Here is a 113960-nt window from a genome sequence, read left to right as displayed (position 1 = left end):
AAGGACCACACGGTCGTCGTCCGCGACGCCTTGGGCAAGCAGATCGGCGAGGGGCGCGGCGACTCGACCTTCGCCGACGCCATCTCCGCCTTCGGATGGGCGGGCGTGCTCGACGCCGTCAAGAACGGCTGATCGCGCCATCATGACCTCCAGGGCCCGGTCTCGTCCGCATTCGCGGTGGGCCGGGCCCTGCGTCGTCTCCAGGAGGCACCCGTGACGCCGGGATCGGACGGCGGGCCGGTGGAGGACGACCACTGGTTCGTGGTGAACGGCAGGCGCTGGCGCCGGACGGATCCGATTCTGCCGTCGGAGCTCGTCGCGTCCCTGCAGTCCCACCTCGGCCGCGGGCGCTCCGGCGTCGGCGTCGCGAAGCGGGCGGGTGACGACGGCGCGGTCGCTGCCGCCCGCCGTCGCGTCGGCCTCGCCAAGCACGGGCTCGGTGAACGCGGCCCGAAGTGGTGGGACGAGCCGGAGGGCGATCGTCTCGAGCGCGCCGAGGCGGCACTGCGTGAGCTCGAGGCGCTCGACGAGTCACCGCCAGGGTGATCCGGCCGGGTGGACGTGCTCTCCGCCCGCTCTTGCGTTCTGATCGGTCTCGGCATATCGTTTATCGATACCAACGACAATCGATATGGATGTGATGATCATGACCGAGTCCACCGATCGCCCGACGCCGTCCGGCTTCGACCACGCGGCCTGGCAGGCCGCGAAGACCCAGCGCTCCACCCGCAACGACCTCGTGTCCGTGCTCGGTGCCGCCGTCGTCGCGGCGGGGGCCGTCGTCGTCACGCTCGTCCTCCGGCTGCTCGATATCTTCGGCACCGACGGGACCCGGGTGCCCGTGTTCTTCGACGCCGTCGATGCAGTCCTGCCGGGTGCGGCAGGAGCCGGCTCCTTCACGATCGACCAGGGTTCGGTCGTCGTGGCCGACCTTCCGGTGGTGACCCTCGTATGTGTGCTGCTCGCCGCGGTCCTGCCGGCGATCGCGAACCTCGTGGTCATCGTCTGCGCGTTCCGCTTCTTCCGCCGCCTGCTGCGTGGCGACGCCTTCGCCCCCGGGAACGCACGGCTGCTCTCGATCGCCTCCATCGCCATCCTCTGCGGGTGGATCGCGGACACCTGGTTCGGCACGATGGCGTCGAACGGCGCGCTCGCGGCCGCGACCGACGGCGCCGTCGAAGGAACCCCCTATCCGCTCACCTGGATCCCGGTGCTCGTCGCCATGGCGGTCGGCGGCCTCGCGATCGCCTTCCGCACCGGTGAGCGCCTGCGCGCCGACACCGAGGGACTCGTCTGATGGTGCCGGCGCCCGAGGAGGACGTCGCGACCGGCGTGCACTGCAACCTCGACCGGTTGCTCGCCGACCGCGGTCTCACCCTCGCCCGGCTCAGCGAGCTCGTCGGGGTGAGCGTGGTGAACCTGTCGGTGCTGAAGAACGACCGCGCGAAGGCGATCCGGTTCTCGACGCTGACGTCGATCTGCCGGGTGCTCGACTGCACGGTCGGCGAACTGCTGGAGCTCGACGACGCCCGCTGAGCGGTCCGGTACCGACCGTCAGCGCCGGCGTTCCCGGAGCAGCAACTGCGTGAGGTACAGGCCGCCGACGACCACCGTGACGACGCCGACCGGCACCGTCAGCGGGATCAGATGCTGGGCCACGAGGTCGGACGCGAGGAGCAGGAGGCCGCCGACGAGTCCTGTCGCGACCAGCGGGATGCCCGGCGAGCGGGTCAGCCGGCGTGCGATCTGCGGAGCGGCCAGGGCGATGAACGCGATCGGGCCGGCGACCGCGGTCACCGCGCTCACCAGCGCGACCGCGAGGCCGATGAGGATGGCGCGTTCGCGGGTGAGGCGCACCCCGGTCGCGGCGGCCACGTCGTCGCCGAGTTCCAGCTGGCGGAGCGGACGGGCGGCGAACGGCAGAATCGCGAAGAGCACCACGAGGCACGCGAGTGACGGCCAGACGACGGTCGCGGTCGCGGTGTTGAGCGTCCCCGCACCCCAGGCCGCCGCGAAGAGCGCGACGTCGAGGTCGGCTCGGAGCAGCAGCCAGCTGTTGAACGCGGCGAGCATGGCCGAGACGCCGATGCCCACGACGATGAAGCGGAAGCCCGACAAGCCCTGGCGGAGGGCCAGCAGGAAGATCGCGACCGCGGCAGCCAGGCCGCCGAGCAGCGATCCGGCCATCAATGTCGGCCAGCTGCCGCCGAGCAGGAGGAGCGCGACGAGCATCCCAGTGAACGAGCCGTTCGCGAGGCCGATGATGTCGGGGCTCGCGAGCGGATTCCGGGTGAGCGTCTGGAAGATCGCTCCCGAGACACCGAGCGCTGCGCCGAAGCCGATCGCCGCGAGGACCCGGGGCAGGCGCCAGTCCAGCACGACGGTGCGCGCCAGGCCGTCGACGCGTCCGGTGAGGACGCCGATCACCTCGTCGGTGGTCAGCGGGTAGTCGCCGAGCGCGAGACCGGCGATCGCCGCGACGACGATCGCCAGGACGACGGCGGCGCAGACGAGGAGGGTGCGTCGTGCAGGTCGGCGTCCGGTGCTCGGACCTGCGGTCACTCGTTCCCGTGTCGTGTTCACAGGCCCGAGGCCGTTCTGCGTCGGGCGAGCGCGATGAGGACGGGCGCCCCGACGAACGCGGTCACGAGCCCGACGGGCATCTCGCCCGGGAGCACCGCGATCCGTCCGACGACGTCGGAGCACAGCACGAGGACGCAGCCGACGAGGACCGAACCCCCGAGGATGCGGCGCTGATCGCTGCCGACCGACCAACGTACGAGGTGGGGCACGACGAGGCCGACGAAGGCGATCGGGCCGGCGATCGCGGTGGCGCCACCGGCGAGCAGCGTCACCGAGGCGAGCACCAGGATGCGACTGCGCGCGACGCTGACGCCCTGTGATCTGGCGACGTCCGGGCCGAGGGCGATCGCGTTGAGGCTTCGCGCGCTCGCGGCGGCCAGGACGAGCCCCACGGCGAGGAAGGGGAGGACCGGCACGACGACACCGAGGTCGCGTTCGAGCAGGCTGCCGGCGTTCCAGCCGCGCATCCGGTCGAACGCGTCGGGGTGCGTGATCGCGATCCCCGTCGTCAGCCCGGCGAGCACGGCGCCGAAGGCGACACCCGTGACGGTGAGGCGGGCGGTGGAGGACTGCTCACGCCCGCCGGAACCGATCGCGTACACGACGAGGGTGACGACGAGCGCCCCACCGCAGGCGAGCCAGGCGATGTCGCCCGGCGCCCGGACGCCGAGGAACGCCAGGCCGACGGCGACCGCGAAGCCTGCCCCGGCGTTGACCCCGAGGATGCCGGGGTCGGCGAGCGGGTTCCGGGTGAACGCCTGCATGAGCGCACCAGCGACACCCAGGGCCGCACCGACGGCCAGCGCCGCGACCGTGCGCGGCACCCGCTGGTCCCACACGACGAAGTCCGCCTCGTCCGAGCCCGTGCCGAGGAGCGCCGCACGGACGTCATCCGACGCGACGGGGTTCGCTCCGACGAACAGCGACAGGAGGACGGCGACCGCGAGCACCGCGACGCCCGCGAGCAGTACGACGAGCAGGCGGTGGCGCCGCGGCGCCCGTCCTCTCACCGAGGTGTCGCGGACGGTCACGATCGCGGTCGGGTTCGTCACGACCCGTCGGAGAGCAGCCGGTCGAGGTCGTCGAGGACGGCCATACCGCCGAGGGGGCCGACGCCGGTGATCCAGAAGGACTGGTCGACGAGGTGCAACTCGGGGAAGGCGTCCGTGTTCGCGGTGAGGGAGGCCGGCAGCGTCGAGGTGTCGTCGGGGTCGACGCTCGTCACGAAGACCTGGTCGGCCTTCGCCTCGAGCACGCGCTCGGGGGAGAGGTCGAGGGAGATGTCCTCCCAGGCGTGTTCGGGCGTCGTGAACCCGGCGCACTCGAGGGTGCTGCCGGCGAAGGAGGTGGGGCCGTACAGCGTCAGGACGCCGTCGCGCGGGCGGATCAGCTGTGCCGTCTTGCCGGCCGTGTCGTGTTCCTTGGCGATCTCGCCGCAGCGTGCGTCGTAGGCGTCGAGGAGTCCGTCCGCGCCGTCCGGGTCCCCGAGTGCCTCGGCGACGAACTGCACGTTGTCGCGCCAGGGGTCGGTCTGCGTCGCCATGAAGACGGTCGGCGCGATCTCGGACAACTGGTCGTAGAGGGCGGAGTGCCGCGACTCGGTGCCGATGATGAGGTCGGGCTTCGCAGCGGCGATCAGCTGCACGTTCGGCTCCGCCACGGTCCCGACGGTGGGGATGTCGGCGGCCTGCTCGCCGAGGTAGGCGGGGACGCCGGCGGTCTCGTTCAGCACCGCTGCGCCCACCGGGGTGATGCCGAGCGCGACGGTCGTGTCGAGCTGCACCGGTTCGAGCACGACGACCCGCTTGGGTGCGTCGGGGATGCTGGTCTCGCCGTGGGCGTGCTCCATGACGTGCGTCGCGCTCGTCGCGGTGTCCGAGGGGGTCGAGGCGCTCGAGCTGCTGCAGGCGGAGAGGCCGAGGGCGGCGATGGAGAGGGCGGCGATGGAGAGGGCGGTGACAGCGACGAGACGTCGACGATCGGCGAGGAGGAGGGGCACGGATCACCTTTCGAACGGGTCGCGACGGACGCGACCGAGTAAGGCAAGCATAACCTTCATTCAGGGGTGGCTCTGGGGCGGGCGTTCCAATAGCCCTGCCCGTGGACGCGCTCCGGGTCGATCCCGTGGTCGGTCGTCGCGGCGCGCAGGAGGGGGATCCGGGTGCTCTCGGTCACCAGCCAGGCGGCGAAGCCGGTGCCCAGTGTCGCCGCCGACGATCCGTGTGTGCGGAGCCACTGTTCGACGCCGGCGACGAGCGCGTCTCCGCCCGCCTGCCCGGCCCGTTCATGGACCTCGACCGTGTGACGCTCGAGCAGGGGCCCGAGCAGGGCGGTGTCGGCGGGGTCGCCGAGCTCGAGGAGGACGTGGGCGCGGACGTCCTCGTCGAGGGAGCGCAGGATCCCGTGGACGGCCGGGAAGGCGGTCTCGTCGGCGGCGACGAGGACGGTCGTCGCGGTACCGGGTGCCCACTGGACGCCGTGTGCCGGCTCGCCGCGACGGACGTCCGGACCCGAGACGAGCAACCGGTCGCCCACCCGCGCCCCGAGCGCCCATCGACTGGCCGGGCCGGCCGGCTCGTGGATGAACACGTCGAGGTCGACCTCCTGCAGCGCCGGCCTGACGCGATGGGCCGTGTAGCTGCGCATCACCGGGCGGTCCGCCGGTGGGAGTGCACGCCACGCCTGCCGCCACGCGTGCTCCGGCAGGCCACCGTGGAGTCCTTCCGGGTACGCGCCGTCGTCTTCCGGCAGCAGGATCTTGATCCGCTGGTCCCGCTCGTACGGGGCGAAGTCGGCGAGCGAGGCACCGGCGAGGGTGAGACGGACGAAGCCGGGCGACAGTCGTTCCGTGCGGTACACGACGGTGTCGAACAGGATGTTCGGCGAGTGCAGGAACGGGACGGGCATCGCATCGAGTCTAGGAGGACCCGGCTCCGGCGTGCCGGGTCCTCCGTCGTTCACCCGCGGCGGACGGCGCGTGCGATCACGGCGCAGAGGGGGATGGCGACGACGGTCAGCGCGGCGGCGGCCGGGAGGAGCAGGGTCGCACCCCAGGTGCCGAGGATGATCCCGCCGACCGCCCCGCCGGTGGCGATCGAGCAGTTCCACACCGTGACGAGCGCCGACTGGGCCGCGTCAGCAGCGTTCCCGGCGACCCGCGCGATCGCCGCCTGGAACAGCACGGAGTAGGCGCCGAAGGCGAGCCCCCAGCCTGCCGCGGCGAAGAGGAGGACGACGACCGGGGGATCCCAGGCCACGACGGCGAGGCCGACGGTCCCGAGGAGGGCGGCCGTGAGGATGGTCGCCCCGAGGCGCAGGTTCGCCAGCCGTCCGGCGCCGAGCGTGCCGACGACCGACGCCACACCGAAGGTTGCGAGGAGCAACCCGAGTGGCACGGGCGTCCCGCGGGAGGACAGGACCGGTGCGAGAGAGGTGTACGCGATGTTCTGGCCGATGATGCAGACGGCGAGGGCCACGAGGATCGTCACGACCGCGGGGATGCGGAGCGCCGCACCCATGCGCCTCGAACGCCCGGGGGCGCTGCCTGCCACGCGGGGAGCGACGACGACCGCGAGGACGCCGAGGAGCGCGGTGGCGGCGGCGACGATCCCGAACACCGCGCGCCAACCGAACCCCTCACCGAGGCGGCATCGTGGTCTGAGTCGGCTGGGTCGACCGAGTCGGCTGGGTAGGCTCGGCGCATGTCACTCGATCCGTACTACCGCGACCGCCTGAGCCTCTTCGACGGGTTCTCGAACGCCGATCGCGCTGCCGCCGGCGGGACGCTCGACGAGGCGTTCCAGGAACGACTCGCAGCCTACGGTGACGACGGGCCATGGAGCCCACCGAGCGACGTGGTGATCACCGACGAGACCGTCGACGGTCCGCACGGTGCGGTCCCGATCCGGCGCTACGTCCCGGCCGACCCCAGTGGTGTCGCCCTCCTCTGGGTGCACGGCGGCGGCTTCGCGGCGGGGACGCTCGACTGGCCGGAGGCGCACGTCGTGAGCGCCGAACTGGCGGCGAGAGCGGGTGCCGAGGTCGTCTCCGTCGACTACCGGCTGGCGGACGGCACGACGCGGTACCCGGTGCCGCTCGACGACGTGCTCGCGGTCTGGGAGCAGCTCGACGACGAGCGGTCGGCCGTTCCCGGTGCGCGGACGGCCATCGGTGGGGCCAGCGCCGGAGCGGCCCTCGCGCTCGCCGCGTCACTCCGCAGCGATCGTCGCGCGGACGCCGTGCTGCTGGCCTACCCGTTCCTGCACGCCGCCGTGCCCGCCCTGCCCGCGGACGTCCTGGCTGAGATGTCGGTCCTGCCGGACTTCATGCGGTTCCCGACCGAGTCGATCGACTGGATGGTCGGGAACTACGTCGGTCGGCTGGAGGACGTGCCCGAGCTCGCCCTGCCGGGAATCGTCCCCGTGACCCCGGACCGCCCGCCGCTGTCGGTCCTGCTCTCGGAGTTCGACGACCTCCGGCCGTCGGGGGAGCTGCTCATCGCGGCGTCGGAGGCGGCCGGTGCTCCCGTGCGGAGCCGGCTCGAGTCGGGCGTCCTGCACGGCCACCTCAATCGCCATCCGGTCGCACCAGGCGTCTCCCCGTCGCTGGACTGGCTGGCCGACGGGCTGCGCGCCATGGGGAACCACACCGGCTGAGTCTTGCGTGATCCTCGTCAGCGGGCATACTGGAGTCACGCTCCGTTCCCGAACGGAGTTCGGTTTTCGCTTCCGGCTCGCCTGAGCCCGGGTGATCCCGACGCCGCCCCACTCACTGACGAGAAACGGACCACCCATGAGCGAGCACGAACCGGCGCTGCCCTACCGCGACGCGAGCCTGCCGGTGGAGGACCGGGTGGAGGACCTCCTCGCGCGGATGACCGTCGCCGAGAAGGCCGGCATGCTCTTCCAGACGATGATCGCCCCGGGCCCCATCGACGAGGCGAACCCGCACATGGGACTCGCGAGCGGCGAGCACATGATCGGCGAGCAGCTCATGTCCCACTTCAACGTCCTCGGCACCGCGCCCGACACGACGACCCTCGCCGAGTGGACCAACGCCCTGCAGGAGCGCGCGTCGCGCACGCGACTCGGCATCCCGGTCACGCTGTCGACCGACCCGCGCAACCACTTCACCGACAACGTCGGGACGGCGGCCCGTGCCGGCGCGTTCTCGCAGTGGCCCGAGACGCTCGGCCTCGCGGCGATCGGGTCGGCCGACCTCGTCGAGGCGTTCGCCGACACCGCGAGGCAGGAGTACCTCGCCGTCGGGATCCGGCTGGCGCTCCACCCGCAGGTCGACCTCGCGACCGAACCGCGCTGGTCGCGCATCGGCGGCACGTTCGGGGAGGACGCCGAGCTCAGTGCCGAACTCGTCGCCGGTTACATCCGAGGGTTCCAGGGCGCCGAACTCGGGGCGCAGTCGGTCTCGACGATGACGAAGCACTTCCCGGGTGGCGGGCCCCAGCTCGACGGGGAGGACCCGCACTTCGCCTACGGACGCGAACAGGTGTACCCCGGCGACAACTTCGACCACCACCTCATCCCGTTCCGCGCCGCGATCGCCGCCGGAGCCGCGCAGATGATGCCCTACTACGGCATGCCCGTCGGGACCGAACACGAGGAGGTCGCGTTCGCCTTCAACCACGGGATCATCACGGGGCTCCTCCGCGAGGAGCTCGGGTTCGCAGGCATCGTCTGCACCGACTGGGGGCTCGTCACCGACACGTCGATCATGGGACAGGACATGCCCGCACGGGCATGGGGCCTGGAACACCTCGACGAGCTGTCCCGGGTCGAACGCATCCTGCAGGCCGGCTGCGACCAGTTCGGCGGCGAGGCCCGACCCGAGCTCGTCGTCCAACTCGTCGAGCAGGGACGTGTCACCGAGGATCGCATCGACGCCTCGGTGCGCCGACTGCTGCGTGAGAAGTTCGTGCTCGGGCTCTTCGAGCAGCCGTACGTCGACGCGGGCGCCGCGAGCGGGATCGTCGGCCGCGCGGAATTCGTCGCAGCCGGCGAGGCCGCACAACGCCGCGCGTTCACCGTCCTGACGAACGTGGAGGAGACCCTGCCGGTGCGCTCGCCACGTCCCCGGTTGTACCTCGAGGGCGTCGATCCCGAGCTCGCGGGCGCGTACGGCGAGGTCGTCGCGGATCCGACTTCGGCGGACGTCGCCCTCGTGCGCATGCAGACGCCGTACGAACCGCGGCCCGGCGGCTTCGAGGCCATGTTCCACGCCGGATCGCTCGACATCCCGGCCGACGAGGTCGAGCGGCTGCGGGCGCTCGCGCTGACGGTGCCGACCGTGCTCGACATGCATCTCGATCGACCGGCGATCCTCACCGGGGTGGTGGACGCGGTCGCGGCGCTGGTCGCGAGCTTCGGTGGCAGTGACGCGGCGTTCCTCGACGTCGTCTTCGGCCGGGCGCTGCCGGAGGGTCGGCTGCCGTTCGATCTGCCGCGCTCGATGGCGGCCGTCGAGGCGAGTCGGTCCGACGTCCCCTACGACACCGAGGACCCGCTCTTCCGTTTCGGCCACGGCCTCACGTACCCCGCCGGTCCCTGAGCGCCCGTCCCCGGTCCCTGAGCGCCCGTCCCCGGTCCCTGAGCACTTCTTCCGGTCCCTGAGCTTGTCGAAGGGCGGTCCGGGTGCACTTCTCCCGGTCCCTGAGCACCCGTCCCCGGTCCCTGAGCCTGTCGAAGGGCGGCGTCTGCCCGCGTGCCCTTCGACAGGCTCAGGGAGCGGTTCTCCGCACTCGGGGGTCGCTTCCCCCGGTCCGTGAACGCCCCTCCCGGTCCCTGAGCACCCGTCCCCGGTCCCTGAGCTTGTCGAACGGCGGCGTCTGCCCGTGTGCCCTTCGACAGGCTCAGGGAGCGGTTCTCCGTGTGCGGTTTCTCCGTACTCGGGGGTCGCTTCCCCGGTCCGTGAATGCCCCTACGGTCCCGGAGCACCTCTTCCGGTCCCGGAGCACCTCTTCCGGTCCCTGAGCTTGTCGAAGGGCGGTCCGGGTGCAATCCTCCCGGTCCCTGAGCGCCCGTCCCCGGTCCCTGAGCTTGTCGAACGGCGGCGTCTGCCCGTGTGCCCTTCGACAGGCTCAGGGAGCGGTTCTCCGTGTGCGGTTTCTCCGTACTCGGGGGTCGCTTCCCCGGTCCGTGAACGCCCCTCCGGTCCCGGAGCACCTCTTCCGGTCCCTGAGCTTGTCGAAGGGCGGTCCGGGTGCACCTCTCCCGGTCCCCGAGCGCCCCCTTCCGGTCCCTGAGCTTGTCGAAGGGCGTCAGCGCTCGGAGCCGCGCAGCTCCAGACGTACGTCCAAGGTGTGCGTCATGGGCGGGCCCGCCTCGTCGGCGATGAGCGCCAGGAGGGTCTCCGCCGCGACGCGGCCCATGAGCGCCACGTCCTGCGCCACCACCGACACCGCCGGCGTCACGAGCGGTGCCGCCTCGAAGTCGTCGAAGCCGACGAGCGGCAGCCGGCGTCCGGCCGTCGCGAACGCCTCCATGGCCCCGATCGCTGCCCGGTTGTTCGCGGCGAACACGGCGTCGACCTCGCCCGACGCCAGGAACCCCGCCACGACCGCCGCAGCGTCCTCGACGGAGTGTGCGCCATCGGAGACGATCGGCTCGATCGGACCCGTCCCCGTCGCGCCGCCGAGATCGGCCTCGGTGAGCGCCCGGTGGTAGCCGGCGAGTCGCTCGCGCATCGTGTACAACTCGAGTGAGTCGCCGAGGAACGCGACTCGACGTGCGCCCGCGGCGAGCATGGCCGCCGTCGCACGGGTCGCTCCGCCCGCGTTGTCGGCGAGCACCGTGTGCACGTCGACCGACTCCAGCGGCCCGGTCGGTCGGTCGACGAGCACCATCGGGACGTGCACGATCGTGCTCGTCGCCCAGGCCGTGGTCGCCTGCCGTGGTGGCACGACGACGAGGCCGTCCACGCGCTGCGCGACGAGCCGGTCGACGAGGAGTCGGTGCCGGTCGGCGTCCTCCTCGGAGCTCGCGGACATCAGCAGGTAGCCGTGTTCCGTGCACACGCGCTCCACCGACCGTGCCAACACCGAGTAATAGGGGTTCGCCAGGTCACTGATGATGAGCCCGATGACCTTGCTCGACCGCCCGGGCCGGATGCTCGCGGCCGCCAGGTTGTGCCGGTAGCCGAGGGCCTCGATCGCCGCGCCGATCCGTTCCGACAGCTCCTGGTTGATGTTCGTCGCGCCGTTCACGTACCGCGACACGGTCTTCAGCCCGACCCCGGCCGCCGCGGCGACGTCGTTCATGGTCGGGGGTCGGGAGCTGCGCATGCTCACCATCCTGGCGTATGGGGGATCACGCGACCGGCTCGTCCGCCCCCGCGACACCGAAGAGCCCGCTGAGTCCGGGGCGCAGTCGGGTGATCTCGGACGCCGTCGGCCGGCGCCCGGCGATCGTCGCAGCGGCGCTCGCGCCCGCGAGTTCGGCGGCTTCCGCCGGTGCGGCACCGCGTGACATCGCGAAGAGCAGGCCGGCGGTCGACGCATCCCCGGCGCCGTTGGTCGACACGAACGCGGGTGCGGGGACGGGCGGCGCGACGAGGTCGACGTCGGCCCAGGCCTCGGCGAGCGGTGCGAGCATCCGTCCGCCCAGGCGCAGGCGGTCGACACCGGCGGCCCGGAGGAGCAGCCCGTCCTCGCCGGCCGAGATCGCCACGACGCCGGCACCCCAGGCGAGCAGCAGGTCGGCGAACGCCGCCGCTTGGGCCAGGGGCGATGCGCTGGTCCCGGCGGGCAGACGGAGTGTGCCGAGCGCCGAACGCAGGTCGTCGACGCTCGGACTCACGACGTCGGTCATCGGCAGGGTGCGCCGGAGGATCGCCTCCCAGTCCAGATGGCCGGCGGCGCTCGTGGGGTCGACGACGGCGAGGTCCATCGAGGTGGTCGCGCCCTGTCGGTGGATCCGTTCGAGCAGCTTCGCGAGGGGCGCCGCGTCGTCGGCGACGATCCCGGGGAGCAGCGGGGGATAGCCGAGGTGGACGAGGTCCGCGTCGCCGACGGCCAGGTGCTCGCCGGTGAACACCTCGTTGGCGCCCGTGTGGTGCCAGAAGGTCCGGTCGAGGCCTGCGGGCTCGACGACGACGCTGTAGGAGGTAGCGGCCCGGTCGGTGACCTCGAGTGCCGGGTGCAGTCGCTCGTGCGCGGCGATGCGCGACGCGACGATCGCACCGAGTTCATCGTCACCGACGGTCGCGTGCAGGCGGACCGTGCTCCCGAGATCGGCGAGGGCCAGGCCGGTGTTCGCGACGCAGCCGCCGAGGGAGATGCGGAGCGGGCCGGTGTCGATGAGCGCGCCCGGATCGATGCGTGCGCTCGCGCTCAGCCCTGGTGACAGGTCGACGCAGATGTGACCGGCGACGACGATCTCGCCCATGGACCCTCCGTTCTTCGCCCCGGGCCTGACCCGATGCAAGCTAGACAACGTTGTCTCAGGCCACTACTGTGACACACCGAGGGACGATTCGGAAACCCTCCCCGTCACGATCAGGAGCCGCCGCAATGTCGCTGTACCGCCTCAATCGTCTCTTCAACGCCCGATCAGGTCGCGCGCTCGACGTCGCCGTCGACCACGGGTTCTTCGGCGAGCGTTCGTTCATCACCGGCATCGAGGACATGGGCGAGGTCGTCCGCACCCTCGTCGCCGCCGGCCCGGACGCCGTCCAGCTGACCCTCGGCCAGGCCCGTCTCCTGCAGCAGGTCCCCGGCAAGGACAAGCCGGCGCTCGTCCTGCGGACGGACGTCGCGAACGTCTACGGCAACCCGCTCGATTCGATCCTCTACAGCCACCACGTGCCGCACGCGATCGAGGAGGCCGTCCGGCTCGACGCCGTCGCCGTGTGTGTCAACCTCATGCAGATCCCCGACCACCCCGAGGTCCGCGAGGCGAACATCCGCTCGATCATGGCCCTGCGCCGCGAAGCGACCCGGTACGGGATGCCGCTCATGATCGAACCGCTCGTGATGCAGGACAACACGACGGCCGGCGGGTACCAGGTCGACGGCGACATCGAGAAGATCGTCACGCTCGTCCGCCAGGCGGTCGAACTCGGCGCCGACCTCATCAAGGCCGACCCGAGCAGCGACATCACCGAGTACGCGCGCGTCGTGCAGGTCGCCGGTGACATCCCCGTCCTCGTCCGTGGCGGCGGTCGCGTCGACGACCGGACCCTGCTGGAGCGCACGGTCGCCGTTCTCGACGCGGGGGTCAGCGGCATCGTCTACGGTCGCAACATCATCCAGCACGAGCACCCGGCCGCGATCACCGCGGCACTCATGGCGGTGCTGCACGACGGCGCCGACGCCGACGCCGGCCTCGCGATCCTCGAGGCGGCTCGCGCATGAGCGCCGACCAGGTGACGTCCGACCGCGCGACGGCGGAGCGCGTCAACGTCGCGATCATCGGCGGCGGACTCATGGGGCGCGAGATCGCCGCGGCCATCCAGCGGTGGCCGGCACTCATCGACCACCCGGTGCGACCGCGACTGACGGCCATCTGCGACATCAATCCGGCGGCGCTCGACTGGTTCGACGAGATCGACACCGTCGTCACGAAGACCACGGACTACCACGAGCTGCTCGCCGACCCGTCGGTGGACGTCGTCTACGTGGCCGTGCGTCACGACCTCCACGAGCAGATCTACACCGACGTCATCCGAGCCGGGAAGGGCCTACTGGCGGAGAAGCCGTTCGGCATCGATGCAGCGGCAGCGCAGTCCGTCCTCGCGGCGATGGCCGAGCACCCGGAGAGCTTCGTCCGATGTTCGAGTGAGATGCCGTTCTTCCCGGGTGCGCAACTGGCGATCGACTACGTCCGGTCTGGAGCGCTCGGCACGATCGTCGAGGCGCGCAACAGTTTTCTGCACTCGAGCGACATCGATCGGGGCAAGCAGATCAACTGGAAGCGCCAGACGCGGTTCTGCGGTGAGGCCGGCGTGATGAACGACCTCGGCATGCACACCTGGCACGTGCCGCTGCGGCTCGGCTGGGCACCCGAGAGCGTGTACGGGGTGCTGCAGAACATCGTCACCGAGCGGCCCGGCCCCGACGGTTCGCTCGTGCCGTGCGACACCTGGGACAACGCCGTGCTGCACAGCTGGGCGACCCACGACGGTGTCCGCTTCCCGTTGACGACTGAGACGAAGCGCATCGATCCCGGGCAGAAGAACACGTGGGAGTTCGAGGCGATCGGTCTCGACGGCGGGGTGCGGTTCAGCACGAAGAACCCCAAGCTCGTCGAGGTGTTCGCGGTGCGGGACATCCCGGGTGGCGGTCGGGAGCAGGTGTGGCAGCAGCTCGACGCGGGCAGCCAGTCGGTGTGGCCGACGGTGACCGGCCCGAACTTCGAGTCCGGGTTCTCCGACACGATCCTCCAGATGTGGGCCGTGTTCCTCGCCGAGCGGCACGGCTCGCTCGGCGACCGGTTCGGGGCGGCGCGCCCCGAGGAGGCGGCGCTGACCCACGACATCTACCGAGCGGCGATCCGCTCCCACGAGGAGGGTCGCGCGATCGCGCTGTGACGTGCGCATCGGCTGGGAGGCCACCCGACCGTCTCCCAGCCGGGAGCGCGCTGGGCGGCCCCTGAGCTTGTCGAAGGGCTGTCCGCCCGCCTCTCTGGTCCCTGAGCCTGTCGAAGGGTTGTCCGCTCGCCTCTCTGGTCCCTGAGCTTGTCGAAGGGTTGTCCGCTCGCCTCTCTGGTCCCTGAGCCTGTCGAAGGGCGGTCCTTGCCGGCCCAACCGTTCGGTCCCTGAGGTTGTCGAAGGGTGGGGTCTGTTCGTGTGCCCTTCGACAGGCTCAGGGACCGGGGTCGGGGTCGGTCGTGTCTGAACGGTCAGTCCCTGTCCGCTCATTCAGCCGGTCCTTGCCGGCCCAACCGATCGGTCCCTGAGCTTGTCGAAGGGCGGGGTCAGTTCGTGTGCCTGCGACAGGCTCAGGGACCGGCCACCGGGTCCGTTCCAGGTTCTGGATCGCGCCATGCGGTGATCCGCGAGCAGCTGAGACGCGGGAGGTCGTCGAACCGCCCGTCGATCACCGCCTGCTTCTTCGCCCGGCTCCACCCCTGAAGACGTTTCTCGATGAAGAATGCGTCGTCCACGCGGTCGTACTCGGCCGACCAGACGAGTGTGACGGGCAGCCGCTCGCGGGTGTAGGTCGCTCCGAGGCCGTCCATGTGCTCGGCGATTCGTCGAGCGAGGTCGATGGTGCTGCCGGTGTAGAAGGATCCGTCGGCGCATTTGAGGATGTAGACGTGGGGCATTCGGGAAGCCTCGCAGGACCTCGATCCCGTCGGTCTGCGCTGACGTCCGACGGTGGACGCTCTCGGATCACGGGGGAGTTGTGGAGGACCGTCGCTCGCCCTGCCGCTTCGCCCGTTCGGTCCCTGAGCTTGTCGAAGGGGTGGGGTCCTGCCGTGTGCCCTTCGACAGGCTCAGGGACCGGGGTTGGAGTCGGTCGTTTCCGAACGGTCGGTCGCTGTCCGCTCGCTCGGCCGGTCCTTACCGGCAACCGATCGGTCCCTGAGCTTGTCGAAGGGGTGGGGTCCTGCCGTGTGCCCTTCGACAGGCTCAGGGACCGGGGTTGGAGTCGGTCGTTTCCGAACGGTCGGTCGCTGTCCGCTCGCTCGGCCGGTCCCTGCCGGCGCAACCGATCGGTCCCTGAGCTTGTCGAAGGGCGGGGTCAGTTCGGGTGCCTTCGACAGGCTCAGGGACCGGGGTTGGAGGCCGGTGTCGGCGGGGTGGGGGACACTCGGGAGATGCCCCACAGACGATGCGGACAACCCGGGTGCGACGCCGCGGCGCCGGTCGACGTGCCCGTCGCGCTCTGCGAGGATCACCTGGCCCTCGCCGCCGACTGGGCGGAGCGTCGTTGGGGTGTCGTCGACGCCCTGCCGTCGCCGTGCATCATGTGCGGCTCGCGGCTCGGCCGACACTACCCGTCCGCCTGGTTGTGCGCCGCGTGCGAGTGGCGGCAGGGGGAGGTGCCCGACGACGACCTCGCCCGGCCGCGGATCGACGTCGTCTACTACCTCCGCCACGGCGACCGCGTGAAGATCGGCACGACGACCAACCCACGCCAGCGGTTCGCCGCGATCTGGCACGACGAGCTACTCGCCCTCGAACGCGGCGACCGTCACGTCGAGCGTGCGCGTCACGAACAGTTCGCCCGCGAGCGCCTCGAGCGCTCCGAGTGGTTCACCGGGTCGCCTCGACTGCTCGCCCACATCGCCTCGGTCGCCCGCGACGTCGACCCCTGGGACCTCTACAGCCGATGGCTCAGCGAGGCGGCGGCGCTCCGGGGGCGATAGCCCGGCTCAGGGGGGTCGCGGCTCCAGCCCGACACGAGTCGCGCTCGACGAGGTGCACCGGGAGGACCGTGCTCCGGCGGTATCGGGCGTCGGGGCGGTCGAGTCGGTCGATGATCCGTTCCGCAGCGAGTCGGCCGAGGGCCTCCGGGTCCTGGGTGATGACCGACACCGACGGTCGCAGGAGCTCGGCCAGGGGGAAGTCTCCGAACGCGACCAGCGGGAGCGGCTGCTCGGCGAGCGCGGGCAGCAACGCCATCGTGCAGACGGCGTTCGACGAGAACAGGGCCGTCGCCCGCGAGGCGATCGCCGCCAGCGCACCCGCCGCCCCTTCGCGGGTCGCCGCACCGAGGGCGATGAGCCCCTCGTCGGCGGGCAGCCCGGCTTCGGTGAGTGCCGCCCGGTACCCGCGCAGCCGCTCGGCGGTCGTCGGCAGGGCCAGCTGGTCGCCGACGAAGGCGATCCGGCGGTGGCCATGCTCGACGAGGTGGGTCGTCGCTGCGAACGCTCCACCGAAGTCGTCCTGCGTGAAGGCGTCGGCCGTGAGGCGCCCCGGCGCGCGGTCGACGAACACGAACGGCGTCCGCGACGCCCACGCGGCCAGCGAGCTCTGGTCGTCGCCGATCGGCGCGAGCACCACTCCGGCCAGCTGGCGCCGGAGCATCGGCTCAAGGACCGCGCGCTCGCGGTCCGGGTCGTCGCCGAGGCTCGTGACGAGCGTCGACATGTCGTGATCGCGCGCCGTCCGCTCCACCGCACGCGCGATCTCGGCGAAGAACGGGTCGACGATGTCGGGGACGGCGACCCCGATCACCGACGGACGGCCCGAGCGGAACGCCGTCGCGAGGGAGTTCGGCACGTAGTCGAGCTCACGCATGATCGACTCGACCCGTTCTCGGGTCGCCGGGAGGACGTGCGGGTCGTCGTTGAAGACCCGCGAGACCGTCTTCGCGCTCACGCCGGCGGCTGCGGCGATCTGGCGCATCGTGGCCATGCTCGGGTCCCTCCCGTTCGGTCGAGCCGGATCGGGTCAGCGCGCGGTGTAGCCGCCGTCGATCGGCAGCGAGACGCCCGAGATCATGCCGGCGGCGTCGCTCAGCAGGAAGGTGATCGGGCCGGCGATGTCGTCCTCGGTGGCCCACTTGCCGAGCGGCATCGCCTCGAGGAAGGGGCCTTCGATGTCGGGCCGACCCCAGTACCAGGCGGACATCGGCGTCATCACGACGGTCGGGTTGACGGCGTTGACCCGGATGCCGTACTTGCCGAGTTCCAGGGCGGAGACCCGCGTGATGTTGTCGAGCGCGGCCTTCGACGAGCCGTAGGAGATGTGGCCGGAGAGGGCGACGAGGCTCGCCTGGCTCGAGACGTTGACGATCGCGCCGCCGCGTTCCTGGCGGATCATCTCGCGGGACGCGTACTTGGTGACGAGCAGCGACCCACGTGCGTTGATGCTGATGACCTTGTCGAACACGTCGATGTCGGTCTCCTGTGGGGAAGCGATCTCGCCGCCCCAACCGCCGGAGTTGACGACGCCCCAAATGTCGCGTCCCTCGATCGCGTCGCGGATGCTGTCCTCCGAGGTGAGGTCGAAGGGCAGCGGTTCGGCGCCCGTCTCGGCGGCGATGGCGTCGAGGTGCTCGACGTTGCGACCGGAGGCGATCACCTGCGCACCCGCTGCGACGAGGTGGCGGACGGTGGCGCCGCCGATGCCGCCGCTCGCTCCCGTGACGAGGATGGTGCGGCCGTTGAAGTCAGTCATGAGGTGGTCCGATCGACGTGATGAGGCCCGTGCGTCGGTGCACCGGGTCGGGAGCATCATAACCACGGAATGACGGTCATGTCACCCGTGACATGCATTTCTACGGCAGATGATGACACCGGTGACATCCGGTGTTGACACACGCATCCCGTGGACCTACCGTGAGTCGGGCGACGGCGCGACCGCGACCGGTCGGCTCCCAGGAGAGGTCAGGCATCACGATGAGCGGCATCACGACCACTGCCGGGGCCGGCCTCGATGGCTTCGTCGACCTCGACGGCCTCATCGATCACGCCCGTTCGCTCGCCGCCACCGGGTCCCGCCGGATCCTCGGGATCGTCGGGGCACCCGGTGCGGGCAAGTCGACCGTCAGCGACGCGATCGCCGCGGCGCTCGGCGACCAGGCCGTCATCGTCGGGATGGACGGCTTCCACCTCGACAACGCCGAGCTCGTCCGCCTCGGGCGACGCGACCGCAAGGGCGCGCCCGACACCTTCGACGTCGACGGCTACATCGCGCTGCTGTCCCGCCTCGCCCGTGCCGGACGCACCGCCGATTCACCGGGCACATCGATCTACGCACCCCGGTTCGACCGCTCGCTCGAGGCGTCGATCGGCAGTGCCGTCCTCGTCCGTCCCGAGGTGCCGCTCGTGATCACGGAGGGCAACTACCTCCTGTTCGACGACCACGGCTGGCAGGGTGTCGCCGCGCATCTCGACGAGTCCTGGTACGTCGACGTGGACGACGAGGTCCGCCGCGACCGACTCATCGCCCGACGCCTCGGTCACGGACACCCGCGCGACGAGGCCGAAGCCTGGGTGATCGGCGTCGACGAGCCGAACGCCCGCCTGGTGGACGCCACCAAGCAGCGTGCCACCCGGATCGTCACGCTCGACGCGTCGACCCCGGTGGAGACCGAATCCACCCACGGCGTCTGACCCGCCCTCAGCCGCAGCACGCTCGACCCGCAGCACCCAGCAGCCGCAGCACGCTCGACCCGCAGCACCCAGCAGCCGCAGCACGCTCGACCCGCACCACCCGGAACCCGCTCACCGACGAGAAGGCACCACATGACCCAGCTCTCCGACGCCACCCTCACCGCTCTCGACGAGCGGGTGGCCGTCCCCGCCTATGACCGCTCGGCCATCCGACCCGGCATCGTCCACTTCGGCGTCGGCGCCTTCCATCGTGCGCACGGGGCGATGTTCGTCGACCGCGTGCTCGGGCTCCCCGGCGACGAGCACGCGTCCTGGGGGCTCGTCGGCGTCGGCACCCTGCCCGGTGACGCCGCCATGCGGGACGCGCTCGGCGCTCAGGACCGGCTCTACACGCTCGTGACGACGAGTCCGGACGGCGAGGTCGAGGCGCGCGTCGTCGGGTCGATCGTCGAGTACCTGTTCGCTCCCGACGACCCGGAAGCGGTCCTCGCGCGCGTGAGCGATCCGTCCACGCGGATCGTGTCCCTCACCATCACCGAGGGCGGCTACGGGGTGAACGATGCGACCGGGGCCTTCGAGCCGAGTGACGGTGCGACGCTCGCAGACCTCGACGGGCTGCCGGCGGGGGCGCTGCCGCAGAGCCCGCTCGGGTTCATCACGGCGGCCCTCCGTGCCCGACGCGACGCCGGTGCGGTCCCCTTCACGGTCATGTCCTGCGACAACATCCAGGGCAACGGGTACGTCGCCCGGACGGCGATCCTCGCCTTCGCCGAGCGCATCGACCCGGCGCTCGCGGCCTGGATCGGTGCCGAGGTGCGGTTCCCGAACTCCATGGTGGACCGCATCACGCCGGCGACGACGGACGAGCAGCGCGCGTTCGTCTCCGAGCGGTTCGGGATCGACGACCGCTGGCCGGTGCTCTCGGAATCGTTCGAGCAGTGGGTGCTCGAAGACGACTTCTCCGACGGCCGTCCGCCGTATGAGCAGGTGGGCGTGCAACTCGTGGAGGACGTCGAGCCCTACGAGCTGATGAAGCTCCGGTTGTTGAACGCCTCCCACCAGGCGATGAGCTACCTCGGGTTGCTGGCGGGAGAGACGTACGTGCACGATGTCTGCCGCGACGAGCTGTTCTCCCGGTTCCTCCTCGGCTACATGCACGAGGAGGCGAGGCCGACGCTCGCGCCGGTGCCGGGCATCGACATCGACGCGTACTGTGCGGAGCTGATGCGCCGGTTCGGCAGCGAGGCGATCAAGGACACCTTGGCGCGGCAGATCGTCGACGCTTCGGAGCGCATCCCCAAGTTCCTGCTCCCGGTCGTCCGCGAGCAGGTGCGGATCGGTGGCGGGATCGCCCGCTCGGTGCTCGTGCTCGCGGCGTGGAGTCGGTTCATCGAGGGTGTCGGTGACGACGGGCGCGAGCTAGCGCCGGTCGACCGGCGATTGGCCGAGTTGCAGGCGGCCGTCGCGCAGGAGGCGGAGCGCCCGGGGGCGTTCCTGGACCTGGAGGTGGTGTTCGGCGACCTCGGATCGGACGTGCGACTGCGCGAGGCGTTCATCGCGGCGCGCGCGCGGCTGGCGGCCGTCGGTGCGCGGGTGGCGGTCGAGGAGCTCGTCGCCGCGGGGTGAGCCTGCGGCGGCCGTGTGCCGCGTCGTCGGCCCGTCGACCGGTTGAGGAGCGGGTGCGTTCGGTCGCTGACCGGTTCCCGTGTCCGAGGCAGGGTGGTTCCCGTGTCGGTCCCTGAGCTTGTCGAAGGGCGGGCATGACGGCTGTTCGTGTGCCCTTCGACAGGCTCAGGGACCGGGATGGCTGGGTTGTCGGATACGGCGTCGTTCCCTGAGTGTGTCTGGGTTTGCGGGGTTCCCGTGTCGGTCCCTGAGCTTGTCGAGGGGCGGGTATGACGGCTGTTCGTGTGCCCTTCGACAGGCTCAGGGACCGGGATGGCTGGGTTGTCGGATACGGCGTCGTTCCCTGAGCGTGTCCGAGGCAGGGTGGTTCCCGTGTCGGTCCCTGAGCTTGTCGAAGGGCAGGTATGACGGTTCCTCGTGGGCCCTTCGACAGGCTCAGGGACCGGGATGGCTGGGTTGTCGAATACGGGGTCGTTCCCTGAGCGTGTCTGGGTCTGCTGGGTCCCTTTTTCGGTCCCTGAGCTTGTCGAAGGGCAGGTTCAACAGCTGTTCGTGTGCCCTTCGACAGGCTCAGGGACCGGGATGGCTGGGTTGTCGGATACGGCGTCGTTCCCAGAGTGTGTCTGGGTCTGCTGGGTCCCTTTTTCGGTCCCTGAGCTTGTCGAAGGGCAGGTTCAACGGCTGTTCGTGTGCCCTTCGACAGGCTCAGGGACCGGGATGGCTGGGTTGTCGGATACGGCGTCGTTCCCTGAGTGTGTCTGGGTTTGCGGGGTTCCCGTTTCGGTCCCTGAGCTTGTCGGAGGGCGGCGTTTGGGCGTGCGGGTGCCCGGGTTCAGGCGGCGAGGTGGATGCGGCCGCCGCGGATGGGGGTTTGGTGGCGGTCGATGTGGCTGGGTGGGATGAACCAGGGGATGCCGTTTTGGATGGTGATGGTCCAGTGGTCGTCGTGGATGCGGTGGTGGTGGAAGGGGCAGAGGAGTACCCCGTTGTCGAGGTTGGTGGGTCCGCCTTGGGACCACCAGGTGATGTGGTGGGCTTCGGTGAAGGAGGGTGGGTGGGTGCAGCCGGTCCAGGCGCAGCCGCCGTCGCGTTCGGCGAGGGCGAGTTTCTGTCCGCGCGTGAACAGTCGTGTGCTGGTGCCGAGGTCGAGGACCTGGGAGGGGCCGCGGAGCACCGCGGGGATGAGGTTGGCGTCGGCGGCGAGGCGGCGGAGGGCGCCGACTCCGATGGGTTCGTCGATGCCGTCGATGGTGGCGATTCCGAGACCGGTTTCGAGGGTGTCGTGGTCGGTGCGGATGACGACGGTGACGGGGGTGAGTTCGGTGGCGGCGCTGCTGCAGCCGGCCAGGTGGCGGAAGGTCTCGGTGAGGGCGATGGCGCGTCGGCGGTCGGTGGGGATGAGCGTGTGCCCGTCGGGCATGGGGTGACCGGATCCGTCGGGTTGGTCGGCAGGGTCGGCCATGTCGGGGTGGACGAAGTGGGGTTTGCGGGTGGTGGCGCGGATGAGGGCGTCGAGGCCGGCGCGGATGAAGGCGGCGCTTTCGGGGGCGAGTTCGGCGCGGAGGAGGGTCATGCCGGTGGGGAGTTCGTGGATGGTGCAGCGTTCTGCTCGGCGGAGGAGTTCGTCGCGGGGTTCGCGGCCGTCTTGGTCGAGGCGGGTGCGGACGAGTTTGGCGATGCGGGTGACGTCCTGCAGGGGCGCATGTCCGGCGTGCTCGACCGCGATGACCGACGCCGCCTCCAGTTCGCCCCTGCTGCAGATGCGGCCGGCGTTGCGGAGCTCCCGGACGATGACCGCGGCCCCGTCGACGCTGAGGGGGGAGCGTGGTGTGCCGAGTGCGCCGTGGTCGTGTGGGTCATCTTCCGCCGTGGCGGAGTGGGGATCGGTGGGTGGTTGGGTTGCGGCGTCGAGATCGCGGATCGGTTCGGCGTCGTCGTGGGGTTCGGGTGGCGGTTCGAGGGTGGCGGCGATCGCGGGGAACGGGCATTCCTCCAACTCGCCGAGCAGCCCGCGGGGCTGCGTGATGGCAGCCCCGACCTCGGCGATCGCTGCGCCACGGGCGCGGGAGACCCGCCACCGCTCGGACACCATGACGCCCGGGTTGGCGTAACCGGCAGCGCGGACCAGGGTGCCGTCGCGGCCACTGGGCGACGGCCGCAACGCGATCGCACCGGTGACGCGGGCGGCGAGGACCTCGACCGCATGCTGCACGGAGCCGAGTTCGTCGAGGACACGGAGGATGGCCTCATCGTTCAGGTTCTCGAGCTGCTCCGCGACACCAGAGCCGGGACGGATCGCGTCGAGCGCACCCTTCCACACGGCATCGAACCCCGCCGCGGCGGCGGCGAGCGGGTTCGGTGCGGTGCTGGTCATGGTTTCATCCAAACACGGACCACCGACATTGGAACGGGCACTGAATAAGCCCCTGATCTGGGTATTTGTCCGACACGTGGAGTCCACTCGTGGGCCCTTCGACAAGCTCAGGGAGCGGGTGTCCTCGGCGGTCGAGGTGCGGAGGGCGGGCCTGCCCGTGGGTCCTTCGACAAGCTCAGGGACCAGGTTTCAGCGACGATCGTGGCGTGGTGGGGAGGTTGCTCGCGGGCCCTTCGACAAGCTCAGGGAACGAGTTTCGGAGGGCGTCGCGGTCCGGCGGCGAGGTTGCTCGGAGGCCCTTCGACAGGCTCGGGGAGCGAGTCTCCGCGGGCGCCGACGAGCGAGCCCTTCGACGGGCTCAGGGGCCGGGTCTCCGCGGGTGCCGACGAGTGGGCCCTCCGACAGGCTCAGGGAGCGAGTCCCCGTGGGTGCCGAAGAACGCTGCGGCCCTCCGGCAGGCCCATGGAACGGTGCGCCGCTCAGCCGAGCGAAGCCGGGAAGAGCCGGAACCCGCCCTCGACGACCGGCTCGAGCCGCAGTTGGAAGAGGCCGTCGATCACGAGGTCCGCATCGAGTTCGTGCGCCTCGTGCGTCCCCGCGATGCCGACCGTCCAGCAGCCGGCGGCGCGCGCTGCGGCGAGCCCGGCCGGTGCGTCCTCGAACACGACGCACTGCTGCGACTCCATGCCCAGCCGGGTGCGTCCGAGCAGGAACGGTTCGGGGTCCGGCTTGCCCTTCGTGACGTCGTCGAAGGTCACGACGACCTCTGGCCGCACGAGCCCGGCGGCGGCGATCCGGTTGCCGGCGATGAGCCTCGTGCCACTCGTGACGATCGCCTTCGCGTCGTCGCCGAGCGCCGCCAGTGCCTCCGCCGCCCCCGGGAGCGCGATGACGTCGGCGACCTCGTCGGCCTCGATCTCGATGATCCGTGCGAGTGCTTCGGCGACCTGCTCGGGCGGGAAGATCCCGGCGAGCACCTGGGCGGCGGGCTGGCCGTGTCCCGCGGCGAGCAGGTCGCCCTCGAGACCGTATTCGCGGGCGAGCTGCGCCCATGACCGGTTCACGGCCGGCGTCGAGTCGATGAGGGTCCCGTCGAGGTCGAAGAGTCCGGCGGCGAAGACCTGGTCGAAGATCGGTGCGGAGGCTTCGATGGTCCGTCCGAGACCGAGCGCGCGTTGGACGGCGGCGAGCTGCTGCGAGGTGGACAACGCCGCTTCGATCGACAGGTGCTCGATGGCGGGTGGGGTGTCGGTCGACGGGTCCACGATGTGCGTGTCCCGTTCGGCACCGCGTTCGGCCCGGCGGGCTGCGAGCGTGGCGGCGTCGGCGTGGAGCCAGACGACCTTCGGGACGGTCCCGGCAGCCTCGACGAGCGCGTCCCATTCGTCGCCGCCACGGAGCTCCGCGGTGAAGGGGGCCACGAGTACCGCGCCGACGCCACTGTCGCGTTGATCGGCGAGGACCGCTCGGAGGGCCGCGTACCGAGCCGGGCGCATGGTCGGGCGCAGCTTGGCGTCGTTCCAGTGGAGCGGTTCGGCGCCATCTGGATCGCTCACCGCACCGAGACCGTCGAGCAACGGATTGGTGATGGTGTCGAGGTCGAGGAGCGGGAGTCGGAGGGCCCTGGCGAGCTCACGTCCGAGGGTGGTCTTGCCGCTTCCGGCTGCTCCTGCGACGACGACGATCACGCTGACTCCTCGATGATTCCGGGGTGGCGACCCACATCCGAGGGGTCTGAACGCCTCTTCGATGCGAGTTCCAAATGAATTTGATCTCTTTCAGACAACGTTGCTTGACAACGTTGTCGGTCTGCGGTCAGTATAGGCGCACGAAGGAACGACGGGGTTCTGCAGCTGCACCACCCCGACCGATGACAACGCTGTCAGGAGGTGGAGCCCATGGGCACCTGCAACCCCGCGATCACCGCGACCAGTCCGATCCGGACACGTGCGCACGTCCCGTCGCTCCGGACCGGCTGCGACGTCCGACCCGTTCCGCTTCCCGTCAGGGGGGCCCGCTGATGCGGCCGCCCGGGATCAAAGATGTGGCTGCGCAGTCCGGCGTCAGCATCAAGACCGTCTCGCGGGTGGTGAACGGCGAAGCGTCCGTGCACCCCGAGACCCGAAGCCGCGTGCTCGAGGCGATCGATCGCCTCGGGTACGTGCCCAACACGGCCGCCCGCTCCCTGAAGTCCGGCACCGGCGGCGCGATCGGCGTCCTCATCGATTCGCTGGCCGACCCGTTCTTCGCCTCGCTCGTGAGCGCCATCGAGGCCCGCGCGCTCAAGGAGGGCCTCAGCGTCCTCGTGGCGAGCACCGGGCTCGACGAGGGGCGCGAGCGCGACCAGCTCACCGGGTTCATCGCCGGCCACCAGGTCGCCGGCGTCATCATCGCCCCGGTCGCCGCGGAACTGCCCTACCTCGAGGCGTTCCGGAACGTGACGCCCGTCGTCGCCGTCGACCGTCCGCTCGCCGCCTTCGACAGCGTCGTGGTCGACGACTACGCCGCCACCCAGCTCGCGATCCGCCAGTTCGTCGAGCTCGGCCACACCCGCATCGCCTTCTACGACCGGGACGAACGCTTCCTCACCATCCGTCGGCGCTACCAGGGCTACACCGACGTCCTCGCCGAGGCCGGCATCGACCTCGACCCGTCGCTCGTCTCCTGGACCATCGACGGCTCGCTCGACTACGCCGCCGAGACGGAGCGCCTGCTCGGACTCGACGACCCGCCCACCGCCTTCTTCGCGTCGAACGCGAAGGCGGCGATCGGCCTGACGACCTCCCTGCACCGCATCGGGCGTGAGGGGACGGCGCACATCGCGTTCGGCGACTTCACCCTCGCCGACGTCCTGCGACCGGCCGTCAGCTGCATCAACCAGGATCCGTTCGTCATCGGTACCGCCGCGATCGAGCGACTCCTCGAACTGCGCGAATCACCGGCCGATGAGCCGCGCGAGTGGGTCGTCCCGACCTCGCTGGTGTCGCGTGGTTCCGGAGAGATCCCCGGCCCGTCACAGCGTCACACCGTGGACGCGCGCACCGCGTCCACCACGAGCATGGTCGGAGGACCAGCAGCATGAGCACGACCCAGCCCACGAGGCTCGCCCAGCCGACGCGACTCGCGCCGAACCTCATCGAGCACTTCTACCGCGGCGGTGACCGCATCGCCAGCCTGCGCGGCATCGAGCAGCAGAGCGAGTTCCAGCCGGAGGAGTGGCTCGGGGCGACCGTGAGCCGCGCCGACCAGGAGCCCGGCGGCGCCATCGGCCTCGCCCGCACCGTCGACGGCGTCCTCCTCCGCGACCTCGTCGCGGCCGACCCTGCGCAGTGGACCGGAGCGGGACCGGACCACGGCACCGACGCCGCCGACACGGGCATCCTCGTCAAGCTGCTCGACGCGCGTCAGCGACTCCCCGTCCACGTCCACCCGGACCGGGCGTTCGCCGCCTCCCACCTCGACTGCTCCTACGGCAAGACGGAGGCCTGGTTCATCCTCGACGCCGAGCCCGGTTCGGCCGTCCACCTCGGATGGAGCGAGGACGTGGACCCCGACGAACTCGACCGCCGTCGCGACGCCCAGGACAGCGAGTGGATGCTGTCGCACATGAACCGGATCGTCGTCCAGCGTGGCATGGGCATCCTCGTCCCGGCCGGCACGGCGCACGCGATCGACGGCGGCATCTTCCTCGCGGAGGTGCAGGAACCGACCGACCTCTCCATCCTCCTCGAGTGGTCGGTCACGACCTCGACGCGCGACGAGTCCCACCTCGGCCTCGGATTCGAGACCGTGATGGGCGCGGTGTCGACGCAGGCACTCCCGCAGTCCGAGATCGAACACCTCGTCGTGCTGCACGACCTCGACGCCCGGACGGACGCGCCGGTGTCGTTGTTGCCCGCGGACGCCGACCCCTACTTCCAGCTCTTCGCCGTGGCGCCCGGCACCGACGGCAGCGCACCCGTGGACGCCGGCTTCTCGGTGGCCCTCGCGCTCACCGGCGCAGGCGCACTGGTCTCTGAGACCGGCGCCGAGGCCGTCGAGTTCTCCGCCGGAGAGGTCTTCGCCGTCCCGGCCGGGTTCGGGCGCTGGACCGTCAGCGGCTCGGGCACCGTGCTCGCCGCCGGCCCCGGTGCGGGCTGGCCGGCGACCCTCGCATCGGGAGGCATCCGATGACGCCACCCCTCGACGCAGGACCCACGATCACGCAGCAGCTCACCACACACCACCGCCCCGAACGGCGGTACGACAGCCACCACACGCCGGACCCGTCCACCGGGACCGGCTGGAAAGGAACGAGAACGACATGACGACTCCCGTCTTGGAGGCCAGAGGCCTCACCCGGCAGTTCGGGCACGTCCGCGCCCTCGACGAAGCGGACTTCGAGGTCTACCCCGGCGAGGTCACCGCCCTCATCGGCGACAACGGAGCGGGCAAGTCCACCCTGGTCAAAGCCCTCTCCGGCAACCTCGCGGTCGACAGCGGCGTGATCAAGTTCGAAGGCGAACCGATCACCCTCACCTCGCCCATGCAGTCGAGTGCGCTCGGCATCGAGACGGTCTACCAGGACCTCGCCCTCGCGCCCCACCTCGACCCCGTGCAGAACGTCTACCTCGGCCGCGAGATCATGCGGCCCGGCCTCGGCGGGCTGCTCGGCCTCATGAACGTCAAGGAGATGAGCAAGCAGTCGCGTCACGCCTTCGACGAACTCGGCGCGACCGTCCGCTCGCTCACCGACCCGGTGGGCGCGATGTCCGGTGGGCAGCGCCAGGCGATCGCCATCGCCCGCGCGGTGCACTGGGCCAACAAGGTCGTCTTCCTCGACGAACCGACGGCCGCCCTCGGCGTCCGCCAGACGAAGAACGTGCTCGAGACGATCCGCCGGGTGCGCGACAAGGGCATCGCGGTCGTCTTCATCAGCCACTCGATGCCGCACGTCATGGAGGTGTCCGACCGCGTGCAGGTGCTGCGGCTCGGCCACCGCGCGGCGACGGTCGACACGAAGGACACGAACATGGAAGAACTCGTCGGTCTCATGACCGGTGCCAGCACGAGGAACGTCGCATGAGCGCGGTGAAGCAGGCCGAGATGGGGCCGGAGACGACCGCCATCGAGACGGCCAAGGATCGGGAGACCCCGATCAGGAAGCTCTTCAAGGCCCAGGCCTTCCAGATCTTCATCGTCCTCCTCGTCGTCATCGCCATCTTCTCCGCGATCGCACCCGACACCTTCGCGCAGCTGTCCAACCTGCGGCTCGTCGTGCAGAACGCCTCGATCCTCGCGGTGCTCGGCGTCGGCATGACCTACGTCATCATCACCTCCGGCATCGACCTCTCGATCGGCTCCGTCCTCGTCTTCTCGGGCGTCGTGTCCGCGACGACGATGCGGGCCATGGGCGGCGACGACTGGGGGACCGCGATCGTCGGCATCATCGTCTCGATCGGCGTCGGCATCCTCTGGGGCACGTTCAACGGCATCCTCATCTCCAAGGCGAAGGTGCCGCCGCTGATCGTCACCCTCGGTAGCCTCGGCATGGCGCTCGGCTTGGCCCAGATCCTCACGGGCGGTGTCGACATCCGTGAGGTGCCGTCGGTCCTCACCGACTCGATCGGGTACGGCAACATCTTCGGCGCGGTCCCGATCATCTCGGTCATCGCGCTCGTCGTCGTCATCATCGGTGCGCTCATCCTCCACAAGACGAAGTTCGGCCTGTACACCTACGCGGTCGGATCGAGCGAGGAGGCGGCACGACGCGTCGGCGTGAAGGTCGACCGTCACCTCATCCGCATCTACGCGATCTCGGGTGGCCTCGCGGGTCTCGCCGGCATCCTGTCGTTGTCGCAGTTCGGCACCACCGCGATCGCCGGTCAGTCGCAGACGAACCTGAACGTCATCGCCGCGGTCGTCATCGGTGGCACCTCGCTCTTCGGTGGCTACGGGACGATCTTCGGCACCGTCGTCGGTCTGTTCATCCCCGCCGTCCTCCAGAACGGCTTCGTCATCACCGGCGTGCAGCCCTTCTGGCAGCAGGTCGCGGTCGGCGCCGTCCTCATCCTGGCCGTCTACGTCGACCAGGTCCGCCGTTCCTCCGCAGCCCGCGGTGGATCCACGAGCTTCTGGCGAGCCCTCGTCAGCAGGAAGAAGAAATAACCCCTACACAGATCAACACCCCCCCCGCACCATCCCAGTAGTCCAGCAGTTCAAGAGAAACGGGTAATCACAATGAAGTGGAAGAAGTCAGTTCTCGGAGTCCTCGCGCTCGGCGCGTCGGCAGGCCTCATGCTCACCGGGTGTTCCGGTGGCGCGAGCTCGGGCGGCAGCAGCGCAGGCGCAGGTTCCGACGGCTACAAGATCGCGTTCATCCAGGGCGTCGCAGGCGACGAGTTCTACATCTCGATGCAGTGCGGTATCGAATCGGCGGCGAAGGACGCCGGTGCGACGGTCACGACCCAGGGTCCGGAGAAGTTCGACCCGACGCTGCAGAAGCCGCTCGTCGACTCGGTCGTCGCCTCGAAGCCGGACGCGATCCTCGTCGCCCCGACCGATGTGAAGGCCATGGAGGCCCCGCTGAAGGCTGCGGCCGACGCGGGCATCAAGGTCGTCCTCGTCGACACCACCGTCGACGACCCGTCGTTCGCGGTCTCGCAGATCTCCAGCGACAACAAGGGCGGCGGCGCTGCGGCGTTCGACGCGATCAAGAAGGCGCACCCGGAGGGTGGCAAGGTCCTCGTGGTCTCGGTCGACCCTGGCATCTCGACCACGGACGCCCGTGCCGAGGGCTTCCAGGAAGCGGTGAAGGGCGATGACAAGTTCACCGACCTCGGCGTCCAGTACAGTCACAACGAGCCGTCCACGGCTGCTGAGATCGTGACTGCGGCGCTCCAGAAGGACCCCGACATCGTGGGCATCTTCGCAGCGAACCTGTTCGCCGCTGAGGGCTCCGCGACCGGTGTCAAGCAGGCCGGCAAGGCGGACTCCGTCACCATCGTCGGGTTCGACGCCGGTCCCGCCCAGGTCAAGCAGCTGAAGGAGGGCACCGTCCAGGCGCTCGTCGCTCAGGAGCCGGCCACCATCGGTTCCGACGGTGTCGCCCAGGCGATCGCCGCACTGAACGGTGACAAGGTCGAGGCCAAGATCCAGACGGGCTTCACCATCATCACGAAGGACAACGTCGACGGCGACGCGAAGGATGCCGTCTACCAGTCCAAGTGCGGCTAGGCCTGCTGGCCACACTGCATCACCAGACCGCGACGGCGTCGGAGCATCGAGCTCCGGCGCCGTCGCGCTGCGTCCGGGAGGATCTCTGCCCGGGCGTCGCCGTTCCCTGCGCGACCGGCGGCAGCCCTCCGAGCCCGACCCGGTCCTGGAGCGCGAGCCCAGACCCGGTCCCTAAGCGCGAGCCCGGTCCCGGCCCCGGTCCCTGAGCCTGTCGAAGGGCGACAGGCCCGACGGCCAGCCGGTCCGCTCCGCCTCGACGCCACCCTCCACGGGGTGCGAGAATCGCGACATGACCCAGGTGATCGTCGCGGCGACCGCGGTGCGCCGGCTGTCCGACGATGCTCCGGGACGGATCGAGGCCGAGGTCGTCGATGCAGCGGGGCGAGCCCACCGCTTGATCATCACGGTCCCCGAACGCGCGAGCCGTGCGGTCACCGCGTCGACCGACGTCCCGTTCCGACTCGGGCTCCGGGCCGAGTACGTGCGGATGGAGGGACAGGCGGTGGTGATCCGGTTCGCGGACGGCGTCACCACCACCGAGGGCCTCGGCGGGGTCTGCCTGGACCCGGACATCGTCCACTGGTTGTGACCGCACGCGATCGACTGACGGTCGGGTCGGCGACCGGTCCTAGGCGACGAGGGTGAGGAGCCGGGCGACCTCGGCGGCGACGGCGTCGCGCGCCGGGCCGAGGTACTTCCGCGGGTCGACGAGTGACGGGTCCGCGTCGAGTCGCTCACGGACGGCTCGGGTGAAGACGCCGTTGATATGGGTCGAGATGTTGATCTTGCGCATGCCCGCGTCAACCGCCCGCACGAGGTCCGCGTCGCTCACGCCGCTCGAACCGTGCAGGACCAGCGGGACGGGGACGGCTGCAGCGAGTTCCCGGATGAGGCCGAAGTCGAGGGTCGCGCTCCGCGACGTCATCGCGTGCGAGCTGCCGACCGCGACCGCGAGGCCGTCGACGCCGGTGCCGGCGACGAACGCGACGGCTTCACCGGGGTCGGTCCGGACGCCGGGCGTGTGTGCGCCGCCCTTCCCGCCGATCGCCCCCAGTTCGGCCTCGACCCATACGCCCTGCGCCTGAGCTGCGCGGGCGACCGCTGCGGTGCGTTCGCGATTCTCCTCGTCGGGGAGGGTGGCCGCGTCGAACATGACCGAGGTGAACCCGAGCCGCACCGCCTCCTCGACGAGCGTCTCGTCCTCGGCGTGGTCGAGGTGCACGGCGGTCGCGGTGCCGGCCTCGCGGGCGAGCTCCAGGCTCGCGAGCCCGATCGGCGCGAGGCCGCCGTGGTACTTCGCCGCGTTCTCGGAGACCTGCAGGATGACGCCGCGGCCCGCGAGCTCCGCGCCGCGGAGGATGGCCTCGCCGTGTTCGAGCTGGATGACGTTGAAGGCGAGCACGGCGCGCTGCGCGTCGAGGAGCGCGGCGGTGGAGACGAGCGTCATGGTGGTTCCTCTCGGGGTGCACGCGGGACGATCGACCCGGTGCCGGTGGGGATGGTCAGGTGGTGGCCAACAGCAGCTCGGGACCGCTCTCGGCGAGCGCGTCGACGGTGTCCGGGTCGAGCCCGTCGTCGGTCACGATCTGGTCGAACTCGTCGAGTCCCGCGGCCCGGTGGAACGAGGTGGTGGCGAACTTCGTGGCGGTGACGGCGAGGATGCGTCGTCTGGAGATACCGAGCATCGCCCGCTTCACCTCGGCCTCCTCGGGCAGGGTCGTCGTGGCCCCCGAGGCGAGGCCCACCCCGTTGGCGCCGAGGACGGCGACGTCGGCGTGGAGTCCCGACAACCGTTCGACGGTCCACGCGCCGAGGGTCGCTTGCGTGACGGCGCGGACCCGCCCGGGCAGGGCGAGCACGGTGAGTCGCGGTCGGCCACCGAGCAGAGCGACGATCGGCAGGCTGTTCGTCACGACGAGGAGTCGGCTGGCGTGGGGGAGGAGTGCGGCGACCTCGAGGGTCATCGCACCGGAGTCGAGCAGGACGACCCCTTCCTCAGGGAGCTGCTCGACGACGAGGCGGGCGACGGCGGCGCGCTCGATGCGCTCGCCCTCGCGGCGTCGTTGGAGGCTGGGCTCGAACGCGGATCGTCGGGCGAGGACCGCGCCACCGTGGTGGCGGCGGATGAGCCCCTGTCGCTCGAGGACGGCGAGGTCGCGACGGATGGTCTCCGGTGTGACGCCGAGTCGGCTGCTCAGCTCGGCGACCGACAGGGCGCCGTCGCCGTCGCGGGCGCCCGCGAGGATCGCGGCGTGACGCTCTGCTGGGTACATGACTGCTCCGTCCGGTCCGGCCAGCGTATCCGAATCTGTCCGATATCCCTTCCGATTCGGTGGGATCGGTGCGAAGATCAACATGATCGGGCGCACCCGACGACGACGATGACGACGAACGGAAGGCCGCCGATGGCTGAGCACGGGCCGCACAGCGCACCCCACGAGTCGGGGTCGAGGTTCCTGCTCGGGATCGACGTCGGGCAGACCGCCGTCAAGGCCGTCCTGCACGACGAGCGGTTGCTGCCGGTCGCGGTCGCTCGGCGCGCGAGCCCCGTCGACCGCCCGGTCGCCCGACACGCCGAGCGGTCGCAGGACGCCCTGTGGGCCGCGGTCGCCGATGCGGTGTCGGAGGTGCTGGCGACCTCGGGTGTCGACCCGACCCTGGTCGCCGCCGTCGGGATCACCGGCCACGGCGACGGCCTGCACCTCGTGACCGCCGCGGGAGCGCCGGTCGGCCCGGCCATCACGGCGATGGACTCCCGGGCGCACGTCGAGGCCGCCGAACTCGCGGCGGATCCAGACCGGCTGCGCGTGGTGCTCGAACGCTCCGGACAGCTGCCGACGCCGGGTGCCGCCGGCAACCTCCTCCGCTGGCTGCTCCGGCACGACCCGGAGCGCGTCGAGCAGGCGGACGCGATGCTCTTCTGCAAGGACGTGGTCCGCCTGCGGCTCACCGGTGAGATCTCCACCGACTACTCCGACGCCTGCGCCTCCTTCCTGGACGTCGGGACCGCCACCTGGAGCGCCGAGGTCCTCGACGCCTACGGCCTGCCCGCCGGACTGCTCCGCCTGCTCCCGCCGATCAACCCGAGCGGCACGATCGTCGGGCGGGTGCTCCCGGAGGCCGCCGCGGTCACGGGCCTCGTCGCCGGGACACCGGTCGTGTCGGGACTCCACGACGTGCAGGCCTCGTCGATCGGCATGGGAGCGCTCGTCCCCGGGCGGCTCGCCCTCGTGGCCGGTTCGTTCAGCACCAACGGTGTGACGACCACCCAGCCCGACGTGGACCCGCGGTGGCAGTCCCGCCTCTCGATCACCCCGGACCTGCGGATCGCGATGTCCACCTCGGCGACGGCATCACCCTCCTTCGACTGGACGCTCCGGCTCCTGGGCGTGACCGACGCCACCGGCCGCGACGCGCTGATCGCCGAGGCCGCAGCACTCCCTCCGGAGGAGCCGGTGCCGCTCGTCCTGCCCTTCCAATCGGACTCGCCGCTCGGCGCCGAAGCATCGGCCACCCTCGCCGGGGTCCGCGACTGGCACACCCGGGCGCACGTGCTGCGCGGAGCCCTCGAGGGCATCGTGCTCATGCACCGCTGGCACACCCGGGCGCTCGGCGAACGGTTCCGGTGGGACGAGCCGATCGTCCTCGGCGGCGGCCTCGCTCGGTCACCGCTGTACGTGCAGCTCGTGGCCAACGCGCTTCGAGCGCCCGTGACGGTCGTCGACTCCGAGGAGGCCGGAGCCCTGGGTGCCGCGATCGTCGCCGGGGTCGCCACCGGACTCCTGCCGTCGGTGGAACAGGCCCAGCACGACGTCGTCCGGCACGCAGCCGCCGTCCTGCCGACGGACGCCTCGGCCGCGTACTGGGCCGGGGTCGGAACCGCGTTCGACGAGCTCGTCGAGGCCATCGGCCCCTGGTGGCGACGGCGGGCCGAGGAGTCGAGCCCCGACGGTCCGGCGTCCGAACGGGACGACCGTGCCGGGGTGGAACGATGAGCGCCGCCGTCGGCGGCCGCGGGACGGCCACGTCCAGTCCGGTGGACGACCGGCGTCGGGAGATCCTCACCCGACTCGACCAGGACGGGCGGGTCGAGGTCGGCGTGCTCGCAGTGGACCTCGGCGTGACCGAGGAGACGATCCGGCGCGACCTCCGCGTCCTCGAACTCGACGGACGCCTCCGACGCGCGCACGGCGGTGCGGTGCGCACCGACCTCGACCCGGGCCAGGACTCCGGGGCGTCCGGTGCGCTCGCCGCGCGGGCGCTGACCCTGGTCGACCCGGGCTCAGCGGTCTTCCTCGGCGCGGGATCCGCCTGCGAGGCGCTCGCCGCGGGCCTCGCGACGACCGCCGGGACCGTCATCGTGACCGGTTCGGTGCCGGTCGCCCTGGCTGCGGCCGCTGCCGAGGAATCAGCCGTCGTCCACCTCGTCGGCGGGACGGCGGACGGGCGTGGCGTCCTCACCGGCGCCTGGGCGCGCGAGCAGCTCGCCGGCCTCCGCCTCGACGTCGCGGTCGTCGAGGCGCTCGGTGTCTCCGCGGACGGCCGACTGCTCCACGCCTCGCCGGAGGAGGCGGCGGTCGTCGCGTCGGCGGTCGAGCTCGCCTCCACGGCGATCCTCCTGGGCGACCCGGCGACGTTCGGCGCCGACGGCCTCGCGACCTCCGTCCCGGCCGCCCGTCTCGGCGTGGCGGTGGTGCATCACGGCGTCGACGAACCGACCCTCGACGCCCTCCTCTCGACCGGCGTCCGCGTCGAGACGGTCGGGGCGGACGCATGAGCGGCATCGTCACGGTCACGCCGGCGGCCGCGATCGACCAGACCTACCGCGTGGATGGGCTGCGACTCGGCGACGTCAACCGGGCGGTGGGCGTGTCCACCGAGCTGAGCGGTAAGGGCGTCAACGTCGCGCGGGCGGTCACCCTCTCGCCGCTCCCGGTCCGTGCGGTGGTACCGATGGGTGCTGACGGACGGATCCTCGCCGACGACCCGGCACTTCGGACATTGCTCGCCGTGGTCCCGACCGACGGTCGGACGCGCGTGAACACGACCATCCTCGACGCGGCGACCGGGACGACCAAGGTCAACGAACCGGCGATCCCGCTGCGCGCCGAGGACTGGGCCGCCGTCGTCGCGACCGCCGGGGCCGAGATCGACCGGATCGGCGCGGACTGGCTCGTCCTCTCCGGCACGATCCCGACGGTCCAGGGCGGCACCGGCCTCGTCGACATCCTCCAGTTGCTCCGTCAGGCGGGTGACCGGGGAGCGCGCGTGGCCGTCGACACCGCGGGTGCGGCGCTCGAGACCGCCGTCGCGAACCTCGACCTCGTCCATCTGCTCAAGCCGAACGCGCACGAGCTCGCCGAGCTCACCGGACGTGAGCTGCTGACGATCGGCGATGTCGCGTCCGCCGCCGACGAACTGCACCGTGCCGGCTGCGACCTCGTCTACGTGAGCATGGGGGCCGACGGGGCGCTCCTCCGCACCGCGGCGGGTCTGTGGCACGCGCACGTCGCAGCCACGGTCGTGAACACGGCCGGTGCCGGGGACGCCTCGTTGGCCGGATTCCTCGTCGGACTCCACGGCGAGGACGGACGGGACGATCCGGCGGCGGCGGTCGCGTCGGCCGCCGCCTGGGGTGCGCTCGCCGTGTCGAGCGCGACGACCATCCTCACCTCGCTCGAGGCGCTGACCACACCGGTCGCCGTCCAGGACCCCGACCCGACGACGCCGCTGAGCGAACCGGCCACGCCGCCGCGCGACGAGACGCCGACGCCATGATCGATCAGGCCGTTCCACGCTTCCACGCCGCCGTGGACCTCGGCGCGTCGAGCGGTCGCGTCATGCTCGGGCGCTGGGCCGACGGGCGCTTGTCGCTCATCGAGGTGCACCGGTTCCCGAACGGCCCGATCACGCAGGACGGTCGGCTCCGGTGGGATGCGGAGCGCCTGTTCGAGGAGACGCTCGTCGGGCTCGCGGAGGCCGTCCGGATCGCGGAGGCCGCCGGCGGCGTGCTCGACGGGATCGGGATCGACAGCTGGGGCGTCGACATCGCACTCGTGGGCGTCGGCACCGGAACGGCGTTCCCGTCCGGCCTCGCGTCGAGGTTCCCGACCGTGCCGCATCACCGCGGCGCCGACGCCGATGGACCGGCCCGTGCCGCCGTGCTCGTCGACGCCGCGACAGCCTACGCGGTGACCGGCGTGCTCGAGCAGACCATCAACACCTCGTACCAGTTGCGGTCCCGCGCCGAGGAGCTCGACGTCCGCCGAGCCGACGGCGGTCGCCCGACCGTGTTGCTCGTCCCGGACCTCTGGGTGTGGCTGCTCACGGGCGTCGTCGGGGCGGAGCGCACGATCGCGTCGACGACGCAGCTGCTCGATCAGGGCACCGGCGACTGGGCGGCGGAGCTCATCCGCCGCTGGGGTCTCGACGGCTTCGACTTCCCGCCGGTGGTCGCACCGGGGACGGTCGCCGGCCCGACGACGCCGGAGGTCACCGCGCGTCTCGGGTCGAGCGTGCCGATCCCCGTCCACCGCGTCGCGGAGCACGACACCGCGTCCGCGCTCGCCTTCGCCCGCCCGCACGGCGCGGAGCTCCTCGTCTCGAGTGGCAGCTGGTCCCTCGTCGGGGTGTGCCTGCCGGCGGCGGTGCTCACCGAGCACGCGCGGGCCGCCGGCTTCACGAACGAGGCAGGTGTCGCCGGATCCTCGCTGCTCCTCCGCAACCTGGCGGGGATGTGGCTGCTCACGGAGTGCGCCCGCGCCTGGTCCGCCGAGGACGGCAGCGCGGTCGACCTCGTCGATCTCGTGGCGGCCGTGTCGGAGATGGAAGGAGACGCGGCCACGGACGTCACGCCCGCCGTGTTCGACGTCGCCGACCCACGGCTGCTCGTCCCGGGTGACATGCCGGAACGGATCGCGACCCTCTGCCGGGAGACCGGCCAGCGTCCACCGGGCGGACGGAGCGACGTCGTGCGCACCGTGGTCGAGAGTCTCGCGGTCGCCTACGCCGAGACGGTCCGGGCCTGCGAGGCGATCACCGGGGTGACGATCCGTTCGGTCCGCATCGTCGGCGGCGGATCGCGCAACCGACTCCTGTGCGCCCGCACAGCGGCACGGACCGGTCTTCCCGTCACCGCCGGTCCTGCGGAGGCATCGGCGCTCGGCAACCTGGCCGTGCAACTCGTCGCGGCCGGTCACGCGCCGTCACTCGACACGGTCTACCGGCACGGCCAGGACGACCACGACGACCACGACCATGAGCGGACACCGACATGACCGACCGCATCGACCAGCCGGAGACCGAGACGGACATCCTCGACCGTTTCGTCGCCTTCTCGCGCGACCTCGGGCATCCCGATCGGGCGTGGGCGCTCCTGGCGGAGGGCAACACCTCCCTGCTCCTACCCGAGGACGGTGATCCGGCGATGCTCGTGAAGGCGAGCGGCGCGTCCATGGCCGTGGCGACCGCCGACGACGCGGTCCGTCTCGCGCTCGGACCGGTGCTCGACCTCGTCGACTCGCACGCGGGCGGGGACGCCGAGGTGGCCACGCTGTTCGATGCCGCGGCGCTCGCGGGCAACGGTCGGCGCCCCTCGGTGGAGGCGATCCTCCACGCCGTCTGTCTCGACCTGCCCGGCGTCGTCGCGGTCGGCCACACCCATCCCGTGCCGGTCAACGCGCTGTTGTGCTCACCGTCGGCCGACGCCCTGACCCGCGGGTCGCTCTTCCCCGACCAGATCGTGGTCCTCGGCACCGAACCGCTGCTCGTGCCCTACGTCGACCCCGGGCTCGAGCTCGCCCGCACGGTCCGCCGCCTGCTGCGCGAGCAGCTCGCCACGACCGGCCGGGTGCCGAAGGCCGTGTACCTGCAGAACCACGGGATGTTCGCCCTCGGATCGAGTGCGGCCGAGGTCCTCCGGATCACCGAGATGGCCGTGAAGGTCGCCCAGGTGCTCCTCGGAGCGCTCGCCGCAGGCGGGCCGGTGTACCTGAGCGACGAGGCCGTCGCCCGCATCGACACGAGACCCGACGAACTGCTGCGTCGAGCCGCGCTCGCCGCGCAGGAATCAACCACCGACCGCGCCGGGACGGCGCACGGAAGGACCACGACATGAGCCAGTCGACCAGCGCCATCGACCTCACCGGGCAGGTCGCGATCATCACCGGAGCGTCATCGGGCATCGGCCGCTCGTACGCCCAGGCGCTCGCCGCCGCCGGGGTGCGAACAGTACTCGTGGGACGCTCCACCGAGCGACTCTCGGCTGTCGCCGACGCCCTGCCGACACCGAGCGTCTTCCTGGCGGGTGACCTCGCCGACCCCGCCGTGTCCGAGCAGGCCGTCGCCCTGGCGCTCGCCGCCTTCGGACGCCTCGACATCGTCCTCGCCAACGCGGGCCTCTACGTCGGCGGTGACGTCGTCGACACCCCGATGAACGCGATCGAGGAGCTCGTCGGCGTCAACGTCCTCGGAGCGATGGCGACGGTTCGCGCAGCGCTGCCGCACCTCGTCGAGCAGGGTGCGGGCGACGTCCTGGTGACGAGCTCGGTGTCCGGACACCAGGACATCCACTGGGAGCCCGTCTACTCCGCGACGAAACACGCCATGCAGTCGTTCGTCCACACCACCCGGCGGAACCTCGTCGGATCCGGGGTGCGGATGGGCGCGGTCGCCCCCGGCGTCGTGCTCAACGAACTGTGGGGGATCGCCGAGGGTGCTTCCGGGGTGGAGGACCAGATCGCCGCACGCACCGGCATCCGTTCCGAGGACGTCGCCGACGCCGTGCTCTTCATGCTCACCAGACCCCGGCACGTCACCATCCGCGACCTCGTCATCCTGCCCACCGACCAGGAGATCTGAGCGACTCGCGCCGCCCGACGACACCTCCACCAGACCGCCCCCGATCGAAGGACCACACATGTTCGCTGACCTCCACGGCCGTACGGCCGTCATCACCGGCGGGGCCCGCGGGCTCGGCTACTCGATCGCCACGGCGCTCGCCGCGCAGGGCGTCCAGGTGGCGCTGCTCGACCTCCTGCCGACCGTCCACGAGTCGTCCGAGCGGTTGGCGTCCGAGTACGGCGTCCGCACCTCGGCACACACGGTCGACGTCACCGACGCCACCGCCGTCGAGGCCGCCTTCTCCGCCGCGGAGGCTGCACTCGGCGCGCCGTCGCTGCTCGTGACCGCGGCGGGCATCACCATCTGGGGCGACAGTGTCGACGTGCCGGCGGACACCTGGCGGAAGGTGCTCGCCGTGAACCTCGACGGCACCTTCTTCGCCGCGCAGTCCTTCGCCCGTCGTGCCATCGCCGCGGGTCGGCCCGCTTCAGCGGTCTTCATCTCGTCGATGTCGGCGTTCATCGTGAACCAGCCGCAGTTCCAGGCCTCCTACAACGCGTCGAAGGCGGCGGTCAGTCACCTCGCGTCGTCGCTCGCGGTCGAGTGGGCACCCTCCGGTGTCCGCGTCAACGCGATCGCGCCCGGGTACTTCCTCTCGGACATGACCCGCGAGTTCACCGAGGCGAACCCCGACCTCGCCGCCGAGTGGACCGCGGACATCCCGGCGGGCCGGATGGGGCAGCCGGAAGACCTCCACGGGCTCGTCCTGCTGCTCGCGTCCGACGCCTCCTCGTACCTCACGGGCCAGAGCCTCGTCATCGACGGCGGCTACACCGCCCTCTGAGCCGGCCCCACCCGCCGAACCGTTCGACCCGACCGCACCGACCCGAGGACCTGCCATGACGACGACGCCGCCCGAACAGACGCCTGACGACCAGGTCGACCGCGACGCCGTGTGGGGCGCCCGGCGTCGACGCTTCGTCGAGGCCCGATCCGGTGCCGTCGAGCGTGCGTGGGCTCCGCGTGCAGTCCGCGTCGACGACGGGCCGTCGACGGGCCGGCGCCAGGTCGAGCTGCGCCACCTCGGCGGACTCGAGGTCACGGTCGAGGCCGACCAGTTCCTCGACCTCGGCGAGGCCTCCTGGAACGGCGAGGTCGTGTCGTTCGTCGCGCCGACGACCGCTCCGCAGGCCGAGAGCTGGGCCCGCCGCTGGCAGGGCGGTCTGCTGACGACCTGCGGGCTCACCGCGGTCGGCGTGGCCGCGGAGGCGGACGGCGGGATGCACGGTCGGGCGCATCGCATCCCGGCGGCCGTGACCCGCCGCGAGGGGCGATGGACCGCGGCGGGCCGGTACGAGCTCCTCGTCGACGGTCTGCTCCGCGAGGGCGCCGTCTTCCAGCAGAACCTCACGGTGACCCGCAGCATCCGAGCCGAGGTCGGCGTCGCACGGATCCGCCTGCACGACGTCGTGCGGAACGAGGGGTTCGTCGCCGAGCCGGTGCGCCTGCTCTACCACGTGAACCTCGGTTGGCCCTTGCTGCACGGCGGCGCCGTCGCGGCGGCCGCGACCGTCGTCCCCGGCGGGGCGGGGTCCGAACGCCCGGACGACGGTGGCTGGCGGCGGGTGATCGGCGAGCCAGAACCGGCGGCCGACGAGCAGGTCGACGCCCTCGACGCGGTCGCCGGGCCCGACGGCTGGTCCATCGCGACCCTGTCGGGCGAGGCCGGAACGGTCACGGTCCGGTTCCGACCGGAGCAGTTGCCGTTCCTCACGGTGTGGCGGAGCACGGCCGCGGGGTCGTACGCCCTCGGCATCGAACCCGGCACCTGCTGGCCGAGTCACGCCTCCGGTCCGGATCGCGGGAAGGCCGGCCGGATGGTGGAGCCCGGGGAGTCGTTCGAGGTCGACCTCGAGATCGTCTTCGAGCCCGCGGCGGACGACTTCGGCGACTGAGCCCACCGGCCTCGGCCACCATCCGGTTCCCGGTTTCCGAAGAATTCACACTGGGGTATGTCATCGATGACATGAACGAGGTATGCTCGCCATGACATCGATGACATGGAGTCATCGTCGGAAGCCGACACGGACGTCGGAACCTGAACGGACACCGCCGTGCACCCTGCTGCGAACCTCGACTCGACCGCCGTCACCTCCGTGGCCTCGGATCGACTCGTCGCCGGCCTCGACCTCGGCAGCACCGGCGTCAAGATCCTCGTGACCGACGCCGACGGCGCCGAGGTCCTCATCCACCAGCTGCCCACCCCGTGGCTCGCCGGTCCAGGCGGCACGACCGTGATGGAGGCGGCGTCCCTCATCGCCACCGTCCGGGAGCTCCTCGACCACGTCGGCGTGGAACTCGCCGACCGGTTCGGGCCGGCCGCGCGGGTCCGGGCGCTCGCCGTCTCCGGCATGGGGGAGTCCGGAATCGTCCTCGACGCCGTCGGCCGGCCCGTCGCGCCCGCCATCGCCTGGTTCGACCCGCGCGGCGCCGAACAGCTCGTGGCCCTCCCGGCCGAGATCGCCGAGCAGTTCGCCGGTCGGACCGGCCTGCCGCTCGGCGTGCAGGTCTCGGTCATCAAGCTCCTCCACCTCCGTGACGCCGGGCTCGACCTCGCCGGAACGCGCTGGCTCAACCTGCCGGAGTACCTCGTCTCGGCCCTCGGCGGCGAGGAGGCCGCCGAGTACTCGCTCTCGTCGCGGACCGGCCTGCTCGATCAGGACACGGGTGAGCCGTGGCCCGAACTGCTCGACCACCTCGGCGTCGACGCGTCGTTCCTCCCACCGTTCACCGACGCCGGTGCCCCGCTCGGCGCAGCGAGCAGCCCGTGGGTGCCGCCGGTCTTCTCCGGTGCGGCCCTGACCGTCGCCGGCCACGACCACCTCGTGTCGGCCGTCTCCACCGGCTCGTTCCCCGCCGAGCGGTACCACGTGTCGATGGGCACGGCCGAGGTCCTGCTGCGACGCCTCGACGAACCACTCCCGTTCGCCGCCCGGGAGCGTCTTGCCGAGGTGTTCATCAACTGCGTCCGTCACGTCGTGCCGGGCACCTGGGTGCTCGTCGCCGGCGTCAAGACCGGCCTGCTCATGCGTCGCACCCTCCAGCTCGTCGGGGTGACCGACCGCGCAGGGCGCGACCGCCTGGACGACGAGATCATGGCGCTCCCGGCGGGCGGGCTGCTCGCCGACGGCGACGTCTCGGTCGCGGGCGCCCGGAACGACGACGGCGTCCTCAAGCTCACGGTCCGTGCCGACGGCGCAGGACCGGCCGAGATCTTCGAAGCGGTGCTCCGGCACGGCAACGACGAACTCGCCGTGCTCATCGCGGCGATGGACCGCGAGGTCGCCCCGGCCACCTCGGCGCTGCTCACCGGCGGCTGGGCCAGCATGCGGTCCGTGCAACGCGCCCGAGCGGCCGTCCTGCCCGGCGTGCAGGTGTCGCACCGGTCCCAGGACACCGCGTACGGCGCAGCCGTCTTCGCCGGGGCCCTCCTCGAACCCGCCATCTCCTCATCGCACCCCTGACCGACCGACCACCCGACGACCCAGACCGATCCTCCCCGGCGCGACCGCTGCCGGGGTCAGACCCCATCCGAAGCACAAGGAGCACCTCATGAACGCAGTAGCCACCAGGACCAACGAGCTGACGACGCTCGAACGCCGCGCCATGGCCACGATCAGCACCCCGGGCGGTGGCATGCTCATCGTCGCCGGCGACCAGCGCAACGGCATGAAGGCCGTCATGACCGACGCCCCGAACGGCGCGGCCGGCATCAGCCGTGACGAACTCGCCGAGGCCAAGAGCGACCTCGTCCGGTTCCTCGGCAACCACGCACCCGCCATCCTCCTCGACCCGGAGGTCGCCCTCCCGCTCGTCGTCGACGAGCGCACCCTCTCCCGCACGACCGGTCTCGTCGTCGGCATGGACTCCTCGGGCTTCGACACCGAGAACGGTCTGCGCCGGACGAAGTACGTCCCCGGCATGGACGCCCGCCGGGTCCGCGAACTCGGTGGCGACGCCGCCAAGATGCTCTTCTACCTGCGCTCCGACCAGCGCGAGGCCGAGCAGGTCGTCATCGACGAGATCGCCCGCCTCGTGGAGGAGTGCACCGCCGAGGGCGTGCTGCTCATCGTCGAGATCCTCGTCTACCAGCTCGACGGCGAGAGCGACGAGGCCTACGCCGAGATCTTCCCCGAGCTCGTGCGCGGTGCCGCGGAGATCTCCGTCGCCGCGGGTTCCAAGGTCCTGAAGCTCCAGTACCCGGGCTCCGCCGAGGCCGCCGCAGCCGTGACCGAGGCCGCCGCCGGTGTGCCGTGGGCAGTGCTCTCCGCCGGCGTCGACCACGAGACCTTCGTCGGCCAGGTCCGCACCGCGGTCGAGAACGGTGCCGGCGGCGCGATGGCCGGTCGTTCGCTGTGGAAGGATAGCCTTTCGATCTCGTCGGCGAAGCGTGAGGAACTGCTCACCAACCGTGCGCTGCCTCGCCTCCGTGAGCTCGAGCAGGTCATCGAGACCGCGCTCGCCGGTCGCTGACGGATCGCGGGCGGCGTCCTCGGTCGCCGCCCGCGTACCAGCCCGATCCGACCACGCCACCAAGGTGGAACCACCCGAGGAGCAGCCATGGCCACGATGCAGGACGTGGCGTCCCTCGCCGGAGTGAGCTCGAAGACGGTCTCCCGCGTGTTCAACGACGACCCGCACGTGCTCCCGGAGACGCGGTCGCGGGTCGAATCGGCCATGCGGGAGCTGAACTACGTCCCGAACGTCCTCGCGCGCACCTTCCGCGCCGGGCGGTCCTCCTCCGTGGGCGTCGCGGTCCCGGACGTCGTCGACCCCTTCTTCGCCGCGGTCGTCCGCGCCGTCGAGGAGGTCTGCTCCGTCTCGGGCATCACCACCCTCGTCACGAGCATCGGCGACGACCCGGCGCGCGAGCGTGCCGTGCTCGACTCGCTACTCCGCTCCCAGCTCATGGGGCTCGTCCTCGCGCCCGTCGCGGAGGACCAGTCCTGGCTCGCGCCATGGGCCGAGCACACACCCATCGTGTTCGTCGACCGCGCCCCCGGTGGGCTCGACGCCGACAGCTTCGTCGAGGACGACCACCGCGGCGCCTACCTCGCGACGAGGCACCTGCTCGAGCACGGGCACACCCGGGTCGCCTTCGTCGCCGACTCGGCGCACCCGCCGAGCACCCGTCGCCGGCTCGAGGGGTACCGTTCGGCGCTCGCCGAGAGCAGGATCGATCTCGACGACGCCCTCGTCAGCCTCGACGCGACGGACCGCGAACCGGCCGCCGCCGTGGTCGACGGTCTCCTCGGCCTCGCCTCCCCGCCGACGGCCCTGTTCTCGGCGAACGCGCGTGTGACGATGGCGCTCGTCCCCGCGCTGCGCTCACGGGGGATCGCCTCGCTCGGCTTCGGCGACTTCCCGATGGCCGACCAGCTCGATCCGGCGGTCAGCGTCATCGAACAGGACCCGGCACGACTGGGCCGCCTGGCCGCCACCCGGGCGCTCGCCCGCTTCGGTGACGCGGACGGCGAGCACGAGCGCAGCACCGTCGTCCCCGTCGGGCTCCTCCTGCGGGAGTCCTGCGGCTGTCACCTCACCGCGTGATCCCCCGGGCGGCGGATGTGCCCCGCGCCGTCGCTGCGTAGCGTAGGAAGCTGTTCGCGACCACGGGGGATCACATGCAGCGACCGGACGACACACCGACCGAGGGCGGCTGGGCGCCGATCGGACAGCCCGCGCCTGGACCGATCTGGACGACCCTCGCCGACGGATCACCGGCACCCGCACCGGCCGCGGGCCCGGTGATCGGTGCCGCCGGGCGGGCCGTGCTCGCGCAGCAGCCGGAGTCGGCGGCGGACCGCCAGCGCCGGCGCAACCGCGAGCTGGCCCCGATCCTGCCCGCCAGGGTCCCGTGGGTCGCCGTCACGGTCTTCACCGTGCTCGCCGTCGGCCTCGCCTGGCTCATCGCCGCACCGCTGTGGCTGTCGGGTGAGGGACTCGCGAACCCCTGGTTCCAGCTCATCGCCCTCGGCATGATGTACACCCCGACCATCGCCGCGCTCGTCGTGGTGCTGTTCGTGGCCCGGCCGAGGAGCATCCCGCGGCTGCTCGGACTCGCGCCGCTGCGTCCCCTCGGCCGGACCCTCGGGCTCTGCGCGGCGGCGCTCGTCGGGTTCCCCGTCCTCGCGTTCTGCTCCATGCTGCTCGGGCAGGCCATGGGGCTCATCGAGCTCGACCTCGTCGGCCTGTCCGGTCTCGCCGCCATCATGACCGCCTCGGGCGCCGGCGAGCTCGGGCGGGACGAGCTCACCACGGTCGCCCTGGTCCAGCTCCTCACCCTGCCCCTCGGCGTCCTGGTGGCATCGCTGTCCGCGTTCGGGGAGGAACTCGGTTGGCGCGGCTGGTTGCTGCCGAACCTCCTGCCGCTCGGCACCTGGCCCGCGCTCCTGATCTCCGGGGCGATCTGGGGCGTGTGGCACGCACCGCTCATCCTCCTCGGCTACAACTACCAGCGGACCGACGTCCTCGGCCTGCTCCTCATGGTGGGCTGGTGCATGCTGCTCGGCGTCCTCATCGGCTGGTTGCGGCTCCGCTCGGCCTCGGTGTGGCCGGCGGTGATCGCCCACGGCGCGGTGAACGCCGCCGTCGGGGCACTGCTGCTGTTCGCCAGCCCGACGTCGATGCAGGACACCGGCAGTGTGTTCGGCACCCTGCTCGGCTGGCCGGGCTGGATCCTCCTCGCAGCGACGGCGCTCATCCTGGTCGTCACTGGCCAGTTCGGCAAGCGTGCGGTGCCCGGACTGCGTGGCTCGGAGGTCGCCTCGCCCGTGAGCTGATCCTCCGACGCATGCGCGCCGTGTATGAGTCGCACCGGGCAGGCTGCTTGTCCGCCGCTTCGACGCTTGGTGCACTGGGACGATGCGCAGACCCGATCTCCCCGATCTCCCCGAGGCATCCGTCCGCCCACGTGCCGCCCACGCTCGCCGTCACGGCGGTGGGGCGAGCGCACGGGTCCGCCGTCGGCGCCTCATCGTCGGCATCGCAGGCGGGCTCGTGCTCGCGCTCCTCGGGGGTGTCGGTGCGCTCGCGCTGCGACTGCAGGGCAACCTCAGCTCCGAGGCCATCGCCGCCCCGACCGGACGTTCGACCGACCCCGCGCAGCCGGGCGCGCCGGACCCGGCGATCAACGTCCTCCTCCTCGGCTCCGACAGCCGTGACCTCGCGGTCGGCGACTACGGCGAGGACACCGGCACCAAGCGCAGCGACGCGATGGTGCTCGTGCACGTGTCCGAGGGCAACACCCGGATCGACGCGATGCAGATCCCGCGTGACACACTGACCGACCTGTCGATGTGCGCGGACACCGGGCGGGGGACGCCCGACGACTACGGGATGGTGAACGCGGCGTTGAACTCGGGGGCCGCCTGCTCGGTCGCCGCAGTGCAGGCGATGACCGGTGTGCCGATCGACCACTTCGTCGAGCTCGACTTCAGTGGTTTCCAGGCGATCGTCAACGGCATGGACGGGCTGGCGGTGTGCCTGCCGGAGGATATGGAGGACCCCTATTCGAACCTCGCGCTGCCCGCCGGAGCGCAGGTCATCGACGGGACGCAGGCGCTCGCGCTCGCCCGCACCCGGCACGCGGTGGGTGACGGCAGCGACATCTCGCGCCTCGGCAACCAGCAGATGGTGATGTCCGCGATCGTGCAGCGGGCGCTGAGTGCCGAGGTGCTCACCCGGCCGGACCGCCTCATCCGCTTCCTGGACGCGGTCACCTCCTCACTCACCGTCGACACCGCGCTCGGCGACCTCGCGAGCCTGACCTCCCTCGCGCACCGGGTCTCGCAGGTGCCGGCGTCGGCCATCACCTTCCTGACGATGCCGTGGACCGAGGCGCCGTCGGACGCCAACCGTGTCGTCCCGAGCGACGACGCGGCGACCGTCTTCTCGAGCCTCGCCACCGATGTCCCGGTGCCGATCGCGGGAGCAGCTGATGCGTCCCCCGCCGAGCCGGTCACCCCGGTCGAACCGGTGCGGGTCGAGGCGGTCAGCGTCCTCAACGGCTCGCAGACGAACGGGGTCGCGACGGCGACGGCCGACCGGCTGACCGCCCTCGGTTACACCGTCGCGTCGATCGGCGACGCGGAGACGGACACGCCGGTCACGGTCCTGCTCGCGCGCGACTCGGACGCGGCTCGGGCGACGGCTGCCTCCCTCGCCCAGGAGTTGGGGATCACGGTCGTCGTGAGCGGCGAACCAGGGCCGGACGAGGAGGACGTCGTGCTCGTCATCGGCGACGACTTCGCCTCACTGTCCCCGCCTGCCGCGCCGGCACCCGTCGAGGTCGAGTCCCGCAACGCCGCCGCGGACCTCTGCGGCTGACGCGGGGCGTCGTCAGTCGCCGGGTGGGACCCGCTCCGCCAAGCGGAGGAAGGCACTCACGGCGGGTGTCCCGAGGCTGTCGTGGCGCACGAGCAGGCCGATGCCCCTTGTGACCGGTGTCGGGAACCGGCGGACCCGGGCGCCGTTGGCCGCCGCCCAGTCGGCGAGCCGCTCGGGGACCACGGTCAGCCCGACGCCGGCGGTCGCGAACCGCGTGAGCGCGTCGCGCTGGGTGGTCACGATCACCCGCGGTGGCTGCACGCCGAAGCGGGCGTAGGCCTCGTCCGTCACGGTGCGCATCGACGTCCCGCGCGGGAGGGTCACGAGGGTGTGAGCAGCCAGCTCGTCGCCGGTGATGGTCGGCGGCGTGTGCTCGGCCTCGCGCTCGGCGACGGTCCTGAGGCCGGGGAGGACGATCGCGAACCGCTGTTCCTCGAGGAGCCGCACCTCGACACCGGGGCCGGCGGTGGCGACATCGGCCACGCCGAGGTCGATGCGCCCGAGGTCGACGGCCTCGAGCAGTTCGGCGGAGTCGACGGCGCCCGTGACCTCGATGCGGACGTCGGGGTGCGCGGCGTGGAACCGGGCGACGAGCTCCGGGACGTGGGTCGCCACGAGCGAGGGGAGCGCGCCGATCCGGAGCGTACCGGCGGTGAGTGCCTGCTGGGCGTCGGCGAGTGCGCGGAGCCCGTTCGCCTCCTGGAGCATCCGCCTCGCCGGGCCGAGCACGGACCGTCCGGCGTCGGTGACCTGCATGCGCCGACCGACCCGGGTGAAGAGGGCGAGCCCGAGGTCGGTCTCGCACCGTTGGATGCGTCTCGTGAGCGAGGGCTGCGAGATCCGGAGGACGTCGGCCGCTGCGGCGTACGAGCCGTAGTCCACGACCGCGACGACCGCCTCCAATTGCTCCAGGTTCATGCGTCGTGGGTCCGGATCATGCCTCCACGCTACCGACACCTGCTGGAGATGCCTGGGCGCCGGGGTTCACCCCGCAGCAGGACGCGTCGCCGCGGAAGCTCCTGCCCCGGGGCGGATCTCCTGCCGGTGCCTACCGAGCGCAGGCTGTGAACACCTGGGCGGGGTCGTCGGCCGTCCGGAGGTCGCGGTCGCGCAGGATCGTGGAGAACGGGACCTGCGGATCGGCGCACACCTCGTCGAAGGTGCCGCGCAGGTCGTCGGTGTACTCGATGTCCAGCACGGCGCCTCCGTACACCTCGGTGTAGGTGGCGCACTCGTCGAAGCGATGGCACTCCTCCGCGACGGCGAAGTCGAACCCGACGTCGTCCCGACCACGCGTGCCCAGCTCGGCGGCGTTCTTCTGCCCGATGAGGAGGCCCGCGTCGTGGGCGAGGTCGGCGTACCGGGTGGCGAGGGCGATCGCGTCCTCAACGGTGAGTCGACCGTCGGACCGGGTGTACGAATCGAGGTTGTCGATCTCGACGGCGTCGAAGCCGGCCTCCGCGCAGCGGGTGATGCTCGCACCGACCCGCTCGGCGATGCGCGCGCGACGGTCGTCGGTGGAGAGGTCGAAGATGAGTTCGTCGGGCCAGTTCTCGTCGATGACCGGTTCACCGGCGTCGTCGGTGAGGACGAGGTCCGGCTCGGCGAGCCAGGCGTCGCGATCGGCCGGCTGACTCTGGAAGCCGTTGACGTAGCAGATGGAGTACCGGTCGGGGTCGGGGGAGTCGGTGCTGTCGCGAGCGACGCCGCCCACGCCGGCCGCCGGCTCGTAAGCCCCACCCAGCTGGTAGTCGAAGACGACGTCCGTGGGGAACCCACCCGCTGAGTGGGCCGGTCCGGTGTCGGAGCTCGCACCACTCGGGAAGGTGGAGCAGCCGGCGGCGGTGACCGCGAGCAGGAGGGCGGCGCCCGCCGCGATGAGCAGATGCGCGCGACGGGGGAGACGGGTCATGTCTCCACCCTAGGTCGCGGTCCCGTCCCGGGGCCGCCGCTCAGCCGGTACCGTTGGGGGCATGAAGTATCTGGTGTTGTTCTCCGCGGGTGCCGCGCTCATCGTGCTCGGGGTCGTCTTCGCGTTGCTCCTGGAGCTACCGGTCGGGTTCCGGATCGCCGGGCTCGTCGCCATGCTCCTCGGCACCGTCGTCATGGGTGTGAACATCGGTCTCCAGTTCTTCGACCGCCGCAAGGAGCGCGCACGTCGGCTCTGAACCACGACGGCGCAACCACCCGACCCCGTCGGTTCCCCGGCGTTACCCTCGATGGAACCCACCTCCACTGAGGCGGGACGACGACAACCCGGAGGCATCGTGGCGCGCGCGCTCTTCATCATCGACGTACAGAACGATTTCACCGAGGGCGGTGCGCTCGGCGTGAACGGCGGCGAGGCCGTCGCCGCGGGGGTCACGCAGCTGTTGGCCGAGCACGGGGACGAGTACGCGCACGTGTTCGCCTCACGCGACTGGCACGACGCCGAGGGCGACAACGGCGGTCACTTCGCGACGGGTGAGCCCGACTACGTGACGAACTGGCCGGTGCACTGCGTCGCGGGCAGTGCAGGCGCGGAGTACCACCACGCGCTCGACACCAAGAGCGTCGACACCCACATCAGCAAGGGCCAGGGCGCCCACGGATACTCGATCTTCGAGGGCGTGACGCCGGAGGGGCTGAGCCTCGACGAGGTCCTCACGGATGCCGGCATCACGGAGGTCGACGTCGTGGGCCTCGCGACCGACTACTGCGTCCGCCGGAGTGCGCTCGACGCCATCGAGCACGGCCTCCAGGTCCGCGTCCTCGCAGGTCTCGTCGCGCCCGTCGACCCTGCCGCCGGGGATGTGGCGCTCGCCGAGATCACCGAAGCCGGGGGAGTCGTCGTCCCCGCCTGAACTCTGTCCCCGGCCGCCCGACGCGGATAGTAAGCTAGCTGCATATTATTCGGAGCAGGGCGAGAACGGGGCGCGCGCATGACGCACGGACGACACGGCGGAACGCAGACGGACGCGGACACCCGGCCGCGGCCGCGGGACCGTGCGGGTGCGCCGCGGTGGCTGCGGGTCGTGCTCCCCGCGGTCCTCATCCTCCTCTGGCTCACGGCCGCCGGCGTCGGTGGTCCGTACTTCGGCAAGGTGAGCGAGGTCGCGACCAACGACCAGACGAGCTTCCTCCCCGCGAGCGCGGACGCGACCGAGGTGCAGACGGCACTCGACGGGTTCCGGGAGGGTGACGACATCCCGGCGCTCGTGTTGTTCGTCCGCGACGGCGGGATCACCGACGAGGACCGGGCGGCGATCGACGACGAGCTCTCGGCACTCTCCTCCACCGAGGGCGTCGCCGACGGCGTCTCGCCGGCCATCCCCTCCGAGGACGGCGACGCGGTCGAGGTCTTCGTCCCGATCAGCGGCGACGCGGAGGTCGGCGACGTCGTCGAGGCCCTCCGTGCACAGCTCGCCGAAGCGGCCCCGACCGGCCTCGACGTCTTCGTCACCGGCCCGGCAGGGTTCACGGCCGACCTCACCGACGCCTTCGCCGGCATCGACGGCATCCTCCTCCTGACCGCGCTCGGCGCCGTCTTCCTCATCCTCATCGTCGTGTACCGCTCGCCGGTCCTCCCGTTCCTCGTGCTCGGCACCTCGCTGTTCGCCCTCTGCACCGCACTCCTCACCGTGTGGTGGCTCGCGAAGGCCGGTGTCGTCCTGCTGAACGGCCAGGTGCAGGGCATCCTCTTCATCCTCGTGATCGGTGCGGCGACCGACTACTCGCTGCTCTACGTCTCGCGGTACCGGGAGGCGCTCCGCGACCACGAGCGGCGGTGGGATGCGACGTGGGCTGCGCTCCGCGGATCGTTCGAGCCGATCGTCGCGTCGGGCGGCACGGTCATCGCCGGACTGCTCTGCCTGCTGCTCAGCGACTTGAACTCGAACAAGGCGCTCGGGCCGGTCGCCTCGATCGGGATCGTCTTCTCGGTCCTCGCGGCGCTCACCTTCCTGCCCGCGCTCCTGCTGGCCTGCGGTCGCACCTCGTTCTGGCCGCTGCGCCCGAAGGTCGGGAGCGAGCACCGTGTGCGCGCCTCGTCGACCGACGACACCGCCGTGCCGACCACCGGTCTGTGGGGTGGGATCGCCCGCCTCATCTCCCGCCACGCCCGCGTCGTCTGGATCGGGAGCACCCTGCTCCTCCTGGTCGCGAGCCTGGGGGTCTTCCAGCTCAAGGCGGACGGCGTCGCCCAGAGCGACCTCATCCTCGGCACGTCCGAGGCCCGTGACGGTCAGGCGGCTCTCGGCGAGCACTTCCCGGCCGGCTCGGCGAGCCCCGTGTACGTCCTCACGCAGGAGGGTGACGCCGCGCAGGTCATCGGCATCCTCGAGGAGGCGGACGGTCTCGACAGCGTCCAGGTGCTGTCGAGCGATTCCGCGACCGGCACCGCGGACGCGACGGTGAGCGACGGGGAGGCGGTGTTCACGGCTCCCGCCGCGGGCCCCCCGGGGACCCCGGTGGCGTCGGCCGAACCGACGGTCGACGACGGCCGCATCCTGCTCCAGGCGACGCTCGACGCGGCCCCCGACTCGACGACGGCGGAGGAGAGCGTGCGACAACTGCGCTCGACCCTCGACGCCGAGGTCGGCTCCCACACGCCGGTCGGCGGCGTCACGGCGACCGCCATCGACTCGAACGACGCGTCCATCCACGACCGGAACCTCATCATTCCGGTGGTGCTCGCGGTCATCCTCCTCATCCTCATGCTGCTGCTCCGCTCGGTGCTCGCCCCGGTCCTGCTGATCCTCAGCGTGGTGGTATCCTTCGGGGCGGCCCTCGGGGTCTCCGCGCTCGTGTTCAACCACGTGCTCGGGTTCCCGGGCGCGGACCCGAGTGTGCCGCTCTACGGCTTCGTCTTCCTCGTGGCGCTCGGGATCGACTACAACATCTTCCTCATGACGAGGGTCCGCGAGGAGTCGCTGCGGGTCGGAACGAGGGCCGGCGTGCTGCGGGGGCTGGCGATCACGGGCGGCGTGATCACCTCGGCCGGACTCGTGCTCGCGGCCACGTTCGCGGCGCTGGGCGTCATCCCGATCCTGTTCCTCGCGCAGATCGCGTTCATCGTGGCGTTCGGGGTCCTCCTCGATACGATCATCGTCCGGACGCTGCTCGTCCCAGCCCTCAGCCACGACATCGGGAGCGCCATCTGGTGGCCGTCGAAGCTCGCGAAGGGTCGTGTCGAGCACCGGCACGCGGCCTGACCGAGGCGGTCGAGGGAGGACTGCTCCCGGTCACCGAGCTCCCCTCCGGTCACTGAGTGCCCCTTCCGGTCACTGAGTGCCCCTTCCGGTCACTGAGCTTGTCGAAGTGCCCCGGACAGCTACCCCCGCTCGGCGAGGAACTCCAGCACGGCGTCCTTGAACGCCCGCGACGAGACCGCGTTGAAGTGCTCCCGGCCGGGCAGCCCCACGTAGCGGGCACCGGCGGCTCCGGCGAGCCGCCGACTCCCGGCGGCGACCGCGTCGTCGTCTCCGGTCACGAGCAGCATCGGCAGTGGCGGTACCTCGGCCGTGCTCGGCTGTGGTCCTCCGCGGAGGCCGTCCACCAGGGCGATGAGCGCCTCCACGTCGTTGCCCGGCACCCCCTCGGCCATCGTCACGTACGTGTCGGTGAGGGCGTGCGTGATCGTCGTCCCGGTCCGCACGTGGTGACGGGCCGCCTCCAGGTCGAAGTCGCGGAGCGAGTCGCCCTCGGGGAGACCGCCGAGGCTGAGGGACCGCACGCGGTCGGGGTGCCGGACGCCCAGCCGCCAGCCCACCCGGGAACCCAGCGAGTACCCGAGGTAGTGCGGCTCGTCGATGCCGTAGGCGTCGAGGACGCACAGGACGTCGTCGACGAGGACGTCGAGTCGGTAGGCGGCAGCATCCGTCGGTTTGTCGGATGCTCCGTGACCGCGTTGGTCGAGGGTCAGCAGACGGTACCCGGCGCGCGTCAGCGTGCGTGTCCACCCGGAGAGGTCCCAGTTGAGTCCGGCGCTCGAGGCGAAGCCGTGAACCGCGACGATCGTGCCGAGGTCGCCGGTGCCCGGAGCCGGTTCGTGGAGGTACGTCGCGATCCGGATGCCGTCCGTCGACATGACGTAGGTGGGCGCGGTCGGGGCAGGCTGAGGAAGCACCCGTCAACGATACCCGCGGTGGCGCCGCGCAGGCTCAGTCGACGGCGACCGGCCGTGGTCCCTGCTGCATCATCTCGGAGAGGTACGGGGCGACGACGCTCGTGGAGATGCGGCAGTCGAGCAGCAGGACGCCCTGCGCCCCGGCGTGGACCCAGTCGGTGAGTCCGTCGAGGTCCGCCAGCGTGTCGATCGTCACGCCCTGGCCACCCAAGGCCCGCGCGAGGGCGGCGAAGTCGACCTCGTCGATGAGCATCGGGGCCTGGTCGAGCCCGCGCGAGCCGTACTGGTGGACCTCGGCTCCGTAGGCGGCGTCGTTGAAGACCACGATCACGCCGCTCGGCACCGTGCGGATGACGGTGTCGAGGTCGGGGAGCGCCATGAGGCCGCCGCCGTCGCCGGTGCAGAGGACGGTGGTGCCCGTGTGCCCGGCAGCGGCGGCACCGACGGCACTCGGGAACCCGAGTCCGATCGACTGGTACGCGGTCCCGACCATGACGAGGCGGTCGGGGGAGGGGATGTCGAAGTACATCGGCGCCCAGCCGATGAAGTGGCCGCCGTCCTGCACGACCGTGCGGTCGGCCGGGAGCAGCTCGTCCAGTCGGTGCGCGAGGCTTCGTGGGTCGAGGCGCCCGTCGGCGCACAGTCCGTCGCCGGACGAGCCGTCACCCGGGTCGCGGTCGAGGTGCGGTGCTGGGCGGGCGCGACCGGCCGACGCGACCCATCCGGACCCCGCGCCGTCGGCGAGCCGTTCCAGGAGACCTGCGGCAGCGAGGGCCGCGTCACCGTGGATGAGCTCGTCGACCCTGGCGTTCGTCGGGGCGTCGGCGAGGTCGACCTGGATGACGTGCGCATCGGGGGAGAAGGCCTCGCCGAACCGCATCGTGAACTGGTTGAGACCGGCGCCGACGACGAGCACGACGTCCGCTTCGGCGATGCGTGTCGCGGCGTGCTCCGTCGCGAAGCCGCCGGCCACCCCGAGATCACGGGGGCTGGAACCGAAGAGACCGCGTCCGAGCGCCGTGGTCGCGGTGTGGGCGTCGAGCCGCTCGGCGAGCTCGCCGAGGACGGGTCCGGCGTCGGCCAGCCAGGCTCCGCGCCCGGCCAGGATGAGCGGACGGTGCGCGCTGCGCAGGGCGGCCGCGGCGGTGTCCAGACGCCGCGCGACGGGCTCCACGCGGGACGGCCGGACGAGCGCCGGGTGGTGCGGTGTCCCGTCCGCCCGCAGCGGTTCGTCGGACGCAACGGCGGCGAGGTCGTAGGGGATCGCGAGCACGACCGCGGTCCGGCGGTGGACGGCGTGCTCGATGGCACGCAGCGTGGTCGCGGTGGCGTCGTCACGACCGACGGTGAAGGTCGGCGCACCGAGCCCGGCGGCGATCTGGAACTGGTCGACGTCCCACGGGCGGGCGCCGGTGGTCGGGGCGTCGCCCACGACGAGGATCAGCGGGATCTGGGCCATCACCGCCTCCGCGAGCGGCGTCAGCGTGTTGGTGAATCCGGCTCCGTAGGTCGCGGTCGCGGCAGCGAGGCCGCCGCCCGCGCGGGCGTAGGCGTCGGCTGCGGCGACGCCCCCGGCCTCATGGCGCATGGCGGTGAAGCGGGTCGGGGTCGCGGCGAGGGCGTCGAGGAGGTGCGCGTTGCCGTTGCCCATGACGCCGAACACCTCGGAGACATGGCGGCTGAGTGCCTGGGCCACCCGAGCGGAGACGGTGGAGGAGCGGATCGACGTGGGAACGGTCGACGAAGCGTGTTCGGACATGGGAGACCTTCGAGAACGTGGACGGATGGGATTCCGTGTGTGTCTCGCCGGTGCTGGCCGCGCTATCGCCCTTTTTTCGAGCAACGACCCCGTGCTGCGGAGTCTGACGAGCACACTCTACTCCGCGGCGACCGCGCTGCACAGTGCGGCCGCGACAGCATCCGCTCCACATCCGTGACGCCTGCCGGACAGTCGGACCCGGGTTCGACTGAGGCTTGCTCCATGACCCACATCGTGCAGGCCAATGCGGCCGAAGACCTCCTCGCCCTCATCCCCGGACTCGTCGGAAGCACTCCGAGATCGAGTCTCGTCGTCGTCCTGTTCGCGGGCCGTCACAGCCGCGGCGCACTCCAGGTGCACCTGCCGGCCGGAACGGACGTCGACCGGCAGGTGGCGGACGCCGCCGCGGAGCGCGCCCTCGGATTCGTCTGCCGGGCCCCGGGCGTCGACGCCATCGTGCCGGTGGTCTACACGGACGACGCGTTCGGAGCCGGGGCGGAGCCGCCGGGCAAGACCATCGCCGACGCGGTCCTCCAGCTGGCGAACGCACAGGGGTTCACGGTCAAGGACGCGCTCTGCTCGGCCGCTGACGGCTGGGGCTCCTACCTCGACCCTGGACTCCCCGCCGGAGGGCGGTCGCCTGCGATCGTGGCCTCGGCGGCGGTCCCGCCGGTCCCACCGCTCCCCTGGGAGCTCGTCACGACCGAGGTCCCGTCGGTGGACGTGGCGACGTTCGCAGCCGTCGACCTCGAGTACCGGGTGCTCTGCGCTCGACTGGCCTCCATGCTCGACGCGGCCGCCGATCACGCCCGCACGACCTGGCGGATCGACGTCGGAGACGCCGTGGAACGACTCGACGGCCTTCCTGCGGTCTTCGAGGACGCGCTCGCACGCGGCATCGAGGCGATGACCGCTCGGGAGGTGGCCTTCCTGTTGCTGAGCCTGTCACGTCCGTGGGCGAGTGATCTCGCACTCATGCAGTGGGCGTTCGGGCGCGAGCTGGGCGAGGAACTCGACGACGCCGAACGCGCGTACGGGCATCTGCCGGTCGGGACGGACGACCCGGAGGTGTTCCACCGGGTCGCCCACCTGCTGGTCGGCGACGGACCGCATCCCGACGTCCAGCGCATCCGGGCGGCGAGCAGCCTGCTCCTCGGCGTCGCGGCGCGAGCGTCGGAGTCGGCACGCGTCGCGCCGCTCGCCATGCTCGCCTGGCTGTCGTGGGCGCTCGGTCAGAGCACGCGCGCGGCCGCCTTCCTCGCTGAGCTGATCGACGAGGAGCTGGACCACCCGCTGGCGGCGACCGTCGGGTCGCTGATCCGCCAGGGGCACCTCCCGGCCTGGGCGTTCTGCAGCACCCCGGGAACACGCGACGGCGTCGCCGCCCCCGGCGATCAGCCAGCCGCGTGACGCTCGAGGAAGTCGTAGACCTCGGAGTCGTCGACGCCGGGGAAGGTGCCGCTCGGCAGCGGGGAGAGGATGTGGGTGTGCAAGCGGGCGCTCGGCCAGGCCTGCTCCCGCCACTTGTCGGCGAGGTCCGACGGTGGTCGACGGCAGCAGGTCGGGTCCGGGCAGGTGGAGACCGCACGCGTCGTGGTCTCCCGTCCACGGAACCATTTCGCCTCGCCCCAGGGCACGCCGACCGAGATCGAGAACTCCCCGGCCTCGGTCGTGCCGGTCTGGGTCGCGCACCAGAAGGTACCGGCCGGGGTGTCGGTGTACTGGTAGAGCTCCGTGGTGCGGTTCGTCCGCGCGAAGGCGTTCCGAGCGCTCCACTTCCGGCACACGATCTGGCCCTCCACCGCCCCCGTCACGTCGACGGGCAGCGGCAGCGCATCGTTCTCATAGGCCTTCGAGATCGCCCCGTCCTCGGAGACCCGCAGGAAGTGCAGGCGCATGTCGAGCCGGGCGGTCGCCAGGTTGGTCAGGCGCAGCGCCGCGGCCTCATGGGTGACCCCGAAGGCGTCACGGAAGTCCTCGACGGCCAGGTTGCGATCGCGCTTGGCCTGCTGCAGGAACGACACCGCCGCCGTCTGCGGCATGAGCGCCGCCGCCGCGAAGTAGTTGATCTCGAGCCGTTGCCGGAGGAACTCCGCGTAGCTCGTCGGACGCTGATGCCCGAGCAGGCGGTGCGCCATCGCCTGCAGGGCCATGGATCGCAGGCCGTGCCCGCCGGGGATCGACGCCGGTGGCAGGTAGATGCGCCCGTTCTCGAGATCGGTGACGCTGCGGGCGGAGTGCGGCAGGTCGTTGACGTAGATGAGGTCGAAGCCGAGCTGTTCCGCCATGATGCTCACCGTGCGGTGGGTGAGCGCGCCGGTGCTGTGCCCGGCACGCAGCACGCGCGACTCGGCGAGTTCCTCGATCTCGGGCAGGTGGTTGTCGCGCTCCCGCATCCACTCCCGCAACTCGGTGTTGGCACGCCGCGCCTCCTCCGGGGTCGCGATCGCCTCGCTCGCGTGCCGCTGCAGTTCGCGGTGCAGGCCCACGAGTGCGCGGAGGGCCTCGTCCGGGATGCCCTTCGACGGCTTGACGATCGGCAGGGTCAACTCGCCGTAGAGTGCACTGCGTTGGAGCCGATCCAGCTCGATCTCCAGCGCCGCGCGGGGGTTCGGCGCCTCCTTCGACAAGAGGTCCGTCAGGTCGACCCCGAGCGCGGTCGTCAGCTCCTGCAGGACCGACAGCTTCGGCTCGCGCTTCCCGTTCTCGATGAGGGAGAGCTGGCTCGCCGCCAGCCCGACCCGTTCACCGAGGTCGTCGAGGGTGAGGCCTCGCCGGGTCCGGAAGTGCCGGATCCGATGGCCGAGCGTGAGGAGTTCGGCGGCGGCGGTCGATGCGGGAGTCGGCGTCATTCCTTCACCGTATCGAAAGAACCGTGATTCTTGAAGGGTGAAAGACCATGAAGATCGTCCGAAACAGGCGCATGGTGGCTCTACGACCACTTCTTGACCGTCCCACCAACGCCGGAGGAACGCATGTCCATCGCAGCACTGATTCCCGACACCGCACCCGCTCCCGCCGCCCGCGCGGAGCTCCGAGCGGTGCCGCGCCCGAAGCGGAGCGGCCTCGCCGAGCTGCACGCCTGGGTCGACGAACTGGCGGCTCTCCTGGAGCCGTCCGCGATCCACTGGGTCGACGGCTCCGCGAGCGAGTCGCACCGGCTCACCCACCAGCTCGTCGAGGAGGGGAAGCTGATCAAGCTCAACCCGGAGTGGCGGCCGAACAGTTTCCTCGCCCGCAGCGATCCGCGCGACGTCGCGCGCGTCGAGGACCGCACCTTCATCTGCTCCGAGCAGGAGGAGGACGCCGGCCCGACGAACAACTGGCGGGATCCCGCAGCGATGCGCGACGAACTGCACGGGGTCTTCGCCGGCAGCATGCGCGGCCGCACGATGTACGTCGTGCCGTTCTCGATGGGCGCGGTCGGTGGGCCGCTCTCGCAGCTCGGCGTGCAGATCACCGACTCGGCGTACGCGGTCCTCAGCATGGGCATCATGACGCGGATGGGCGACCGCGTCCTCGAGCTCATCGCCGACGGACAGCCGTGGGTCCGGACCGTCCACTCGGTCGGCGCTCCGCTCGAAGCAGGGCAGGCCGACGCGGTCTGGCCGTGCAACGACACCAAGTACATCGTCCAGTTCCCGGAGACTCGCGAAGTGTGGTCGTTCGGCTCCGGCTACGGCGGGAACGCACTCCTCGCGAAGAAGTGCTTCGCGCTGCGGATCGCCTCGGTCATCGGACGCGACGAGGGCTGGTTGGCCGAACACATGCTGCTGGTCCGGGTCGTCTCGCCGGAGGGCCGGGCGTTCCACATCGCCGCCGCGTTCCCCTCGGCCTGTGGCAAGACCAACCTCGCGATGCTGCGGCCGACGATCCCCGGGTGGACGGTGGAGACCCTCGGCGACGACATCGCGTGGATCCGGCCCGGCGACGACGGCCGGCTGTACGCCATCAACCCGGAGGCCGGCTTCTTCGGGGTCGCACCCGGCACGGGCGCCGGCACGAACGCGACGGCCGTCGACACCCTGTGGGGCAACACGATCTTCACCAACGTCGCGCTCCGCGACGACGGAGACGTCTGGTGGGAGGGGCTGACCCCCGAGCCGCCCGCCCACCTCGTCGACTGGCAGGGGCAGGACTGGACGCCCGAGTCGGGGCGCCCGGCGGCCCACCCGAACTCGCGGTTCACCGTCGCGGCGGCGCAGTGCCCGTCGATCGCCGACGACTGGGACGCCGCCGACGGCGTTCCCCTCGACGCGATCCTCTTCGGTGGGCGCCGTGCCACGAACGTGCCGCTCGTGGTCGAGGCCAGTAGCTGGGAGCACGGCGTGTTCATGGGGGCGACGATCTCCTCCGAGCAGACCGCCGCCGCCGAGGGCACGGTCGGGGAGCTCCGCCGCGACCCCTTCGCGATGCTCCCGTTCTGCGGCTACAACATGGCGGACTACTGGAGTCACTGGCTCCGGGTGGGCGGTGCGCTCGAGCACGGCAAGGCGCCGCGGATCTTCCAGGTCAACTGGTTCCGGAAGGACGCCGACGGCTCCTTCTTGTGGCCTGGCTTCGGCGAGAACTCGCGGGTCATCGAGTGGATCGTGCGGCGGCTCGAGCACGAGGTCGACGCACGGGAGTCGGCGATCGGCCGGTTGCCCGTCCTCGACGAGCTGAACCTCGACGGCATCGATGTGCCCGAGGCCGACCTCGACGCCCTGTTCGCCGTCGATCGCGAGTCCTGGCTCGTCGAGTGCGACCTCACCGAGTCCTTCTTCGACACCTTCGGCAGCCGGGTCCCGGCCGCCCTCCGCGCGGAACTCGCCGCCCTGCGCTACCGCCTCCGATCCTGATGCTCGTCCTCCATTCGCCCAGTTTTGGGCGAATGGAGGTTCGTGCGCCCAAAGATGGGCGAACGGACCGGCGACCAGGACGCTCCACAGGCCGGAGATCGCGGCGGTAGGTCGATGCGAGGAGGGCGCGCCGGTCGCGGACCGACCGATCGCGCGACGATCGAAGCATGACGCCGACTGATCTACCCGATCACCAAGCCTTCTCCGTCCGCTCGGCGTTGGAGCAGGGCGTCTCTCCGGAGCGCCTCCGCACGACGCGTGTTCCAGCACCGTTCCCGGGGGTTCGGAGCTTCGCTGCACCGCGCAGGGGAGCGGACCTGCCTCCCGAACATCGTCATCTCGCGCACCTGGAGCTGTGTCGGGCGTACGCCCAGCGAATGGCACCGGCGCAGTTCTTCTCGCACCTGTCGGCCGCGCACCTCCTGGATGCTCCGCTCCCGGCGCGGCTGCGCTGGGACGAGGTGCATGTCGGCGTCCGGCCGCCGGACCGAGCGCCCAGGGTCGCCGGGGTCGTCGGCCATCGCTTGGCGGGCCTCTTCGGCGATCCGATCCTCGTTGAGAGGCTCGCGGTCGTGAGTCCCGCCGACATGTGGTGCCAGCTCGGACCGAGTCTCAACATCGATGAGCTGGTCGCGGTCGGAGATCATCTGGTCCGTGAGCGTGGTGCCTCCGGGCGCTGGCTCCACCAGCGCCTTCCAGCGCTCTGCTCGCTCGACGACCTCGCAGCGGCGCTCAGTGGATCCCGTCATGTCGGCGCGGGGGCACTCCGTGCCGCACTCCCGCAGATCCGCGCTGGTTCCGAATCGCCGAAGGAGACGGAACTCCGACTCGCCTTCGTTCGCGCCGGTCTCCCGGAGCCGGTGCTCAATCACGAACTGCGCGATCGCTGGGGGAGATTCATCGCACGTCTCGACCTCGCCTACCCGGCGTATCGCGCAGCGTTCGAGTACGACGGGCGCCAGCACGCCACCGACCCGGGTCAGTTCGCGAAGGACGTCGACCGGATCCATGCCGTCACCAGACTCGGATGGTCCCACGACCGCTTCCTCGCACATCACCTGCAGGCGGGTGCCGCCGTCGCGGTCGACCGAGCGCGCGAGCGCCTCATCGCGGCAGGATGGCGCCCGTGACCCCGTTCATTCGCCCATGTTTGGGCGACGGAGCACTCGTTCGCCCAAACATGGGCGAATGAACCGACGTCAGACGAGGAGCTGGTGCTTCGCGAGTTCGCGGTAGAGCGGGACCTCGGTCACGAGGTCGCTGTGGGTGCCGACGCCGACCACCCGACCCTCCTCGAGGACGACGATCTGATCGCTGTCGACGACGGTCGAGAGCCGGTGAGCGATGACGATGAGTGTGCGTCCCGTCGCGACCGCATCGATGGCTTCGCGCATCATCTGCTCGTTGACGCCGTCGAGGCTCGAGGTCGACTCGTCCAACAACAGGATCGGGGGAGCCGCGAGGATGGCGCGCGCGATGGCGAGGCGTTGCCGCTCGCCGCCCGACAACATGATGCCGTCCTCGCCGACCGGAGCGGCGAGACCGAGCGGGTTGCGGTCGAGGACCCCGCCGAGGTTGACCGCGTGCAGCACGCGCTCGCAGTCGGCGTCGCTCGCATCCGGCGATGACAGCAACAGGTTGTCGCGCAGCGTGCCGGCGAGGACCGGGGCGTCCTGTTCCACGTACCCGATCTGGTCCCGGAGCTCGGCGCGGGGGATCGTGCGGATGTCGACGCCGCCCAGGCGGATGGCACCGGCCGTCGGATCGTAGAACCGTTCGATGAGCCCGAGGATGGTGCTCTTGCCGGCGCCGGACGGTCCGACGAGCGCCGTGCGTCTGCCCTGCATCGCGGCGAACGACACCCCACGGAGCACCTGACGACCGAGCGCGGACTGCGCCTCGGTGAGTCGGGCGGCGTCGGCGGCGACGACCTCCGGTGCGCTGGTGCCCTCAGTCAGCGCCTCGGTCGCGAGCGCCTCCGCTGCGGCCCGTTCGCGCTCGATGACCGCCGCGTCCGGGTAGGCGAACTCGACGCCGTCGAACTCGATCGCCGGAGCGGACGCTGAGGCGGTCCCGGGACGTCCGACCCGCGCGGCGATGGCCGCGTCGTCGTCGCCCTCGTCGGGCAGGTCGAGGATCTCCTGGATCCGGCCGAGCGCTCCGAGCGCCTGGTTGACGCTCGTGATCGCGCCGAAGGCCTGGCCGAGCGGCATGATCATCATGAACAGGAAGAGGATGAACGCGACGAGACTCGCGATGGTGATGGCCCCGGACGCGACCCGGAACCCGCCGACGCCCAGGACGACCAGGAACGAGGTCTGCATGGCGATGCCGGCGACCGGGACGACCAGCGAGGAGATCTTCGCGATCCGCACGCCGACGCCGTAGACCTCCTTGGCCACGCCGTCCACCGCGTCGATCTCGCGGTCGGTCGCGTTGGACGCCCGGATGGTGCGAATGGAGCTGATGGCGCGCTCGACCGCGGCGGCGAGCTCGCCCACCTTGGTCTGCTGCTCGCGGCTGGCGACGCGGATGCGTCCGCTCAGCGCGACGACCACGACGACCGAGACGATGACGACGAGGAGGGTGAGACCCAGCAGGACGGGGTCGATGATCGCCATGGCGATGAGTGCGCCGATGAAGGTGATGGCACCGCCGACGGCGTCCACGAAGCCCTGCGTCAGGACGGCGTAGAGCATGGTCGTGTCGCTGCCGACCCGCGAGACGAGGTCGCCCGTCCGACGTGTGTCGAACTGGCTGATCGGCAGCCGGAAGATGCGCGCGATCAGCTGGCGCCGGGAGGAGTAGACGACCCCGGTGCCGGCGCGCTGCAGGAGGTAGTGCTGGTACCCGCTGATCACGCCGGAGACCACGACGAGCCCGACGAGGAGCCACGCCAGGTTGCCGAGCGAGCGGCCCGCCTCGACGACCCCGATCACCTGGCTGACGATGAGCGGCTGGGCGAGTGACGCGGCCGCTCCGATGACGCTCAGGATGATGACGACGATGAGGATCGAGCGGTGCTCGAAGATGTACGGCATGAGCTGTTTGAGGCTCGCGCGGGGACCGTCGTCCTTCGGTCGGCTGAACGGGTTGCGGCTGCGTGCCGGGCGCGCTGGGGTGCTCATGGTGCTCTTCCTCCGAGGTGCGGTGCGCGGCTCCGAGACGTCCATGGCGACGGCGCACCGTGGTTCAACTCTAGGCGACGGTCGCACGCGCCGAGCCCGAAGCCGACGCGCCGACCGCGGACGCACCGAGGGCCGGTGCGCGGAGACGTCCTCCACGTACCGGCCCTCGGTGATCGCCTCGATCAGGCGTCGATGTCGACGTCCTTGGTCTCCTTGGAGACGATGAGGGCGACGAGCGTGATCAGGGCCATCGCCGAGAGGTAGACGCCGACCCAGAACGGGCTGCCGCCGCCGGCGCTCCACAGCGCGACGGCGATGAACGGTGCGACCGCGGCGCCGAGGATCGACGACACGTTGTACGAGATGCCCGACCCGGTGTATCGCACGTTCGTGGGGAACAGTTCGGGCAGCAGGGCGCCCATCGGTCCGAAGGTGAACCCCATGAGGCTGAAGCCGATGATGAGCCAGATCATGACCCCGGTGAACCCGGCGCCGAGCAGCGGGACCCAGACGAGCCCGAACACGAGGATCGCGCTCGTCACGACGATGAGCGTCTTGCGGCGTCCGTACTTGTCGGCGAAGGGGCCGGACACGAGCGTGAAGATCCCGAAGAAGACCACGCCGGCGATGAGCATGAGGACGAAGGTCGTGTAGCTGTAGCCGAGCCCCGCGACCGGGGCGTCGAGTGGCGCACGGCCGTAGCTCAGCGAGAACGTCGTCATCAGGTAGAAGAGCACGTAGGTGGCGAGCATGAAGAAGGTGCCGAGGAGCAGCTTGCGCCAGTGCAGCTTGACGACGCTCGCGAGCGGCGACCGCTGCACCTTGCCCTGCTCCTTGGCGTTCGTGAACGCGTTGCTCTCGACGAGGCGGAGACGGACCCAGAGTCCGACGATCACCATGACGACGGAGAAGAGGAACGGGATGCGCCAGCCCCACTCGAGGAAGGCCTCGGACGGCATGGACGGGTCGTCGCTCGGGAGGATCGCCGCGATGATCAAGAAGAGTCCGTTGGCGATGATGAAGCCGATCGGCGCGCCGAGCTGCGGGAACGTGCCGAAGAGGGCGCGCTTGCCGGCCGGGGCGTTCTCCGTCGCCACGAGCGCGGCACCGGACCATTCACCGCCGAGCGCGAAGCCCTGACCGATGCGGAGGGTCACGAGGAGCAGCGGGGCGACCCAGCCGACGAGCTGGTAGGTCGGCAGCAGGCCGATGAGGAAGGTCGCGATCCCCATGGTGAGGAGGGCGCCGACGAGGGTCGCCTTCCGACCGCGCTTGTCGCCGAGGTGCCCGAAGATGACGGCACCGACGGGTCGGGCCACCATCGCGGCGCCGAACACGGCGAAGGAGGCGAGGAGACCCGCGGTCGGGTCCTCGCTCGGGAAGAAGAGGTGCGGGAAGACGAGGACGGCGGCCGTCGCGTAGACGTAGAAGTCGTAGAACTCGATCGTCGTGCCGATGAGGCTGGCGAGGACGACGCGAGATCGCGGATTGACCGGGGTCTTGGTGACTGGGGTTGCTTCGAGAGACATGCGTGCGCGTTTCGGTTCGGGAATGGACGCCGTCGAAGCATCAGCACCGGTCGCGCACGCCCGCCGACGACGGCAGGATCAGAGGTTCGCCCGCTTGTGGCAGGACCATGACACTGTACGCCGAAGTGCGGCATTCCGGTATTCGGTTGTCCGGACGGGCGTATACCGCTACCGGAATGCCACGTGACGCGCCCTCGGTCGGGTCAGCCGCGCAGCTCGCGGAGGACGACCGCGGTGGCGACGGCGGCATCGGCGGCTTCAGCGCCCTTGTCCTCCTTCGACCCGGGCAGCCCTGCGCGGTCGAGCCCCTGCTTCTCGTCGTCGAGGGTGAGGACGCCGAAGCCGACGGGCTTGCCCGTCTGGATGCTGACCTGCGTGAGGCCGCTCGTCGCAGCGTCGGAGACGTACTCGAAGTGCGGCGTGCCGCCACGGATGATCACCCCGAGTGCGACGACCGCGTCGGCCCCGGCCTCGAGGGCGGCCTTCGCGACGACCGGGAGCTCGAAGCTTCCGGGGACCCGCACGAGACGGTGGTTGGCACCGCTCGCATCGAGGGCCTTGACGGCTCCGGCGATGAGACCGTCGGTGATGGTCTCGTGCCAGGTGCCGGCGATGACGACGATGTCGAGGCCGGTGCCGTCGACGCTGATGGTGGGGGATCCTTCGCCGCTCATGCGGTCTCCTGTCTTCTTCCCCCGAGTGCGTCGAGGGGTTGGTGGTGTTCTCGCTCCTCGAGGGAATCGAGGGGTGGCGGTGGGCTACTGGTGGGGGTGCGGTTCCGGTGCGAGCTCGAACCCGATGCTGTGGCCCATGCGGTCGCGCTTCGTCTCGAGGTAGCCCTCGTTGAACAGGCCGACGCCGACCACCAGGGGGACGCGCTCGCTCACGGCGATGCCGTGGTTCGTGAGCTGTCGCTCCTTCTCCGGGTTGTTCGAGAGCAGGCGTACGGAGGTGATGCCGAGGTCCGTCAGGATCGCGCTCGCAGCCGTGTAGTCGCGGGCGTCAGCTGGCAGCCCGAGTGCGAGGTTGGCGTCGAGGGTGTCGAGACCGTCCTCCTGCAACCGGTAGGCGCGCAGCTTGTTGACGAGGCCGATGCCGCGCCCTTCGTGCCCGCGCAGGTAGACGACCACACCGCCGTGGCGCTGGATGGTGTCCAGGGCGCTGTCGAGCTGCGGACCGCACTCGCATTTGAGCGAGCCGAACGCCTCACCGGTCAGGCACTCGGAGTGGACGCGCACGAGCGCACCGGTGGCCTGCGGGTCGCCGGCGATGATGGCGACGTGGTCGGCACCGGTCCTGCGGTCGCGGTAGGCGCGCAACCGGAACGAGCCGTGCGTCGTCGGGACGGTCGTCTCCACCTCGAACGACACGTTCGACGATTCGGGGATGGCCGCCTTGGCGGCGCGTTCCTCGGCGCAGACGGCGGCCGCGTCGGGGTTCTCCTCGAGGAAGGCGATGAGTGCGGCGATCGTCGTGACGAGCACGCCCTCCCGCTCCCCGAGCGCGATGAGGCCGGGTAGACGCATCATCTCGCCGTCGTCGGCGACGATCTCGGAGATCGCACCGACCGGGACGAGCCCAGCGAGCTTCATGAGGTCGACGGCCGCCTCCGTGTGCCCGTCGCGCTCGCGCACCCCGCCGTCGACGGCGCGCAACGGGACGATGTGTCCGGGGCGTGAGAGGTTGGCGGGCACGGACGCCGGGTCGGCGAGCACGCGCAGGGTGTGGGCGCGGTCGGCGGCGCTGATACCGGTGCTGAGTCGGTCGGCCGCGTCGACCGTGACGGTGTACGCGGTGCCTCTGGGGTCCTCGTTGAGCGTGACCATCGGCGGGAGGGCCAGCCGGTCGGCGATCTCGTTCGTCATCGGTGCGCAGATGAATCCGGAGGAGTGTCGGACCGTCCACGCGATCCACTCCTGGGTGGCGGACTCCGCGGCGAGGATCACGTCGCCCTCGTTCTCTCGGCCTTCGTCGTCGGCCACGATGACCGGTCGGCCCTGGCGGAGTGCCTCGAGGGCCTCCGGGATGCTGGCGATGCTCATGCGTTGCCCCTTCCGGTGGCGGTGGTGCCGACCGGGGCCGCGGACTGCGGATCCTGGTCGATGCTGCTGGGGAGTGCCGACTCGAGACGGCTGAATGCGAGCATCCGTTCGACGTGCCGGGCGAGGATGTCGGTCTCGAGGTTCACACGGTCGCCGGGGACCCGCTCACCGAGCGTCGTCGCGGCCAGCGTCTCGGGGATGAGGGACACCTCGAACCAGGCCTCCGGTGCGTCCGGTGCGCTGATGGCGCTGACGGTGAGCGAGACGCCGTCGACGGTGATCGACCCCTTGTCGACGACGAGCGGCGCGAGCGCCGCGGGGAGCGAGACCCGTACGACGCGCCAGGCCTCGCCGGGCACCGTGGCCAGGACGGTGCCGGTGCCGTCGACGTGGCCTTGGACGATGTGGCCGCCGAGGCGGTCGCCGACGCGGGCCGCACGTTCGAGGTTGACCGGAGACCCGACCGTGACGCCGTCGAGCGAGCTCATCGCGAGGGTCTGGGCCATGACGTCGGCCGTGAACGTCTCACCGGTCTGCTCGACGACGGTGAGGCAGACTCCGCTCACGGCGATGGAGTCCCCGTGCCGGGTGCCCTCGAGGGCGAGCGGGCCGCGGACGGTGAAACGTGCCGAGTCCGCGCCGTGGTCGATGGCGACGATGGTGCCGAGTTCTTCGATGATGCCCGTGAACATGGGTGGTCCGTTCTCTGGGGGTCAGGCGGTGAGGTCGTGGGCGGCCGAGGCGGAGGCGCTGCGGTCGGGTGCCGTGATGACGAGGAGGTCGTCGCCGAGTGGTTCGACGCCGACGGTGGTGAGGCGGATCGCTTCGCCGATGGTGTCGACACCGAGGTCGCCGATCGCGAGGCGAGGGCCGCCGAGGAGCACGGGGGCGAGGTAGGTGAGGACCGTGTCGGCGAGTCCTGCGCGGAGGAACGCTGTGGCGATGGTCGGACCGCCCTCGATGAAGACGCTCCGGACGCCAGCGGCGCGGAGCTCGGCGAGCAGCGCAGCCGGATCATGCCCGTGGTGGACGACGACCGGCCGGGGGTGGCGGTGGACGGCGGCGTCGCGGGGGATCGGGCGATCGCCCATGACGACGGGCCGGGGCTGCTCGGGCAGGAGGTCGCCGTGGTCGTCGCGAGCGGTGAGGCTCGGGTCGTCGGCGAGGACCGTCCCCGTGCCGACGAGGATCGCATCGTGGGCGGCCCGTCGACGGTGGACGTCGTCGCGCGCGGCATCGCCGGTGATCCAGCGGCTCGTGCCGTCGCTCGCGGCGATGCGTCCGTCGAGACTCGAGGCCCACTTCACGGTCACGAGCGGACGCCCGAGGCGGGCGCTGGTGAGCCAGTCACCGAGGAGGTCCTCCGCCGGTCCGGTGAGCACGCCGCCGACGACGGTCACGCCGCCGTCGCGGAGTCGTTCCGCTCCACCTCCGGAGTGGTGGCCGGGGTCGTCCACGGCGAACACGACGCGGTCGACACCGGCCTCGAGGAGGGCGACGGCGCACGGTCCGGTACGGCCCGTGTGGTTGCAGGGTTCGAGGCTGACGACGGCGGTCGCGCCGCGGGCCGCTCCGGGAGCGAGGCGGGACAGAGCGTCGACCTCCGCGTGCGGGGTGCCGGCTCCACGGTGCCAGCCCTCGGCGAGCACGGTGCCGTCGGCGTCGAGGATGACGCAGCCGACTCGGGGGTTCACACCGCGGGCGGGGCCCTTGGCGGCGAGTTCGAGCGCGCGCAGCATGGCCTGCTCCTCGTGGGCACTCGCCTGCGGTGCCTCGGTTCCTGCGCTCATCTGTCCGTCATCTCGGTCGGTACTGACACGAGTTCCGGGGTCGCGGGCAGGTGCTCGCCGGCGTCGACCATCGGCCGACGCCCGTGCTTCCTTCCATCCGGACTCGAACGCCGCCTGCGAGCAGACGCGTCCATAACCGTCGGTCCTGGAGTTCCACCAGGTCAACCGGGCCTCGCTTGCGCGAGACACGGGTCGCGGACTCTCACCGCCGGTTCGGACTCTCACCGACCCCGGAGCACGTTACGTGTTGTCGATTCTAGGTCAACGGGCTGAGCGGGAGCCCTATTCCCGGTCCGGATGACGCCCGGTTGCAGCGCCTGGCGCGGCCGGGGTCAGCGCTGGGCGTCGTGCTGGTCGATCGCCGCGCGGGCGGTGCCCTCGTCGACAACGAGGTCTGAGATGAGCCCTCCCGCCAACGCCCCGAGGAGCGGGGGCACCTTGGCGGCTCCCGCGACCACGCAGATCCGACGGGAGACGCCGCGCAGCACGTCGAGGTCTGGCCCGGACGCACGGTTGTTGAACGGGATGTCCCGCCAGGAACCGTCGGCCCGGAAGAACACGGTCGCGACGTCCCCGACCGCCCCGGCGCTCGCGAGCGCCTCGAAGTCGCTGTCGTCGAGGTAGCCGCCGACGTACACGTGGCTGGGCACACCCGAGAGCTGCGAACCGAGACCGAACAGCGCGACGTCCATGCGGCGTTGGATCTCAAGTACCCGTCGGATGCTGCGTTCCCGCCAGAGGGCGAGCTTGGTCGACGGGTCGTCGAAGAAGGCGGGCACCGCGAACTGCTGCGCGTAGGCCCCGTAGGCGTCCGCGTACCGATGCAGGATCTCACTCGCGTAGAGGATGCCCGAGGTGCGCGTGTTGGCCGCACCGTTCAGCTGGACGATCTGCGAGTTGTGGGTCCGCTTGGGGGTGAGGTGCCTCGCCACCGCACTCACGGTCGAGCCCCAGGCCAGACCGAGCGTCATGTTCGAGTCGAACACCGAGCCGAGAAAACGTGCAGCCGAGAGGGCGACGCGCTCCAGGCGGTCGATGTCGCTCGTGTGGTCGGGGACCGGGACGATGTGGGCGGTCACGCCGAAGCGGTCGCGGAACTCCGCCTCGAGCCGCGACGGCATGTCGTGCGGGGAGCGCACCTGGATGTCGACGAGCCCGCTTTCCCGCGCATATCCGAGCAGGCGGGAGACCGACGACCGGGAGGTGTGGAGCTCCTGGGCGATGGCCTCCATGGTGAGGTCCTGCACGTAATACAGCTGTGCGGCACGGAGCGCCTCGGCCGTCCGGTCCGGCTGGCTGAGCGCGTCTGCGAGCGACATCGGGTCTCCTTGCACGTTTGTTCACTAGGGCTGTTCAGAGTTGCAGCGGGTGTCACGATGTATTCAGTCACATCATTCAGCGGCGCGCAATCCCGGCAGCGTCGCGTACCAACCGCGAAGAAGCGAGGCATCTCATGTCCCTCAAGTCGTCAGCTCCCCGTTCCACTGTCCAGTCCGTCATCGACCGCCCGCAGGCGTCGGTGCTCATCATCGGCGGTGGCATCAACGGCATCGCGACCTTCCGCGACCTCGCGCTCCAGGGCGTCGACGTCACGCTCGTGGAACGCAACGACTGGGCCTCCGGTGCTTCTGCCGCGTCGAGCCACATGATCCACGGCGGCATCCGGTACCTCGAGAACGGTGAGTTCCGCCTCGTCCAGGAGTCGGTGCAGGAGCGCAACGGGCTCATCAAGATCGCCCCGCACTACGTGAAGCCGCTCGAGACCACGGTCCCGATCTTCTCGACCTTCTCCGGAATCCTCTCCGCACCGCTGCGCTTCCTCACCCACAAGCAGGGCAAGCCGCAGGAGCGTGGTGCGCTGCTCATCAAGGTCGGCCTCACCGCGTACGACTCCTTCTCCCGCGACGGCGGCAGCGTGCCGCGTCACCGCTTCCACGGCCGCAAGAAGTCGCTCGCCGACCTGCCGAAGATGAACCCGGGCCTCAAGTACACGGCGACCTACTACGACGCCTCCATGCACGACCCGGAGCGCCTCGCACTCGACGTCCTGATGGACGGCCTCGCCGCCGGCCCGCACGCCCGCGCCGTCAACTACGTCGAGGCGGTCGGCATGGGAGCCGACGGCGTCGAGCTCCGCGACACCGTCACCGGCCAGACCTTCACCGTGACGAGCGACGTCGTGGTCAACACCTCCGGCCCCTGGACCGACCTCACGAACGCCGGCCTCGGCGAGCCGACGACCTACATGGGCGGCACGAAGGGCTCGCACATCGTCCTCGACAACCCGGAGCTCTACGCGGCCACCAAGGGGCGCGAGATCTTCTTCGAGCACGAGGACGGCCGCATCGTCCTCATCTACCCGCTCAAGGGCAAGGTCATGGTCGGCACGACCGACATCGACGCCGACCCGAGCACCCCGAGCGTCTGCACCGAGGAGGAGGTCGACTACTTCTTCGACCTCGTGAAGCACGTCTTCCCGACCATCGCGACCTCGCGCGAGCAGATCGTCTACCGGTTCTCCGGCATCCGCCCGCTGCCGAAGCACGACGACGAGGCCCCCGGCTTCGTGTCGCGCGACTACCGGATCGAGCGTCGGGCCGCCGCTGCACGTCCGTCCACCACCGTGTTCAGCCTCGTCGGCGGCAAGTGGACCACCTTCCGGGCCCTCGCCGAGCACCTCAGCACGGACGTGCTCAACACCATCGGGGCCCCGCGCCCCGTGGAGACCCTCGGCCTCGCGATCGGCGGCGGCGCCGGCTTCCCGCGCACTGACGCCGCGACGCGCACCTGGGTCGCCGCACACGAGGACGGCACCGGTGCCAAGCGTGCCGAGCAGCTGCTGGGCCGGTACGGCACGAAGGCCGCCGCACTCCTTGAGCACCTGGCCGAGCACGGCGACGACCGCTTGCAGGGCGCTGCCGACTACAGCGTGCAGGAGCTGGAGTACCTCGTCGAGCAGGAGCAGGTCGTGCACCTCTCCGACGTGCTGCACCGTCGCACGAGCCTCGCCTTCACCGGATCGCTCACCGCCGGCCTCGTCGACGAGATCGCCCGCGTCGTCGGCGGTGTCCTCGGGTGGGACGACGCCGAGCGGACCGCGCAGATCACCGCGGCCCTCGACCGCCTGCGGGACGCCCACCAGGTCGACCTCCGGGTCGACGCCGCCCAGGAGGCCCCGGCGTTCTCATAATGCACGAACGTGCAGGCAAGGCCCTTGTCCTGTGCAACGTGAGCTGGCTACGTTACAAGCAACTGGTCAGTGCAACCCCGCCCAGTGGGAGCTCGCGCCTCGGTTCGAGCTCCCAGGGGGCCACACCTATGAAAGGTCAATGAAGACATGAACCTCGGAACCATCTTCCTCTCCGAGACCGTGGGGACGGCGATGCTCGTCCTCCTCGGTACCGGTGTGGTCGCCACGGCGATCCTCACGAAATCCAAGGGCCTGGGTGGCGGCTGGCTGCTCATCAACTTCGGCTGGGGCCTCGCGGTCTTCGCCGGTGTCACGGTGTCCTACGCCTCCGGCGGACACCTGAACCCCGCCGTCACGATCGGCTTCCTCACCACGGGCTCGATCGACTTCGGTACGGCGCTCGTCTACTGGGCGGCGCAGATGGTCGGTGCCTTCATCGGTGCCGTGTTGACGTACTTCGCCTTCAAGCAGCACTTCGACCAGGAGGAGGACCCGGGCAAGAAGCTCGGTGTCTTCTCGACCGGCCCGGAGATCCGCAGCTACGGCTGGAACCTCGTGACCGAGGTCATCGCGACCTTCGTCCTCGTCTTCGTCGTGATGTCCTTCGGCAAGACCGGCCCCGACGCCGTGGTCATCGAGGGCGTCCCCGGGGGACTCGCAGCCCTCGGCGCCCTGCCCGTCGCCCTGCTCGTCGTCGGTATCGGTGCCTCCCTCGGTGGCCCGACCGGCTACGCGATCAACCCGGCACGTGACCTCGGTCCGCGCATCGCCCACGCCCTCCTCCCCATCAAGGGCAAGGGCAAGAGCGACTGGTCCTACGCCTGGGTGCCGGTCGTCGGCCCCCTGCTCGGTGGTGTCCTCGCGGCTCTCGCCTCGATGGTGCTGCTCCCGGCCGTCTGACCTGACGCTGCGGCGGTGACCGGACACGATCACCGCCGCGGCACCCCGGGGTACCGGTTCCGGTGCCTCACCTCGCAACGCACGCAACGAAGGAGTATCCAATGGCGGACTACGTCATCGCAATCGACCAGGGGACGACGAGTTCCCGGGCCATCGTCTTCGACAAGAGCGGATCGATCGTCTCGACGGGCCAGCTCGAGCACGAGCAGATCTTCCCGAAGGCCGGCTGGGTCGAGCACAACCCGAACCAGATCTGGAACAACACCCGCGAGGTCATCGGCCAGGCGCTCAGCAAGGCCAACATCACCCGGCACGCGATCGCGGCCATCGGCATCACGAACCAGCGCGAGACCGCCGTCGTCTGGGACAAGACCACCGGTCAGCCCGTCTACAACGCGATCGTCTGGCAGGACACGCGCACGCAGGACATCGTGAACCGCCTCGCTGCGGACGGTGGCGTCGAGCGCTTCAAGAAGACCGTCGGCCTGCCGCTGGCGACCTACTTCTCGGGTACGAAGATCGTCTGGATCCTCGAGAACGTCGAGGGTGCTCGCGAGAAGGCCGAGGCGGGCGACCTCCTCTTCGGCACGACCGACAGCTGGGTCATCTGGAACCTCACCGGTGGTGTCAACGGCGGCGTGCACGTCACCGACGTCACCAACGCCTCGCGCACGCTCTTCATGGACCTCGAGACCCTGCAGTGGGACGACGAGATCCTCAAGGCGTTCGGCGTCCCGAAGTCGATGCTCCCGGAGATCAAGAGTTCCTCCGAGATCTACGGCCACGCGTCCGACGACAGCCTCCTCCGCGAGACGCCGATCGCCGGCATCCTCGGCGACCAGCAGGCGGCGACCTTCGGTCAGGCCGCGTTCCAGCAGGGCGAGGCCAAGAACACCTACGGCACCGGTAACTTCATCATCTTCAACACCGGTGAGGAGATCGTCCACTCCGAGAACGGTCTGCTGACGACGCTCGGCTACAAGCTCGGCGACGCGAAGCCGCACTACGCGCTCGAGGGTTCGATCGCCGTGACCGGTTCGCTCGTCCAGTGGCTGCGCGACAACCTCGGCATGTTCTCCTCCGCTCCCGAGGTCGAGGCGCTCGCCAAGACCGTCGAGGACAACGGTGGCGCGTACTTCGTGCCGGCGTTCTCCGGGCTGTTCGCACCGTACTGGCGTCCGGACGCCCGCGGTGCGCTCGTCGGGCTCACCCGCTACGTCAACAAGGGCCACATCGCCCGGGCCGCTCTCGAGTCGACCGCGTTCCAGACGGCCGAGGTCATCGACGCCGTCAACGCCGACTCGGGTGTCCCGCTGACGGAGCTCAAGGTCGACGGCGGCATGACCGCCAATGACACGCTCATGCAGTTCCAGGCCGACATCCTCGGCGTCCCGGTCATCCGGCCGGTCGTCGCCGAGACCACGGCGCTCGGCGCGGCCTACGCGGCCGGTCTCGCCGTCGGCTTCTGGTCCGACCTCGACGACCTCGCGAAGAACTGGCAGGAGGACAAGCGCTGGGAGCCCAACATGGACTCCGCAGAGCGCGACCGCCTCTACCGCAACTGGAAGAAGGCCGTCACGAAGACCTTCGACTGGGTCGACGACGACGTGCAGTAGTCCCGACCGACCGGAACGGCCCGTCCTCCTCGCGGAGGGCGGGCCGTTCTGTCGTGGTCCGTTCGCCCATCTTCGGGCGACGGAGCCCTCGTTCGCCCGAAGATGGGCGAACGGACGGCGGGATCAGGCGGGGCGGAGGAGTCCGACGCGGTCGTAGACCTCGGCGAGGGTCTGCTCGGCGACCTCGGTCGCGCGCGCGGCGTTGACCGCGAGCAGGCGGTCGAGCTCGGCGGGGTCGTCGAGCAGTTCGAGCGCGCGCGCACGGACCGGCTCGAGTTCGCCAACGACGACCTCGGCGAGGCCCTTCTTGAGGTCGCCGTAGCCACGACCCTCGAACTCGCCGACGACGGCCTCGATGGGGGAGCCGGTGATCGCGGAGTAGATGCTCAGCAGGTTCGAGACACCGGGCTTCTCCTGTGCATCGAAGGCGATGACGCCGTCGTTGTCGGTGACCGCACGCATGATCTTCTTCTGCGTGACCTTCGGCTCGTCGAGCAACCAGATGATCCCCGCCGGGGTCTCGGCGGACTTCGACATCTTCGACGTCGGGTTCTGGAGGTCGTAGATGCGCGCGGAGTCCTTCTGGATCTGCGCCTTCGGGACGACGAAGGTGTCGCCGAAGCGGGCGTTGAACCGCTCGGCGAGGTCGCGCGTGAGCTCGATGTGCTGCCGCTGGTCGTCGCCGACCGGCACGATGTCGGTCTGGTAGAGCAGGATGTCGGCAGCCATCAGGATCGGGTAGGCGAAGAGCCCGACCGACGAGGCGTCGCGCCCGTGCTTGGCCGACTTGTCCTTGAACTGCGTCATGCGCGCGGCCTCGCCCATGCCGGTGATCGTGTTGAGCACCCAGGCGAGCTGCGCGTGCGCCGGGACGTGCGACTGGACGTACAGGGTCGACGCCGACGGGTCGATGCCTGCGGCGATGTACTGGGCGGCCGTGCGGCGGGTCTTCTCGCGCAGCTCGGCGGGGTCCTGCGGCACCGTGATCGCGTGCAGGTCGACGATGCTGAAGAAGGCGTCGTGCTCCTGCTGCATCTGCTTCCACTGCAGGAGGGCGCCGATGTAGTTGCCGAGGTGGAGCGAGTCGGCGGAGGGCTGCATGCCGGAGTACAGGCGTGGCTTGGTCATGTGGGTTCTCGCAGAGGGATGAGCGGCCGAAGTCGGGCTCGGGTGGTCTGGTGGTGTGGTGCCGGTGGTCAGACGGCGTAGTCGACGACCACGGGGGCGTGATCGGACCATCGCTGGTCGTACGCCGCGGCCCGGTCGATCGTGTAACCGGACGCGAGTGCTGCGAGCTCGGGAGTGGCGAGCTGGTAGTCGATACGCCATCCGGTGTCGGTGTCGAAGGCCTGGCCACGCTGGGACCACCAGGTGTAGGGACCGGGGACCTGGCCGGCGGACTGGCGCCCGATGTCGACCCAGCCGAGCCCGGTGCCGGACACGCCGTCGACGCCTGTCACGGTCTCGCCCGCCGGGCCGAGGTAGCGGTCGAAGTAGGACCGCTCCGCGGGCAGGAAGCCAGCACGCTTGACGTTGCCCTTCCAGTTCTTGATGTCGAGCTCGGTGTGGCCCACGTTGAGGTCGCCGACGACGAGGGACAGCGGGTTGTGCTCGCGCAGAGCGGGCAGCCGCTCGAGCATCGCCTCGAGGAAGCGGAACTTCTCGACCTGCTTGGGGGTGTCGACCTCGCCGGAGTGCACGTAGGTGCTCACGACCGTGACGAGGGTGCCGTCGATGTCGAAGTCGGCCTCGATCCAACGACCCGCGCTGTCGAAGTCGTCGGCTCCGAGGGCGACGCGGTGGACGCCCGCCGAACGACGGCTGACGATCGCGACGCCTGCGCGCCCCTTGGCGGTCGCGGCATCGTGGAGGATGTTCCACTCCGGTCCGAAGAGCGTCTCGAGGTCGCTCGTCGCGGCGCGGACCTCCTGCAGGGCGAGGATGTCGACCCCGCGGTCTTCGAGCCAGTCGCCCATCCCCTTGCGGAAGGCCGCGCGGACTCCGTTGACGTTGACACTGGCGATGCGGAGGGGTGCAGACATGCCTCCAGCTTAGTCGCGGGGGCCGACAACGCCCTGGCCCCGGCGTCCGCCCGGGCGTCGGCGATGGGGTGGGTCCGACGCGTCCGCCGCGGGCGACTCGGGGGCTTCGCCGTGCTCTCGGATGAGCTCGGCCGAGGCTTCCTCGGCGTGCCGAACGCGCCGGCGGGCGAACCAGACCGCCGGGCCCTTGGCGCGCCGGAGGGATTCGCGAGCCTCCCGCAGTTCCGCCTCGGCGATCAGCCGCCTGGCCGCCAGCTCTTCGGCCGCCTGCTCCTCCGGCGTCGTCGTGCGCACACTGATGCCCTGGTCGTCGAGCCCCACGGCGATCCACGCGGCGGAGGCGAGGATGACGCGGCTCACGAGGTTGAACCACAGCATGAGGCCGATGAACACCGCGAAGGTCGCGAGCAACGGGTTCCGGGAGGCCCCGGCGATCACCGCGCTGCTGGCGACGCTCAGGAGCGAGAGCACCAGACTGCCGAGGAGCGCGCCTCCGAAGAGGTTGCGCCACGGGATCCGGATCCGGCTGAGCACGCGGTACATGGCGCCGAGGGTGACGAGGTTCACGACGACCGCGACGACCAGCCCGACGACCCGGCTGCCGACGGTCACCCAGAAGGTGCCCTCCAAGCCGACCAGTGACAGCAGCCAGCTGAGTGCCTGGGTGCTGGCGACCGACAGGGTCGCGGAGACGAGGAGGAGGACGCCGAAGGCGAGCGCCAGCACGAGGTCGACGACCTTCAGCAGGAAGAAGCTCGCGGCGACCTTCGGGAGCGCGAAGATCGACCTGACCGCCTGCCGGGTGTAGTACAGCCAACCGATCGCCGTCCAGATGAGACCGACGGCGGCGATGACCCCGGTCCAGCCGAGCAGGGAGGCGCTCGACAGCTGCTCCTCGGCGATGATGCCCTCGCCGTCGGTGCCGATGAGGCCGGGGACGGCGCGGTTGATGATCTCCACCAGTGCCTGGAAGACCTCGGCGTTGTTGCCGAGCCAGATGCCGGTGATGGCGAATCCGACGTAGACCGCGGCGAACACGGCGAAGACGGCCTGGAAGCTGATCCCGGCGGCCAGGAGGTTGCCGTCCATGGCGAGATACCGGTGGATGACGCGATAGGGCTTCAGCCGCATGACCCACGTCGTGGCGCGCTCCGCTCTCGCCGCGCGGGGCGCGAGCCGTCGGATGAACGGGTTCTCGCTGTTCTGGATCCATTGGAACACCAGTGGAGGTGGCGTCTGCTGGAGCCGCACCCTGGGGGTGGTACTGACGTCCGGCGCGTCGGCGGAGTCCTTCCTCGGCGCACGCGGATTGGTCACCGGACCAGCCTACAAGCGGGCCGGACCGGGGGAGAGGCGGTGCACTAGGGTCGAACCATGCGCGAGGCGGAGGGGCAACGCACGTTCACCGGCACCGGCGTCGGACGAGGCGTCGTCGCCGGTCCCGTGCTCCGCATGCCGGAGCCGCTGCCCGAACCGAGCGCCGACCCCTTCGCCGGGGACGTCACGCTCGAACAGGCCCGGGCCGTCGCGGCGCTCAGCGCGACGCGGGCCGACCTCGAGGAGCGGGCTCGACGAGCCGGCGGACATGCGCAGGACGTGCTCGAAGCGCAGGCGGTCATGGCGGACGACCCGGCGCTCGCCGAGGACGTCGCGACGCGTATCGCGGCGGGGCGTTCCGCGGAACGCGCCGTGTTCGAGGCCCTGGCGACGGTCCAGCAGGTCCTCTTCAACCTGGGTGAGCCGATGGCGGCGCGCGCGACCGACGTCGGTGACGTCTCGCAACGGGTCATCGCGCGGTTGCTCGACCGACCTGTCCCCGGACCGCCCGAGTCGGACGAGCCGTTCGTCCTCGTCGCCGCGGACCTCGCGCCGGCCGACGCCGCGCTCCTCGACCTCGATCGGGTGCTGGCACTCGTGACGAGTGGCGGCTCGGCGACCTCGCACACGGCCATCCTCGCGCGCGAGCAGTCCCTCATCGCCGTCGTGGGCGTCGCCGGAGCCGAGCAGTTCGAGGACGGTGAGATCGTCCTCGTCGACGCCGGAGCCGGGGTCGTCACCGGGTCGCCGACGAAGCGCGAGGTGCGGTCGGCCAGGTCCACCGCGGCCGAGCGCGTGCGGGTCTCACCGCGCTCACCGGGCGAACTCGCCGACGGCACCCCGGTGCCCCTGCTCGCGAACCTCGGGTCCGTCACCGGCGCGGCCGGCGCCCTGGCCCTCGGCGCCGAGGGGGTCGGGCTGTTCCGCACCGAGCTGCTCTTCCTCGACCGCGCGGAGGCGCCGGGCGTCGCCGAACAGGCTGACCGCTACGGCGAGTTGCTCGCGGCGTTCCCGGGCAAGCGGGTCGTCGTCCGGGTGTTCGACGCCGGAGCCGACAAGCCGCTCGCCTTCCTCCGCCCGGACGAGGCCGAGCCCAACCCGGCGCTCGGGGTGCGGGGCATCCGGGCGCTCCGCGCTCGTGACGAGGTGCTCCGAGACCAGCTCACGGCTCTCGCGCTCGCACAGGACGCCCACGAGGCGGACCTCTGGGTGATGGCCCCGATGATCGCCGACCTTCCCGAGGCCGCGGCGTTCGTGACCCTCGCGAAACGGCTCGGGCTGCGCACGGTCGGGACGATGATCGAGGTGCCGTCGAGTGCGCTGCTCGCCGCGCAGATCCTCGGGGTCGCGGACTTCGTGAGCATCGGGACCAACGACCTGACGCAGTACACGCTCGCGGCGGACCGTCTCCTCGGGCCGCTCGCGTCGTACCAGGACCCGTGGCACCCGGCCGTGCTGCGGCTCGTCAAGCTCGTCGGCGACGCCGGTCTCGCCTCCGGGCGCTCGATCGGTGTCTGCGGGGAGGCTGCAGCGGATCCGGCCCTCGCGGTCGTGCTCGTCGGCCTCGGGGCGACGAGTCTCTCGGTCACCCCGGCCGCGCTCGGCGACGTCCGGAGCGAGCTGCGCCGCTACACGCTCGAGGCGGCCCGTGCCATGGCCATGGACGCCCTGAGCGCCGCGTCAGCGGCTGAAGCCAGAGCTGCCGCGCTGGCCTGACCCAGCGCGGTGCGCTGAGGCGAGCGCGCCGTGTTCGGCGTGATCGCGGGTGAACGCACTGAGCGCGCCCCTCTGGAGGGACGCGCTCGGTGTGATGGCCTGCACTCGCGTCAGCGCATCGCGCTGACACCAGGGCTGGGAACGGCTAGGAGACCTTGCCGGAGATCATGGCCTGCTTGACCTCGGCGATCGCCTGCGTGACCTGGATGCCACGGGGGCACGCCTCGGTGCAGTTGAAGGTGGTGCGGCAGCGCCACACACCCTCCTGGTCGTTGAGGATGTCCAGGCGGACCTGCGAGGCGTCGTCGCGGGAGTCGAAGATGAAGCGGTGCGCGTTCACGATCGCCGCCGGGCCGAAGTACTGGCCGTCGGTCCAGAACACGGGGCACGACGAGGTGCACGCGGCGCACAGGATGCACTTCGTGGTGTCGTCGAAGCGGGCGCGCTCGGCGACCGACTGCACGCGCTCCTTGTTCTTCTCCGCGGGCTTGCCGGGCATGAGGAACGGCTGCACCTCGCGGAACGAAGCGAAGAAGGGGTCCATGTCGACGACGAGGTCCTTCTCGAGCGGCAGACCCTTGATCGCCTCGACGTAGATCGGCTTCGAGATGTCGAGGTCCTTGATCAGCGTCTTGCAGGCGAGGCGGTTCCGACCGTTGATCCGCATGGCGTCGGAGCCGCAGATGCCGTGCGCGCAGGAGCGACGGAACGTGAGGGTCCCGTCCTGCTCCCACTTGATCTTGTGGAGCGCGTCCAGGATGCGGTCCGTCGGGAACATCTCGACGTCGAAGTCCTCCCAGCGCGGCTCGGCGTCCACGTCCGGGTCGAACCGACGGATGATCAGGGTGACCGTGAAGGACTGGATCTCCTCCGGGGCCGCGGCCGGCGGGTTCTCGAGCGTTGCAGTGCTCATCGCTAGTACTTCCTCTCCATCGGCTGGTACCGCGTGATGACCACGGGCTTCCAGTCGAGCCGGATGTGGTCGGCCGCGTCGGACGAGTGCGGGTCGCCGGACAGGTACGCCATCGTGTGCTTCATGTAGTTCTCGTCGTCGCGCTTCGGGTAGTCGTCGCGCATGTGACCGCCACGGCTCTCCTGACGGTTGCGAGCGGAGTAGACGACGACCTCGGCGAGGTCGAGCAGGAAGCCCAGCTCGATCGCCTCGAGGAGGTCGGTGTTGAAGCGCTTGCCCTTGTCCTGGACGGCGATGTTCTGGTACCGCTCGCGCAGGTTGTGGATGGTGGCGGTGACGCCCGCGAGGGACTCGTCGGTCCGGAACACCTGGGCGTTGCGGTCCATCTCCTCCTGGAGCTCCTTGCGGATCGTGGAGATCCGCTCGGTGCCGTTGGAGTTCCGCATCTGCTCGATGAGGCCGGAGACGAAGCCGGCGGGGTTCTCGGGCAGCGGCGTGAAGTCGACGCCCTGGACGTACTCGACGGCGTTGTTGCCGGCGCGCTTGCCGAACACGTTGATGTCGAGGAGCGAGTTCGTGCCGAGTCGGTTCGAGCCGTGGACGGACACGCACGCGCACTCGCCGGCCGCGTAGAGGCCGGGGACGACGGTGTCGTTGTCGCTCAAGACCTCGGCCTTGACGTTCGTCGGGATGCCGCCCATGGCGTAGTGCGCCGTCGGCATGACCGGGACGGGCTCCGTCACCGGGTCGACGCCGAGGTAGGTGCGCGCGAACTCGGTGATGTCGGGCAGTTTGGTCTCGAGGACTTCGGCACCGAGGTGGGTGCAGTCGAGGTAGACGTAGTCCTTGTTCGGTCCGGCACCGCGGCCTTCCGCGACCTCCTGGACCATGCAGCGCGCGACGATGTCTCGCGGGGCGAGGTCCTTGATGGTCGGGGCGTACCGCTCCATGAAGCGTTCACCGCTCGCGTTCCTGAGGATCGCACCCTCGCCTCGGGCTCCCTCGGTGAGGAGGATGCCGAGACCGGCGAGGCCGGTGGGGTGGAACTGGAAGAACTCCATGTCCTCGAGGGGGAGACCCTTGCGCCAGATGATCCCGACGCCGTCGCCCGTGAGGGTGTGTGCGTTCGAGGTCGTCTTGTAGATCTTGCCGAAGCCGCCGGTTGCGAAGATGACCGCCTTCGCCTGGAAGACGTGGATCTCGCCGGTGGAGAGCTCGTACGCGACCACGCCGGACGGCTTGTCGACGCCGTCGACGTTCGTCATGATCAGGTCGAGTGCGTAGTACTCGTTGAAGAAGTTGATGCCGAGGCGGACGCAGTTCTGGAACAGCGTCTGCAGGATCATGTGGCCCGTGCGGTCGGCCGCGTAACAGGCGCGGCGGACCGGAGCCTTGCCGTGGTCGCGGGTGTGGCCGCCGAAGCGACGCTGGTCGATCTTGCCCTCGGGGGTGCGGTTGAACGGCAGACCCATGTTCTCGAGGTCGATGACCGCGTCGATGGCCTCCTTCGCGAGGATCTCCGCAGCATCCTGGTCGACGAGGTAGTCGCCGCCCTTGATGGTGTCGAAGGTGTGCCACTCCCAGCTGTCCTCCTCGACGTTCGCGAGCGCAGCGGCCATACCGCCCTGCGCCGCTCCCGTGTGGGACCGCGTCGGGTAGAGCTTGGAGATGACGGCCGTCTTCGCTCCGGGGCCGGCTTCGATCGCGGCGCGCATGCCGGCACCACCGGCACCGACGATCACGATGTCGAACTGGTGGTAGTGGATGCCGTCGATGACGGTGGACTCGGTGGTTTCTGTAGTCACGGTTTCCGTTGCTCGGTCTCGGTTGCTCAGTTGGCGGGGCAGAACGACGCGAGCAGGTCTGCAGGTGCGCCGGCGGGGCACGGGTCGAAGGTGAAGACGACCAGGGTCCCGAGGATGATGAGGATGGTGACGGCGGCGAGGATCGCGACCTTGAGGACACCGCGGATCGTGCGACCCGTGGCGTAGTCGTTGACGATGGTGCGCATGCCGTTGCCGCCGTGGATCAGTGCGAGCCACAGCATGGCGACGTCCCACCACTGCCAGAAGGGGTTCGACAGCTTGCCGCCGACGAACGCGAAGTCGATGGCCTTGATGCCGTCGCCCACCATGAGGTTGACGAACAGGTGGCCGAAGATGAGGACCAGCAGGATCACGCCGGAGACGCGCATGTAGATCCAGCCCCATTTCTCCCAGTTGACGCCCTTGCGGCGCGCGGGACGAGCGGGGGTACGGGGAGCGGCGATCGTCGTCATCAGTGGCCCATCTCGCTGAACACGTTGATCAGGTGGCGCGGCGTGAAGCCCAGCATCGTCACGACCCAGAGACCGATGACGATCCAGAACATGGGCCGCTGGTACTTGGTGCCCTTCGACCAGAAGTCGATGAGGATGATGCGGATGCCGTTGTACGCGTGGTAGGCGATGGCGGCGACGAGCGCGACCTCACCGAGCCCCATGATGGGGTTCTTGTACGTGCCGATGACCGCGTTGTACGCCTCGGGGGAGACCCGCACCAGCGCGGTGTCGAGGACGTGCACGAGGAGGAAGAAGAAGATGGCGACACCGGTGATCCGGTGGAGCACCCACGACCACATGCCCTCACGGCCCCGGTACAGGGTGCCGGCCGGGCGTTTGGATGTCGTGGATTCCAACGGTGACGTTCGCGTGAGACTCGCGGTCACGAGGTCCTCCCTGATAGTCGCTATCTGCGGCAGATCGTTCTGCCGTGCGGGGGTTGTTGCCTGCCGTGCGTCGAATCGGCGCGCTGGACCAAGTGTAGGCGGGGGATGCGCGGTCCCGCCGCTAAGGCTGGCCTAACTGTCTCGACGTCGAGAGAGGCCGGACACCTGCGCGACGACCGGGCGACACCGGGTGTTCACAACCAGTTCCGTCGTTTGAACACCTTGTAGAGGATGACGCTCGTGGTGGCCATGAGCGCGAGCGCCATCGGGTAGCCGAACCACCACGACAGCTCCGGCATGTGGGTGAAGTTCATGCCGTAGATCCCCGCGATGAGACTCGGGCCGAACAGGATGGCGGCCCAGGAGGAGATCTTCTTCACCTCGTCGCCCTGTTTGAGGCTCGCCTCGGTCATCTTCGCCATCTCCTCGTTCTGGCGTTGACCGACGAGGGTACTGTTCACGGTCAGGATGTCGCGCAACAGCTCCCGGTAGGCGTCGATCCGCTGGTTGACGCTCGTGAGGTGGTCGGCGACGTCGCGGAGGCCGCGTTGCAGTTCGTCGGCGACGCCGTACTTCGCGCTGCCCTGCTCGAGCGACAGCATCACGTCGCTGAGCGGGTGCGTCGCCCGCTCGAAGGCGATGACCTCGCGGGAGAGCTGGTAGATGCGGCGGGACACCTGGGATTCGCCGACGAAGACCTGCTCCTCGATCTCGTCGATGTCGTTCGACAGTCCGGCGACGACCGGGCCGTAGCCGTCGACGACGGCGTCGATGATGGCGTACAGGATCGCCTGCGGACCGTAGGCGAGGAGTTCGTGCTCCTGCTCCATCCGCGCCCGCACGTGCGACAGGTCGGGGGACTCGGCGTGCCGGAGGGTGATGACGAAGTTCGGGCCGACGAAGACGTGCAGCTCGCCGAACTCGACGGTCTCGGTCTCGTCGACGTAGTTCGCGGCCCGGAGGACGACGAACAGGACGTCGTCGTACCGCTCGATCTTCGGCCGTTGGTGCGCGGTGATGGCGTCCTCGACGGCGAGCGGGTGGAGACCGAACTCCGCCGCCAGGACGCCGAGCTCACCGGCGTCGGGCCGGTAGAGGCCGATCCATGCGACGCCGTCCGGGGTCTCATGCAGTGCGCGGAAGGTGTCCTCGAGTGAGGTGAGCGTGGAGCTGCGGGAACCGTGGCGGTAGATGCAGGCGTTGACGATGCTGTTGCGCCCGTCGAGGTCCGCTGCGTCCGGCGGGCCGACGGGGGCCGGGGGAGCTTGCTTGCTGCCGAAGGACGGGATCGGGATCCCGAGGACGTTGCGTCCAGCCATGCTCGTACCGTTCTTTCTCGTGCTCGATCTGGCGCTCATCGTAAACCCGTCAGATGACGCTTCCGTGCCGTCGTCTCCAGGCTGGAGCCTGGCGGTACGCTCGGGGGATGACCACGCCCCTCGAACGCTTCTACGCGGTGATCCCGGCCGGCGGCATCGGCAGTCGTCTCTGGCCGCTCTCGCGAGCCGACGCACCCAAGTTCCTGCACGACCTCACCGGCTCAGGTAGCACGCTGCTGCGCGCCACCTGGGACCGCCTCGCGCCGATCGCCGGCGACCAGCGCATCATGGTCGTCACCGGGCGAGCGCACCGCGCGGCCGTCGAACAGCAGCTGCCCGACCTCGCCGACGCCAACGTGGTCCTCGAGAGCGAGCCGCGCGACTCGACCGCCGCGATCGGGCTCGCCGCAGCGATCCTCGTCCGCCGCGAACCCGACGTCATCGTCGGCTCGTTCGCCGCCGACCACGTGATCCGCGGCGACCGCCTGTTCCGTGCCGCGGTCGCGCAGGCCGTCACGGCCGCCGAGGAGCGCTACATCGTCACGATCGGCATCCAGCCCACGGAGCCCGCCATCGGGTTCGGCTACATCAAGAGCGCCCACGACCTCGGCATCCGCGGGGCTGAAGGGGTCATGCTGGTCGACTCCTTCGTCGAGAAGCCCGACCTCGCCACGGCCAAGCGGTACGTCTCGAGCGGCGAGCACCTCTGGAACGCCGGGATGTTCATCTCGCGGGCCGACGTCCTGCTCGAGGAGATCGGTCGGCAGAAGCCCGAACTGCTGGCGGGCCTCCTCGAACTCGCCGCGGTCTGGGACGACGCGGCGGCCCGTGGCCCGGTCGTCGACCGCGTCTGGCCGGCGCTCGAGAAGATCGCGATCGACTACTCCGTGGCGGAGCCCGCCGCGGCCGCCGGTCGCATGGCCGTCGTGCCGGCGCACTTCGACTGGGACGACGTGGGGGACTTCGCCTCGCTCGCCAAGCTCAACTCCGGTGGGCGCAAGTCCGACCTCGCCATCCTCGGCGAGAACGCGCGCGTGCTGTCGGACGCCTCCAGCGGCATCGTCGTCAGCCAGACCGGTCGGGTCATCAGCCTCATCGGCGTGCAGGACATCGTCGTCGTCGACACCCCGGACGCCCTGCTCGTCACCACGAGCGCCAACGCGCAGCGGGTGAAGAGCGTCGTCGACGCCCTCAAGCTGTCCGGTCGCGACGACGTCCTCTGATCGGCGATCGACGGTGACCGCGCTGCGCGAGCTGCTCCTGCAGGCGGGCGCGCGTCTCCAAGCCGCAGGCGTGCGTGACGAGGCCCTGGCGCAGGTCTACACACCCCGCGGACTCCCGCTCGTGAAGCGGGCACCCGCGCTGCGGCCGATCGGCCGGGCGTGGCGCCTCGGGGTCGTCCTGCTCTCGGCCGACGGTCGCCTCTTCACCGCAGCGGAGTCCACTCGGGCCGTGGAGCCGAAGTGGTTCAACCACCGCTCCTCCGAGGTCGAGCACCGTCGGATCGCGCAGCAGGCGGCCCACCGCGGCCCGTTCGCCGAGGGCGACGTCGTGAACTTCGAGGTCGTCGAGCTCGCGCTGGACGAGGCGTCACTCCGGGAGGGTTCGGGTCCGTTGCGACTCGTCGACGACACGGTCATGCTCCGCTGGGCCGGGCACGACCTCGGGCTCACCCCGCTCGACGCTTACCTCGACGACCGGGTCTCACTCCTCATCGGCGAGTGATCCGTTCCGTTCGCCCATGTTCGGGCGAACGGGCCCTCGTTCGCCCGAAGATGGGCGAACGAACCGGGAGATCAGACCGCGGGGCCGAACCACTCCGTGTAGAGCCGCCAGAAGTTGCGGTTGCCGTAGGCGCTGCAGGCGTCGCCAGTGCCCGAGACGTTCGCGAGGGCTGCAGCGTTCGGCTGGTACGGCGTGTAGAGGTAGAGGTTCGCCGTCGCCTGGTTGCGGATGTCGACCTGGGTGCCGCCGCAGGCCGCGTCGGGACTGTACTGGATGTATACCGATCCCAGGTGATACGCCCGCTGGTAGGACTCACCCGGCACGTTGAGCGGGTACAGCGTGTACTGCCGGAACTGCCATGCGGAACGGTAGACCTGGTTCTGGAACCCGAAGTAGTCGGCGTCGCAGCTCGCGCTGAAGTTCGGGCCGGTGTCGGGGCAGCCCCAGCCCATGGCGCGCGCGTATCCGTACTCGCTCGGCCCGGTGATGAGCGACTGCTCCTTCTGCATGAGGACGAGCAGTACCTTGGGGTTGATCCCGCACGCGTGCGCGACCTTCGCGACGATCCGCGCCGCCGACTCGTTCACGGCGCCGCGATAGGCCTCGCAGTGTCCGGGCTCGGCCGCCGGGACGGACTCGGTGCTGGCACGGAAGTCCGCCAGGCACGGCACGCCGTCTTTCGGGGTACAGGTCTGGGAGGCGAAGAACGCCTGGACGTCCGCCTCGCTCATGGCGTTCGCGTCGTAGAAGTTCGCGTCGCTGATGATCTCGCCCGGGTCGAAGTCCGTGCCGCGGACCGTGGGCGGCGCCGGCTGGGCAGGCTTGCCGGGAGCGGGCGTCGCGGGTTTCGTCGGCTTCGGGGTCGCCGTCGAGGGGGTGGTCGGCGAGGGGCTCGGGGTGGGCGTCGGCGTCGTCTGCGTCCGGCTCAGCTGCGAGCTCGCAGCGGCCGCCGGCGTGGTCGGCAGTGCGCCGAGTGCGACGAGCGCACCGATACCGAGCGCGGCGAGCAGCGAGGCCGCGGTCGACCGATGCGCACGGCGACGCCGCGCGGGCGAGGGGACCGACGGAGCACGCATGACGACCAGCCTAATCGGGACCGGTGACGTGCAGGGCTTGCGGCGGCCGACAACCGATGGATAGCCTGAGATCACTGTGAAGAACTGAGCGAATCGACGTCCCGCGCCTGCGGCAGACCATCACGAACGTGATGCGCCCGGCGGGAATCCATCGAGGTACGCCAGACGCTTCCAGGTCCGCCCAGGAGTTCGAGCCCAGCGCTCACTCCTGACGTCTCGGACGACGACCGTACGTGGCGTGCCCCATCTCGAAAGGGGCCTCCATGCGAGCACCCATGACCCATGCGACACCAGTCCACCGCCGCACCACTTCGAGGTTCGGGCGATCCATCGACATCCAGCAGCTCCGCGCCGACGGCGTCACCCGCTCCCACGGCGACCGCGTTGTGTTGCGCGACGTCGACCTCGTCGTGTCGGCCGGGGACCGTCTCGGCCTGATCGGCGAGAACGGCGCTGGGAAGTCCACGCTGCTGCGCATCCTCGCCGGGATCGACGAGCCGGACGACGGCGAGGCCGTCCGCCCGGTGCGCACCGGCATCCTCATGCAGGAACTCGAACTCCCGGGGGACACGACGGTCGGCGAGCTGCTGGAGCAGGCGCTCGGCGAGGTCCGAGCCGTCGAGCAGGAGCTCGAGACATCGGCGGCGGCACTCGGTGAGACGGGTTCCGCCGGTGACGGTTCCGCCGAGCAGCGGTACGCCGCCGCGCTCGATGCGGCGGAACGCGCCGACGTCTGGACAGCGGACGCCCGGTTGGACGCGGTCGTCGACGGCCTCGGCATCGCCGCGATCGAACGGTCGCGACGACTCGGTGAGGTGAGCGGGGGACAGCGATCCCGCTTCGCCCTCGCCGCGCTCCTCGTCGCGAGACCGACCGCATTGCTGCTCGACGAGCCGACCAACCATCTGGACGACGAGGCGGTCGCCTTCCTCCGCGGCCACCTGTCCGAGTGGCCGGGTCCGGTGCTCTTCGCGAGCCACGACCGCGCCTTCCTCGACGAGGTGGCGACGGGACTCGTCGACATCGATCCGTCCCGCCCCGTCCCCGTCGGCGAGGCGTCACCCGTCGTGGAGTTCGGCGGGCCGTTCAGTGAGTACCTCGGCTGGAAGGCCGCGGAACTCGACCGCTGGTCGGCGCGTCATGAAGAGGAGCAGGCCGAACTGCGCCGCCTTGCCTCCGCGGTGCACGACGTCGCCCCGCGGATCAACCACGATCGGGGCATCCGCGACAACAACCGCATGGCCTTCGGCATGCGCGGCGACCGCGTCGAGCAGCAGATCAGTCGGCGGGTGCGGAACGCGCAGCTCCGGCTCGAGGTCCTGGAGCGGGAGCAGGTGCGGCGCCCGCCTCGCCAACTCTCGTTCGCAGGGATCCCGAGCGGCTCGACCGTCCTCGACGAGGGGGAGCAGCTGCTCGACCTCGCCGACGCCCGCGTCGACGGCCGGCTGCACCTCGAACGCCTGCAGCTGGCGCCCCGGTCGCGGGTGCTGGTCACCGGGGCGAACGGTTCGGGGAAGTCGACGCTCCTGGCGGTGCTCGCCGGGTCGCTGCGCCTCGATGCGGGGACGCTCCTCCGGCGGAAGGGGCTCCGCGTGGGGCTCCTCGAGCAGGACGTCGCGTTCCCGGATGCGGACCGATCACCTCGGGAGGCCTACGACCGGACGCTCGGCGAGGCGCGTGCCGCGCGCACCCCGCTCGCGGGTCTCGGGCTCCTGGCGCTTCGCGACCTCGACCGCCCGATCGGCCAGCTCTCCGTCGGGCAGCAGCGCCGTCTGGCCCTGGCGCTGATCATCGCGAGGCCTCCGCACCTGTTCCTCCTGGACGAGCCGACGAACCACCTGTCGCTCGCGCTTGCGACGGAGCTCGAGGACGCCCTCGGCGACTACCCGGGTGCGGTCGTGATCGCGAGCCACGACAGGTGGCTCCGTCGGCGCTGGTCCGGCGACCGGCTTCGACTCGGGTGACGACGTCGGACGGTGGTGGGGACGGCCGTGCGCGGTGGCCCAGCTCATCCGGACGTCGTTGAACCTGCCTGGTCACTCTTCACAAGAACAAGGCGATCTGCTAGCTTTTCGCATGTTAGATGTCACATAAAAAAGATGTGACTGCAACCTCAAAGGAGAGTAGACATGTCGATCATGAAGGGCTCGACCCTTGGAAAGATCACCCTGACGGCGGCGCTCAGCGGTTCGCTGGTCGCCACTTCGATCGGGCCGGCAATGGCCGAGACCGCGGTGGCGCCACCGCAACCCGTGGCGGTGACCGACGAGGTCGCCCACACGAGCGACGCCGATACCCAGGTGGCCTGGCTTCCCATCATCACCGCCGTGATCCTCGCTGGTGGGGCGGCTGATGGGATGGGCAGGCAGGCGGCCATCAAGCTCCACGACGCCGGTCTGTCTCAAGCGGAGTACGAGGGCATCAAGTGGGGCCTGCGGGCTGCAGTCATTGAGCTCCTCACTCCGATCTTCGGCGGGATCTTCATGGTGTCCTTCGAGAACACGTTCTACCGGCTGTGACGGGCGTGCCCGTGAATCAGCTCCGCTTCATGGTGGTCGCAGACGCAATCGTCATCGCCATCTACGCGGCGGCGGCGGGCTTGAACTCGCCGGGGCTTCCTCTCGTCACGATCCTCGTCATGCTCGCGGTGATCGCTCAGATCACCTACGTGATGCGACCTCGACGGCAGAAGGGTGACATGCATCAAGGTGCTCCCAAGCGACCCAAGCCCGGTGGCTCAGGCGTCGGTGGAGTGACGAGGCCATGACACTCGGGTGACGCTCACGGTGACGGGTGGGGGTGTCCACGACTCCTCCGCCCGTCACCGTCAAGCCCGTGCGCGCACGCCCCGACGCCGGGAGGATACGGGCATGAGCCTTTCCATCGGAGCCCCGGTCTGGGGCGTGCAGGACATCGACCGCAGTGTCGCTTTCTGGACCCGGGCGCTCGACTACGTCCTCCGTGGCGAGCCCCAGTCCGACTGGGCCTCGCTCGTCCCACGCGACGGCGACGGCGTGCAACTGTCGCTCATGCTCGTCTCCTCGCGCGCCGAGGACCGGCGGCGGCACCACCTCGACCTCTTCACCGACGACCGCGAAGCCGAGGTCGTGCGACTGCTCGGCTTGGGTGCCGGCTCCGTGGAGTGGGAGTACGAGGAGGACGCCGACTACGTTGTCCTCTCGGATCCCGACGGCAACCTGTTCTGCGTCGTGCAGCGCTGATCTGGTCACGGCACGCGAACACCCGGTGCGCAAAGCGCATCCGGCGAGTGGGTCCGTCCTGCTCACGTGCGCAGCAGCACGGCCCGGCGATGCGCGTCTGCGCATCCGCGTGTTTCCGGCGCATGACGCCGGTGCCACCGTTCTGTAACGCTTCGGTCGCGAAGCCGGGATCGTCCGTCCGGCAGTCGTCGCATTGGGTAACGTAACCCCATACGCCCCGTGACCCGCGGGGCTGCATCTTGGAGGCAACCTTGGCAATCACAACTCGGAAGGCCGCTGCGGGCGCAATCGCCGGCGTCGGTCTCATGGCACTGCTCGCCGGCTGCGCATCGGCACCCAGCACCGGTAGCGGCGACACGACCGGTGCCGCATCCGACTTCCTCCCGTGCATGGTCTCCGACGCCGGTGGCTTCACCGACAAGTCGTTCAACCAGCTCGGCTACGAGGGTCTGACCGAGGCGGCGAAGGAGCTCGGCGTCGAGCCCATCACCGTCCAGTCCGACAAGGCCGACGACTACAAGCCGAACCTGCAGAGCCTGGCGGACCAGGGCTGCTCGCTCATCGTCAGCGTCGGCTTCGCCCTTTCCGCCGACACGATCACCGCTGCGAACGCCAACCCCGACATCGATTACGCGATCATCGACGACCCCGCGGACAACACCGGCGGAAAGGACGACAAGGGGAACGACATCGGCGACGGCGTGACGGATGCTCCGAACATCAAGCCCATCCTCTTCGACACCGTTCAAGCTGCCTTCCTCGCCGGCTACGCCGCCGCCGACTACTCGAAGACCGGCGTCGTCGGCACCTTCGGTGGACAGCCGTACCCGTCCGTCAAGATCTTCATGGACGGCTTCGCCGAGGGCGTCGCCTACTACAACGAGCAGAAGGGCAAGAGCGTCCAGGTCGTCGGTTGGGACGTCGCTGCTCAGACCGGTTCGTTCACCGGTGGCTTCGAGGCCAACGACACCGCCAAGCAGCTCGCCCGCACGCTCATGGACCAGAACGCCGACGTGCTCCTCCCGGTCGGTGGACCGATCTTCCTGAGCGCGATCGCCGAGATCCAGGAGACCGGCAAGGACGTCGCGATGGTCGGTGTCGACGCCGACCTGTACGAGACGAACGCCGAGAACAAGAGCCTGTTCCTCACGTCCATCCTCAAGGGCATGAAGGCCGGCGTCTCCGACACCGTGGCCGAGGCCGGTGCGGGCAAGTTCGACCCGGCCGCGTACATCGGCACCCTCGAGAACGAGGGCGTCGGCCTCGCGCCGTTCCACGACTTCGAGTCCAAGGTCTCCCCGACCCTGGCCGACGAGCTCGACACGATCAAGGCGGGCATCATCGACGGTTCCATCAAGGCGACCTCGGTCTCCTCACCGGTCAAGAAGTAGTCCTCTCCATCCGGGTGCATACCCGGATCTCCGGGGGGAGGCCGCGATCCGCGGCCTCCCCCCGCTTTGTTCGCGGCACGGCCGGACGCCGATCCCGACCGCCTGTGCCGACATCCGACACGTGACTAGATTGGGACCCATGAAGCTCGAGCTCCGCGGCATCACCAAACGGTTCGGTGCACTCACCGCCAACGACCGCATCGACCTCACCGTCGAACCGGGGGAGATCCACTGTCTCCTCGGCGAGAACGGTGCCGGCAAATCCACCCTCATGAACGTCCTGTACGGCCTGTATCAGGCCGACGAGGGCGAGATCCTCCTGGACGACGTCGTCCAGCACTTCCAGGGCCCTGGCGACGCCATGGGCGCCGGCATCGGCATGGTGCACCAGCACTTCATGCTCATCCCCGTCTTCACCGTCGCCGAGAACGTCATGCTCGGCCACGAGCAGACCAAGGGCGGTGGCCGCCTCGACGTCGCAGCGGCCCGCAAGCTCGTCATCGACATCTCCGAACGGTTCGGCTTCAGCCTCGACCCGGACGCCATCGTCGGCGACCTCCCGGTCGGGGTGCAGCAGCGCGTCGAGATCGTCAAGGCGCTCTCCCGCAACGCCAACGTCCTCGTCTTCGACGAGCCCACCGCCGTGCTCACCCCGCAGGAGACGGACGAGCTCATGGCGATCATGAAGCAGCTCAAGGATGAGGGCACGTCCATCGTCTTCATCACCCACAAGCTGCGCGAGGTCCGCGAAGTCGCCGACCGCATCACCGTCATCCGACTCGGCAAGGTCGTCGGCGAGGCCTCGCCCACCGCGACGAACGCCGAGCTTGCGTCCCTCATGGTCGGGCGTCCCGTCGAACTGACGGTCCACAAGGAGGCGCCGAACCTCGGTGACACGACCTTCACTGTGCAAGACCTGTCCGTCGTCGACCACCTCGGCCAGCTCGTCGTCAACGGCGTCAGCTTCGAGGTGCGCGAGGGCGAGGTGCTCGCCATCGCCGGTGTCCAGGGCAACGGGCAGACGGAACTCACCGAGGCGATCCTCGGGCTGCAGCCGCACACCAAGGGCAGCATCAAGCTCGACGGGGTCGAACTCGTCGGGTCCACCCCGCGCAAGGTCCTCGACGCCGGAGTCGGGTTCGTGCCCGAGGACCGGTCCGAGGACGGTCTCGTCAAACAGTTCACCATCGCTGAGAACCTCATGCTGGACCGCTCCACGGGCGCGCCCTTCGTGAAGGCCGGCAACGTCCAGCGCGGGTTCCGTGACGAGTTCGCCCGCGAGAAGTCGCAGGAGTTCGACGTCCGCTCGCAAGGCATCGAGTCCCCGGCAGGCTCCCTGTCCGGCGGCAACCAGCAGAAGGTCGTCCTCGCCCGTGAGCTCAGCCGCGAGCTGCGGCTGTTCGTCGCCGCACAGCCGACCCGCGGCATCGACGTCGGTTCGATCGAGTTCGTGCACAAGCGCATCGTCGCCACGCGCGACGCCGGCATCCCCGTCATCGTCGTGTCGACCGAGCTCGACGAGGTCGTCGCGCTCGCCGACCGCATCGCCGTCATGTACCGCGGCGGCATCGTCGGGATCGTCCCGGCATCGACCCCCAGAGAGGTCCTCGGCCTCATGATGGCCGGCGAACTCCCGGCAGGAGCAGCAGCATGAGCGAGACGTCCCACACCCCGCCCGGAACGGTCCAGCCGGTGGCACCGGGCGAGGCGAAGCCCGACACGACCCAGCCGCGCTCGAACAAGGTGCTCGCCGAGATCCTCAACTCGAGCATCGTCATCTCGATCCTCGCCGTCGTCCTGGCGATGGTCGTCGGTGCGATCCTCATCGCGCTGACCGATCCGAAGGTCCACACCGCCGCCGGGTACTTCTTCGCCCGCCCGGGCGACACCATCGCTGCGGTCTGGCAGTCGGCGACCGGCGCGTACGGCGCGCTCTTCCAGGGGTCGATCTACAACTTCAAGCGCCCCGACTTCCTGAACGGCATCCGCCCGCTGACGGAGACGCTGACCTTCGCGACCCCGCTGATCCTCGCCGGACTCGGTGTCGGCCTGGCGTTCCGGGTCGGCATGTTCAACATCGGTGGGCGCGGTCAGATGCTCATCGCCGCCGCCTGCGCCGGATGGGTCGGCTTCACGCTCGACCTCCCGCCCGTGGTGCACCTGCTCGTCGCGATCGCCGCCGGCATCATCGGTGGCGCGTTCTGGGGCGGCATCGTCGGTGTCCTGAAGGCACGCACCGGCGCGCACGAGGTGATCATCACGATCATGCTCAACTACGTCGCGTTCTACCTCATCACCTTCATGCTGTCCACGCAGGGGCTGTTGCAGGCTCCCGGCTCCAACGTGCCGAAGAGCGCCGCGATGGCGCCGAACTCGGTGCTGCCGAAACTCCTCGGTGACCGCTACAACCTGCACGCCGGCTTCCTCATCGCGATCCTCGCGGTCGTGTTCGTGTGGTGGCTCTTCAGCCGCTCCTCCATCGGGTTCCGCTTCCGGGCGGTCGGTGAGAACCCGAACGCCGCGCGCGTCGCGGGTATCGACGTGAAGAACACCTACGTGTACGCCATGCTCCTGTCCGGCGGGCTCATCGGTCTCGCCGGCGTCTCGCAGGTGCTCGGAACGGTGACCTCCGGGTTCGACAACGGCATCGATGCCGGGATCGGCTTCGACGCCATCACCGTCGCGCTCCTCGGACGCAGCCGGCCGGGCGGCATCCTCATCGCCGGCATCCTGTTCGGTGCACTGAAGGCCGGCGGGTACTCCATGCAGGCGACCCAGGGCGTCAACGTGCCGATCGACATCGTGCTCGTCCTCCAGGCACTCATCGTGCTGTTCATCGCGGCTCCGCCGCTCGTGCGGGCGATCTTCTTCCTGCCGAAGCCCGACGGTTCGACACGCCGAACGCGTCGCTCCGCCAAGAAGGAGGTGTCCGCATGAGTGGATTCACGCTCGACAAGCAGACGCCGCAGCCGGCTCCCGACGCGCCGATCGTCCTCGAGACGGTCGCCGTCCGGAGCTGGAAGGCCCCGATCGCGTTCGGGATCTTCACCGTCATCGCGTTCCTGCTGTTCGTCATCTGGCACCGCGACGGCAACAGCACGTTCCGGCTCTCCAGCGACGGCGACGTCATCCAACTGCCGACGGTCGTGCTCCCGTCCACGGTCACCGGCATCGTCGTCACGATCCTCCTGGCCGCCATCACGGCACTGAGCGCGTACCTCGTCACGACGGGCAAGAAGGTCCCGCTCTGGCTCATCACCGTGTTCGGTGTGCTGTTCATGGTCGGGTTCCTGTCGTGGGCCGCCGCCGGCAAGGCGATCCCGATCACCGGGCTCCTGCTCGGTACCGTCGCCCTGAGCGTCCCGCTCATCTTCGGTGCGCTCGGCGGCGTCATCTCCGAGCGGGTCGGCGTCGTGAACATCGCGATCGAGGGCCAGCTGCTCGCCGGCGCGTTCTCGTCCGCCTTCGTCGCCTCGGTGACGGGGAACGCCTTCCTCGGGCTCGTCGCGGCGATGATCGCCGGGACGCTCGTGAGCTTCCTGCTCGCGGCGTTCTCGATCAAGTACCTCGTCGACCAGGTCATCGTCGGTGTGGTGCTCAACGTCCTCGTCGTCGGTCTCACGAGCTTCCTGTACTCGCAGGTGCTCACGAAGAACGAGGCGCTCTTCAACAGCCCGCCGAAGTTCCCCCGGATCAACATCCCGATCCTCAGCGAGATCCCGCTCATCGGACCCGTGCTGTTCCGCCAGACGATCATCATCTACCTGATGTACATCGCCGTGGCCGTGGTGTTCTTCTGCCTGTTCTACACGCGCTGGGGCCTCCGCCTCCGCGCCGTGGGTGAGCACCCGCAGGCGGCCGACACCGTGGGCATCAACGTCAACCGGACGCGCTTCTGGAACGTGGCGCTCGCGGGCGCGATCGTCGGCCTCGGCGGGGCCTACTTCACCCTGGGCTCGGTCGGTGCGTTCAACAAGGAGATGACGGCGGGCGCCGGCTACATCGCGCTCGCGGCGGTCATCTTCGGACGCTGGGACCCGCTCAAGGCGACGCTCGCCGCGCTGCTGTTCGGCTTCACGCAGAACCTGCAGTTCGCGTTGAGTGCCATCGGCTCCCCGGTGCCGAGCGCGTTCATGCTCATGCTCCCGTACGTGGTGACGATCTTCGCGGTCGCCGGACTCGTGGGCATCTCCCGCGGACCGGCAGCCGCCGGCAAGCCCTACGTGAAGGGCTGACCGTGAGCGACAGGACGACCACGCCACCCGTCGACTGGGAGGCGCTGCACACCGCGGCCCGGGAGGCGATGGGTCACGCCTACGTGCCCTACAGCCGGTTCCCGGTCGGCGCGGCCGCCCTCGTCGACGACGGCCGGATCATCTCCGGCTGCAACGTCGAGAACGCCAGCTACGGCCTGACGCTGTGCGCGGAGTGCGCGCTCGTCTCCGCCCTCCACATGTCGGGCGGAGGACGCCTCGTGGCGTTCGCCTGCGTCGACGGCAAGGGCGAACGCCTCATGCCGTGCGGCCGCTGTCGGCAGCTGCTGTACGAGCACTCGACGGCGGGCATGCTGCTCGACACCGTCTCCGGCATCCGCACCATCGACGAGGTCCTGCCGGACGCCTTCGGACCACGTCAACTCGAGGAGTACCACGCATGAGTTCCGTAGAAGCATTCGACGTCGTCGACCTCATCCGCACGAAGCGTGACCGCGGCGAGCTGTCGACGCCGCAGATCGACTGGCTGATCGACGCCTTCACCCGTGGCTACGTCGCCGACGAGCAGATGTCGGCGCTGGCGATGGCGATCCTGCTGAACGGCATGGAGCGGCGCGAGATCCGCGACCTCACGATGGCGATGATCGCCAGTGGTGAGCGGATGAGCTTCGCATCGCTCGACAAGCCGACCTCGGACAAACACTCGACGGGCGGCGTGGGCGACAAGATCACCCTGCCGCTCGCCCCGCTCGTCGCCGTCTTCGGCGTCGCGGTGCCGCAGCTGTCGGGCCGCGGCCTCGGACACACGGGTGGGACGCTCGACAAGCTCGAGAGCATCCCGGGATGGCGGGCGGCGCTGACGAACGACGAGATGCTGGCTCAGCTGTCGGACGTCGGCGCGGTCATCTGCGCCGCCGGCTCCGGTCTCGCCCCGGCGGACAAGCGCCTGTATGCACTCCGCGACACGACGGGCACGGTCGAGGCGATCCCGCTCATCGCGTCGAGCATCATGTCGAAGAAGATCGCCGAAGGCACCGGGGCGCTCGTGCTCGACGTCAAGTTCGGCTCCGGCGCCTTCATGCAGGACTACGAGCGCGCCGAGGAACTGGCGCGTACGATGGTCGCGCTCGGAACGGACGCCGGTGTGGCGACGACCGCGCTGTTGACGGACATGAACGTCCCGCTCGGCCTCGCGATCGGCAACGCGAACGAGGTCCGCGAGTCCGTCGAGGTCCTGGCGGGCGGGGGCCCGGCGGACGTCGTCGAGCTGACCCTCGCCCTGGCGCGGGAGATGCTGACCCTCGCCGGGCAGCCGGATGCGGACGTCGAGGGCGCCCTCGCGGACGGTCGGGCCATGGACGTCTGGAAGCGCATGATCCGCGCACAGGACGGCGACCCTGACGCACCGCTGCCGGTCGCCAAGGAGACCCACGTCGTCACGGCGTCGCGCGACGGCGTACTGGCGACGCAGGAGGCGCTGCCGTTCGGCATCGCGGCCTGGCGCCTCGGTGCCGGTCGGGCCAGGCAGCAGGACCCGGTCATCCACGCGGCGGGCATCGACCTGCACGCGAAGCCGGGCGACGCGGTCCGGGCCGGACAGCCGCTCTTCACGCTGAGTGCCGACGACGCGGCCCGCTTCCCGCGGGCGCTCGAGGCCCTCGAGGGTGCCTACACGATCGAGGACACCGCGCCCCCGCGCGGCCCCATCGTCCGGGCCCGCATCGAGTCCTGACTTCGCTGAGGTGAGGCAATTCGTCGCCCAGAGCCCTTCCGGACGGCGAGTTGCCTCACCTGAACAGGCGACCCGTGGAGAACGACCGGACGTCCTCCTGCCAGCGGCACGATCGAGGGATGACCTTCCGATCCTCGATCCCGATCATGGCCGGGCCGAAATCCGCTCAGTCTGCGGTGCGCGCCGGGTTCACTCCACGTCAGCTCCGGAACCCCGCGCTCGGTGCTCCCTTCCACGGGATCCGAACGCCACCGGGCTACCCGGCTGACCTGTACCACCGGGCGGTTGCCTACCTGAGCGCTCTCCCGATCGGGGGAGCCTTCAGCCATCAGACGGCCGCCGCCCTGCACGGCATTCCGACGCCCAGGTCGACGAGCCCGGACGACCCGCTGCATGTCATGTCACCTGCTGGCGTCCGAGCGCGAGAGGGGCGCGGCGTGGTGGGACATCGCGGCACCCTCGGCCCGGGGGACATCGTCGATCTCGACGGACTCCCGGTCACCAGTGTCGAGCGGACCTGGTGCGACCTCGCGACGGTGGTACCGCTCCCGGCATTGATCGCCGCCGGCGACGCCCTCCTCTGGTTCCTGGATCCTCGGACGTCCCTCGATCGGCTTCGTAAGGCCGTCGAGGAGTATCCGTCGCGTCGTGGCGTCGTCGCCCTTCGGTCGGCGATCCCGCGGTTGCATGACCGTTGCCAGTCGCCGAAGGAGACCGAGCTCCGGTTGATCCTCGAGGCATCGGCGCTCCCGAAGGCGGAGTACAACGCCGAGATCGTCCTCCACGGCTCCGGGCGAGTGGTCCGGGGCGATGTGGTGTTCCGTGACCAGCGTCTGGTCCTCGAGTACGAGGGAGACCATCACCGGACCGACCGGTCACAATGGAGGAAGGACATCGCGCGCACGGAGGACTTGGCACATGAGGGATGGACGGTGATGCGCTTGACCGCCGACGACCTCCGCCGGCCGTCGATGCTCGCGGAGCGCATCCGGGCGCGCCTCGGCGGCCCCGGCCGAGTTGAGGCGGTTGGTCGTTGAGGGCGATGGGGAGTGACGAAGTGCCTCACCTCGACGGAGGGCTGAGCGGTACAGTGAACCCCGTGACCTCTGCAGACGAATCCCCCCTCTCCGGCGTCGACCTCCGCGCGCTCCCGAAGATCTCGCTCCACGACCACCTCGACGGTGGTGTGCGGCCCGCCACGATCATCGAGCTGGGCGAAGCGAACGGTGTCGACGTCCCCGTGTCGGACCCCGACGGCCTGGCCGACTGGTTCTACACGCAGTGCAACGCCGGCTCGCTCGTCGAGTACCTGAAGACCTTCGACCTCAGCATCGCCGTCATGCAGACCGAGGAGGGGCTCGTCCGCATCGCACGCGAGTTCGTCCAGGACCTCGCTGCGGACGGCGTCATCTACGGCGAGGTGCGCTGGGCTCCCGAACAGCACCTCACCCGTGGCCTCAGCCTCGACGCGGTCGTCGAGGCCGTCCAGGAGGGCATCGAGCTCGGCATCAAGGACGCGGCCCACGCCGGCTCCGACATCCAGATCGGCCAGCTCGTCACGGCCATGCGGCATGCCGACCGCGGCCTCGAGATCGCGGAGCTCGCCGTGCGCCACCGCGAGCGCGGCGTGGTCGGGTTCGACATCGCCGGCGCCGAGGCGGGCTTCCCCGCCAGCAAGCAACGGCTGGCGTTCGACTACCTCGCGGCCGAGCTGTTCCCGGTCACCGTCCACGCGGGGGAGGCCGACGGCATCGAGTCGATCCGGAGCGCTCTGCTCGACGGCCGAGCACTGCGACTCGGTCACGGTGTCCGCATCGCCGAGGACATCTTCATCGAGCGCGACGACGCCGAGTCCCTCTACGCCACACTCGGACCCGTCGCGGAGTGGGTCCGCGACCGCAAGATCCCCCTGGAGCTCAGCCCGCAGTCGAACCTGCAGACCGGCGCCATCGCAGCCTGGGGCGAGGAGCTCGAGGACCACCCGTTCGACCTGCTCTACCAGCTCGACTTCGCCGTCACGGTGAACGTCGACAACCGCACGATGAGCGACACGAGCCTGACGAAGGAGCTCGCGCTCCTCTCCGAGGCGTTCGACTACGACCTCACCGACCTGGAGACCTTCCAGCTGAACGCCGCCGCCGCGACGTTCCAGCCGCTGGAGATCCGTGAGGCCCTGGCGGACCGCATCAGCGAGGCGTTCGACGAGTTCCTCGACGACGACGAGGACTGACGATGGCGGCAGGTGCTGTTCCGGCGACCGCCTGGGCGGCACCTGCGCGGCAGGCTTCCAGCCTCGGAGCGTTACGATGGTTCCGATCCATTCGGGTCGACCGATCCTCTGATTGAAGCGATGCCACTCCCAGAACTGTCCGAAGCCAGCGTCGCGCTCCATGTCGGTGTCGACGACTGGCGCGAGGCGATCCGCGTAGCCGGATCGCTGCTGTCCGACACCCACGCGACGGACGCCGCGTACACCCAGCGGATGATCGACGTCGTCGAGGAGTTCGGCGCGTACGTCGTGATCGCGCCGGGCCTGGCGCTCGCGCACGCCCGACCGGGTGCCGACGTCCACGAGGACGCCCTCGTCGTCGCGACCCTGGCTGCTCCGGTCCGGTTCGGCCACCCCCACAACGACCCTGTCTCCGTGGTCCTCGGCCTCGCCGTCACCACCGCCGAGTCGCACGTGGGCTGGGTGGCGGAGATCGCCAACGTCTTCAACGACGAGACCGCCATCCCGCGGCTCGCAGCAGCCACCACGCTCGACGAGGTACGGGCCGTGTTCGGTGCGTCCCCCCTGAGCATCGGAGACCAGGCATGAAGATCGTCGCCGTCTGCGGTTCGGGAGTCGGCTCCTCCGCGATCCTCAAGCTCAACGCCGAACGCGCGCTCGAACGCCTCGACCTCGAGGCCGACGTCGTCGCCGGCGACATCGAGAGCCTCAGCACGACCGCGGCCGACGCCCAGGTGATCCTGACCTCGCCGGAACTCGTCGAGCGCATCGGCAAGACCTTCGCCGACATCGTCGTCATCGACAACTACTTCGACCTCGCCGAACTCACCGAGAAGCTCGAACGCGCCATCGGCTGACCGGTGCGGCCCGGTCTCCGGGCCGCACACCGCCAGGCCGCTCAGCCCGTCGAGCTGCTAGGAGACGAGCGCCGTCAGGTCCGTCCGTAGTGCGGCGAGCCGCGCGGCGACCGTGGCCGCCCGCTCGTCGGCGTCGCCGTCGGCGGACTGGACGTCGACGTACACCTTGAGCTTCGGTTCCGTGCCGCTCGGCCGGATCATGACCCGGGTGCCGTCGTCGAGCCAGACGCGCAGGACGTCGCTCGGCGGGAGCGCCTCGAACCCGTCGGCGAGGTCGTCGATCCGGGTCACCCGAACGCCCGCCAGTTCCGTCGGTGGGAGCGCCCGCAGTCCGGACATGACCTCACCGATGCGGCTGAGCTCCGCGTAGCGGATGGAGATCTGGTCGCTGCCGAAGGAACCGAAGGTGTCCGCGAACCGGTCGAGGAGCTCCGCGACGCTCTCGCCCGCCTGCGCGGACGCCGTCGCGAGACCCAGGAACGCGACCGCGGCCGAGATACCGTCCTTGTCGCGCACGGTCCCGGGGTTCACGAGGTAGCCGAGGGCCTCCTCGAAACCGAAGAGCATGCCCGGCGTCCGGGAGATCCACTTGAACCCGGTGAGCGTCTCCCGGAACTCGAGGCCGTGCGCCTCGGCGACGATGCGCAGGGCCGGGGAGGAGACGATCGAGCACGCGAGCGTGCCCTCAGGAGCCGCATCGCCGTCGAGTGCAGCGCTGGCGGCCTGGGCGGCCCGCCAGCCGAGGAGGAGACCGACCTCGTTGCCGGTGAGTCGACGGAACCCCGACGGCACCGCGTCGTCGGGGATCGCGATCGCCAGGCGGTCGGCGTCGGGGTCGTTGGCGATGATGAGGTCGGCGCCGACTGCTCGCGCCGTCGCGAAGGACAGGTCGAGCGCGCCCGGCTCCTCCGGGTTCGGGAAGCTGACGGTCCGGAAGGTGGGATCGGGGTCGATCTGCTCGGTGACGAGTTCCGGTGCCGGGTAACCGGCGGTCTCGAAGACGCGTCGGGTCGTCTCCCAACCCACGCCGTGCATGGCCGTGTAGACGACGCGCAGTTGGCTGCCCGCCGGGGCGGGAGCGACGGCCGCGGTCTCGGCGACATAGGCGTCGACGACGTCGTCGCCCGCGATCTCGAACCCGTCGCTGCGCGGGAGGTCCTGGACGAGCGCCGTCTCGGCGATGCGCTCGATGTGGGCGGCGATGGCCGCGTCGGCGGGGGAGACGATCTGGGACCCGTGGTGCTCACCGCCCAGGTACACCTTGTAGCCGTTGTCGGCGGGCGGGTTGTGACTCGCGGTCACCATGACTCCGGCCGAGGCGTCGAAGAACCGCACGGCGAACGCGAGGACGGGCGTCGGCAGGAGCCGTGGGAGCAGGATGGCGCGGACACCGGCACCGGCCATCAGCTCGGCGGTGTCGCTGGCGAACACGGCGGAGTTCTTCCGGCCGTCGTAGCCGATGACGACGCTCGGCGTCACGCCTGCCGGCGCCTGCTCGAGCAGATAGGCGGCGAGTCCGGCCGCGGCCTGTGAGACGAGGACCCGGTTCATCCGGTTGGAACCGGCCTCGATGCGGCCGCGGAGCCCGGCCGTGCCGAACTGCAGTCGGGTGTCGAAGCGGTCGTGCAGTTCTGCGACGGCCACGTCGTCGGACACGCGGGCACGTTCGACGAGGCCTGCCAGTTCGGCCCGGGTCTCGTCGTCGGGATCCTGGGCGAGCCAGGCCTCGGCGGTGGCGAGCAGGCTCGTCGCCTCGCTCACAGGGCCGCGACGATCTGCGCGAGGAGCTTGCTGATCACCGGCTCGGCCGCCTGGCCGGCTTCGATGACCTCGGCGTGGCTGAGCGGCGTCTGCTGGATGCCGGCGGCGAGGTTCGTGATGAGCGACATCCCGAGGACCTCCATGCCGGCCTGACGTGCGGCGATCGCCTCGAGCGCGGTCGACATGCCGACGATGTGGCCGCCGATCGCCTTCGCCATCTGGACTTCGGCCGGGGTCTCGTAGTGCGGTCCGCGGAACTGCGTGTAGACGCCTTCGTCGAGCTCCGGAGCGACGCCGTGCGCGATGTCCCGCAGTCGCTTGGCGTAGAGGTCGGTGAGGTCGATGAACGTCGCGCCCTCGAGCGGCGAGTCGGCCGTGAGGTTGATGTGGTCGCTGATCAGCACGGGCGTGCCGGGCGTCCAGTGGTCCTTGATGCCGCCGGCGCCGTTGGTCAGCACCATGATGCTCGCACCGGCCGCAGCGGCTGTCCGCACGCTGTGCACGACGCGGCGGACACCGTGGTTCTCGTAGTAGTGCGTCCGGGCGCCGATGACGAGCGCACGCTTGCCGCTCGGGAGCAGGACCGAGCGCAGGGTGCCCACGTGGCCCTCGAGCGCCGGCTTCGAGAAGCCGACGATCTCCGAGGCCGGGATCGTCGCCGTGGTCTCGCCGATCAGGTCGGCCGCCTTGCCCCAGCCGCTGCCGAGGGTGAGCGCGATGTCGTGGCGTTCCACGCCGGACTTCTCGGCGATCTGGCCGGCGGCTTCGCGGGCGATCTCGAAGGGATCGACATCGGACAGATCGAGTGGGTTCGCAGAGGTTTCGGACATCCTCTCACTCTAGACAGGGGCGGGGCCGCCGCCCAACCGTGCCGACCCCGCTCATCCGCGCACGATCCCCGCCGCTGCGGGCCCGAACGGGTTTGGTCTCGCCCCTGGTGGCGCGCGAGAATGGACGCATGGCCTACGAGTTCGAACGCAAGCAGCGAGTGGCGATCATCGGAGGCGGACCCGGCGGGTACGAGGCGGCCCTCGCCGGGGCTCAGCTCGGGGCCGACGTCACGCTCGTGGAGCGCACGGGCGTCGGCGGTGCGGCGGTCATCACCGACGTCGTCCCCTCCAAGAGCCTCATCGCCACGGCCGACGCGGTCGGGGCCATCGGCGAGGCGGCCGACCTCGGTGTGCAGTTCTTCGTCCGCTCGGAGACCACCGGCAAGCCCAGTCGTCCCGAGGTCGCTGTGAACCTCGCCGCCGTCAACAAGCGACTGCTCGGGCTGGCCCGCCAGCAGTCCGAGGACATGCGGGCGAGTCTCATCCGTGCCGGTGTCCGCATCGTCAACGGTCAGGGGCGGCTCGACGGACCGAACGAGGTCATCGTCTCGACCGACCTGTCCAGCGGCACCGACTTCGACCGCATCGAGGCCGACACCGTCGTCGTCTCCGTCGGGGCCAGCCCGCGCCAGTTGCCTTCCGCGCTGCCGGACGGCGAGCGCATCCTCACCTGGACGCAGCTCTACAACCTCACCTCCGTCCCCGAGCACCTCATCGTCGTCGGCTCGGGTGTCACCGGCGCCGAGTTCGCCTCCGCCTACACGGCGCTCGGCTCGAAGGTCACGCTCATCTCGAGCCGCGACCAGGTGCTGCCCGGTGAGGACGCCGACGCGGCAGCGGTCATCGAGAACGTGTTCAAGCGCAACGGCATGACGGTCCTGTCGAAGTCGCGGGCCGACTCCGTCACCCGGACCGAGCACGGCGTCGTCGCCACGCTCTCCGACGGCCGCACGGTCGAGGGTTCGCACTGCCTCATGGCGGTCGGTTCGGTGCCGAACACCGCCGGGATCGGTCTCGAGGAGGCCGGCGTGCAGCTGACCGATTCCGGTCACATCCGCGTGAACCGGGTGGCGCGCACGAGCGTCCCCAACATCTACGCCGCCGGCGACTGCACGACCTTCCTGCCGCTCGCGTCCGTCGCGTCGATGCAGGGACGCACCTCGATGCTGCACGCGATGGGCGACGCGGTGAACCCGACCGAGATCCGCAACGTCGCCGCGAACATCTTCACGCAGCCCGAGATCGCGACCGTCGGCTGGACCCAGAAACAGATCGAGGACGGCATCGCCCAGGGTGAGATCTACAAGCTGCCCCTCGCCCAGAACCCGCGCGCGAAGATGATGGGCATCAAGGACGGCTTCGTCAAGCTGTTCGCGCGGACCGGCAGCGGGACGGTCATCGGCGGGGTCATCGTCGCCCCGAAGGCCAGCGAGCTCATCTTCCCCCTCGCGCTCGCGGTCGAGCAGCGGCTGAACGTCGACCAGGTCGCGCGTGCCTTCACGGTCTACCCGTCACTCACCGGGTCGATCACCGACGCGGCGCGCGCCATGCACATCGTCGAATAGGCGTCGTCCTCGTCGAAACGTCGGCGAGGCGCCGGGGTTCACCGATCGCGGTTCGCGAGCACGATGCGTGCGACGGCGACCCGCGAGCGCACGCCCCAGGCGTGGAAGACGGCGCTCAGGTGTTTCTCCACGGTCTTGCGGGAGATGCCGAGGGCCGTCGCGATCTCGTCGTTGGACAGGCCGTCCGCGACGAGTTCGGTGAGGTCCCGCTGTCGGGGCGTGAGCGGTGCGGTCGGGACGGGGACGGCGGTCAACGGCAGAGTCGCCGGGAGCCGTGAGGGGAGCTGGCGGCGGGACACGATCCCGAACGCGGCGAGCACCCGGGTGACGTGCGCGTCGACCGTGCGCGAGGAGAGCTGGAGGACGGACGCGATCTCCGCCGTCGAGTTGCCCTCCGCGGAGAGCAGGGCGACCTCGCGTTCGCGCGGCGACAGTCCGTCCCAACCGGATCCCGCGACCGGCGCGAGACGTCGGCCGATCGCCTTCAGCTCCCGGGCGGCGGAGCGGGACGCGGCGGTGTGCCCGCCGCGGACCGCCTGCTCGGCGAGCGCGGCCAACTCACGGACGGCCTGCGTCCGGTCCGACATGGCGATGAGGGCACGCGTGGCGAGGATCTCGCCGATCCCGGCTTCCAGCATGCGGCCGTCGGCCAACGCGCGGGTGGTCGCCGTGCGCGCGAGCGCCAGCGCGTCGGCGGGTCGTCCACGGAGGAGCTCGAGCTTGCACTGCATCCGGAGGATGGCCGGCCCGGGGACCCTGCGGTCGATGTCGGCGGCGATGAAGCCGATGAGGCGTTCCGATTCGACGATGTCGCGGTCGAGGAAGGCGCTCGCGACGAGCAGCTCGATCGCGAGGGCCCGGTCCTGGACGGACAGGCCGCTGAAGTCGTTCCCCGAAGCGCTCCGCGCGAGGGCCGCGGCGCCGTGGTCGTCCGCGAGGGCGGCGAGACCGTAGCCGACGAGGAGGTAGCAGGTCGTCTGGAAGGCGCCCGTGGGTTCGGGGATGGCCTGACGGACGCGGCGTGCGAGCGTCCTGGTCGCGCCCTGCTCGGCACGGTTCCCGGCGACGAGGCACTGCACGGCCTCCGCGTACAGGGCGGTCGGTCCGCTCCCGGCCCGCTCGAACATCGTGAGCGCTGCGGCCTCGGCCTCGGCGACGCGTCCCTCGTTGAGAAGCAGTCGGGCGAGGACCCCGTCGACGAGGGTCCGGTACAAGCGGCCCGGGGTGGCGGCGATCTCGTCGGCGAACGCGTCGGCGAAGCGCCGGGCGGCGTGGATCAGGACGTTGACGACGGCACCCTCGACGAGCAGGTACCCGACGAGCCAGGCCAGGGTCGGTTCGAGGTCGCCGCCGTCGTCGACGAGGGTGTCCGCCTCCGCGAAGCACCCCTCCAGCTCCGAGCCGGACGAGCGGTCCGAGCCGAGGGCCAGCCCGGCGGCTCCGAGCACGAGCAGACGCGTCGTCCGGTCGGAGTCAGTCGAGGCGGCGAGCGCGTCCACCGCGTCCCGGCGACAACCGGCGAAGTCGGCGGTGGTGAACCGGGCGTAGGACAGGAGGGCGAGGACGCGGGGATCGGACGCCGCGTGCGGCTCTGCCTCGAGCAGCGCGATCGCACCGGCGGCGTCGAAGTCCGCCACACGATCCAACGCATCTTCGAGGAGGTCGGCTGCTGACACCTGCTCAGCGTATCGTCGCCGGGTCCGATGCGACGCCCGAAGGTGCCGGTCGGGTCAGCTGATGGTGAGGAGGTGGTGACCCGAGGAGACCGTGGCACCGACCGTCGCGTCGATCGCGCCGACCGTGCCGTCCTTGTGCGCCGTGATGGGCTGTTCCATCTTCATCGCCTCGAGGACGACGACGAGGTCGCCCTTCACGACGACATCGCCCTCGGCGACCGCGAGCTTCACGATGGTCGCCTGCATGGGCGCCGAGACCGAATCACCCGTCGCACCAGAGACCACCGCTGCACCACCGCGGCGGTGCGGAGCGGGAGCGGCGACCGGTGCGCCGACGTTCAGCCCCAGCTGTCCGCCCGGAAGGCTGACCTCGAGCCGTTTGCCGCCGACCTCGACGACCACCGTCGAGCGGGCAGCGGGCGCCTGCTGCGCATCGATGGATCCGTCCCAGGGCTCGATGTCGTTGACGAACTCCGTCTCGATCCAGCGGGTGTACACACCGAAGGTGCCGTCCTCCGCGGTGAACGCGGGGTCGCGGACGATCTTGCGGTGGAAGGGGATGACGGTGGGGAGGCCGGCGACCTCGAACTCATCGAGCGCGCGACGGCTGCGCTCGAGCGCCTCCTCGCGGGTGCGTCCCGTGACGATGATCTTGCCGAGGAGCGAGTCGAACGCGCCCGAGATCGTGTCGCCGGCCGTGACGCCGGAGTCGAGCCGGACGCCGGGGCCGCCGAAGGTCTTGAAGACGTGGATCGGGCCCGGCTGCGGGAGGAAGCCGCGTCCCGGGTCCTCGCCGTTGATGCGGAACTCGAAGGAGTGGCCGCTCGGCTGCGGGTCGTCGTAGTCGAGGACGCCGCCCTCGGCGAGGCGGAACTGCTCGCGGACGAGGTCGATGCCGGTGATCTCCTCGGAGACCGGGTGCTCGACCTGCAGGCGTGTGTTGACCTCGAGGAAGGAGACGGTGCCGTCCTTACCGATGAGGAACTCGCAGGTGCCGGCACCGAGGTAGCCGACCTCCTTGAGGATCGCTTTCGACGCGCGGTACAGCTCCGCCACCTGGTCGTCGGTGAGGAAGGGTGCCGGTGCCTCTTCGACGAGCTTCTGGTGGCGACGCTGCAGCGAGCAGTCTCGGGTGGAGACGACGACCACGTTGCCGTGCGCATCGGCGAGGCACTGCGTCTCGACATGGCGCGGCTGGTCGAGGTACTTCTCGACGAAGCACTCGCCCCGGCCGAACGCCGCGATGGCCTCGCGGGTGGCGGACTCGAAGAGTTCGGCGACCTCCTCGCGCTCGCGGGCGACCTTGAGGCCGCGACCGCCGCCGCCGAAGGCAGCCTTGATGGCGACGGGCAGGCCGTGGATGTCGACGAAGTCGAGCACCTCCTCGGCACCCGAGACGGGGTTGAGCGTGCCGGGGGCGAGCGGAGCGCCCACCTTCTCGGCCACGTGGCGGGCGGAGACCTTGTCGCCGAGCCGCTCGATGGCCTCGGGCGACGGGCCGATCCAGATCAGCCCGGCGGCCATGACGGCACGCGCGAAGTCCGCGTTCTCGGCGAGGAAGCCGTAGCCCGGGTGGACGGCGTCGGCGCCGGACCGTCGGGCGATGGACAGGAGCTTGTCGATGACGAGGTACGTCTCCGCGCTCGTCGTCCCGTCGAGGGCGTAGGCCTCGTCGGCGAGACGGGCGTGCATGGCGTCGCGATCCTGGTCGGCGTAGACGGCGACGGAGGCGATCCCGCTGTCCTTCGCGGCTCGGATGACGCGGACGGCGATCTCGCCACGGTTGGCGATGAGGACCTTGGTTATACGTGGCACAGTCCACGAGCCTACCGGGAGGCCCGGGTGAGCCTTTGGCTCACACGCACAAAAAAGTCGCAGGAACGACGTGTCGCCTCTACAAGGCCCGGGTCGTCAGAGTGCGCCGCGCCGGTTGCGGAGCTCGTGCCAGTCGTGTCCCAGCGTGCGGACGAGACGCCGCAGGGTCGGGAGCGAGAGGCCGACGACGGTCGACGGATCGCCCTCGATGCGGGTGATGAAGGCGGCACCCAGACTGTCGATCGTGAACGCGCCCGCCACCGCCAGGGGTTCGCCCGATGCGACGTACGCGTCGATCTCGGCGTCGTCGAGGTCGTCCGCGAAGGACACCTCGGCGCTCGCGACCGCGCCGATCCCGACCGGCGAGGCACCGGTGCAGTCGATGAGCCAGTGACCGGAGTACAGGGTCCCCGTCCTCCCGCGCTGGGCGTGCCAGCGTTCGCGAGCGCGCTCGGGGGTGTGGGGCTTGCCGTGGACGACGCCGTCGAGGACGAAGACCGAGTCGCCGCCGAGGATGAGGTCGACCGCGTCGCCACGTCCGCGCACCACGGCCAGAGCGGCCTCCGCCTTCGCGCGGGCGAGGAGTGCCACGACCTCGTCGGGGGCGAGCGGCGCACCCGCGGCGCGGGTCGCGTCGTCGACGGCCCGTTCCTCGTCGACCGATGACGGGACGACGATCGGCTCGATGCCACTCGACCGCAGCAGGGCGAGTCTGGCCGGCGACGTGGAGGCGAGCGTGAGGCGCATGACGGTTCCTTCTGCAGTGGACGGTGGACTCCCCGCAGCCGCCCGTGTGACATGCTCGACGCATGAGCACGACGACTGCACGCACCGTGGAACTGGACATCACCAACGTAGCCCACGGGGGTGTCTTCGTCGCCCGGCACGAGGGCCGGGTGGTCTTCGTCCCCGACACGCTCCCCGGCGAACGCGTGCGGGCACGCATCGTCGACGAGAACGAGAAGCGCTTCTGGCGGGCGGAGACCCTGGAGGTCCTCACGCCGTCCGAGCACCGCCGTCCGCATGTCTGGGCCGAGGCGTCCGTCGACCGCGAGCCGAGCGAGCGGGCCGGGGGAGCGGAGTTCGGACACATCGAGCTCGCCCACCAGCGCGCGCTGAAGCACCAGGTCCTCGCGGAAGGCCTCGAGCGGTTCGCCGGAGTCGCTCCCGAGTTCACGGTCGCGCCGGTCGACGGCGAGACGCCCGACGGCACCCGGTGGCGGACGCGGGTCTCCCTGCACGTCGATCAGCACGGCAACATCGGTCCCTATGCCTCGAGGTCCCACCACGTCGTCCCCGTCGACGACCTGCCGCTCGCGATCGAAGCGGTGGCCGGAGCGGCCAAGCTCGAGGAGCTGCCGCACGGCACCACCTCCATCGACATCGTCGCCTCGTCGACCGGGACGGTCCGCGTCCTGACGCGTGCGGACGAGGCCGGAGGCGGCGACCGCCGACGCGGTGGCGGGCGCGGTCGACGCGGGGGACCGAAGCCGGTCCGTCCCGTGGCGGACCCGATCCGCGAGCTCGTCGGCGAGCGCGAGTTCATCGTCGACGCGAACGGATTCTGGCAGGTCCACCGTCAGGCTGCGACGACCCTCCAGCAGGCCGTGTCTGCGGCCATCGACGACGCGCGCTTCGACCCGCGCGCCGCGAACCTCGACCTCTACGGCGGCGTCGGCCTCCTGGCCGCGGGCGTGGGGGACCGCTTCGGCTCCACCACCCGCATCACGACCGTGGAGAGCGACGAACGCGCCACCGAGTACGCGGGCGAGAACCTGTCCGAGTGGGTGGGCGCACAGGCTGTCACCGCGAAGGTCGACGCCTTCCTGCGGTCGGAGATCGCGACGGGCAGTCGGATCGAGCGGTCCCGGTACGCCACCGCGACCGTCGTGCTCGACCCGCCCCGCTCGGGTGCCGGAGCAGAGATCGTCGCCATGCTCGGCGAGCTGCGGCCCGCGTCGATCGTCTACGTCGCCTGCGACCCCATCGCGCTGTCCCGCGACGTCGCCCTCCTGGCGGAGCAGGGCTACGAGCTCGACCACCTCGCGGCCTACGACCTCTTCCCGAACACGCACCACCTCGAGGCCGTCGCAGGCTTCTCACGAACGGATTGAGCGGGCCCGTACCGACGGAGACGACTCGCGATCCGGCCGTCGTGCCCCGTGGGTCCGTCACTCGCTACGATGGTGCCGTGGTGACCGTCGCAATCATTGATGATCACGAGTCCGTCAGGCTCGGGATCGAAGCGGTGTGCGCGCACGCCGGGTATCAGGTCGTGGCGAGTGCCCCGACCGCCGTCGAGTGCATCGCCGCGTTGAACGGTGTGGTGCCCGACGTGGTCGTGCTCGACCTCTCCCTCTCCGACGGCAGCACGCCGACCTCGAACATCCATGCGGTGCAGGCCGTGGGGGCGCACGTCCTCATCCACTCCATCGCCGACCGGGTCGCGCTCGTGCGCGAGGCGCTGGCCGCCGGCGCGTCCGGGGTCATCCCCAAGTCCTCCCCGACGGACACGGTCATCGCCGCCATCGGCACCGTGGCCCGTGGCGAGGCACTGAACAACATCGAGTGGGCGAGCGCGATCGACGCCGACAGCGACTTCGCGCGGGCGCAGCTGGGACGTCGCGAGCGCGACGTCCTGCACCTCTACGCGTCCGGCCTGCCACTGAAGACCGTCGCAATGCAGCTCGGCATCGCCTATTCCACGGCCCGCGAACACATCGACCGCATCCGGGTGAAGTACGTCGAGGTGGGTCGCCCGGCACCGACGAAGGTCGACCTGCTCCGCCGAGCGGTCGAGGACGGGATCCTCCCCGGCCTCGATCAAGGCGGGACGGATGTCTCCTAGCTTCCGGGCACCGACCAGGCATCCCGCGATCCCCGCGACCACGAAAGATGCCCAGGTTCAGCGCCGGATGCTGAACACCGCGAACTTCGAACGCCTCCTCGGCCGTTCGGTCGCGATCATCGGACTCGTCTTCGGACTGCAGACCGCGTTCACCACGCTCGGGCAGGGTGTCCAGATCACCGGCTGGTTCGGCGTGCTCTACGTCTCCCTCGTCTTCGGCACGATGTTCGGCGCCATCATCTGCTGCTTCTTCCTGTGGCACCACCGCATCGCCTCCGGCGTCTTCGCCGCCGTGTTCTTCGTCGCCCTCCTCATCTGGCCCGCGGTGAACGCGCAGGCGTCGGCGGACATCAACCAGGAACCGTGGATCTGGTACCTCTGCACGATCGCCGTCGCGTTCGCCTGCATCCCGCTGCAGTTGCGGGGTGCCATCGTGTACCTCGTCGTGACCTCGGTCATGTACGGCGTCAACCGCGTGATCGACGCGGACTTCGCGCCCGCGTCCTTCGAGATCGGCGCGCTCGACGCGTCCTACGCGACGATCATCGGCGGCCTCATCGTCGTCCTCGTCGGGTTGTTCCGCGTGCTGGCCGGTCGGGTCGACACCGCGAGGGCGGCCGCCCTCGCCACCTACGACGCGGCCGTCAAGCAGCACGCCACGGAGGTGGAGCGCGTCGAGGTCGACTCGATCGTCCACGACAGCGTCCTCGCCTCCCTGCTCGCCGCGGACCGGGCGCTGACCCCGAAGTCGGAGGCGCTCGCCGTCATGATGGCGCGGGTCGCGATCGAGCAGCTCGAGGGCGTCGGAGCGCCGGTGACCAACGAGGACGAGGTCACCGGCCTCGCCGAGCTCATCGAACGGCTGCGTGCGGCCGCGTCGATGCTCGGTGAACCGTTCTCCGTCACGGTCGAGGGGGCCTCCGGCCGGGTCCTGCCCGTCACGGTCGCCAACGCGGTCTACTGGGCGACGGTGCAGGCGATGGTCAACAGCGTCGAGCACGCGGGGCCGGGAGCGGCACGGAGCCTCTCGATCGAGGGCACGGTCTCCGGTGGCGTCTGCGTCATCGTCGGTGACGACGGCATCGGGTTCTGCCCCGCGCAGGTCGCCGAGGAGCGTCTCGGGCTGAAGGTCTCGATCGTGGAGCGCGTCGCCGCGGTCGGCGGTCGCTCGATGGTGATCTCCCGTCCGGGCGAGGGCGCCGTCATCCGCATCGAGTGGTCTCCGGAGCACGGCTCGTGACCCCGGCACCGAGGTACGCTCTCGTCATCCTCGCCGCCCTGTTCTCGGCGTACCACCTGCTCCGTGCAGCGCTGACGCTCGAGACACCCCGCGATGTCGTCCCGGTCCTCATCGCGATGCTCGTCTACGCGGTCGCGAGCGTCCTGAGTCTCTGGCCGATGGGCACGACGCGCATGCCGTCGTGGCTCGCGAGCATCAACCTCGCGACCGCGATCATCGTCCCGTTGCTCGTGACCAGCCAGCTCGACCCGACGCGGAACAACGGCTACGCCACCTGGCACGTCGCGTCGATCGGGACGCTGATGACGATCACCGTGGTCCGGCAGCGGGAGGCGGTCGCGTACATCGGGATCGTCTTCCTCACGGTCCAGTCGCTCCTCTGGGCGGGTCCGGGACTGGCGCTCGGGATGGGCGTCACGGGCAGCCTCATCTGGGTCATCCTCGCGAGCGTGCTCACTCGATCGATCGCCGGGGCGCAGCACGACGCCGAGCGCCTCACGCAGGCGGAGCATGCGACCTCGGACTGGCAGGCGGCCCAGTACGCGCACGTGCACGAGCGGCGGCGACGCCTCAGTCAGACGGGCCGCCTGGCGACCCCGATGCTCCGCACGATCATCGCCAACGGCGGCAGGCTCTCCGTGGCCGATCGCATGGAGTGCCGGACGCTCGAGGCCAGTCTCCGAGACGAGATCCGTGGGCGCCACCTCCTGAGCGACCCGGTCCGGTCCGAGGTGCTCGCGGCCCGGCGGCGCGGAGCGATCGTGAACATGCTTGACGAAGGGGGCCTCGAAGAGCTGGACGCCGGCGTCCTCGACGCGGTCCACGAGCAGATCGCCGAAGCGCTCGCCGCCTCGCAAGCCACCCGCCTCATCGTGCGGAGCGTCCCGGACGACGAGCGCGTCGCGGTGACCGTGGTCGGCCTGCGTGCGGTGCATCGCGAACCGGGCGTGGCTCCGGGGCCGGACGACGACGACGAGGAACTCGACGTCTGGCTCGAGATCCCACGCGACGGCTCCCGTGCCGGCGTGGGCGCGGTCGGCGTGTCCGACGAGGACTGAACCGTTCCGACGAGGACAGTCCCAGCCGACAGGCTCAGTGCGGCGTTGCTCGGGGACCGAAGCTACTCCGGGTGGACCGCGGCCGTCCACGGAACCGGCGCGACCTGAGTGCCCTTCGACAGGCTCAGGGACCGAGTCGGTCCCGGGCACACTTTCCCGGTCACTGAGCTTGTCGAAGTGCCCACGAGGACGCCTCATCGTTCCGGGCACACCGCTCCCGGTCACTGAGCCTGTCGAAGTGCCCACGAGGACGCCTCATCGTTCCGGGCACACCGCTCCCGGTCACTGAGGTTGTCGAAGTGCATACGAGGAACCCTTCGCCAGGCTCAGGGCCGACATGTCCGGACGCCCTTTTCCCGGTCACTGAGCTTGTCGAAGTGCCCACGAGGAACCCTTCGCCAGGCTCAGGGCCGAGACGTTCCGGGCACACTTCTCCCGGTCACTGAGCTTGTCGAAGTGCCCACGTGAACCCTTCGACAGGCTCAGGGCCGACATGTTCCGGACGTACTTTTCCCGGTCACTGAGCTTGTCGAAGTGCCTACGAGGAACCCTTCGACAGGCTCAGGGACCGAGACGTTCCGGGCACACCTTTCCCGGTCACTGAGCTTGTCGAAGTGCCCACGATGAACCCTTCGACAGGCTCAGGGCCGACATGCTCCGGACGCCCTTTTCCCGGTCACTGAGCTTGTCGAAGTGCGGCGCAGCTCAGGGACCGGCAGCGGTCAGAACGGCGCGGGATCCGGCTCGGTCCGATACTGCTT

At 70.4% G+C, this 113960-nt stretch carries 100 protein-coding genes, 1 pseudogene and 1 riboswitch (1 of these 102 running past the window's edge); of the genes and pseudogenes, 61 read left to right on the top strand and 40 right to left on the bottom strand.

Annotated features, from left to right (window positions below):
• The 4 genes from B9Y95_RS13125 to B9Y95_RS13110 all read left to right on the top strand — a co-directional run.
• On the top strand, positions 1–132 hold the end of the coding sequence (locus tag B9Y95_RS13125; RefSeq protein WP_085512308.1) for a hypothetical protein. The gene continues 177 nt to the left of window position 1, outside the view; the window shows 132 of its 309 coding nt (coding positions 178–309); its start codon lies off the left edge, out of view; it ends in the stop codon at positions 130–132.
• A gap of 81 nt (positions 133–213) precedes the next feature.
• Complete coding sequence (locus B9Y95_RS13120) at positions 214–546, top strand: biopolymer transporter Tol (protein ID WP_200811415.1); 333 nt, start codon at positions 214–216, stop codon at positions 544–546.
• A 100-nt stretch (positions 547–646) separates the two neighbouring features.
• On the top strand, positions 647–1297 hold the full coding sequence (locus tag B9Y95_RS13115; protein ID WP_143736476.1) for a DUF2975 domain-containing protein: 651 nt from the start codon (positions 647–649) through the stop codon (positions 1295–1297).
• On the top strand, positions 1297–1536 hold the full coding sequence (locus B9Y95_RS13110; protein ID WP_085512306.1) for a helix-turn-helix domain-containing protein: 240 nt from the start codon (positions 1297–1299) through the stop codon (positions 1534–1536). The genes B9Y95_RS13115 and B9Y95_RS13110 overlap by 1 nt, the downstream gene beginning before the upstream one ends.
• A gap of 18 nt (positions 1537–1554) precedes the next feature.
• Here the strand turns inward: B9Y95_RS13110 and B9Y95_RS13105 are convergent, their stop codons facing one another.
• The 5 genes and pseudogenes from B9Y95_RS13105 to B9Y95_RS13085 form a co-directional block, all read right to left on the bottom strand.
• A complete protein-coding gene (locus B9Y95_RS13105; RefSeq protein WP_085512305.1) occupies positions 1555–2562 on the bottom strand; it encodes a FecCD family ABC transporter permease in 1008 nt (335 codons plus the stop codon).
• Between the two features lie 17 nt (positions 2563–2579).
• Complete coding sequence (locus B9Y95_RS13100; RefSeq protein ID WP_234994103.1) at positions 2580–3635, bottom strand: FecCD family ABC transporter permease; 1056 nt, start codon at positions 3633–3635, stop codon at positions 2580–2582.
• A complete protein-coding gene (locus tag B9Y95_RS13095) occupies positions 3632–4582 on the bottom strand; it encodes an ABC transporter substrate-binding protein (RefSeq protein WP_085512304.1) in 951 nt (316 codons plus the stop codon). The genes B9Y95_RS13100 and B9Y95_RS13095 overlap by 4 nt, the downstream gene beginning before the upstream one ends.
• Positions 4583–4638: 56 nt before the next feature.
• Complete coding sequence (locus B9Y95_RS13090) at positions 4639–5490, bottom strand: siderophore-interacting protein (RefSeq protein ID WP_085512303.1); 852 nt, start codon at positions 5488–5490, stop codon at positions 4639–4641.
• Between the two features lie 50 nt (positions 5491–5540).
• Positions 5541–6212 (bottom strand): annotated as a pseudogene (locus B9Y95_RS13085) (MFS transporter); the annotation flags it as partial.
• A 72-nt stretch (positions 6213–6284) separates the two neighbouring features.
• Between B9Y95_RS13085 and B9Y95_RS13080 the strand changes: the two are divergent.
• Positions 6285–7238 (top strand): alpha/beta hydrolase, encoded by a 954-nt coding sequence (locus B9Y95_RS13080; RefSeq protein WP_085512301.1) that lies wholly within the window; start codon positions 6285–6287, stop codon positions 7236–7238.
• Positions 7239–7374: 136 nt separating this feature from the next.
• A complete protein-coding gene (locus B9Y95_RS13075; RefSeq protein ID WP_085512300.1) occupies positions 7375–9147 on the top strand; it encodes a glycoside hydrolase family 3 protein in 1773 nt (590 codons plus the stop codon).
• Between the two features lie 709 nt (positions 9148–9856).
• Here the strand turns inward: B9Y95_RS13075 and B9Y95_RS13070 are convergent.
• Together B9Y95_RS13070 and B9Y95_RS13065 are read right to left on the bottom strand one after the other, a co-directional pair.
• Entirely contained in the window at positions 9857–10879 is a 1023-nt protein-coding gene (locus B9Y95_RS13070; RefSeq protein WP_085512878.1) for a LacI family DNA-binding transcriptional regulator, read from the bottom strand.
• A gap of 25 nt (positions 10880–10904) precedes the next feature.
• A complete protein-coding gene (locus B9Y95_RS13065; protein WP_085512299.1) occupies positions 10905–11981 on the bottom strand; it encodes a carbohydrate kinase family protein in 1077 nt (358 codons plus the stop codon).
• A 125-nt stretch (positions 11982–12106) separates the two neighbouring features.
• Here B9Y95_RS13065 and B9Y95_RS13060 point away from each other — a divergent pair, with 125 nt between their 5' ends.
• On the top strand, positions 12107–12949 hold the full coding sequence (locus tag B9Y95_RS13060) for a class I fructose-bisphosphate aldolase (protein WP_085512298.1): 843 nt from the start codon (positions 12107–12109) through the stop codon (positions 12947–12949).
• Positions 12946–14124, top strand: coding sequence for a Gfo/Idh/MocA family protein (locus B9Y95_RS13055; protein ID WP_085512297.1), 1179 nt, complete (start codon positions 12946–12948; stop codon positions 14122–14124). The genes B9Y95_RS13060 and B9Y95_RS13055 overlap by 4 nt, the downstream gene beginning before the upstream one ends.
• Before the next feature lie 410 nt (positions 14125–14534).
• Here B9Y95_RS13055 and B9Y95_RS13050 read toward each other — a convergent pair whose 3' ends face one another.
• Entirely contained in the window at positions 14535–14861 is a 327-nt protein-coding gene (locus B9Y95_RS13050) for a GIY-YIG nuclease family protein (RefSeq protein ID WP_085512296.1), read from the bottom strand.
• Between the two features lie 495 nt (positions 14862–15356).
• On the opposite strand from B9Y95_RS13050, the gene B9Y95_RS13045 reads away from it, so the two are divergent.
• Positions 15357–15908 (top strand): GIY-YIG nuclease family protein, encoded by a 552-nt coding sequence (locus B9Y95_RS13045; RefSeq protein ID WP_085512295.1) that lies wholly within the window; start codon positions 15357–15359, stop codon positions 15906–15908.
• Here the strand turns inward: B9Y95_RS13045 and B9Y95_RS13040 are convergent.
• The gene (locus tag B9Y95_RS13040) at positions 15877–16899 is read right to left on the bottom strand and encodes a LacI family DNA-binding transcriptional regulator (protein ID WP_085512294.1); all 1023 of its coding nucleotides are present in this window, start codon (positions 16897–16899) and stop codon (positions 15877–15879) included. The genes B9Y95_RS13045 and B9Y95_RS13040 overlap by 32 nt on opposite strands.
• 36 nt (positions 16900–16935) lie before the next feature.
• On the bottom strand, positions 16936–17664 hold the full coding sequence (locus B9Y95_RS13035) for an SDR family oxidoreductase (RefSeq protein ID WP_064296395.1): 729 nt from the start codon (positions 17662–17664) through the stop codon (positions 16936–16938).
• Positions 17665–17885: 221 nt separating this feature from the next.
• On the opposite strand from B9Y95_RS13035, the gene B9Y95_RS13030 reads away from it, so the two are divergent.
• Together B9Y95_RS13030 and B9Y95_RS13025 are read left to right on the top strand one after the other, a co-directional pair.
• The gene (locus B9Y95_RS13030) at positions 17886–18602 is read left to right on the top strand and encodes a nucleoside/nucleotide kinase family protein (protein WP_085512293.1); all 717 of its coding nucleotides are present in this window, start codon (positions 17886–17888) and stop codon (positions 18600–18602) included.
• Positions 18603–18734: 132 nt separating this feature from the next.
• Positions 18735–20228 (top strand): mannitol dehydrogenase family protein, encoded by a 1494-nt coding sequence (locus B9Y95_RS13025; RefSeq protein ID WP_085512292.1) that lies wholly within the window; start codon positions 18735–18737, stop codon positions 20226–20228.
• An 832-nt stretch (positions 20229–21060) separates the two neighbouring features.
• Here the strand turns inward: B9Y95_RS13025 and B9Y95_RS13020 are convergent.
• Both B9Y95_RS13020 and B9Y95_RS13015 read right to left on the bottom strand, forming a co-directional pair.
• Positions 21061–22602: an HNH endonuclease signature motif containing protein gene (locus B9Y95_RS13020; RefSeq protein ID WP_085512291.1), complete on the bottom strand. Its 1542-nt coding sequence runs from the start codon at positions 22600–22602 to the stop codon at positions 21061–21063.
• A gap of 479 nt (positions 22603–23081) precedes the next feature.
• The gene (locus B9Y95_RS13015; protein WP_085512290.1) at positions 23082–24290 is read right to left on the bottom strand and encodes an HAD-IA family hydrolase; all 1209 of its coding nucleotides are present in this window, start codon (positions 24288–24290) and stop codon (positions 23082–23084) included.
• A gap of 356 nt (positions 24291–24646) precedes the next feature.
• Between B9Y95_RS13015 and B9Y95_RS13010 the strand changes: the two genes are divergently transcribed.
• From B9Y95_RS13010 to B9Y95_RS12985, 6 genes are all read left to right on the top strand, one after another.
• A complete protein-coding gene (locus B9Y95_RS13010) occupies positions 24647–25684 on the top strand; it encodes a LacI family DNA-binding transcriptional regulator (RefSeq protein ID WP_159453407.1) in 1038 nt (345 codons plus the stop codon).
• Positions 25681–26775, top strand: a complete 1095-nt coding sequence (locus B9Y95_RS13005; RefSeq protein WP_085512288.1) for a class I mannose-6-phosphate isomerase — start codon at positions 25681–25683, stop codon at positions 26773–26775. Before B9Y95_RS13010 ends, B9Y95_RS13005 begins: the two co-directional genes overlap by 4 nt.
• Positions 26776–26905: 130 nt before the next feature.
• Entirely contained in the window at positions 26906–27667 is a 762-nt protein-coding gene (locus B9Y95_RS13000; protein ID WP_079707372.1) for an ATP-binding cassette domain-containing protein, read from the top strand.
• Positions 27664–28749: an ABC transporter permease gene (locus B9Y95_RS12995; protein ID WP_085512287.1), complete on the top strand. Its 1086-nt coding sequence runs from the start codon at positions 27664–27666 to the stop codon at positions 28747–28749. Before B9Y95_RS13000 ends, B9Y95_RS12995 begins: the two co-directional genes overlap by 4 nt.
• Positions 28750–28821: 72 nt before the next feature.
• Positions 28822–29817, top strand: coding sequence for an ABC transporter substrate-binding protein (locus tag B9Y95_RS12990; protein ID WP_085512286.1), 996 nt, complete (start codon positions 28822–28824; stop codon positions 29815–29817).
• Positions 29818–30106: 289 nt separating this feature from the next.
• Positions 30107–30406 (top strand): hypothetical protein, encoded by a 300-nt coding sequence (locus B9Y95_RS12985; protein WP_085512285.1) that lies wholly within the window; start codon positions 30107–30109, stop codon positions 30404–30406.
• Between the two features lie 39 nt (positions 30407–30445).
• On the opposite strand, the gene B9Y95_RS12980 is transcribed toward B9Y95_RS12985, so the two are convergent.
• Positions 30446–31264, bottom strand: coding sequence for a class II fructose-bisphosphate aldolase (locus tag B9Y95_RS12980; protein WP_085512284.1), 819 nt, complete (start codon positions 31262–31264; stop codon positions 30446–30448).
• Between the two features lie 55 nt (positions 31265–31319).
• Positions 31320–32090, bottom strand: coding sequence for a DeoR/GlpR family DNA-binding transcription regulator (locus B9Y95_RS12975; RefSeq protein WP_159453406.1), 771 nt, complete (start codon positions 32088–32090; stop codon positions 31320–31322).
• A 132-nt stretch (positions 32091–32222) separates the two neighbouring features.
• Between B9Y95_RS12975 and B9Y95_RS12970 the strand changes: the two genes are divergently transcribed.
• The 13 genes from B9Y95_RS12970 (at position 32223) to B9Y95_RS12910 (ending at position 47046) form a co-directional block, all read left to right on the top strand.
• The gene (locus B9Y95_RS12970; RefSeq protein ID WP_159453405.1) at positions 32223–33812 is read left to right on the top strand and encodes an FGGY-family carbohydrate kinase; all 1590 of its coding nucleotides are present in this window, start codon (positions 32223–32225) and stop codon (positions 33810–33812) included.
• Complete coding sequence (locus tag B9Y95_RS12965) at positions 33809–34594, top strand: DeoR/GlpR family DNA-binding transcription regulator (RefSeq protein ID WP_085512281.1); 786 nt, start codon at positions 33809–33811, stop codon at positions 34592–34594. The genes B9Y95_RS12970 and B9Y95_RS12965 overlap by 4 nt, the downstream gene beginning before the upstream one ends.
• Positions 34591–35595 carry a 1-phosphofructokinase family hexose kinase gene (locus tag B9Y95_RS12960; protein ID WP_085512280.1) on the top strand — a complete coding sequence of 335 codons (1005 nt, stop codon included), beginning with the start codon at positions 34591–34593 and terminating at the stop codon, positions 35593–35595. Before B9Y95_RS12965 ends, B9Y95_RS12960 begins: the two co-directional genes overlap by 4 nt.
• Positions 35592–37094, top strand: a complete 1503-nt coding sequence (locus B9Y95_RS12955; RefSeq protein ID WP_085512279.1) for a rhamnulokinase — start codon at positions 35592–35594, stop codon at positions 37092–37094. The genes B9Y95_RS12960 and B9Y95_RS12955 overlap by 4 nt, the downstream gene beginning before the upstream one ends.
• Positions 37091–37933 (top strand): class II aldolase/adducin family protein, encoded by an 843-nt coding sequence (locus tag B9Y95_RS12950; RefSeq protein ID WP_085512278.1) that lies wholly within the window; start codon positions 37091–37093, stop codon positions 37931–37933. Before B9Y95_RS12955 ends, B9Y95_RS12950 begins: the two co-directional genes overlap by 4 nt.
• On the top strand, positions 37930–38676 hold the full coding sequence (locus tag B9Y95_RS12945; RefSeq protein ID WP_085512277.1) for an SDR family oxidoreductase: 747 nt from the start codon (positions 37930–37932) through the stop codon (positions 38674–38676). The genes B9Y95_RS12950 and B9Y95_RS12945 overlap by 4 nt, the downstream gene beginning before the upstream one ends.
• A gap of 58 nt (positions 38677–38734) precedes the next feature.
• Positions 38735–39502, top strand: coding sequence for an SDR family oxidoreductase (locus B9Y95_RS12940; protein ID WP_085512276.1), 768 nt, complete (start codon positions 38735–38737; stop codon positions 39500–39502).
• A 55-nt stretch (positions 39503–39557) separates the two neighbouring features.
• Positions 39558–40613, top strand: a complete 1056-nt coding sequence (locus B9Y95_RS12935) for a DUF4432 family protein (protein ID WP_085512275.1) — start codon at positions 39558–39560, stop codon at positions 40611–40613.
• A 159-nt stretch (positions 40614–40772) separates the two neighbouring features.
• On the top strand, positions 40773–42182 hold the full coding sequence (locus B9Y95_RS12930; RefSeq protein ID WP_200811414.1) for an FGGY-family carbohydrate kinase: 1410 nt from the start codon (positions 40773–40775) through the stop codon (positions 42180–42182).
• 88 nt (positions 42183–42270) lie between these two features.
• Positions 42271–43191, top strand: coding sequence for a hypothetical protein (locus B9Y95_RS12925; protein ID WP_197479028.1), 921 nt, complete (start codon positions 42271–42273; stop codon positions 43189–43191).
• Positions 43192–43278: 87 nt separating this feature from the next.
• Positions 43279–44268, top strand: a complete 990-nt coding sequence (locus tag B9Y95_RS12920) for a LacI family DNA-binding transcriptional regulator (RefSeq protein ID WP_085512274.1) — start codon at positions 43279–43281, stop codon at positions 44266–44268.
• Between the two features lie 74 nt (positions 44269–44342).
• Entirely contained in the window at positions 44343–45500 is a 1158-nt protein-coding gene (locus tag B9Y95_RS12915) for a CPBP family intramembrane glutamic endopeptidase (RefSeq protein ID WP_085512273.1), read from the top strand.
• An 82-nt stretch (positions 45501–45582) separates the two neighbouring features.
• Positions 45583–47046 (top strand): LCP family protein, encoded by a 1464-nt coding sequence (locus B9Y95_RS12910; protein WP_085512272.1) that lies wholly within the window; start codon positions 45583–45585, stop codon positions 47044–47046.
• Positions 47047–47058: 12 nt separating this feature from the next.
• Here the strand turns inward: B9Y95_RS12910 and B9Y95_RS12905 are convergent, their stop codons facing one another.
• Together B9Y95_RS12905 and B9Y95_RS12900 are read right to left on the bottom strand one after the other, a co-directional pair.
• Positions 47059–47964, bottom strand: a complete 906-nt coding sequence (locus B9Y95_RS12905; RefSeq protein ID WP_085512271.1) for a LysR family transcriptional regulator — start codon at positions 47962–47964, stop codon at positions 47059–47061.
• A gap of 130 nt (positions 47965–48094) precedes the next feature.
• Positions 48095–48958, bottom strand: coding sequence for an endo alpha-1,4 polygalactosaminidase (locus tag B9Y95_RS12900; protein WP_085512270.1), 864 nt, complete (start codon positions 48956–48958; stop codon positions 48095–48097).
• Between the two features lie 61 nt (positions 48959–49019).
• On the opposite strand from B9Y95_RS12900, the gene B9Y95_RS12895 reads away from it, so the two are divergent.
• From B9Y95_RS12895 to B9Y95_RS12885, 3 genes are all read left to right on the top strand, one after another.
• On the top strand, positions 49020–49214 hold the full coding sequence (locus B9Y95_RS12895) for a hypothetical protein (RefSeq protein WP_079707354.1): 195 nt from the start codon (positions 49020–49022) through the stop codon (positions 49212–49214).
• Between the two features lie 99 nt (positions 49215–49313).
• Positions 49314–49889 (top strand): isochorismatase family protein, encoded by a 576-nt coding sequence (locus B9Y95_RS12890; protein ID WP_085512269.1) that lies wholly within the window; start codon positions 49314–49316, stop codon positions 49887–49889.
• 78 nt (positions 49890–49967) lie between these two features.
• The gene (locus B9Y95_RS12885) at positions 49968–52238 is read left to right on the top strand and encodes an MMPL family transporter (protein WP_085512268.1); all 2271 of its coding nucleotides are present in this window, start codon (positions 49968–49970) and stop codon (positions 52236–52238) included.
• A gap of 119 nt (positions 52239–52357) precedes the next feature.
• Here the strand turns inward: B9Y95_RS12885 and B9Y95_RS12880 are convergent, their stop codons facing one another.
• Positions 52358–53152, bottom strand: a complete 795-nt coding sequence (locus B9Y95_RS12880) for an alpha/beta fold hydrolase (RefSeq protein ID WP_234994102.1) — start codon at positions 53150–53152, stop codon at positions 52358–52360.
• A 34-nt stretch (positions 53153–53186) separates the two neighbouring features.
• Positions 53187–54911 carry a thiamine pyrophosphate-binding protein gene (locus tag B9Y95_RS12875; protein WP_085512266.1) on the bottom strand — a complete coding sequence of 575 codons (1725 nt, stop codon included), beginning with the start codon at positions 54909–54911 and terminating at the stop codon, positions 53187–53189.
• 222 nt (positions 54912–55133) lie between these two features.
• Between B9Y95_RS12875 and B9Y95_RS12870 the strand changes: the two genes are divergently transcribed.
• Complete coding sequence (locus tag B9Y95_RS12870; RefSeq protein WP_159453404.1) at positions 55134–56321, top strand: DUF4192 family protein; 1188 nt, start codon at positions 55134–55136, stop codon at positions 56319–56321.
• Here the strand turns inward: B9Y95_RS12870 and B9Y95_RS12865 are convergent.
• Complete coding sequence (locus tag B9Y95_RS12865; protein WP_064294809.1) at positions 56306–57763, bottom strand: helix-turn-helix transcriptional regulator; 1458 nt, start codon at positions 57761–57763, stop codon at positions 56306–56308. The genes B9Y95_RS12870 and B9Y95_RS12865 overlap by 16 nt on opposite strands.
• Before the next feature lie 123 nt (positions 57764–57886).
• Here B9Y95_RS12865 and B9Y95_RS12860 point away from each other — a divergent pair, with 123 nt between their 5' ends.
• Together B9Y95_RS12860 and B9Y95_RS12855 are read left to right on the top strand one after the other, a co-directional pair.
• Positions 57887–59752, top strand: coding sequence for a phosphoenolpyruvate carboxykinase (GTP) (locus B9Y95_RS12860; RefSeq protein ID WP_085512265.1), 1866 nt, complete (start codon positions 57887–57889; stop codon positions 59750–59752).
• A gap of 377 nt (positions 59753–60129) precedes the next feature.
• Positions 60130–60882, top strand: coding sequence for a hypothetical protein (locus B9Y95_RS12855; RefSeq protein ID WP_085512264.1), 753 nt, complete (start codon positions 60130–60132; stop codon positions 60880–60882).
• Positions 60883–60951: 69 nt separating this feature from the next.
• Here B9Y95_RS12855 and B9Y95_RS12850 read toward each other — a convergent pair whose 3' ends face one another.
• The 7 genes from B9Y95_RS12850 to B9Y95_RS12820 form a co-directional block, all read right to left on the bottom strand.
• Positions 60952–62880 (bottom strand): ABC transporter ATP-binding protein, encoded by a 1929-nt coding sequence (locus B9Y95_RS12850; RefSeq protein ID WP_085512870.1) that lies wholly within the window; start codon positions 62878–62880, stop codon positions 60952–60954.
• Between the two features lie 182 nt (positions 62881–63062).
• Entirely contained in the window at positions 63063–64409 is a 1347-nt protein-coding gene (locus tag B9Y95_RS12845) for an MFS transporter (protein ID WP_085512263.1), read from the bottom strand.
• Between the two features lie 203 nt (positions 64410–64612).
• Positions 64613–65083 (bottom strand): 6,7-dimethyl-8-ribityllumazine synthase, encoded by a 471-nt coding sequence (gene ribH, locus B9Y95_RS12840; protein ID WP_064294813.1) that lies wholly within the window; start codon positions 65081–65083, stop codon positions 64613–64615.
• Between the two features lie 84 nt (positions 65084–65167).
• A complete protein-coding gene (gene ribA / locus B9Y95_RS12835) occupies positions 65168–66451 on the bottom strand; it encodes a GTP cyclohydrolase II (protein ID WP_085512262.1) in 1284 nt (427 codons plus the stop codon).
• Positions 66448–67143, bottom strand: a complete 696-nt coding sequence (locus B9Y95_RS12830; protein WP_085512261.1) for a riboflavin synthase — start codon at positions 67141–67143, stop codon at positions 66448–66450. The genes ribA and B9Y95_RS12830 overlap by 4 nt, the downstream gene beginning before the upstream one ends.
• Positions 67144–67164: 21 nt before the next feature.
• Entirely contained in the window at positions 67165–68241 is a 1077-nt protein-coding gene (gene ribD / locus B9Y95_RS12825; RefSeq protein WP_234994101.1) for a bifunctional diaminohydroxyphosphoribosylaminopyrimidine deaminase/5-amino-6-(5-phosphoribosylamino)uracil reductase RibD, read from the bottom strand.
• Positions 68242–68321: 80 nt separating this feature from the next.
• Positions 68322–68483, bottom strand: a riboswitch (FMN riboswitch).
• Between the two features lie 90 nt (positions 68484–68573).
• A complete protein-coding gene (locus B9Y95_RS12820; RefSeq protein ID WP_064294816.1) occupies positions 68574–69560 on the bottom strand; it encodes a sugar-binding transcriptional regulator in 987 nt (328 codons plus the stop codon).
• A gap of 134 nt (positions 69561–69694) precedes the next feature.
• On the opposite strand from B9Y95_RS12820, the gene B9Y95_RS12815 reads away from it, so the two are divergent.
• The 3 genes from B9Y95_RS12815 (at position 69695) to glpK (ending at position 73947) form a co-directional block, all read left to right on the top strand.
• On the top strand, positions 69695–71431 hold the full coding sequence (locus B9Y95_RS12815; RefSeq protein WP_085512260.1) for a glycerol-3-phosphate dehydrogenase/oxidase: 1737 nt from the start codon (positions 69695–69697) through the stop codon (positions 71429–71431).
• A gap of 147 nt (positions 71432–71578) precedes the next feature.
• Positions 71579–72331, top strand: a complete 753-nt coding sequence (locus B9Y95_RS12810) for an MIP/aquaporin family protein (RefSeq protein WP_079002885.1) — start codon at positions 71579–71581, stop codon at positions 72329–72331.
• Between the two features lie 101 nt (positions 72332–72432).
• On the top strand, positions 72433–73947 hold the full coding sequence (glpK, locus tag B9Y95_RS12805) for a glycerol kinase GlpK (protein WP_079707342.1): 1515 nt from the start codon (positions 72433–72435) through the stop codon (positions 73945–73947).
• Positions 73948–74070: 123 nt separating this feature from the next.
• Here glpK and trpS read toward each other — a convergent pair whose 3' ends face one another.
• From trpS to B9Y95_RS12790, 3 genes are all read right to left on the bottom strand, one after another.
• Positions 74071–75075 (bottom strand): tryptophan--tRNA ligase, encoded by a 1005-nt coding sequence (trpS, locus tag B9Y95_RS12800; RefSeq protein ID WP_079002883.1) that lies wholly within the window; start codon positions 75073–75075, stop codon positions 74071–74073.
• Positions 75076–75143: 68 nt separating this feature from the next.
• Positions 75144–75989 (bottom strand): exodeoxyribonuclease III, encoded by an 846-nt coding sequence (locus B9Y95_RS12795; protein ID WP_085512259.1) that lies wholly within the window; start codon positions 75987–75989, stop codon positions 75144–75146.
• Positions 75990–75998: 9 nt separating this feature from the next.
• Positions 75999–77306: a YihY/virulence factor BrkB family protein gene (locus tag B9Y95_RS12790; RefSeq protein WP_143736472.1), complete on the bottom strand. Its 1308-nt coding sequence runs from the start codon at positions 77304–77306 to the stop codon at positions 75999–76001.
• Between the two features lie 57 nt (positions 77307–77363).
• On the opposite strand from B9Y95_RS12790, the gene ptsP reads away from it, so the two are divergent.
• Complete coding sequence (gene ptsP, locus B9Y95_RS12785; RefSeq protein ID WP_085512257.1) at positions 77364–79022, top strand: phosphoenolpyruvate--protein phosphotransferase; 1659 nt, start codon at positions 77364–77366, stop codon at positions 79020–79022.
• Between the two features lie 145 nt (positions 79023–79167).
• On the opposite strand, the gene B9Y95_RS12780 is transcribed toward ptsP, so the two are convergent.
• From B9Y95_RS12780 to corA, 5 genes are all read right to left on the bottom strand, one after another.
• Positions 79168–79935: a succinate dehydrogenase iron-sulfur subunit gene (locus B9Y95_RS12780; protein ID WP_064294822.1), complete on the bottom strand. Its 768-nt coding sequence runs from the start codon at positions 79933–79935 to the stop codon at positions 79168–79170.
• A 2-nt stretch (positions 79936–79937) separates the two neighbouring features.
• Positions 79938–81740 carry a succinate dehydrogenase flavoprotein subunit gene (gene sdhA / locus B9Y95_RS12775; RefSeq protein WP_085512256.1) on the bottom strand — a complete coding sequence of 601 codons (1803 nt, stop codon included), beginning with the start codon at positions 81738–81740 and terminating at the stop codon, positions 79938–79940.
• A 26-nt stretch (positions 81741–81766) separates the two neighbouring features.
• A complete protein-coding gene (locus B9Y95_RS12770) occupies positions 81767–82213 on the bottom strand; it encodes a succinate dehydrogenase hydrophobic membrane anchor subunit (protein WP_064294824.1) in 447 nt (148 codons plus the stop codon).
• A complete protein-coding gene (gene sdhC, locus B9Y95_RS12765) occupies positions 82213–82611 on the bottom strand; it encodes a succinate dehydrogenase, cytochrome b556 subunit (protein WP_079003985.1) in 399 nt (132 codons plus the stop codon). Before sdhC ends, B9Y95_RS12770 begins: the two co-directional genes overlap by 1 nt.
• 224 nt (positions 82612–82835) lie before the next feature.
• Positions 82836–83960 (bottom strand): magnesium/cobalt transporter CorA, encoded by a 1125-nt coding sequence (gene corA / locus B9Y95_RS12760; RefSeq protein ID WP_085512255.1) that lies wholly within the window; start codon positions 83958–83960, stop codon positions 82836–82838.
• A 107-nt stretch (positions 83961–84067) separates the two neighbouring features.
• Between corA and B9Y95_RS12755 the strand changes: the two genes are divergently transcribed.
• Positions 84068–85183 (top strand): mannose-1-phosphate guanylyltransferase, encoded by a 1116-nt coding sequence (locus B9Y95_RS12755; protein WP_085512254.1) that lies wholly within the window; start codon positions 84068–84070, stop codon positions 85181–85183.
• Between the two features lie 13 nt (positions 85184–85196).
• Positions 85197–85685, top strand: coding sequence for a hypothetical protein (locus tag B9Y95_RS12750; RefSeq protein WP_085512253.1), 489 nt, complete (start codon positions 85197–85199; stop codon positions 85683–85685).
• A gap of 71 nt (positions 85686–85756) precedes the next feature.
• Here the strand turns inward: B9Y95_RS12750 and B9Y95_RS12745 are convergent, their stop codons facing one another.
• A complete protein-coding gene (locus B9Y95_RS12745; protein WP_085512252.1) occupies positions 85757–86761 on the bottom strand; it encodes a hypothetical protein in 1005 nt (334 codons plus the stop codon).
• A 263-nt stretch (positions 86762–87024) separates the two neighbouring features.
• Between B9Y95_RS12745 and B9Y95_RS12740 the strand changes: the two genes are divergently transcribed.
• The 14 genes from B9Y95_RS12740 (at position 87025) to B9Y95_RS12675 (ending at position 100406) form a co-directional block, all read left to right on the top strand.
• Complete coding sequence (locus B9Y95_RS12740; RefSeq protein WP_234994100.1) at positions 87025–88725, top strand: ABC-F family ATP-binding cassette domain-containing protein; 1701 nt, start codon at positions 87025–87027, stop codon at positions 88723–88725.
• Positions 88726–88890: 165 nt separating this feature from the next.
• Complete coding sequence (locus B9Y95_RS12735; RefSeq protein WP_085512250.1) at positions 88891–89280, top strand: hypothetical protein; 390 nt, start codon at positions 88891–88893, stop codon at positions 89278–89280.
• Positions 89281–89309: 29 nt separating this feature from the next.
• The gene (locus tag B9Y95_RS12730; protein WP_143736469.1) at positions 89310–89528 is read left to right on the top strand and encodes a hypothetical protein; all 219 of its coding nucleotides are present in this window, start codon (positions 89310–89312) and stop codon (positions 89526–89528) included.
• Between the two features lie 103 nt (positions 89529–89631).
• On the top strand, positions 89632–89982 hold the full coding sequence (locus B9Y95_RS12725; protein WP_085512248.1) for a VOC family protein: 351 nt from the start codon (positions 89632–89634) through the stop codon (positions 89980–89982).
• 251 nt (positions 89983–90233) lie between these two features.
• Entirely contained in the window at positions 90234–91373 is a 1140-nt protein-coding gene (locus tag B9Y95_RS12720) for a BMP family lipoprotein (RefSeq protein ID WP_085512247.1), read from the top strand.
• Between the two features lie 139 nt (positions 91374–91512).
• Positions 91513–93027, top strand: coding sequence for an ABC transporter ATP-binding protein (locus tag B9Y95_RS12715; RefSeq protein WP_085512246.1), 1515 nt, complete (start codon positions 91513–91515; stop codon positions 93025–93027).
• Complete coding sequence (locus tag B9Y95_RS12710) at positions 93024–94310, top strand: ABC transporter permease (RefSeq protein ID WP_085512245.1); 1287 nt, start codon at positions 93024–93026, stop codon at positions 94308–94310. The genes B9Y95_RS12715 and B9Y95_RS12710 overlap by 4 nt, the downstream gene beginning before the upstream one ends.
• A complete protein-coding gene (locus B9Y95_RS12705; protein WP_085512244.1) occupies positions 94307–95608 on the top strand; it encodes an ABC transporter permease in 1302 nt (433 codons plus the stop codon). The genes B9Y95_RS12710 and B9Y95_RS12705 overlap by 4 nt, the downstream gene beginning before the upstream one ends.
• 2 nt (positions 95609–95610) lie before the next feature.
• Positions 95611–96030, top strand: a complete 420-nt coding sequence (locus tag B9Y95_RS12700) for a cytidine deaminase (protein WP_200811412.1) — start codon at positions 95611–95613, stop codon at positions 96028–96030.
• Positions 96027–97319: a thymidine phosphorylase gene (locus B9Y95_RS12695; protein ID WP_085512242.1), complete on the top strand. Its 1293-nt coding sequence runs from the start codon at positions 96027–96029 to the stop codon at positions 97317–97319. The genes B9Y95_RS12700 and B9Y95_RS12695 overlap by 4 nt, the downstream gene beginning before the upstream one ends.
• 437 nt (positions 97320–97756) lie before the next feature.
• On the top strand, positions 97757–98356 hold the full coding sequence (locus B9Y95_RS12690) for a DUF559 domain-containing protein (protein ID WP_159453402.1): 600 nt from the start codon (positions 97757–97759) through the stop codon (positions 98354–98356).
• 41 nt (positions 98357–98397) lie between these two features.
• Positions 98398–99549: an adenosine deaminase gene (locus tag B9Y95_RS12685; RefSeq protein WP_412458828.1), complete on the top strand. Its 1152-nt coding sequence runs from the start codon at positions 98398–98400 to the stop codon at positions 99547–99549.
• 120 nt (positions 99550–99669) lie between these two features.
• Complete coding sequence (locus tag B9Y95_RS12680; protein WP_085512239.1) at positions 99670–100137, top strand: PTS sugar transporter subunit IIA; 468 nt, start codon at positions 99670–99672, stop codon at positions 100135–100137.
• Positions 100134–100406, top strand: a complete 273-nt coding sequence (locus tag B9Y95_RS12675) for a PTS sugar transporter subunit IIB (RefSeq protein WP_085512238.1) — start codon at positions 100134–100136, stop codon at positions 100404–100406. Before B9Y95_RS12680 ends, B9Y95_RS12675 begins: the two co-directional genes overlap by 4 nt.
• 57 nt (positions 100407–100463) lie before the next feature.
• Here the strand turns inward: B9Y95_RS12675 and B9Y95_RS12670 are convergent, their stop codons facing one another.
• Both B9Y95_RS12670 and B9Y95_RS12665 read right to left on the bottom strand, forming a co-directional pair.
• Entirely contained in the window at positions 100464–102167 is a 1704-nt protein-coding gene (locus B9Y95_RS12670; RefSeq protein WP_085512237.1) for a phospho-sugar mutase, read from the bottom strand.
• Positions 102164–102997 (bottom strand): purine-nucleoside phosphorylase, encoded by an 834-nt coding sequence (locus B9Y95_RS12665; protein ID WP_085512236.1) that lies wholly within the window; start codon positions 102995–102997, stop codon positions 102164–102166. Before B9Y95_RS12665 ends, B9Y95_RS12670 begins: the two co-directional genes overlap by 4 nt.
• 128 nt (positions 102998–103125) lie before the next feature.
• Here B9Y95_RS12665 and B9Y95_RS12660 point away from each other — a divergent pair, with 128 nt between their 5' ends.
• Positions 103126–104562, top strand: a complete 1437-nt coding sequence (locus B9Y95_RS12660) for an NAD(P)H-quinone dehydrogenase (protein ID WP_085512235.1) — start codon at positions 103126–103128, stop codon at positions 104560–104562.
• Between the two features lie 38 nt (positions 104563–104600).
• Here B9Y95_RS12660 and B9Y95_RS12655 read toward each other — a convergent pair whose 3' ends face one another.
• The 3 genes from B9Y95_RS12655 to B9Y95_RS12645 form a co-directional block, all read right to left on the bottom strand.
• Positions 104601–106238: a LuxR C-terminal-related transcriptional regulator gene (locus B9Y95_RS12655; RefSeq protein ID WP_085512234.1), complete on the bottom strand. Its 1638-nt coding sequence runs from the start codon at positions 106236–106238 to the stop codon at positions 104601–104603.
• A gap of 54 nt (positions 106239–106292) precedes the next feature.
• Positions 106293–108053 carry an ATP-binding protein gene (locus tag B9Y95_RS12650; protein WP_085512233.1) on the bottom strand — a complete coding sequence of 587 codons (1761 nt, stop codon included), beginning with the start codon at positions 108051–108053 and terminating at the stop codon, positions 106293–106295.
• 96 nt (positions 108054–108149) lie between these two features.
• Positions 108150–108800, bottom strand: coding sequence for a Maf family protein (locus B9Y95_RS12645; RefSeq protein ID WP_085512232.1), 651 nt, complete (start codon positions 108798–108800; stop codon positions 108150–108152).
• Between the two features lie 62 nt (positions 108801–108862).
• Between B9Y95_RS12645 and B9Y95_RS12640 the strand changes: the two genes are divergently transcribed.
• From B9Y95_RS12640 to B9Y95_RS12625, 4 genes are all read left to right on the top strand, one after another.
• Positions 108863–110167 (top strand): class I SAM-dependent RNA methyltransferase, encoded by a 1305-nt coding sequence (locus tag B9Y95_RS12640; protein WP_085512231.1) that lies wholly within the window; start codon positions 108863–108865, stop codon positions 110165–110167.
• 77 nt (positions 110168–110244) lie between these two features.
• Complete coding sequence (locus B9Y95_RS12635) at positions 110245–110901, top strand: response regulator transcription factor (RefSeq protein WP_064294846.1); 657 nt, start codon at positions 110245–110247, stop codon at positions 110899–110901.
• Complete coding sequence (locus tag B9Y95_RS12630) at positions 110891–112141, top strand: sensor histidine kinase (protein WP_159453401.1); 1251 nt, start codon at positions 110891–110893, stop codon at positions 112139–112141. Before B9Y95_RS12635 ends, B9Y95_RS12630 begins: the two co-directional genes overlap by 11 nt.
• Positions 112138–113199 (top strand): hypothetical protein, encoded by a 1062-nt coding sequence (locus tag B9Y95_RS12625; protein WP_085512229.1) that lies wholly within the window; start codon positions 112138–112140, stop codon positions 113197–113199. Before B9Y95_RS12630 ends, B9Y95_RS12625 begins: the two co-directional genes overlap by 4 nt.
• Positions 113200–113960 lie beyond the last annotated feature (761 nt).

Source organism: Plantibacter flavus (assembly GCF_900177615.1).
Classification (GTDB): Bacteria; Actinomycetota; Actinomycetes; order Actinomycetales; family Microbacteriaceae; genus Plantibacter; species Plantibacter flavus.
This window is presented reverse-complemented; position numbering and strand designations above follow the sequence as displayed.

Excerpts from the sequence above, each read along its gene's own strand:
- B9Y95_RS13115 (WP_143736476.1), top strand. The coding sequence starts at position 647 with ATGACCGAGTCCACCGATCGCCCGACGCCGTCCGGCTTCGACCACGCG.
- B9Y95_RS13110 (WP_085512306.1), top strand. The coding sequence starts at position 1,297 with ATGGTGCCGGCGCCCGAGGAGGACGTCGCGACCGGCGTGCACTGCAAC.
- B9Y95_RS13090 (WP_085512303.1), bottom strand. The coding sequence starts at position 5,490 with ATGCCCGTCCCGTTCCTGCACTCGCCGAACATCCTGTTCGACACCGTC.
- B9Y95_RS13080 (WP_085512301.1), top strand. The coding sequence starts at position 6,285 with ATGTCACTCGATCCGTACTACCGCGACCGCCTGAGCCTCTTCGACGGG.
- B9Y95_RS13075 (WP_085512300.1), top strand. The coding sequence starts at position 7,375 with ATGAGCGAGCACGAACCGGCGCTGCCCTACCGCGACGCGAGCCTGCCG.
- B9Y95_RS13070 (WP_085512878.1), bottom strand. The coding sequence starts at position 10,879 with ATGCGCAGCTCCCGACCCCCGACCATGAACGACGTCGCCGCGGCGGCC.
- B9Y95_RS13065 (WP_085512299.1), bottom strand. The coding sequence starts at position 11,981 with ATGGGCGAGATCGTCGTCGCCGGTCACATCTGCGTCGACCTGTCACCA.
- B9Y95_RS13060 (WP_085512298.1), top strand. The coding sequence starts at position 12,107 with ATGTCGCTGTACCGCCTCAATCGTCTCTTCAACGCCCGATCAGGTCGC.
- B9Y95_RS13055 (WP_085512297.1), top strand. The coding sequence starts at position 12,946 with ATGAGCGCCGACCAGGTGACGTCCGACCGCGCGACGGCGGAGCGCGTC.
- B9Y95_RS13050 (WP_085512296.1), bottom strand. The coding sequence starts at position 14,861 with ATGCCCCACGTCTACATCCTCAAATGCGCCGACGGATCCTTCTACACC.
- B9Y95_RS13045 (WP_085512295.1), top strand. The coding sequence starts at position 15,357 with ATGCCCCACAGACGATGCGGACAACCCGGGTGCGACGCCGCGGCGCCG.
- B9Y95_RS13040 (WP_085512294.1), bottom strand. The coding sequence starts at position 16,899 with ATGGCCACGATGCGCCAGATCGCCGCAGCCGCCGGCGTGAGCGCGAAG.
- B9Y95_RS13035 (WP_064296395.1), bottom strand. The coding sequence starts at position 17,664 with ATGACTGACTTCAACGGCCGCACCATCCTCGTCACGGGAGCGAGCGGC.
- B9Y95_RS13030 (WP_085512293.1), top strand. The coding sequence starts at position 17,886 with ATGAGCGGCATCACGACCACTGCCGGGGCCGGCCTCGATGGCTTCGTC.
- B9Y95_RS13025 (WP_085512292.1), top strand. The coding sequence starts at position 18,735 with ATGACCCAGCTCTCCGACGCCACCCTCACCGCTCTCGACGAGCGGGTG.
- B9Y95_RS13020 (WP_085512291.1), bottom strand. The coding sequence starts at position 22,602 with ATGACCAGCACCGCACCGAACCCGCTCGCCGCCGCCGCGGCGGGGTTC.
- B9Y95_RS13005 (WP_085512288.1), top strand. The coding sequence starts at position 25,681 with ATGAGCACGACCCAGCCCACGAGGCTCGCCCAGCCGACGCGACTCGCG.
- B9Y95_RS13000 (WP_079707372.1), top strand. The coding sequence starts at position 26,906 with ATGACGACTCCCGTCTTGGAGGCCAGAGGCCTCACCCGGCAGTTCGGG.
- B9Y95_RS12995 (WP_085512287.1), top strand. The coding sequence starts at position 27,664 with ATGAGCGCGGTGAAGCAGGCCGAGATGGGGCCGGAGACGACCGCCATC.
- B9Y95_RS12990 (WP_085512286.1), top strand. The coding sequence starts at position 28,822 with ATGAAGTGGAAGAAGTCAGTTCTCGGAGTCCTCGCGCTCGGCGCGTCG.
- B9Y95_RS12985 (WP_085512285.1), top strand. The coding sequence starts at position 30,107 with ATGACCCAGGTGATCGTCGCGGCGACCGCGGTGCGCCGGCTGTCCGAC.
- B9Y95_RS12980 (WP_085512284.1), bottom strand. The coding sequence starts at position 31,264 with ATGACGCTCGTCTCCACCGCCGCGCTCCTCGACGCGCAGCGCGCCGTG.
- B9Y95_RS12975 (WP_159453406.1), bottom strand. The coding sequence starts at position 32,090 with ATGTACCCAGCAGAGCGTCACGCCGCGATCCTCGCGGGCGCCCGCGAC.
- B9Y95_RS12970 (WP_159453405.1), top strand. The coding sequence starts at position 32,223 with ATGGCTGAGCACGGGCCGCACAGCGCACCCCACGAGTCGGGGTCGAGG.
- B9Y95_RS12965 (WP_085512281.1), top strand. The coding sequence starts at position 33,809 with ATGAGCGCCGCCGTCGGCGGCCGCGGGACGGCCACGTCCAGTCCGGTG.
- B9Y95_RS12960 (WP_085512280.1), top strand. The coding sequence starts at position 34,591 with ATGAGCGGCATCGTCACGGTCACGCCGGCGGCCGCGATCGACCAGACC.
- B9Y95_RS12955 (WP_085512279.1), top strand. The coding sequence starts at position 35,592 with ATGATCGATCAGGCCGTTCCACGCTTCCACGCCGCCGTGGACCTCGGC.
- B9Y95_RS12950 (WP_085512278.1), top strand. The coding sequence starts at position 37,091 with ATGACCGACCGCATCGACCAGCCGGAGACCGAGACGGACATCCTCGAC.
- B9Y95_RS12945 (WP_085512277.1), top strand. The coding sequence starts at position 37,930 with ATGAGCCAGTCGACCAGCGCCATCGACCTCACCGGGCAGGTCGCGATC.
- B9Y95_RS12940 (WP_085512276.1), top strand. The coding sequence starts at position 38,735 with ATGTTCGCTGACCTCCACGGCCGTACGGCCGTCATCACCGGCGGGGCC.
- B9Y95_RS12935 (WP_085512275.1), top strand. The coding sequence starts at position 39,558 with ATGACGACGACGCCGCCCGAACAGACGCCTGACGACCAGGTCGACCGC.
- B9Y95_RS12925 (WP_197479028.1), top strand. The coding sequence starts at position 42,271 with ATGAACGCAGTAGCCACCAGGACCAACGAGCTGACGACGCTCGAACGC.
- B9Y95_RS12920 (WP_085512274.1), top strand. The coding sequence starts at position 43,279 with ATGGCCACGATGCAGGACGTGGCGTCCCTCGCCGGAGTGAGCTCGAAG.
- B9Y95_RS12915 (WP_085512273.1), top strand. The coding sequence starts at position 44,343 with ATGCAGCGACCGGACGACACACCGACCGAGGGCGGCTGGGCGCCGATC.
- B9Y95_RS12910 (WP_085512272.1), top strand. The coding sequence starts at position 45,583 with ATGCGCAGACCCGATCTCCCCGATCTCCCCGAGGCATCCGTCCGCCCA.
- B9Y95_RS12905 (WP_085512271.1), bottom strand. The coding sequence starts at position 47,964 with ATGAACCTGGAGCAATTGGAGGCGGTCGTCGCGGTCGTGGACTACGGC.
- B9Y95_RS12900 (WP_085512270.1), bottom strand. The coding sequence starts at position 48,958 with ATGACCCGTCTCCCCCGTCGCGCGCATCTGCTCATCGCGGCGGGCGCC.
- B9Y95_RS12895 (WP_079707354.1), top strand. The coding sequence starts at position 49,020 with ATGAAGTATCTGGTGTTGTTCTCCGCGGGTGCCGCGCTCATCGTGCTC.
- B9Y95_RS12885 (WP_085512268.1), top strand. The coding sequence starts at position 49,968 with ATGACGCACGGACGACACGGCGGAACGCAGACGGACGCGGACACCCGG.
- B9Y95_RS12875 (WP_085512266.1), bottom strand. The coding sequence starts at position 54,911 with ATGTCCGAACACGCTTCGTCGACCGTTCCCACGTCGATCCGCTCCTCC.
- B9Y95_RS12870 (WP_159453404.1), top strand. The coding sequence starts at position 55,134 with ATGACCCACATCGTGCAGGCCAATGCGGCCGAAGACCTCCTCGCCCTC.
- B9Y95_RS12865 (WP_064294809.1), bottom strand. The coding sequence starts at position 57,763 with ATGACGCCGACTCCCGCATCGACCGCCGCCGCCGAACTCCTCACGCTC.
- B9Y95_RS12860 (WP_085512265.1), top strand. The coding sequence starts at position 57,887 with ATGTCCATCGCAGCACTGATTCCCGACACCGCACCCGCTCCCGCCGCC.
- B9Y95_RS12855 (WP_085512264.1), top strand. The coding sequence starts at position 60,130 with ATGGCACCGGCGCAGTTCTTCTCGCACCTGTCGGCCGCGCACCTCCTG.
- B9Y95_RS12850 (WP_085512870.1), bottom strand. The coding sequence starts at position 62,880 with ATGAGCACCCCAGCGCGCCCGGCACGCAGCCGCAACCCGTTCAGCCGA.
- B9Y95_RS12845 (WP_085512263.1), bottom strand. The coding sequence starts at position 64,409 with ATGTCTCTCGAAGCAACCCCAGTCACCAAGACCCCGGTCAATCCGCGA.
- ribH (WP_064294813.1), bottom strand. The coding sequence starts at position 65,083 with ATGAGCGGCGAAGGATCCCCCACCATCAGCGTCGACGGCACCGGCCTC.
- ribA (WP_085512262.1), bottom strand. The coding sequence starts at position 66,451 with ATGAGCATCGCCAGCATCCCGGAGGCCCTCGAGGCACTCCGCCAGGGC.
- B9Y95_RS12830 (WP_085512261.1), bottom strand. The coding sequence starts at position 67,143 with ATGTTCACGGGCATCATCGAAGAACTCGGCACCATCGTCGCCATCGAC.
- ribD (WP_234994101.1), bottom strand. The coding sequence starts at position 68,241 with ATGAGCGCAGGAACCGAGGCACCGCAGGCGAGTGCCCACGAGGAGCAG.
- B9Y95_RS12820 (WP_064294816.1), bottom strand. The coding sequence starts at position 69,560 with ATGTCGCTCGCAGACGCGCTCAGCCAGCCGGACCGGACGGCCGAGGCG.
- B9Y95_RS12815 (WP_085512260.1), top strand. The coding sequence starts at position 69,695 with ATGTCCCTCAAGTCGTCAGCTCCCCGTTCCACTGTCCAGTCCGTCATC.
- B9Y95_RS12810 (WP_079002885.1), top strand. The coding sequence starts at position 71,579 with ATGAACCTCGGAACCATCTTCCTCTCCGAGACCGTGGGGACGGCGATG.
- glpK (WP_079707342.1), top strand. The coding sequence starts at position 72,433 with ATGGCGGACTACGTCATCGCAATCGACCAGGGGACGACGAGTTCCCGG.
- trpS (WP_079002883.1), bottom strand. The coding sequence starts at position 75,075 with ATGACCAAGCCACGCCTGTACTCCGGCATGCAGCCCTCCGCCGACTCG.
- B9Y95_RS12795 (WP_085512259.1), bottom strand. The coding sequence starts at position 75,989 with ATGTCTGCACCCCTCCGCATCGCCAGTGTCAACGTCAACGGAGTCCGC.
- ptsP (WP_085512257.1), top strand. The coding sequence starts at position 77,364 with ATGCGCGAGGCGGAGGGGCAACGCACGTTCACCGGCACCGGCGTCGGA.
- B9Y95_RS12780 (WP_064294822.1), bottom strand. The coding sequence starts at position 79,935 with ATGAGCACTGCAACGCTCGAGAACCCGCCGGCCGCGGCCCCGGAGGAG.
- B9Y95_RS12770 (WP_064294824.1), bottom strand. The coding sequence starts at position 82,213 with ATGACGACGATCGCCGCTCCCCGTACCCCCGCTCGTCCCGCGCGCCGC.
- corA (WP_085512255.1), bottom strand. The coding sequence starts at position 83,960 with ATGGCTGGACGCAACGTCCTCGGGATCCCGATCCCGTCCTTCGGCAGC.
- B9Y95_RS12755 (WP_085512254.1), top strand. The coding sequence starts at position 84,068 with ATGACCACGCCCCTCGAACGCTTCTACGCGGTGATCCCGGCCGGCGGC.
- B9Y95_RS12745 (WP_085512252.1), bottom strand. The coding sequence starts at position 86,761 with ATGCGTGCTCCGTCGGTCCCCTCGCCCGCGCGGCGTCGCCGTGCGCAT.
- B9Y95_RS12740 (WP_234994100.1), top strand. The coding sequence starts at position 87,025 with ATGCGAGCACCCATGACCCATGCGACACCAGTCCACCGCCGCACCACT.
- B9Y95_RS12735 (WP_085512250.1), top strand. The coding sequence starts at position 88,891 with ATGTCGATCATGAAGGGCTCGACCCTTGGAAAGATCACCCTGACGGCG.
- B9Y95_RS12730 (WP_143736469.1), top strand. The coding sequence starts at position 89,310 with ATGGTGGTCGCAGACGCAATCGTCATCGCCATCTACGCGGCGGCGGCG.
- B9Y95_RS12725 (WP_085512248.1), top strand. The coding sequence starts at position 89,632 with ATGAGCCTTTCCATCGGAGCCCCGGTCTGGGGCGTGCAGGACATCGAC.
- B9Y95_RS12715 (WP_085512246.1), top strand. The coding sequence starts at position 91,513 with ATGAAGCTCGAGCTCCGCGGCATCACCAAACGGTTCGGTGCACTCACC.
- B9Y95_RS12710 (WP_085512245.1), top strand. The coding sequence starts at position 93,024 with ATGAGCGAGACGTCCCACACCCCGCCCGGAACGGTCCAGCCGGTGGCA.
- B9Y95_RS12705 (WP_085512244.1), top strand. The coding sequence starts at position 94,307 with ATGAGTGGATTCACGCTCGACAAGCAGACGCCGCAGCCGGCTCCCGAC.
- B9Y95_RS12695 (WP_085512242.1), top strand. The coding sequence starts at position 96,027 with ATGAGTTCCGTAGAAGCATTCGACGTCGTCGACCTCATCCGCACGAAG.
- B9Y95_RS12680 (WP_085512239.1), top strand. The coding sequence starts at position 99,670 with ATGCCACTCCCAGAACTGTCCGAAGCCAGCGTCGCGCTCCATGTCGGT.
- B9Y95_RS12675 (WP_085512238.1), top strand. The coding sequence starts at position 100,134 with ATGAAGATCGTCGCCGTCTGCGGTTCGGGAGTCGGCTCCTCCGCGATC.
- B9Y95_RS12665 (WP_085512236.1), bottom strand. The coding sequence starts at position 102,997 with ATGTCCGAAACCTCTGCGAACCCACTCGATCTGTCCGATGTCGATCCC.
- B9Y95_RS12660 (WP_085512235.1), top strand. The coding sequence starts at position 103,126 with ATGGCCTACGAGTTCGAACGCAAGCAGCGAGTGGCGATCATCGGAGGC.
- B9Y95_RS12645 (WP_085512232.1), bottom strand. The coding sequence starts at position 108,800 with ATGCGCCTCACGCTCGCCTCCACGTCGCCGGCCAGACTCGCCCTGCTG.
- B9Y95_RS12640 (WP_085512231.1), top strand. The coding sequence starts at position 108,863 with ATGAGCACGACGACTGCACGCACCGTGGAACTGGACATCACCAACGTA.
- B9Y95_RS12630 (WP_159453401.1), top strand. The coding sequence starts at position 110,891 with ATGTCTCCTAGCTTCCGGGCACCGACCAGGCATCCCGCGATCCCCGCG.